This is a genomic window from Streptomyces sp. NPDC004266 (genome assembly GCF_042874095.1).
Taxonomy (GTDB): domain Bacteria; phylum Actinomycetota; class Actinomycetes; order Streptomycetales; family Streptomycetaceae; genus Streptomyces.
In genome coordinates this window covers 112,554-223,154 of record NZ_JBIAMM010000007.1, presented here as the reverse complement: position 1 = coordinate 223,154, position 110,601 = coordinate 112,554, and the positions used below count along the sequence as shown (strand labels likewise).

Genomic DNA, 110,601 nt, shown 5'->3' with positions numbered 1-110,601 from the left:
GCCAGGTGGCCAGCCCGTAGCCGAGACCGCGGAGCTCGGGGCGGACCAGGTAGAACCCGAGGAAGGCGTAGGAGTCGTCGTAGTCCACGACCGAGATGGCGGAGACGGGCTCCCCGTCGACCCGGCCGAGGAAGAAGCCGCCCGGGTCCTGGGCGAAGAAGGCCGGGATGTCGGAGAGCCCGGGATTCCACCCCTCCTCGGCGGCCCAGGACCGCACGAGCGCCCAGTCCCGCGGGGTGGCGGACGAGACGGACAGGGAACCGGAGGGGACGGAGGTCATGGGGTGTCCTTCGACGGCCGGGCGGGCCCGAGCGGTCGGAACCCGGGCAAAGCGCGCCGAGCATAGCGCCGCGGCGCCCCCACACCGGTCGATTCCGGCCGCCGCGGGGGCCGCGCCTGCCGGGGCGATGCCCACCCGCTTTGTGGGGCCCGCGTCCTTGCGGGGCGGCGCCCCTCCCGCACCCGCCCATGTGGGCGCCGCGCCCGCCGGGGCGGTGCCCCGGCCCCCCGCCGTGTGGGCAGTCGTCCCGCTGGGCGGGACGGGTGGGCACACGGGACGGCGCCCTTCGCGGCGCCTCCGCGTTCCGCGCCTGGACCCGCACCACTTTGTGCGGCGCGCATCCGGTGCGGGTTCAGGCGCGGGAGCCTCTGGCGCCGGCAAGGGGCGCCGTTCCGTTGTGCCCACCCGTTCCGCCCCAGCGGAACGCCTGCCCACAACGGGGGGGCGGCGGGGCGGCGGGGCGCAGCCCCAGCGGGCGCAGCCCGCAACGGGGCCCGGGGCACCGCCCCAGCGGGGGCGACCGCAGCGAGGGCGGGCACCGCACCGGCGGGCGCAGGCCCCGGCGGGGTTCAGTGGACCAGGCGCAGGCGGGAGGGCGCGACGGCGAGGCGGACCGTCTGGCCCCAGGTCAGTTCGAGGGCGTCCGACTCCACGCCGTCGCCGAAGGCGACCAGACGGTCGGACTCGACGGTGAGCCGCAGGCCCCGCCCCGCCTCCAGGAGGCCTTCGACGCGGCTGGTGCCGGTCGTCGGCGACGGCCAGGCCTCGCGGACGAACCAGGCGAGCCGCGCGTCCGCCGGCGCGGGCAGGGCGAGCGCGCTGGAGCGCTGCTCCCACAGGGAGCGGAGCCAGCCCGTGGCGCCCGTGCCGGTGCCGACCAGGACGCCCGAGGAGGCCTGGGGCTCGGGCGGCACGTCCGTACCGTCGAGCCCGAGCGTGTAGCGCGCGGTCTGGTGGCCGGGCGGGCCGACGTAGATCTCGTTCAGCGCGAGGAGCCGCTGCGCGTCGTCGGTGACGGCCTCGACCATCGTCAGCTCGTCGACCGCCGCCCCCGCCCCCGCCGCGTACGGCAGCAGCCGTCGTGCCCGGTCCGGGCGGTGCCGGACCAGGACGCCCGGGTTGCGCCCGGGATCGGCGTCGATGCCGATGACCGGCTGACCCGTCAGGTACTTCGCCGCGTTGGCGACCAGTCCGTCCTGTCCGACCACCACGACGACGTCCTCGGGCCCGAACAGGAACCGGTCCAGGTCGGCACGCTCCACCCGGGTCTGGCGCCACGTCAGCGGAACCGCGCCCGCCACCTCGGCCAGGGCCCGCCGGGTGCGTTCGTGCCGCTCGCGCACCGCCTCGACCGAGCGGCCGCGCGCGGAGAGGAAGAACGCGGCCTGCCCGTGCGTTCCGTGCCGGGCGAGCAGCTCCTCGTACTCCGTGGTCCGGTGCACGAGCACCGCGCGCGGCGCGAGGCTCACGGCCGTGCCCCGCCCTCGCCGCCGCCGAGCTTGGCGAGCAGTCCGGTCAGCACGTCGGGGGAGAGCGTCAGGTGCTCGATGCGCGGCAGGTTCTCCGCCGCCCGGGTCACGGCCAGGGCGTGCAGGGTCGCCGGGTCGGCCTCCGCGTGCGCCCTCAGCCACGCGGACTGCGCTCCGGCGCGCGCCTCGCCGACCTCCCGTGCCGCCTCCGCCTCGGCCCGGGCGAGCCGGACCTTCCGCGCGGCCTCGGCCTCGGCCCGTACCGCGTCGGCGGCCGCGTTCTCCTCGGCCTCGCGGCGCGCGTTGGTGCCGCGCTGCTCGACGAGCCGCTCCTCCTGCCGGGCGAGCTCGATCTTGCTGGCGAGTTCGTTCTCGGCGATGGCGCGTTCCCGCTCGACGGCGACCGCGCGCCGCTCGTACGTGGCCCGGTCGGCCTCCTGCTGGATCTGCTCACGCGCGGGCGTGCGCAGGGCTCGCTCGACCTCGGGCTCGGGGCGGATCGCGACCACGCGGACCGCGACGACCTCGATGCCGGTGTCCGGAAGGCGCGGTTCGGCGGCGAGTCCGGCCGCGATGCGGTCGCGTACGGCCGCCACGCCGTCGACGAGCGCGGCGGCGAGCGCGGTGCGGGCGAGGACGTCGAGTGCGTGCTGCTGGGCGGTCTCGGTGAGGAGGGTGGCGATCTGCTCCAGCGGTGTGCCGCGCCACGCGCCCGTGTCGGGGTCGATGGAGAAGTCGAGCCGGGTGGCCGCCGCGCCGGGGTCGCCGATCCGGTACGTGACGGTGGACTGCACGCTCACGTCCTGGAAGTCCGCCGTGCGGGCGTGGAAGGCCATCGCGAGCTCGCGGTCGTTCACCGGCACCTCGGAGAGGGCGGCGGTGAGCGGCCGGAACCAGAAGCTCAATCCTTCGCCGTCGTGGACGAGCCGGCCACGACGCTGGTGGCGGATGTGGGCGGTGGGCGCGGAGCGCAGATGGCGCCAGCCGGCCCGCCGGGTGATGTCGGCCATGGAAACCCCCTTGTCGTCATCCTGACGATAGGGGGTTCGATCAATTGTCGTCAAGGTGACGCATTCAGGTGGGTGCCGTGGTCCGGCCGGACGGCGGCCGGTCCGCGACCGGCGGGGCCGCCGCCCTCACCCCGCGACCGGTGCCGGCATCGGCTCCCCCTCCGGTGCGCCCAGGCCGGTGGCGCGGGGCGCCTGTTCCGGCCGGGCCTCCGGGGCGACGGGCGGCGCCGGCACGGCCGCGAGCAACGCTTCCCCGACCGGCGAGACCGGCGAGACCGGCGAGACCGGCGAGGTCGGCAGGGTCGGCGAGACCGGTGGGGCTGAGGAGACCGCCGAAGACGGTGGGGCCGACGAGGCCGGGGAGACCGGTAGGGCCAGTGGGGCCGGCGAGGACGACGGGACAGGCGCCGCCGTGGAGCCCGAGGCGCCGGTCGTCGGTGCCGGCTCCGCCGTCGCCGCTCCGCCCTTCGTCAGCAGGACCACGCCCCGCGCCGCGACCAGCGAGGCGAGGGCCGCGATCAGCCAGCCCCAGGCGCCCGCGCGGAAGGTCTCGCCGAGCAGGGCCACGCCGATCACCGCGGCCGCCGCCGGGTTGGAGAGGTTGACGACGGCCAGCGGGGCCGCGAGCCCGCCCCGGTAGGCCGCCTGGGAGAGCAGCAGGCCCCCGCTGGCGAAGGCGGATATGAGCACCGCGAGCAGCGCGGTCTGCCACCAGGCCGGTTCGGCGCCGGGAAGGTCGAGCGCGAGTGCGGCCGTCAGCGTCTGGGTGAGCGCCGAGGCGACGCCCGAGGCGATCCCGGATGCCGTGGCGTGTCCGAGCCCGCGCCCGCCCGGGCCGCCGGTCCCGCCCTGCTCGCGCCCGCGCAGCCGCCCGGAGGCCAGCGCGGCGATCAGGAACGCGGTCGCCGCGGCGACGATCAGGGACTCCCGCAGGCTGAGCGCCTCGCCGGGGGCCGCGGGCCCGGTGACGGCGACGAGCCCGACGAGCCCGCCCAGGGTCCACAGGGCCCCGCGCCACTCGGTACGGGTCACCCGGCGCCGTGCGCAGTACGCCCCCAGCGGCAGCGCCGCGACGAGCGTCAGCGCGCCGAGCGGCTGGACGAGCGTCAGCGGCCCGTAGTGGAGGGCGGCCACGTGGGCGAGGGCTCCGGCCGCGTTGAGGCCGACCGCCCACCACCACTGCCCGCGCGCGAGCAGGGCGCGCAGGGCACCGCGCCCGTCGTGAGCGGCGGGGGAGGCGGCGGCGAGCCGGGCCTGGGCGACGGCGGCGAGCGCGTACCCGGCGGCGGAGACGAGGGAGAGGAGCACCGCGAGGGCGGTGCCGGCGGCGGGGTTCATCGCAGGGCTCCGGCCGGGAGGGGTTCCGCACCGAGCGGGCGGGGGGCGGGTGGGGGTGCCGTCGGCCGGCCGGGGGCGCGGACGGCGAGCAGCGCGAGGCCGAGGAGGGCGGCGGCGGCGAGCGCGTCGAACCAGTAGTGGTTGGCGGTGCCGACGATGACGAGCAGGGTGAGCAGCGGGTGCAGCAGCCAGAGCACCCGCCAGCGGGGCCGGGTGGCGACGATCAGGCCGATCGCGACCATCAGGGCCCAGCCGAAGTGCAGGGACGGCATGGCGGCGAACTGGTTCGCCATCGAGTCCGTCTCCGGCGTCGCCCCGTAGACGGAGGGGCCGTAGACGCGGGCCGTGTCGACGAGGCCGGAGGCCGCGAGCATCCGGGGCGGGGCGAGCGGCAGCAGCAGGTGGAGCGCGAGCGCGGCGCCGGTGACGAGGGCCAGGACCCGGCGCGACCACAGGTAGTGGGCGGGGCGGCGCCAGTACAGCCAGGCGAGGAAGGCGACGGTGGCCGGGAAGTGCACGGCCGCGTAGTACGTGTTGGCCGCCCGGATCAGCGGTTCGCCGTGCAGGAGCAGCTGCTGGATCGTTCCCTCGCCGGGGAGGTGGAGCGCGCGTTCGGCGTCCCAGACGTGGTCGGCGTTCCGGAAGGCGCGGGTCTCGTGGCCGTTGGCGAAGAGCCGGCCGAACTTGTAGACGAGGAAGAGCGCGGTGACGAGCAGGAGCTCGCGCAGGAGCGGCGGCCGGGCGGACGCGGGCGCCGGTTCGGGGGCCGGTTGTTCCGGGTCGGGAGCGGCTCCCGCGTCCCCTTCGCGCCCCTCCTGCCCGTCGTACCCGTCCTGCCCGTCGTGCCCGGCGGGGCCGGGGGTGGGAAGCACCCTCGGTCCTGCAGGACGTGGTCCTCGTATCCCGCTCGTCCCGACAGCCATCGCGCGGCCCTCTAATCCGTCAAATCGCCAGCAAACGGAGGGAGCCTAGATCCGTTTTCATCGAGACGCAAGCGTCTCGATACGTTTGCGTCTCGATTGTGCACCCCCTACTCTCGTATGTGCAGAGGCAGAGGTGTCCGGGAGGATCGATGTCCACAGAGGCCGCGACCGCCGCAGCCCGGCGCAGCAAGATCACGCCGGAGCGCGAGACGGAGCTCTACGACGCCGTGCTCTGCCTCCTCCGCGAGGGCGGGTACGACTCGGTGACCATGGAGGGCGTCGCCGCCCGCACCAAGTGCGGCAAGGCCACGCTCTACCGGCAGTGGGGCACCAAACCCCGGCTCGTGACCGCCGCCCTCGCCCAGCGCCGCTGCCTCGTCTTCGCCGGCATCGACACCGGCACCCTCGCCGGCGACCTGCGCGAGGCCGCCCGGGTCGCCGCCTCCCGGCGCGAGCGGGACGCCGAGCTGATGGAGGCCGTCGCCCAGGCCTACGTCCAGTACCCCGACCTGCGCGCCGCCCTCCGCGAGACCGTCATCGCCCCCGAGGTCGCGGCCATCGACGCCGTCGTCGCGCGGGCGGTCGAGCGCGGCGAGGTCGACGCCGACAACCCGGCGATCGGATTCGTCGCCCCCTGCTTCATGGGCATGCTCCGCATCGAGCGGCTCTTCGAGGAGCGGTTCGCGGACGCCTCGACCATGCGCACCTTCGTCGACGCCGTCCTCCTCCCGGCCCTGCGCGTCGAGGGCTGAGACCGCCGGCCCGGCGCGTCACCCGGGGCGAGGAGCCCCGCCCGCGCCGCGCACGCCGAGAAGCGCGAGCCGTCCCGTGCCCGCCCCGCGTCCGAGCTCCGTGCCCCCGCGTCCGAAGGGGGAGCCGGTCCTCCCGACGCGCACCCCGGGCGACGAGACGGCCCCCGCGCCGCGCGTCGGGAGCGGTGGGGCCCGGCGCCGTCCCGCACCCTGGAGCCATGGCCGCCGCACACACCCCCGCCGTCCGCGTCCGCCGCGTCTACGAGGACCCGTCACCCGACGACGGGGTGCGCGTCCTCGTCGACCGGCTCTGGCCGCGCGGACTCAAGAAGACGGACGCCCACGTCGACGAGTGGCCCAAGGCGCTCACCCCGTCCACCGAACTCCGCCGCTGGTACCACGGCCCCGAGGGCGAGTACGAAGAGTTCTGCCGGCGTTACGAGGCCGAGCTCGACGCCCCTGAGGCCGCCGCGGCGCTCGACCGGCTCCGGGACCTCGCCGCCCGGGAGACGGTCACCCTCCTGACGGCCGCGAAGGAGCCGTCCGTGAGCCACACCTCCGTACTGCGACGCGAACTGGCGGGCTGACGGACCGGGGCGCGTCCGGCGGATCAGGACCGCAGCCTGCGGATCAGGACCGCAGCCGGGGCGCCTCCGCCGCCGCGTCCACCGCCCGGCCCCCGCCCTCCGCCCGCGCGGCCAACTCCCGCGCCCACGCCACGAGACCGGCGGCGTCGATCCCGTACGCGTCGGCGAGGGCGGGCCCCGCGCCCGTCAGCCGGCCGGCGCCCCGGCGCAGCAGCCGGGCGCCGCCCGCCGTGTTCCCGCGGGCCGCGTGCGTCAGGCCCACGGCCAGCTGGGCGAGCCCCTGCCACAGGTCCCGCTCCGCCTCCGGGCCGGACTTCCAGGCGTCCTCGAAGACCTCGTGCGCGTGGAAGGGCATCCCGGCGTCGAACAGCCGCTGCGCCTCGCGCAGGGTCTCGTCGGGGCCGCGCACGACCCCCTCGGGCTGTCGCGGCACCCCCTCCGCCCCGTACGGCAGTGGACGGCCGAGCCCGTCGCGCGGCCGGGCGCTCCGGGCCCGCCCCGCCTCGTCGCGGTCCCTGCCGCCGGCCCCGCCGTGCCCTTCGTGGTCACCCGTCGTCCGGTTCACCCGTCCATTGTCGCCCCCTGGACGATCACGAGCGCTAGGCTCGTCGGTCCGGCACTGTTCCGATCCGCGCGGGTCGTGCCGGACGCGTCATGCCAACAGTTCGTGTGTGGGGAGTGAGTCACCGGTGCCGACGGATCCCGAACAGTCGCCGCCCGCAACGCCGTTCGCGCCGGACGTCTCCGACCCGGAGCGGGGCGGTCTGCTCGAACGCGGCCCGGAGCTCGCCGCGGCCGCCCACGCCGTCGACGAACTCGTCGCCGGAGCCAGGGCCGGCGGCCCCGGGCGCGGCGGCATCCTCGTCTACCGGGGCGACGCGGGCATAGGGAAGACCGCGCTCCTCGCCGAGATACACCGCACGGCCCGGGACCGGTGCACCGTCCTGACCGCCCGCGGCGGCGAGACCCTCACCTCCGTCCCCTTCCACCTCACCCGCCAGCTGCTCCAGCCCGCCCTGGACGGCTTCGACGCCGACGAGGTGCAGCAGCTCTTCGGCGACCACTTCGACCTCCTGGCCCCGGCGCTGGGCATCGCCCCGCCCTCCTCGGACGCGCCCGCCGACCCGCAGGGCGTGCTCCTCGGCCTCGCCCGGCTCCTGGACCGCCTCGCGGACCGGCTGCGGGACCGGCCCCCGGTGCTGCTCGTGGACGACGTGCACTGGGCCGACGCCGAATCCCTGGCGTGGCTCGACGCCTTCACCCGGACCCGGCACGACGGCCGGCTGCCCGCCCTCGTCGTCCTCGCCCACCGCCCCTTCGTGCGCGAGCCGCAGGGCCCCGGCCCGTCCGCGACGCTCGCCGCGCTCGCGGGCCGCGCCGTCCTCACCCTGGGCCTGCACGCCCTCACCTCCGGGGCCACCGCCGCACTCGCCCGGGACGCCCTCGGCGAGCACGCGGACGAGCCGTTCTGCCGGGAGCTGTGGACGGTGACCTCCGGCAACCCGTACGAGACGGTCGAGTTGCTCGCCAAGGCCCGCGACCGGATGCTCGAACCCGTCGCAGGCTCCGCCGGCCTCCTGCGCGACCTCGGCGCCGGGACCCGCGACGGCGGACTCGTCGCCCGCCTGGAGGAGCTCGGCAGCGGCCCCACCCAGCTCGCCTGGGCGACGGCGGTCCTCGGCACGGACAGCACGCCCGAGCTCCTCGTCTCCCTCACCGGCATGGACGCGAAGCAGGTCGCCGAGTACACCGAACTCCTCCGGGCCGCCAGGATCGTGGCGACGCCGCCGACCGGCCGGAACGGCCTCGCCCTCGCGCCCGTCCCCCCGCTGGAGTTCACGCATCCGCTCATCGCGACCGCCGTGTACGGCTCCGTGCCCACGGCGAGGCGGACCGCCATGCACGGGCAGGCGGCCTGGGTGCTCACCCAGGCGGGCCACGGACCGGCCGCCGTCTCCCGCCACCTCCTCGAAGTGCACCCCGACGACGACCAGGACGTCGTGAGCAAGCTGCGGGCCGCCGCCGTCGAGCACCTCGCCGTCGGAGCCCCCGACGCCGCCCGCCGCTGTCTGGAGCGGGCCCTCGTCGAACCGCCCGGCCCCGACACGTACGCCAGGGTCCTGTACGAACTCGGCTGCTCCTCCCTGCTCACCGCGCCCGCCGCCACCGTCGGCCACCTGCGCTCCGCGCTCGAACTGCCCGGCCTCGACGACGACCTGCGCATCGACGCGACCTTCCGGCTCGTCCAGGCCCTCGCCCACAACAACCAGCTCCAGGAGGCCGCGCGGGCCGCCGCCCTCGAACACGCCCGGACACCGCCCGGCACCGGCCGACGGCGGCTCCAGGCCGCGCACTTCATGTACGAGGGGTTCCAGGCCGCCGAGGCGGACGGCCCGGACCGCTCCCGCCGCCTCGCCGAACTCACCGCGGGCTTCACCGGGGCCGACAACTCCGAGCGGGCCCTCATCACCGTCCGCGGCTTCGACGCGATGATGCGCGGGGAACCCGCCGCCGAGGTCGTACGCCTCTGCGACCGCGCCCTCGTCGACGGCGTGCCCGCCCGGGGCCTCAGCTGGACCGATCAGGAGTGGGGCTTCGAGATCCCCTCCCTCACCGGCATCGCGTACGCCTTCGCGGACCGCCCCGACCGGGCCGAGGCCCTCTTCACCGAGGCGGTCCGGGCCTTCGAGATCTCCGGCTGGAGCGGCGCCCACCTCGCCTTCGCCCACACCCTCCTGGGCCTCGTCCACCGGCGCCGGGGCAACCTGCCCCGCGCGCAGCACCACTTGGAGGAGGGGCTCCGGCTGGCCGACCGCGTCGGCGACGGCCTCCCCGTCCACTGGGACACCGCCTGTCTCCTCGTCGACACCCTCGTCGCCCGGGGCCGTACCGCCGAGGCGCGCGCCGTCGCCGACCGGTACTCCTTCGGGCCGCCCTGGCCGGGCGCGATCGTGCTGCCGGACGGCCCCAGCGTCCTCGGCCGGCTGCTGCTCGCCGAAGGCCGCGTCGAAGAGGCCGTGGCCACCCTGGAAGGCGCCGCCGAGGCCCTGACCGTCCGGGGCCGCCACCACATCGTCTGGGCCCCCTGGCCGCTCGACCTCGCCCGCGCCCTCGCGCCCACCGACCCGGACCGCGCGGCCCGGACAGCCCGCGAGGCCCACGCCCACGCGGAGCGCCTCGGTACGCACACGGCCCTCGGCGAAGCCCTCCGCTGCCTGGCCCTCTTCGCCGACCCGTCCGAGTCCCGCCGCCTCCTGGAGCGGGCCGTCGAGCACCTCGCGGCGTCGCCGTCCCGCTACGAGGAAGCCCGCGCCCGCCTGGACCTCGCGCACGCCACCGGCTCCGCCGAAGCCCTCGCCGAAGCCACCGCCCTGGCCGCCACCTGCGGCGTCGACCTCCTCACCCCGGAGGCCGTGACAGCCCGTGTGTCATCCCACCCGCCGGAGTGAGGTAATGTTTTCCCTGCACGACGACGCGGGAGAAACCCCGCGGAGACGCGCATCGGGACGTGGCGCAGCTTGGTAGCGCACTTGACTGGGGGTCAAGGGGTCGCAGGTTCAAATCCTGTCGTCCCGACTTGCGAATACGCAGGTCAGAGGCCGTATCGGAAGCATCCGATACGGCCTCAGAATCGTTGTGGGGCACCAGGTTGGGGACCAAACCGGTCCGGGCGGGTCGGACCGCGAGCCTTGCCGTGAGTGGTGGTGAACGAGGTGCACGGAGCAGCTCCACGAGGTCCGCGGGGGGACGCGTGTCCCAGCAGGGGTCGGAGTACCGGACACGAAGAGCGGCGATCGGCGAGCGCCGCGGCTGGGTGCGGCTCACGCCGTGGTGCCGGGCGAGGGCCGCGTGAGTCTGGACGACTCGCAGCCGGGTGAGCACGAGTTCGTGGGGGAAACGGAGGCTCCGACGGGGTTCTGACGGCTCTTGACCTGGGGCGGGAGGCGCGCGGAGACTGGTGTGCAGAGTATGTGCCTCGTAGGTGTATGCGTTTCCCCCGCGCCCCCGCACGGCGCGTCACAGAGGGGAGGCCGCGCGATGGCTTTCCGACCCCCGCACCACCCTTCCCCCGGCCGGCTGCGTCCCCGCTTCTGGGCGGAGGTCGTCCTGGGAACCCTGTCCGGGCTGCTCTTCGTGATCACTCTCGTCCGGCGCGACTGGATCGAGCTGCTCTTCGGCGTCGAACCGGACGCCGGGAGCGGAGCCCTGGAGTGGCTCATCGTGGCCGTCACGGCCCTGGTCACCGTCCTGTGCGTCCTCGGCGCGAGGACGGAATGGCGCCGCACCCACCCGGCCGGCGCGCACGCCGCGCGCTAGGCGGCCGGAATGAGGCGGGAGGAGGATTCCGCCATGCCTGAAGGTCCCGAGGACGTCCGGACGCTCGTCCGGCGCGCCCCGCTGAGTTTCGTGGGCACCGTCACGCGACTCGGTGACGCGCGGCTGACGGACGTACCGGTCGACGAACGCACGGCCGTCGTCCAGGTGGACACGGTGCTGCACGCGCCCGAGGCGTTCCAGAAGCTCGCGGGCAACGAGGTCACCGTGCAGCTGTCGGCCGACCTGGAGCCGCCCGCCGTCGGTGAGGCGGCGGCGTTCTTCACCGACGGAATGGTCTACGGCGACAGCCTCGCCGTCACCGAGGTCGGGCGGCTGCCGGCCGACGACGTCCAGGAGAACGTCGACATGGTGGCCAGGACCGCCGACGCGATGCCGTTCTCCCCGATCGAGCGCGACCTCGCGGACGAGGACATGATCGCGCATGCCGCCGAGGCCGACGCCGTCGTGGTCGGCACGGTCACCGGCCTGGAGCAGATGACCGCCGACCAGCCCTCCGAGCACCACCCCGACTGGTGGCGCGCCCGGATCGACGTGACCACCGTCGAGCAGGGGCAGGTCGAGCCGGGGCCGCTCGACGTGCTGTACCCCAACAGCCTGGACTTCCGCTGGTACAAGGTGCCCAAGCCCAAGGCGGCGCAGGAGGGGGTGTGGATCCTGCATGCCACCGAGGGCGAGCTGCGCGCGTGGGCGCCGTTCCAGATCCTCCATCCCGATGACCACCAGCCGGTGCAGAAGCTCGACACGCTGCAGGCCGCACGGAGGTGAGCGGACATGCCCACAGTGAAGGTCGTCGACATCACGCCCGTCGCCCTGAGCGGCGACCGGACCCAGGACGGCGAGCCCAGCCTCGCAGTCGACCCGGAGCACCCCGACGAGATGGTCGCGACCGCGTTCACACCCGACCCCATGGGCGGCCCGCTCGCCCCGGTCTACGTCTCCACCGACGGCGGGGACACCTGGGTGATGCGCAGCATCGTGCCGGGCGGCGCCCTGGGCCTGGGCACCGGAGACGTCTCGGTCGGTTTCGCGTCCCAGGGCGGCACCCTGTACGCGGGCATCCTCAACGGCCAGGCAGCCGTGGAGAACATCCTCCGCATGCAGGTGCTGCGCTCCCCCGGGATCTCCTCGACCGCGCCCATGGAGGTGCTCGTCTCGCGCGACGAGGAGGACCAGCCGTGGGTGGTGGCCGGCAGCGTGAACGTGAACGGCACGGTCCGCGACCGCGTCTACGTGGCCAACAACGACTTCGGCCAGGGCACCGGCCAGACCGCGACGGTGGACGTCTCGGGCAGTGCCCGGACGGCGGGGCCGCCGGCCGGCTTCACGCGCCATGCCGTCGAACGGCGCACGACCACGGGCCAGGACGGGCCGCCGGTGCGGGTGGCCCTGCATCCCGCCGGCACCGTCTACGCGGTGTTCCAGAGCTGGCAGCAGAGGTCGGGGCCGAACGTCTTCTTCGACGTCGTGGTCACACGGGACGACAACGGTGGCGTCGGGACGACTCCGTTCGAGGACCTCAAGGACGCGGTGGACTCCGCCCCGGGCCAGCGCGTCGACACCCGCCGCTTCGTGAAGTTCGGCGCGATGATGGGGCAGGAGCGTCTCGGCGGCGACCTGTCGATCGCGGTGGACCCGACGAAGCCCGGGAGCGTCTGGGTGGCCTGGTGCGACCGGGTCGGCGGGCCGACGGGCACGGACTACACCCTGCACGTACGACACTCCACCGACCACGGGCAGACCTGGTCCACCGACGTGCGCACCCTCACCAACGCCAAGAACCCGGCGCTGGCGGTGAACACCGACTCCCTGCTCGGGCTGGCCAGTCAGCGGTTCCTGGAGGGCACCTGGAAGACCGTGCTGGAGCTGACGGGCGACGACTGGCAGACGACCCCGGAGCGGCACGTGCTGCACCAGGCACCGGCGAACATCCCGGTGCGGCGGGGCCTGCCCTACCTGGGCGACTACATGCGGCTGCTCACGGTCGACCGGGACTTCTACGGGGTGTTCTCGGGCAACAACACGCCCGACCCGGCCAACTTCCCCGAGGGGGTCACGTACCAGCGCCACGCCGACTTCGCCGGCCACCAGCTGCTCGACCTCGACCACCTGACGCTCGTACCACCGTCCATCGACCCGTTCTTCTACCACCGGACCGCCTGACCCGGGCCACGACCGGGGGCGTCCGCCGCCGGCGGGCGCCCCCGGTCGTTTCCGTCGGGCCGGCCCCCGGTCGTTCCCCTCGGGCCCGTCGGGCTAGGAGAGTGCGCTGAGGCAGAACTGCACGAGGCCGGCGTCGACGTCGAGGACGATGTTCTTCATCTCCGGCCACGGCGGGTGGAAGTCCATGCCCCATTCGACCGTGAAGGCCAGGATCCTTTCCTCGCCCGCCCCGACGATGTGGCGCGCGTACGTGTAGTCGTCGCTGGTGCCGCAGGTCGGGTAGAGGTCGAAGGCGGGCTTGGGGGTGTAGACCTTGCCCCGCACGCCCTTGAGGGCCTTGCAGAACTGCTGGGCGAGCAGGGCGGCGTCGTCGGCGTCCGGTTTCGGGATGAACTCCGCGTAGAGCAGGTCGTCCCGCAGACCGCGCTTGCCGTCGAAGGCGGGGTTCTGGAAGTTCCTGGCCGGGTCGTCCGACTGGCTGTCGTCGTCACCCCAGACGTAGAGCATGTTCTGGGTGTAGCTGTGGACGTCGACGAACCAGCGGGTGCGTGTGAACTGCTCGATCAGCCAGCGGACGTTGCGGGTCTCCGGTTCCGAGAAGGGTTCGGGGCCTTGGTACACCTGGTTGGGGTCGGCCGGGTCGTCCGAGACCCGGACGGGGGCGAGCGGGTGGAAAGCGGTTCTGAAGTCGAAGAGGAAGTCGAAGTTGCGGTTGATGTCGACGCCGATCGCCTGCGGGTCCCCGCCGGACTGGGCCGGGTTGCGGTTGCGGCGCCAGTCGGGGTCGACGGTCTGGCTGTGGCGCCGGCCGTCGGGGTTGACGAGCGGGAAGACGACGACGTCGAGTTCCTCGACGACCGTGCGGACCTGGGCGGCGGTGAAGTGCGTACCGCCGTACGCCAGGCCCGCGCCGCCCGCGTGCGCGTGCAGCAGGTCGGCCGCGAGGTCGACGAGGATCTCGCAGCTGCCCCACTCCCGGGCGTGCACGCCGCCGGTGAGGACGACGGCGTCCTTGGGCGCGAGGCGGTGGGTGCCGACGCGCAGGGCGTGGCAGGCGCGGCCCTGGACGGAGGGCTCGGGGAGTTCGATGAGGTCGGTGACGGCCGGGAACGCGGTGGCCAGGCTGGTCAGACCGGACTCGACCTCGACGACGTTGAGGTACGGCATGGCGTCCCTCCTGGGTCCTTCCTAGGGGTCCTTCACCTTGAGGGCGAGTCCCTGGGGAAGGGCGTCCTCGGCGGCGAAGCGGTCGCCCTCGCCGACCTCGGCCTGACGGGCCCGTCCGACGGCGGTGGCGTCTTCGACGATGGTGACGGTCACGCCCTCGCGGTCGAGGGCGTCGGCCTCGTCGGGGGTGACGTAGGCGTCGATGGTGCAGCTACCGTCCTCGGCCTGGCGGACGCGCCCACCGACGTCGGGGCGGGCATCGCGCAGGAGGGCGCGCAGGGTGTCGGCGTCCCTGGCGGTGACCCGGGCGCGCAAGATCGTGTGGTCGTCGGACATGACGGGGCCTCCTTCGGGCGCCGTCGGCCTCCGTCGCGGAGCGGAAGCCGGGGCCGGCATCGAAGGGCCGGGGCCGGGCGGGACGGCGCGACGAACGCTCGCGGGGACGACGGCACATGGACACGTACGCGGTCACGTACGGATATGTCCGAGGTGTACCTCGTCTTCTCAGCGTGCGCTTCCGCCGTAGAAGGCGTCAAGGGGCGGCTCGGGCATGCGGCTGAGCAGGCCGTCGAGGCCCGCGAGCAGTTCCTGCTCGTCGTACTCGGCGAGGTGCGGGGCCAGGGGGCGCGGCCGCGGAACCGGGCGGCGGAGGAGTCGCAGGCCGGAGGCCGTTCCCGAGCAATCCGAAACGGCCTCCGAGTCGTTCGCGGGGCCGGTCGGGGACCGCCCCGCACCGACCGGTCACCGGGCGCACCGGAGCCGGACGTCCGATGCGCGGACACGAGCCGTCCGTCCCCGTGGGGCAGGGCGCCCGTCCTCGTCCTCCACGAACTCGACTGTTCGACAGTCGAGTTGATCCGATCTGCCCTATGTTCTAGGGGCCCCCAGCGGTTCATGGTTCGCCCAGGAGGTCCGATTGCAGCCCAGACGCGTCCGCGCCCTTGCCGGAGCGATACGCCGCTCCCCCCTGCTCATCGCCTTCGCCCTCGGCTCGCTGCTCGTCGGGTTCATCCCCTGGCTGGGAGTGGCGAGCGCCGGGGCGGCCGGTGTCGGTCCGACGCCCCGGCCGACGCGGTGGGTCGCCGGCCCGCCGACGGTGAAGCCGCCGCCGCACCACGCGGTGGCCCCGGCGAACGCCATGGAGCCGATGGCCCCCGTGCTCGACCGGACCGGATGGACCGCCACGGCGAGCGACGAGGAGACCGCCGGCGTGAACGGCCGCGCGGCCAACGTCCTCGACGGCGACGCGGCCACCCTCTGGCACAGCAAGTGGACGGGCACCCCCGCCCCGCTGCCGCACAGCATCACCGTCGACATGCACCGCACGGTGGTGGTCTCGGCGCTCGTCTACCGGCCCCGCGCCACCGGCGTCAACGGGCGCGTCGGTGAGTACAGCATCAGCGTGAGCACCGACGGCCAGAACTGGGGCAGTCCGGTCGCCACCGGCACCCTCGCGGACGACGCCACCACCAAGACCCTCGGATTCGCCCCGCAGGGCGCGCGGTTCGTCCGGCTCACCGCGGTCACCGAGGCCGGTGACCGCGGCCCGTGGAGCTCCGCCGCGGAGCTCGACCTCCTCGGCGACCCCGGAACCCCGGCGGCCACCGTCGACCTGCCCCGGACCGGCTGGACGGCCACGGCGAGCGACGAGGAGACCGCCGGGGAGAACGGCCGCGCGGCCAACGTCCTCGACGGCGACGCCACCACCTTCTGGCACAGCAGGTGGTCCGGGACCCCGGCCCCGCTGCCGCACAGCATCACCGTCGACATGCACCGCACGACGGCCGTCTCCGCCCTGGTCTACCAGCCCCGCAAGGACGGCATCAACGGGCGCGTGGGCGCGTACACCATCACCACCAGCACCGACGGCACCACCTTCGGAGCACCGGTCGCCGCGGGAATCTGGCGCGACGACGACACCGTCAAGACCGCCACCTTCACCCGCGGCGGCAACGCCCGCTACGTACGCCTGACCGTGACCCGCGAGGCCGGCAACCGCGGGCCCTGGGCCTCCGCCGCCGAGATACGCCTGAGCGGACCGGCCGCCCCGGCCGTCCACGGCTCCTGGAGCCGGATCACCGGCTTCCCCCTGGTGCCGGTGGCCACCGCCGTCCTGCCGGGCGACAAGCTCCTGGCCTGGTCGGCGTACGCGGTCGACCGCTTCGGCGGCAACAACGGCTACACCCAGACCGCCATCCTCGACCTGAGGACGGGCCGGGTCACCCAGCGCCGCATCGACAACACCGGCCACGACATGTTCTGCCCGGGCATAGCGATGCTCGCCGACGGCCGGGTCCTGGTCACCGGCGGCAGCAACGCGGAGAAGGCGAGCGTCTACGACCCGGCCACCGACACCTGGTCCGCGACCACCGACATGAACATCGCCCGCGGCTACCAGGCCATGACCCTGCTCTCCACCGGAGAGGCCTTCGTCCTCGGCGGATCCTGGAGCGGAGCCACGGGCGACAAGTCCGGCGAGGTCTGGTCCCCGGAGACCCGCACCTGGCGCAAGCTCCCCGGCGTCCCCGCCGCCCCGGCGATGACGGCCGACCCCCGGGGCCCCTACCGCGCGGACAACCACATGTGGCTGTACGCCACCTCGGGCGGCAAGGTGCTCCAGCTGGGCCCGAGCAAGCAGATGAACTGGATCACGACCGGCGGGAACGGGAGCATCACCTCCGCCGGCACCCGCGCCGACAGCCAGGACGCCATGACCGGCAACGCCGTCGCGTACGACGTCGGCAAGCTGCTCACCCTGGGCGGCTCGCCCGCGTACGACAACGTGCTCGCCACCCGGCGCGCGTACACCGTGAGCGTCGACGGCGACCGGGTCGAGGCCGCGCGCACGGGCGACATGGACCACGCCCGCGCCTTCGGCAACAGCGTCGTCCTGCCCGACGGCAAGGTCGCCGTGTTCGGCGGGCAGACGTATCCCGTGGCGTTCAGCGACGCCACGTCCGTGCTGACCCCCGAGCTGTGGGACCCGGCGACCGGACGCTTCACCCCGCTCGCCAGCATGGCCATCCCGCGCAACTACCACAGCGTGGCGAACCTGCTGCCCGACGGCCGGGTCTTCTCCGGCGGCGGAGGCCTGTGCGGCGACTGCGCCACCAACCACGCCGACGGGGCCGTGTTCACCCCGCCGTACCTGCTCAACGCGGACGGCTCGCCCAAGCCGCGTCCCGTCATCACCGGCGGCGTGCCGCCGCGTGCCGCCGCCGGCACCTCGCTCACCGTCACCACCGCGGGGCCGGTGGCCTCCTTCGTCCTGATGCGGGCCGCGGCCGCGACCCACTCCACGGACAACGACCAGCGGAGGGTCCCGCTGGCGTCCACGGCCGCGGGGACCGGCGCGTACACGGTGTCCATCCCGGCCGACAAGGGCGTGGTCCTGCCGGGCACGTACATGCTCTTCGCCCTGGACGCCCAAGGGGTGCCGAGCACCGCCCGGTTCGTCACCGTCTCCTGACGGCACGACAGCGGCGTCCGTCACCGGCCCGGAGCACCTGCCGGGGCCGGGCGCCGCGGCCGGTCAGGGACCGGGCAGTGACGACCGGGTGCGCGGAGCGCGCCGGGGCCGTGAGGACGCGGCCGGCGGCGGCGGTCAGACGAGGAGGCCGAGCCGCGGGCCGCCCCGGTCGCGCAGCCGCCGGAAGAAGGCCAGCACGCCCGCGGAGCCGCCGGCCCAGGTGGCGCCCGACCGGGCGAGACCGGCGTCCGGGAACACGGGCCGGGACCAGGTGCCGCCGCTGCGGCTCAGGATGAGCAGGGCGACGGTCTCGGCCGCGTCCCGGAACTCCTCGGACGCGGACGCCTCCGCGACGTCCACCATCAGGTCGCCCACTCCGGCCAGTCCGCAGCACTGCGTGACCAGCGGCATCCGCGGCGCCAGTGCGACGCAGGCGCGGGCGGCCCGCTGGGCGAGGTCGAGGTGGCCGGGTTCGTCGAGGAGTTCGGCGGCCCGGACGAGCACGGACCCGATGCCGGCCAGGCCCCGGCACCACGAGCCGTAGCTCCGTGCCGCCCCCGGCTCGGCGGCCGCCGCGATGACGTCCGGGGTCACGGCGGCCAGGCGCGCGGCGGCCTTCTCGGAGCGGCCGATCGCGTCCGGGTCCCCGGTCGCGCCGCCGTACTCGAGCAGGAAACAGGCGACGCCCGCCTCGCCGTGCGCGACGCCCTCGCGGAGCGCGGCGCCGCCGGCCGTCTCCGAACCGGTGGGGGACAGCCGGGCGGTGCCCGACGCCAGCATCCGCTCGCAGTCGGCGGCGACGGCGAGGTGCCGGTCCGCGGCGGGCCGGTCGCCGGACCGGAGGGCGTGCCGGGCGAGCAGCAGCCGGCCGAGGCCGATTCCGGCGGCGCCCGCGATCAGGTCCGCCTCCGGAGGGCCGCCGTCCGGTGCGCGCTCCGGCAGGACGGGGTGCCCGGGCCGTGCGTCCGCGTCCGTCCCCGGACCCGCTTCCGTCCCCGCCTCGGCGAGGAAGAGCTCGACGCCGGTGCGCCCCGTGTAGAAGCCGGGCGGCAGGTTCCTGGACTGCCGCGCCGTCCAGCGCGCCAAGGCGGCGACGGCGGAGCGCACGGGGGGCCGGTCGGCGTGGTGGAGGAGCTCGAGGCCCAGTCCCGCACTGCCGCCGTAGACGTCGATCGAGGTGGGGACGTTCAGCCGGGCGGCCCGTACCGGGTCCACGATCGCGTGCGCCTCGCCGACGCAGTACGCGGTCGTGTGCTCGATGATCTCGTCCAGCAGGTCGTCGTCGATCCGGGGGCGCGCGGGCCGGCGTGCGGTTCCGGGGGTGCCGGTGCGCAGGCGGTCGGCGGCGGCGGTCCGTACGGCCGGGTCGAAGCTCAGGAGGCCGGTGATCGTCGCCCGGATCTCCCGGTGGGGGCGCCCGGGCAGTGCCCAGGCCAGGCAGGCCAGGGTCCTGTCCCGGTTGACCCGGTGGTCGGCGTCGACGATCACCGGGTCCATGCCGGTGGCGGCGAAGAAGAGGGTCGCGCCGAGGGCGTAGTGGTCGTCGGCGGGGGTGGCCGGTCCGTTCGCGTGCAGAACCGGTTCGCCGTATCCGGGGGTCGCTCCTCCCGGCCCGGTGCCGTCCCACTCGCTGATCCCGAAGTCGATGACGTGGCAGTGGCCGGGGCCCGAGTCGTCGAGCACGACGTTGTCGGGCTTGAGGTCGCGGACGACCACGTTCCGGCCGTGGATCGCGTCCAGGACGCGCAGGAGCCGGGAGGCGAGGACGGACAGGGAGCGCCCCGGCCGGGTGCCGTCGTCCCGGTAGGGGCCGCCGCGCAGGATCTCCCTGCGTAAGTTCCGGTCGCCGCAGTCGCTCATCACCAGGTACTCGTCCGACCGGTGGGCGAAGTGGTCCAGGGCGCGGGGCACGCCCGTGACGCCGTCGAGCGCGGTGAGGACCGTGTGCTCGTTGCGCAGCCGGTGGCGGGCGTCCGTACCGGATTCGTCCTCGCCGACGAAGGCCCTCGCCTGTTTGACCACCACCGGACGCCCGAGCGTGCGGTCGACCGCACGGTAGACGTTGCCCCGGGCGGCGCGCGCGATGCCGGCGGTGACCTTGTAGCGTCCGCCGCCGAAGCCGGTCGCGGAGGGTTCGTCACCGGGGCCGGAGCGGGTCGCGGAGGGTTCGTCACCGGGGCCGGAGCCGGTCGTGAAGGGGTCCTCGGCCCAGGGCGGGCACCGGTAGCGGCCCACGGCCAGGCCGTCGAAGATCCGGCCGTCCGGGCCGGTCATGATGGATTCGAGCCGTCCGCTGCGGCCGGTCCGGTAGTCGCCCGTGAAGGGGCCGTAGCGGTAGTAGACGGGGGCCCTCGGGTCGACCCGCCGGTCGCTGACGATCCGCGGGCCCTCCCGGTCGCGCAGGACGGCGGCGAGCTCCCGGGCGACCTCGACCACGGCGTCGGCCACGGGATAGACGGTGATCGCCTTGCCGACGGCTCCGGCGCTCACCACCCCGGAGTTGAGGCGCCGCAGCGTCTCCGGGTCACGGGCGAACTTCGCGTGGCAGACGTGCCGCGACAGCACCGGCAGGACGAGCCGGGTCACGGCGTCGAGTTCGCCGGGACGTGCCGAGACGTGCAGTTTCCAGCCGTGTTCCATCGCCGGCATCCGCGGATCGTTCAGATACGACCAGGTGTCGTCGGACCAACCGCTTCGGCCGGCGATGGAGACGGCCACCGCTACGAGTTCAGGTCACAGGCGAAGCGGGTGGTGGCGGTCACCCAGGGGTCGGCGAGACACGCCATGTGTTCGCGGTCGCTGCGGTCGTCGTCCTCGAACGCGATCGCCTCGTCGTCGATCTCCAGCGGACCCGCGTCGCGGATTCCGTCGACTTCCAGAAGTTCCGGCACGGCTACGGGCATGTGACGCCTCCATGGTCTGTCGTGCGCTGAGGAGCAGGAAAACGGCCCAGGCGGGCCGGTGGGCCCGCTGAGCCGGGAACTCGCTGCACAAAGGTAGGGAGGAGGCGAACCCGCTGACAAGGGGACGTCGAAGACGTGTTCTCCCGCCGGGGTCAGGACTGCGGGACGGTGTTGACGTGGTCGGTGCCGGCGTCGTAGAAGCCGTCCACGGTCTTCTGGACGTCCGCCGGGGAGACGGCCTCGTCGGCCTTGTAGTAGACCCAGTTGACCTTCACGTCCCAGGTGCGCGGCCCACCGGTGAAGGGAAGGTCGACGAACCAGTTGCTGAAGTGGATGTCCATCTTCTCGCGCGGGACGTACTTGCCCGAGCTGGTGAACAGCTCCTTGCCGTCCAGGGAGTAGACGACCTTTCCGTCCATGGCGGTGATCATCACGGTGTGCCAGCCCCCGAGCCGCCGGTCGAGCGTGTGGCTGACCCGGTCCGGCGGATCGGCCTTGTACCAGCTGACGTTGTCGAGCCGCGGACCCACCGAGCCCCAGCCGCCGTTCGGCAGGTACTCGAAGTCGAGCTCGCTGTAGTTCTCGGAGGAGTCCGCGGGGGAGATCGGGAAGAAGGTCTGGACGACGTGGTCGCCGTTGCGACCGCTCGTGGGCTTGTCGCTGAAGTGGACCCGGGCGGCGAAGGTCCCCGTGAAGAAGTTCTTGCCGGTGGTCTGCACCTCGACCTGCCGGGTGCCCTGTGCGGTGCCGTCGGTGGAGGACCGCAGGCGCAGGACCCTGCCCCCCTGGGCGGTGGGGTCGGAGACGAAGCCGGCACCGTCGGCGGACCAGGTGTCCTGGATCCCCGGGCCGCCCCCGCCGGTACGGATCTCCCAGCCGTGGGCGGCGAGCGAGGGGTCGTCGGCGCCGCTGTAGTGGAAGTCGTCGAACAGGGTCCCCGGCGGTCCGGTCGGGGTCGGCGAGGCCTCCTGTGCGGGCGGGGCGGCGTCGGCGCCCCCGCCGGACGCGGCGCCGGCGGAACACGCGGCGAGCACGCACAGGAGGGCGGGCAGCGTGAGCACGGTCCACGCGCGGCGACGGGGGGTGCGGCGGGGCTGGCTCACACGGGCTCCTTGGGGCGTAGAGGCGGTATTCGGACGCGCCCGTTGCACGGGGATCAATCGCTGATCACACGAATCGAGGGGTCATCCTAGCGAAGGCTTCAAGCCATCCCCTCGCGTGTGCGGGCCCCGGCCGCCCGAGGGCGGGAACGCCCCCGCCGACATACCGATCCGGTTACGAGATTCGAGCGGATCATGTCAAAAGCGCACATCGCACCCCAATCGATCCAGGCCGTGCGCTACGGTCCGCTCTACGCTTCGGCGGTCTACGTCCCTGCACAAAAAGGCCACACAAGATGCGCCAAGTCGCCACGCCCTTCGAACGCGGATCGGTATATCCGGCACAGCCCGGCATGTCCGAAACGCGCTTCGAGGAGCCTGCTCCGGCACCGGTGTTCGTCGACCAGTCGGGTCTGCGCAGCCGTCTCTTCCGGCGCTTCGGCTGGCCGGTCTCCGTGGTCGGCGCGATCCTGGCGGCCGCCATGGGCGGCAGCCTGATCGGCATGCAGTCGGACGCCCCCGCGATGGAGATACCGCCGAAACCCTCGTACCTGCCCCTCAGGGGACCCTTGTCGCCCTCCTGAGCCCAGAGGGCTCGTTCCGCGACGTCCCACCCGAAGAGTCCGGCCCTCACGCCGAACGTCGTGACATCCCACGGCACACCGCGACCCTCGTGCCGCCCGGAGCAACGCCTGCGGGCCGGCCGGGCGTGTCCGATCGTCCGCACCACCCATCTCCAGGAGCGCCCTTGTCCCGCCACCAGCGTCGTCGGCAGTCCCTGCTGAGACCGCGCCGACTGGCTGCGCCGCCGCTGCGCTTCTTCATGCCGCTGTCCCTGCTGGCCTGCTTGCTCGCCCTCCTCGTCCTGCGCGGCCTCGCCACCAACGAGGCGTTCCACGACACCCGGATCGCGACCTCGGTCGACAAGACGACAGTGCCGGAGAACCTGCTCAAGGGCGGTCCGGTCATCGACGCGCGCGGCGACAAGAACGAGCACCCGGTGAGCTATCGGATCCCCGACCACACCGTGGTCCTCAGCTTCGACGACGGCCCCTCGCCGGAGTGGACCCCGAAGATCCTGAAGCTGCTCGCGGACCACGACATCCGCGCGGACTTCTTCGTGACCGGCGCGATGACCACCCGCCACCCGGAACTGATCCGGCAGATCGTGGCGGGCGGCCACGAGATCGGCGTGCACTCCTTCACCCACCCCGACCTGGCCTACCAGTCCCACACCCGGATCAGCTGGGAGCTGGCGCAGACGCAGCTGGCCCTGGCCGGCGTCGCGGGCGTCCACAGCGCGCTGTTCCGCCCGCCGTACTCCTCCGACGCCTCGGCGCTCGACGACTGGAACTACCCGGTGATCAAGTACGTGGGCTCCCACGGCTACCTCACCGCGTTCATCGACCGCGACACCGACGACTGGAAGCGTCCGGGCGTCGACGAGATCGTCAAGGCGGCGATGCCGCGCAGGCCCGGCGCGGGCGAGCTGATCCTGCTGCACGACGCGGGTGGCGACCGTGCCGAGACCATCGCCGCGCTCGAGCAGATCATCGAGAAGCTGCAGGGCGAGGGGTACCGCTTCACCACCATCTCCGAGGCGCTCGGCGCCACCAACGCCACCGTGCCGGTGCACGGCTACCAGCTGTGGGCGGGCAAGTGCTTCATCTGGGCCAGCCAGGCCGCCGTGCTCACCCTGCCGGTGCTGGTCGCCCTCCTCGCCGTCGTCGGCTTCCTCAACTTCGGCCGGTTCGCGCTGATGCTCGTCCTCGCGCCGCTCCACGCCCGGCGCTCCCGGCGGCGGAACGCGTGGGGAGCACCCGTCACCGAGCCGGTCACCGTCCTCGTCCCGGCCTACAACGAGCGCGAGTGCATCGCGAACACCCTCAACTCCCTGATCGCCAGTGACCATCCGATCGAAGTGATCGTCATCGACGACGGCTCCACGGACGGCACCGCGGACATCGTCGAGGCGATGAACCTGCCGTTCGTCCGGCTGATCCGCAAGGTCAACGGCGGCAAGTCCAGCGCGCTCAACACCGGCATCGCGGCCGCGTCGCACGACATCATCGTGATGATGGACGGCGACACCGTCTTCGAGCCGTCCACCGTGCGCGAGCTGGTCCAGCCGTTCGGCGACCGGGGGATCGGCGCGGTCGCGGGCAACGCCAAGGTCGGCAACCGCGAGAGCCTGATCGGCGCCTGGCAGCACATCGAGTACGTCCTCGGCCACAACCTGGACCGCCGGATGTACGACATGCTCAACGTCATCCCGACCATCCCCGGCGCGGTCGGCGCCTTCCGCAAGGACGCCCTGCGGCGGGTCGGCGGGATGAGCGACGACACCCTCGCCGAGGACACCGACATCACCATGGCGGTGCTCTGCGACGGCTGGCGGATCGTCTACGCCGAGCGCGCCCGCGCCTGGACCGAGGCCCCCGCCAGCATCCAGCAGCTCTGGTCCCAGCGGTACCGCTGGAGCTACGGCAGCATGCAGGCGATGTGGAAGCACCGGCGCGCCGTGATCTCCCGCGGACCGGCCGGGCGCTTCGGCCGGATCGGGCTGCCGCTCGTCGTGCTGTTCGGCGTGGTCGCCCCGCTGCTCGCGCCGCTGGTCGACATGTTCCTGCTGTACGGGGTGCTGTTCGCGGACGCCCCGATCACCCTCGCCAGCTGGGGCGGCTTCATCCTGCTCCAGGCCGCGCTGTCCTGGTACGCCTTCCGGCTCGACGGCGAGAAGCCCCTGCACCTGATCAGCCTGCCGATCCAGCAGGTGGTCTATCGGCAGCTGATGTACATCGTCCTGTTGCAGTCCGCGATCACGGCGCTGACCGGTGGCCGACTGCGCTGGCAGAAGCTCCGGCGCACCGGCGAGGTCGCCGCCGCACCCGTGGAGGCCTGACCATGACCGCATCCTTCGGGTTCGGGGGCACCCACGACACCATGCAGCTGCGCGTCCCCGCCGTTCTGCGACAGGAACCGGAGCCGGAACCGTCGGCACCGCCCCCGCGCAAGGGCGGCCGGGACCGCTACCTCGACATGCTGCGCGCGCTGGCGCTGGTGCGCGTGGTGCTTTACCACAACTTCGGCTGGTTCTGGCTGCCCATCGTCTTCCCGTCGATGGGCGTGATGTTCGCGCTGGCGGGGTCGCTGATGGCGCGCTCGCTCAGCCGGCCCGCCCTGGGCGTCATCCGGGGCCGAATGCGCCGGCTGCTGCCGCCGATGTGGCTGTTCGGCGCGGTCATGCTCACCCTCGAGATCGTCGACGGCTGGGGGCCCGACGCCGAGGGGCACCCCGACTGGTGGTGGGGCAAGCTGCTGTTCTGGCTCGTGCCGCTGAGCACTCCGCCGTACGCCGAATCGCTGAGCGGCTTCGACCATCTCGTGGGGCAGGGCTGGGCGGTGCAGGTCATCGTCCCGCTCTGGTACCTCCGCGCGTACCTCTGGTACGTCCTGCTCTCCCCGCTGATGCTGTGGGCGCTGCGGCGGATGCCGGTGGTGACGCTGTCCGCACCGCTCGCGCTGGCGTTCGTGATGAACACGTTCTTCATCGACCAGGAGTTCATCTACAGCCGGGTCTGGGAGACCGTCAGCGACTTCGCCACCTTCGGCTCCTGCTGGATCCTCGGCATGGCCCACCAGGAGGGCCTGCTCAAGAAGATCCCGCAGTACGTCGTGCCGTCCGTCGCGCCGCTGATCATGGTGGCCGGCTGGTGGTACCTGCAGACCCGGCCGGTCGATCCGACCGTGCCCACCGACATCGAGAGCTGGCCGATAGCCCAGGCCCTGTGGTCCTTCGGCTTCGTCGCCATCCTGCTCCACGTCAGCCCCTCCTGGGAGCAGTGGCCCAGACCGCTGGAACGCTGGAACGGTCTGATCAGCCTGCTCAACTCGCGCGCCGTCAGCGTCTACCTCTGGCACGAGGCCGCGTTGGTGGCCGCCATCCCCCTGATCGACCCCCTCTGGTCCGTCGGCTTCTTCTACGAGAACTGCCAGTGGCTGCTGACCAGCCAGTGGTTCCCGCTGTTGGTGGCGATCCCGCTGATCGGGCTGCTGGTGCTGACCTTCGGCTGGATCGAGGACGTGGCCGCCAAGCGCTCCCCGCGCCTCTTCCCGTACCCGCGCCGCATCCGCGGCAGGCGCCGGGCCGGGGTCTGAGGCAGCCGCGGCGGTTCGGTCCCGGCTTCTCGAAGTCGCAGCTCAGGGGTCGTTTCGGAGACATCCGAAACGGCCCCTCGGTCGTTCCCGGAGCCGGTCGGGCGGCTGTGATGCTCGTCTCCCGTGATCGGGTGGTTCATGGTGATTCGCCCTTGTTCGTGTTGCGGCCGCGTGAACGGGGAAACCTTCTGGAAATCCAAGGCAATATCGATAGCTGACCTTTGAATATGGCTCGTTGCGACCTCCCGGATCTTCCTATCTAATGTCCGGTGTCCGGAGCGGTGACCCCGTCTCCGAGGTGATCCAGGGCGCTCCTCCACAGATCGGCGCGCCCCGACGAGTCGGGAGTGCGGCGGCGTGGCAGCGGTATCGGTGGTGGGGGCGTTCCGACGCGATCGGGTCGGAGCCGTCTCGCTCTGCGTCGTCGGGTTCTTCGTGCTCCTCGCCCTCGCGGCGCCCCTGGTCACCGCCCTCTACGGCAAGAACCCGACCGAGCACTACGGGCAGAACGAGCCGGGTCTGCTGAGCCCGGAGGGCCTGCCCGTGCTGCCCAACGGCGGCATCTCGGCGCAGCACTGGTTCGGCATCGAGCCCGGCCTCGGCCGCGACGTCCTCGCCCAGCTCCTCCACGGCATCCGCACCTCGCTGCTGATCGCCGTCGCCTCGGCCGTCGTCGTCGCCGTCGTCGGCGTGGTCGTCGGCGTGGCCGTGGGCTATCTCAGCGGCCTCGTCGACCGGGCGTTCACCTTCGTCTGCAACGTCCTGCTCGCCTTCCCGGCCCTGCTGTTCCTGATCACGCTGGGACCGGTCGTCCAGACCCGCTTCGTCGGGCCGGGCGAGGACGAACCCGCCTGGATGCAGTTCACCGTCCTCGTCCTCGTCTTCTCCGCCTTCGGCTGGGTGCCGCTCGCGATGGTGCTGCGCACCCTCGTGCGATCCCTGCGCGAGCGGGAGTTCGTCGAGGCGGCCCGGGCCCTCGGCGCGAGCCGGCGGCACATCGTCTTCCGCGAACTGCTGCCGAACGTCTGGGCGCCGGTCCTCGTGCACCTCACCCTCGCCGTGCCCGCGATGGTCACCACCGAGGCCGCGCTGTCCTTCCTGGGCGTCGGCATCAACGAGCCCATCCCCGACTGGGGCCGCATGATCTCCCGGGGCGCCGACGTCTTCCACGACGACCCCACCTACATGGTCTTCCCCGGCGCCTCGCTCCTCGTCTTCGTCCTCGCCTTCAACCTCCTCGGCGACGCCGTGCGGGACGCGCTCGACCCGCACACCGTCCGCTGAACACCCGGACCTTCGTCCACCCTCCCGGCACCACCCGCACGACACAACGGAGTTCGTCATGCCCGCAATCACCCCGCGCGCCGCAGCCGTCCCGGCTCTCGCCACCGCCGCCGCCCTGCTGCTGTGCTCCTGCTCCGCGGGCGCGGGAGCGGACACGGGCGCGGGACAAGGGAAGGACAGCACCGCCGCCAAGAGCGGCCGGCGGCTGACCGTCACCCTCGGCACCGCGAAGGACAGCCAGGGCCCCGCCCCCGAGATCCCCGGCGCCCGCAGGGGCGGCACCGTCACCGTCGCCAACGAGGCCGACTTCCCCCACCTCGACCCGCAGAAGATCTACGCCGGCGAGAGGTACAGCACCTCGCTGCTGTGGGGCCGGCAGCTGACGCAGTACCAGGTCGTCGACGGCAGGCCCAGACTGGTCGGGGACCTCGCCACCGACACCGGCACCTCCTCCGACGGCGGCCGCACCTGGACGTACCACCTGAAGGACGGCATCGCCTGGGAGGACGGCAAGCCCGTCACCGCGCAGCAGGTCAAGTACGGCATCGAGCGCACCTTCGAGCCCGGCTTCGAGGTAGGCCCCTCCTACTGGCAGCCGTGGCTCACCGGCACCAAGGACCTCACCGAGGCGGTGAAGAAGTACGGCGGTCCCAAGAAGGACGGCGATCTCGAGGCGATCGAGACGCCCGACGACAAGACCATCGTCTTCCACTTCCCCCAGCCGCAGTCCGACGTGCCGTACATGGCCTCCCAGTCCTCCTCCTCGCCGGTCCGCGAGGACAAGGACACGGGCACCGGCTACGACGTGAAGCCCTTCGCCACCGGGCCGTACAGGATCGTCGAGCACAAGCAGAACCAGAGCCTCACCCTGGAGCGCAACCCGTACTGGAAGCCGGAGACGGACTCGATCCGGCACGCCTACCCGGACCGCTTCGAGTTCACCTTCGGCAAGGCCGCCCTCAACACCGCCCAGGAGGTGTTCAACGGCCAGGGCGCCGGCGCGACCACGCTCACCACCAAGGACCAACTGCCGCCGGAGCTGATCTCGACGGTCGAACGCGACCCCGCCAAGCGGAAGCTGGTCGTCTCGGGCAGCAAGGGCGCCTACACCCAGGACCTGTACATCAGGAACGACCGGGTCACCGACCCCGAGGTCCGCAAGGCCATCCACTACCTCTTCCCGCGCGAGCAGGCCCGCCAGGTCCTCGGCGGCCGCCACGCCGGCGACTTCGCGACCACCCTCTCCTCGCCGGCCGTCGTCGGCTGGAAGAAGTACGACCTCTACCCCGTCGCCCCCGCCGGCGACATCGCCAAGGCCAAGGAACACCTGGCCAGGGCGAAGACCAAGGTCACCAGCCTGACGTACGCGTACCCCACCGACAGCCCGGCGGACGACCAGGTCGCCCAGGTCCTCGCCGACGCCTTCGCCAAGGCCGGGATCAAGCTCGTCCTCAAGGGCCTCCAGCCCGGCGCGTTCAACGACCAGGTCTTCGGCGGCGACGACAGTCCGTACGACCTGTTCCTGTCCACCAACTCCGTGGACTGGCCCACCCCGTCGACCCTGCTCCCGCTCGGCTACGAGAGCCACCTGGACGCGGTGTCCAACCCCATCCGCTACGGCAACCCGCGGGTGGACGAGGAACTGGCCCGCATCGCGAAGATCGGTGACGCCCAGAAGAAGGCCGAGGAGCTGATCGGCCTGGAGGAGACGGTCATGAAGGACGTCCCCCTGGTGCCCTTCCTCCACAAGAGCGTCTCCCAGTTCCGCGGCGAGAAGATCGGCGGCGCCGCCATCCACCCGATCTACGGCGTCACGGCCCTGGCCGACGTGTACGTCAAGAACTCCTGACCTCCTGCGACCATGACCCGTTACCTCATCAAGAGGGCCGCGCAGGCCGTGGCGGTGCTCCTCGCGATCACCGCCACGGCCTTCGGGCTCTTCTACGCCGCCCCCTCCGACCCGGCCCAGATCGCCTGCGGCCCCAGGTGCACCTCCGCGCAGCTCGCGGCCGTCCGCACGAGCATGGGACTCGACCAGCCGATCGCCTCCCAGTTCGCCGACTACCTCGGCGGCCTCGTCACCGGCCGCGCCATCGCGGACGTCGACGGCACCCCGATCCCCTGCCCCGCCCCCTGCCTCGGCTACTCCTACACCCTCCACCAGCCCGTCCTCGCCGCCATCGAGGACCGCCTCCCCGTGACCGTCTCCCTCGCCGTCGGCGCCCTCGCGGTGATCCTCGTCCTCGGCGTCGGCTCGGGCCTGGCGGCGGCGCTGCGCCGGGGCAGGCCGACCGACCGCCTGCTGTCCGGCTTCAACCTGCTGGGCGCCAGCGTGCAGATCTACTTCCTCGGCTACGTGCTCCAGTTCCTGCTCGTCTACTCCACGGGCCTGTTCGCGCCCCCGCGCTACGTCCCCTTCGCCGACCGGCCCGGTCAGTGGGCCCTGGGCCTGGTCCTGCCGTGGCTGGTCCTCGGCTTCGTCAACGCGGCCGTCTACGCCCGGCTGACCCGCTCGCAGATGCTGGAGACCATGCACCACGGGTACGTCCGCACGGCCCGCGCCAAGGGTCTGGGCACCCTGCGCACCCACCTGAAGTACACCGCGCGCGGAGCGGCCGGCCCGCTGGTGCAGCTGCTCGGCCTGGAGGTCGGGGCGCTGCTCGGAGGCGCGTTCATCACGGAGACCGTGTTCGGGCTCGGCGGCGTCGGCAAGCTCGCCGTCGACGCGGTCACCGGCAACGACCTGCCCACGGTCGTCGGCACCGTCCTCGTCGCCGCCTTCTTCGTCGTCGTGTTCGTGGCCGTGGCCGACCTCGTGGTGGCCTGGCTGGATCCCCGAGTGAGGCTCGCATGAGCGACCGACCCGCACTGAGCGTCCGCGACCTGGCGGTCACCTTCCGCACGGCGCGCGGCCCCGTCCCTGCCGTCCGGGGCGTCTCCTTCGACCTCGCACCGGGCGAAGTCCTCGGTCTCGTCGGCGAGTCGGGCTCGGGCAAGTCGACGGTCGGCCTCGCCGCCCTGGCCCTCCACGACCCGGTACGCACCCGCGTCGAGGGAAGCATCCGCCTCGGCGGCGACGGCCTCGAACTGGTGGGCGCGCCCGAACCGGCCCTGAAGAAGCTCAGGGGCTCCCGTGTCGCGATGGTCTTCCAGGACGCCCTGGACGCGCTGTCGCCGTACCACACCGTCGGCGCCCAGGTCGCGGAGGCGTACCGCGTCCACCACCCGCGGGCCGGCCGCAAGGAGGCCCGGGCACGGGCGGCGGCGATGCTGGAACGGGTGGGCATCCCGGCCGCCCGCGCCTCGGACCACCCGCACCACCTCTCGGGCGGCATGCGCCAGCGCGTCGTCATCGCCATGGCGCTGATCAACGTCCCGGACGTCCTGATCGCCGACGAACCGACCACCGCGCTGGACGCCCGGGTCCAGCACCAGGTCCTCGACCTGATCCGCGAACTCCGGGCGGAGACCGGCACGGCCGTCCTCCTCGTCACGCACGACGTGGGAGTGGTGGCGGCGACCTGCGACCGCATGCTGGTCATGCGCGACGGCGAGGCGCTGGAGGAGGGCCCCACCGGACGCCTCCTGACCACCCCCGCCCACCCCTACACCCAGGCCCTCGTCGGCGCGGCCCCCACCCTGGACACCGTGCCCGGCACCCGCCTTCCCACCGTCGACGACCCGGAGCCGAAGCCGCGCACCGAGGCCCGCCTCCGCGCCGCCCCCGCCCCCGGCCCGGCCCCCGGGATCCTGGCCGAGGTCCGCGAGCTGCGCGTGGACTACCCGGGACGCCGCCGCGCCCGCCCCCACCCGGCGGTGCGGGGCGTGAGCCTGCACGTGGCACGCGGGGAGACCCTCGGCCTGGTGGGCGAGTCCGGCTCGGGCAAGTCCACCATCGCGCGGGTCCTCACCGGCCTGCGCCGCCCCACGGGCGGAGAGGTCCGCTTCGACGGCCGGGACATCTCGGGCGCGGCGACGGACGCCCGGCTGCGCCGCGAGCTGAGCCGCGACGTCCAGCTGGTCTTCCAGGACCCGTACGCGTCGCTCAACCCGCGCCACACGGTGGAGCAGATCGTCACCACGCCGCTGCGCATCCACACGGACCTGGACCGGACGGAGCGGAAGAAGCGGGCGGCGGAGCTGCTCGAACAGGTGGGCCTGTCCGCCGCGCACCTCTCCCGTCACCCGCACGAGTTCTCCGGCGGCCAGCGCCAGCGCATCGGCATCGCCCGCGCGCTGGCCGTCCGGCCGCGCCTGGTCATCGCCGACGAGCCGGTGTCCGCACTGGACGTGTCGGTCCAGGCGCAGGTCCTGAACCTCCTCATGGACCTGCGCGAGGAGCTCGACCTGTCGCTGCTCTTCATCTCCCACGACCTCGCGGTGGTACGGCACTTCTGCGACCGGATCGCGGTCCTGGAGAAGGGCGAGCTGGTGGAGACGGGCCCGAGGGACACCGTCTTCGACTCACCGGCCGCCCCGTACACCAGGGAACTGCTGGCCGCGTTCCCGCAGGGCCACCTGACCGGGCGGTGAGGAGGGGGCGCCCAGGGGCAGCTCCGCGACCTCCAGGTGGCAGCGCACCAGATGTCCCGTCCCCACGGCGCGCACCGGCGGCGGCGCTTCGGCGCACAGCCCGGTGATCCGCCGGGCGCAGCGGTCGGCGAACCGGCAGCCGGCCGGCCGCGCGGACGGCGGTGACGGCGCCTCGGGCACCCCGGCCCCCACCGGTCGTGCCGCCGCCTCCACCAGGAGCGCGGTGTACGGGTGCGAGGGGCCGTGCAGGACGTCGGCCGCGGGACCCTCCTCGACGACCGCGCCCCGGTACATGACGGCGATCCGGTCGGCGAGGTGGCCGACGACGGCGAGGTCGTGCGAGATGAACAGGTACGACGTCCCCGTGCGGTCGCGCTGGTCGGCGAGGAGCTCCAGGACGGCCGCCTGCACGCTGACGTCGAGCGCGGAGACGGGCTCGTCGCAGATCACCAGGTCGGGGCGGCCCGCGAAGCCGCGGGCGATCGAGACCCGTTGCTTCTGGCCCCCGGACAACCGTCCGGGGAGGCGGTCGAGCAGGTCCGCGTCGATGCGGGTGCGCTCCAGGAGGTCGTCCAGGGCGGCGGGCTCCCGCCCCGCCCCGGGCGCGGCGAGGGTGGCCAGCGCCCTGCGCAGCACCGTGCGGACGCGGTGGCTGGGGTTGAGCGAGGCGTCGGGGTTCTGGAACACCATCTGGACGCGCCGCCGTACGTCCGCCCCCCGCCGGGCCAGCCGCGGGGGCAGCGGCGCACCCCGCAGGGCCAGGGATCCCGTGCCGTCGGGGGCGAGACCGGCGATCGCGCGGGCGAGGGTCGTCTTGCCGCTGCCCGACTCGCCCACCAGGCCGAGGACCTCGCCCTCGTGGACGGTGAGGTCGACGTGGTCGACGGCGACCGTCGCGCCGTACCCGCGGACGAGGTCCCGTACTTCGAGGAGGACCGCGGCCGCCTTCCGGGGCGCCGGCGCGCCCACGGTCACCGGCGGCGCGGCCGGCGGGACCTCTCCCGGCCGCAGGCAGCGCACCGTCCTGCCCCGCACCGCCCCGGTGTCCGGCGGGGGTTCGGCCGCCCGGCAGGCGTCCTCGGCCAGGGCGCAGCGCGCGGCGAAGGCGCAGCCCGGGACGGTCTCGCCGGGCAGCGGCAGCCGGCCGGGCACGGGCCGCAGCGGCCGGTCGTGGCGGGTGGTGCCGAGGACCGGGACGGCGGCCAGGAGGCCCGCGGTGTACGGGTGGGCGGGGGCGGCCAGCACCTCCCGTACCGGCCCGCTCTCCACGAGCCGTCCCGCGTACAGCACACCCACCCGGTCGCACATCCGGCCGATCAGGCCCAGGTCGTGGCTGACGAGGACGACGGCGGCGTCCAGCCGGTCGCGCAGCTCGGCGAGGAGGCCGAGCACCTCGTGCTCCACGGAGGCGTCCAGGCCGGTCGTCGGCTCGTCGAGGACCAGGAGCCGGGGTTCGGTGGCCAGGGCCGCGGCGATGACGACGCGCTGCTGCTGCCCGCCGGAGAGCTGGTGCGGGAAGCGGAGCGCCAGCCGCTCGGGGTCGGGCAGCCGGACGGTCCGCAGCAGCTCCAGGACGCGTGCGGCCGTCTCCCGCCGGGACAGGCCCCGGCCCCGCAGCACCTCGGCCAGCTGCCGGCCGATCCGCATCGTCGGATCCAGGGCGCCGGCCGCGTCCTGGTGGACGAAGGCGAGCCGCGAGGCCCGCCACTTCCGCAACTCCCTCCCGTCCAGAGCGAGTACGTCGGCGCCGTCCAGCCGGACGGCGCCGCCGAGCACGTGCCCGCCCGGTGCGAAGTGACGGGCCAGCGCGTACGCCAGCGTCGACTTGCCGCAGCCGGACTCGCCGACCAGGCCGTGGATCTCGCCGGGCGCGACGCGGAAGGACACGTCGTGCAGGACCCGGGCGGAGCCGTACGCGATGCTCAACCCCTCGACGACGAGACCCCGTTCGCTCCCGTCCGTGCCGTTCTCCTCGTCGATCGGACCTCGTCCGTCCGCGCTCATGTCCTGCCTCCCGTCATCCGGCGCGAACCGTCCGCGACGAGCGCGACGCCGACCACCAGCGAGACGACGGCCAGGGCGGGCGCGAGGACGGTCCAGGGCGCATGCGCCAGCCACACCCGGTTGTCGGCGACGGAGGCGCCCCACTCCGGGGAGCCCGGTGGCAGGCCGAGGCCGAGGAAGGAGAGCGTGGCGGCGGCGAACACCGCGTCGCCGAGCCGTGAGGTGGCCTCGACGTACACCGTGGAGCGGATGTTGGGCAGGATCTCGCGGACGAGCAACGACCACCGGGGCTCGCCCCGCAGCCGGGCGGCCTCGGCGTACGGCTTGTCCCGTTCGACGAGCGCGGCGGCCCGGACGCTGCGGGTCACGAGGGTCGCCAGGGACGCCGCGACGACCAGCACGAGGACGGTCGTCGAGTGGCCCAGCATCGCCGCGAACAGCACGGCGGCGACGATCGCGGGGAAGACCACGACCGCGTCGACGATCCGCATCACCACCTCGTCGAGCCGGCCGCCGACGCCCCCGGTGAGCAGGCCCAGGACGGTGCCCGCGAGGACGGCGAGGGCGGTCGCCGCCGGCGCCACCTGGAGGACGGGGCGGGCCCCGGCGAGCGCACGGGACAGGACGTCGCGCCCGAACCGGTCGGTGCCGAGCCAGTGTTCGCCGCCCGGCGGCAGGAAGCGGTCCTGGGGCCGCTGGACGTCGGGCGCGTACGGCACCAGATGCGGCCAGAGGACGGCGACCGCCGCCCACAGCACCACGACGGACGTCCCCACGAGCCAGGCGGCGGGCGGCCGCGGCCGTGACCACGAGGTGGCCGGGAAGGCGCTCACGCGGCGGCCTCCGGACGGATCCGGGGGTCCAGCAGCCGGTGGACGACGTCCGCGAGCAGCACCACCAGCATGTAGAGGAGGCCGAGCACCAGGGCGCTCGCCTGGAGCGTCGGCAGGTCCTTGTCCTGGGCGGCCCGCAGCAACAGCGCCCCGGCACCGGGATAGTTGAAGAGGAGCTCGACCACGACGATCCCGCCGAGCAGGTACTGCAGCTGGACCCCCAGCGCGCTGGTCGCCGGCACCGTGGCGTTGCGCAGCACATGGCGCACGACGATCCGCGGGGACGACAGCCCCCGCAGCCGGGCGGCGCGCACATGGGCCCCCTCCAGCACCGCGATCGTGCCGGCGCGCACATGGCGGGCCACGTACCCGGTGCACACCAGGACCAGCGAGGCCGCCGGCAGCGTCAGGTGCCACAGCGTGTCGCCGAGCCCGTCGTGCCCCGGCCGCGGCTGCGCGGAGGCCGGGAACCAGCGCAGCCGTACGGAGAAGACCACGAGCAGCACGACGCCGGTGACGAACTCCGGTGTGGCGCCGAGCGCGAGGGTCGTCGAGGTGACGAGCCGGTCCGGGATCCGGCCGTGGAAGAGGCCGGCGAGCAGGCCCAGGGCGAGCGCGACCGGCACGAGCAGCAGGAACGCGAACCCGGCCAGGAACAGCGAGTGCCCCAGACGTTCCAGGAGCAGGGTGCGCACCGGCACGCGCAGGGTGTACGAGGTGCCCCAGTCGCCGGTCACGAAGTGCCCCAGCCAGCTCGCGTACCGCACGGCGAGCGGTCGGTCCAGGCCGAGGTCGTGGCGGAGCGCGCGGACCGAGCCGTCGTCGGCCTCGCGGCCGAGGACGGTGCGGGCGACGTCGCCGGGCAGGATCTGTGTGGCGAGGAAGACCAGTGAGGAGACCGCGAGCAGGGTCGGCGGGACGGCCGCGACCCGGCGCAGCAGGAAGCGTCGCATGTGGTCGGCGTCCTCTCCGCTCAGGCCCGCGAGACGGCGGAGAAGTCGACGTACTGGCTGGGATGCGCCTCGATCCCCCGGAAGGAGCGGCGGGAGGCGCGCGTGTTGCCGTTCCAGAACGCGATGACGACGGGCACGTCCTCGTGGAGGATCCCGGCGATGATCTCGGCCTGCTTGCGCCGTTCGGCGTCGTCGGTGGCGGCGTCGTAGGCCTCGGCGGCCGCGTCCAGGGCCTCGTTGGCGTACTTGGAGCCGTTCCACACGCCGTCGCTCCTGACCATCGGGTTGACCAGCTGGCTCGGCACGGGCCGCCCGGCCCAGTTGACCAGGTTGGCGTCCGTGAACAGCCAGGGCGTGTCCTTCGCCTGGTCCCCGCCGTAGAACTCCTCGGAGGACCGCTGGTCGAGGTCGACGGTGATGCCGGCCTCCTTCAACTGGCTCTGGACGGTGACGGCGTGGTCCTTGTTGGGCGGGTCGAAGGTGAGCGTGAAGCGGAGGCCGTCGATCCCCGCCTGCTCCAGCAGCGCCGTGACCTTCTCCTTGTCCCTGACCCGCTGCGGGATGCCGGTGGGCGCGGAGGGGAACAGCGGCGCGAACAGGTGGTCGTTGCCGAGGTCCCCGAGGCCGCTGCCGGCGGACTGGCGCAGCGCCGGGCGGTCCAGGGCGTGGGCGACGGCCTGCCGGACCTCCTTGCGGTCGAACGGGGCCTTGTCGACGCGGAGGGTGAGGACGGTCACGGCGGTGCTCCGGACCTTGTCGACGACCAGGTCGCCGCCGCCGTCGCCGAGCGGCTCGACCAGGGCGGCGCGGCTGAGGAACTGGGTGTCGACGTCCCCGCCCTGGAGGGCGACCAGATCGGCCTGGTCGTCGGCGTAGAAGGTCACCTCGACGCCGTCGAGGTGGGGCTTGGGGGCGTCCCAGTAGCGGGTGTTGCGGGTGAAGGAGGCACCGGTCGAGACGTCGTAGGAGGTGAGGACGAACGGGCCGGTGCCGATGCCGTGGGCGGTGAAGTCGCCGGCGTAGTCCTTCTTCAGGACGACGGCGTTGTAGTTGCCGGCCGAGACGAGGTAGGGGAAGTCGGAGAAGGGCCGTTCGAGGGTGAAGACGACCTTCGTGGCGCCGTCGGCGCGGACGCCTCCGGCCTTGAGGACGGTGGCGAAGGCCGACAGGGCGGCGGACTTTCTCCCCGGGTCGAGCAGCCGGTCGAAGGAGGCCTTCACGGTGGCGGCGTCCAGTGCGGTGCCGTCGGAGAACACCACCCCCTCGCGCAGGGTGAACGTCCAGGTCCGGCCCGCCTCGTCGGACGTCCACGAGGTGGCGAGCCTCGGCACCAGCTGGTAGTCCTCGTCCAGCCAGATCAGGTAGTCGGCGACCAGCTGGTAGAGGGCGATCGCGCTGCCGTCGTAGGCGGTGACCGGATCGAGGGCGGTCGGCGGCGGGGGCGTGCCGACGCGGAGCGTGCCGCCGCGCCGGGCCGCGCCCGCCGGCGCCGCCGCCCCGGCGGCGTCGGCGGGCGCGCTCGGTGCGCAGGCCGCCAGCAGGGCGGCGAGGGCGCCGCCCCCGGTGAGGGAGAGGAAGCGGCGGCGGGAGGCGGCGGGCAGCAGGTCCCGCCAGTGCCGGGGCAGGGCGTCGACGTCGGGTTCGGGCATGGGTCTTCTCCAGGTGGTGACCGACGGCACGACGCGACCGCGGCGGACCGTACGGGGACAGAGCGGGAAGCGGGAAGCGGGACACGAGGCACGAGGGTGCGGCGGGGCGCCGCGCGATGTGCGACGGCCGGAGCGCGGATCCGCCGCGGCGCGCCGGTCAGACCGACGGACAGGAGGACGTGCCGACGCGCAGGAGATCCACGTGGATCCTGCGGGTCATCGGCGCGTTCTCGGTCATGGGTCCTTGATAACAGTCCGGTTCCCCGGCGGACAACGCGTCCTGTGTTTCAGGATCGAGAACCCTCGAGCGGTGGTGAAACGCGGATTCCCGCACCCATGTGAACCCGCTGCGGCGACGCGGCCGCGGGCGTGGACGGGGGTGTCCGGTTCCGATCCTTTCGGGTCGTCTGTCGGGATGTGGCAGCGTGATCGCTCTCCTCGTCCTGTTCGCCCTGCTGTTCCTGTGGGTGCTCGTCTCGGACCGGCTGTCGCGGTGGAGCATCACCGCCCCGATCACCTTCGCCGCGGCCGGCATCCTGCTCAGCGGCGGTGATCACGCGGTCGTGCCGCTCGACGTGGACACCCACACCTTCCAGCGGGCGGTCGAACTGGTCCTGGCGGTCATGCTCTTCACGGACGCCACCGAGGCCCGGGACTACGCGCGGCTGCGCGGCCCGGTGGGCGGGGTGCGGCTGCTCGGGCTGGCCCTGCCGGTGTCCCTCGTCCTCGCCACGCTGTTCGGCGCCCTCGTCTTCCCCGGCACGAACTGGTGGCTGCTCGCCGTCGCGGCCCTCGTCGTCATGCCCATGGACCTCGCGCCCGTCCTGATGCTGCTGCGCGACGATCGGCTGCCCCTGCGGGTGCGTGCGGCGCTCAACCTCGAAGGCGGCTTCAACGACGGACTGATCTCGCCGCTCTTCGTGTTCTGCCTCGCCAATCTGGTCTCCGCCGAGGGAGACACGTTCGGCGACCTCGTCCTGAACGCCCTCAAGGGCGCGGTCCTCGCGACGATCGTCGGCTCGGTCCTCGGGTACCTGGCCTCCCGGGCGGTGCGGTGGTCCCTGGCGTCCGGCTGGGCCGAGCCGGCGAGCCTGCGCCTGGCCGGTCTCGCCCTGCCCTTCCTGACCTACGCGGCCTCCGTCCTCGTCGACGGCAACGGCTTCGTCGCGGCGTTCGTCGCGGGCCTCTGGTACGCGACCGTCGTGTCCGCGATCAGCGGCGACTCCCTCGACCTCGTGAACGACGTCGGCCATCTGCTGGCCCTGGCCGCCTGGTACGCCTTCGGTGCGGTGACGACGGAGGCGTTCGCCGCGGCCACGTCCTCCGGTTCGTCGTCTACGCGCTCCTCGTGCTCGTCGTGGCCCGTTTCGTCCCCGTCGTCGCCTCCCTCACCGGGACGGCGTTCAGCCGGCCCGAGCGCGTCGCGATCGGCTGGCTCGGCCCGCGCGGCGTCACCTCGATCGTCTTCTCGGTCCTCGCCTTCTCCCAGCTCCGGGGCGAGGAGGCGGTCTTCGTCGTCAACGTGACGGCCGCGACCGTCCTGCTCAGCGTCCTGCTGCACGGCGTGACCGCGGAACCCGTCGCCCGCTGGTTCGCGCGGCACCCCCGGCCCGAGGAGACCGCCGCGCCCCGGGAGACGTAGGCGGTGCGGACGGGGCCCCTCTATCGTTGGCCGTGCGGGTGATCCGCGCCCGCACCGCACGCAGCCCAGGAGCCCCATGCACCGCTTCGATGTCGAGACGCTGACGGCGGGCCGGTGGCGCAACGGCGGGGGCGCCACCCGGGAGATCGTCTCGTGGCCGGTGGGCGCCGAGGAGTTCCGGTGGCGCGCGAGCGTCGCCGACATCGACCGGGGCGGCCCGTTCTCGGCGTTTCCCGGGGTCGACCGGACGCTCACCCTCCTGACGGGCGACGGCGTGCGGCTGACGGCCCCCGGGGTGTTCGACCGGACGGCGCGCGCGGAGGAGCCCCTCGCGTTCCCCGGTGACCTGGAGCTGACCGCCGAGCTGCGGGGCGGCGCGTGCCGGGTCCTCAACATCATGGTGCGGCGCGGGCGCGCGGCGGCCCGGGTGGAGCGGGTCACCGGGCCCGTCGTGCCGGACGTGGGCCGCGCCGGGGTGCTCCACGTGCTGCGCGGCCGGTGGGGCACGGGCGAGGGGGAGGGCCCGCTGGCCGCGGGGCAGGGCGTGTGGTGGGACGGGAGCGACGAGGCGCCGGGCCGAGCGGTCGTACCGCTCTCGCCCGACGCCGCCGCCCTGTGGGCCGATGTCGTGCCGGTGGGGGAGTAGGACGGGTCAGCCGACGGGCGCCGTCGACCGGTCGCCGCCGTCGAGGGCGGCCGGGTGCACGGTCTCGGCGGGCGGGTCGGCGGTGCGCCGCACCCACAGCCAGTACAGCGCCGCGGTGACGGTCAGGCCGACGATCCACGAGATGTCGGCGCCGTCGAGCCTCTTGGTGATCGCGCCGGTGTACAGCTTCGTGGCCAGGAACGGGACCTGGACGGCGACGCCCACGACGTAGCAGGTCAGCGCGGTGACGTTCCAGCGCCCGTAGCGGCCGTCCGGGTCGTACAGGGCGGGGACGTCGACGCGCTCGCGGGACACCAGGTAGTAGTCGACCAGGTTGATCGCGCTCCACGGGGTGAACACCATCAGGATCAGCAGCACGAAGTTCTTGAAGTTGTTCAGGAAGTCGGCGCTGGCGGCCAGCGCGATGCCGATCGACACGGCGGTGAAGCCGACGATGTAGGCGGCGCGGGCGGCGGCCGAGATCCGTGAACGGCCGTCGAAGGCGGTGACGGTCGTCAGGATCGACATGAAGCCGCCGTACGCGTTGAGGCAGTTGACGGTCAGCTTGCCGACCACGATCACCAGGTAGACGAGGAAGGCGAGGGCCGCCGGTCCTGCCAGGCCGCCGAGGAACCCCACCTGGTCGGGGAGGAAGGCCTTGCCCGCGACGGCCGCGGTGAGCGCCCCGAGGGTCATGGCCCACTGGGAGCCGATCACGGAGCCGGCGAACGTGGACCAGAACGTCGCCCGCGTGCTGGTGTCGCGCGGCAGGTAGCGCGAGTAGTCGGCGACGTACGGGCCGAAGGTCAGCTGCCAGCCGGCGCCGAGCCCGACGGCGAGCAGGAAGGTCGCCGCCTCGAAGCCCTTGTTCCCGACGTGCGCGCCGACGTCGTACTGGGTGAACACCCGCACGAGGAGGTAGCCGAGGCCGAGCACGCCGGCGACGGTGGCGACCCGGCCCGCGACGTGGATGAGCCGGTAGCCGGTGACGGCGACCACGGCGGTCAGCGCGCCGAAGACGAGGATGCCGACCCGTGCGTCGTCGATGTGCAGCAGCTCGGACAGGGCCTGACCGGCCAGTACGCTGCCGGTGGCGGCGAAGCCGAGGTACATGAGGATGACGAGGAGCAGCGGCAGGACGGCGCCGTGGACGCCGAACTGCGCGCGGCTGGAGATCATCTGCGGCACGCCGAGGCGCGGGCCCTGCGCGGAGTGCAGCGCCATGACGACGCCGCCGAGCACGTTGCCGATCAGCAGCGCCGGTATCGCCCAGAGCGCGTCGGCGCCGAAGACGACGGACAGGGCGCCGTCGACGATCGCGGTGATCTGCATGTTGGCGCCGAACCACAGCGTGAACTGGCTGCGCGGCGTGCCGTGCCGCTCGGCGTCGGGGATGACCTCGATGGTGCGCCTCTCCATCGCGAGTCGTTCCCCGGGGGCGTGTCGGACCGGCATGTTGGAGACCTCTCCCGGCAGCGATTCCTGTGGATCCGGACGGACCGCGGCCGTCGACCGGCACCGCGGTGCGCCGAATCTCGCATAGAGGCCAACAGGGATCAATACTCTGAATGAACAATTTCAGCAATTGGGATGCGGTCCGGCCCCGCCGGGCGGTGTCAGGCCACGCCCCGGACGCGGCGGACGAGGAGGCCCCCGAGGAGGATGACCAGCGCCGCGACCGCGTACAGGCCGGTGTAGCCGCCGAGGTGGGCGATGACCGGCGAGGCGAGGGCGGGGGCGAGGACCTGGGGGCCGGAATTGGCGATGTTGACGACGCCGAGGTCCTTGGCCCGGTCGGCGGCCTCGGGCAGGACCTGGGTGACCAGGGCCTGGTCGACGGCGAGGTAGACGCCGTACCCCGCGCCGAGGACGGCCGCGGCGGCGAGCGCGGACGGCCAGGTGTGGAACAGGGCCAGGAGCAGCGCCGCGGCGGCCATGACCAGCGAACAGAGGACGACGAAGCCCTTGCGGCGGCCGGAGCGGTCGGACAGCACGCCCACGGGGACGGCCGTGAGCGCGGCGCAGAGGGTGTAGACCACGGTGAGGATCAGCACGCCGGTGCCGGGATCGCCGTGGTGGACGGCGTCGGCGAGGAAGTAGAACAGGTACAGCGTGCCGAGGGCGTTGCCGAGGTTGATCAGGAACCGGGTGAGCCACGCCCAGCCGAAGTCGGGATGCCGCCGGGGACTCAGCCAGAAGGAACGGGCGAAGGTGCGGGCGTCGAAGGCGGGACGCAGCGCCCGGGGGAGGGCCGGCTCGGTCTGGCGCAGCACGAAGGGAAGGGCGAGCGCGACGGTGAGCAGGGCGAGCGTGACGTAACCGGAGCGGACGCCGGTGACGAGGAGGGTGGTGATCAGCGCGCCCAGGACCAGGCCGACCGACTGCGTGAGGCCCGTCCAGCCGGAGACCTGCGCGCGCTGGGCGAGCGGCACCCGGTCGGCGATCGGGGTGGTGACACCGGCCAGCATCGCGTTGAGACCCGCCTGCGCGAGGCACCAGCCGACGGCGACCCCCGCCACGGTGTGCTGGGCGGCGGTGACCGCGAGGCCCGCCGCCCCGGCGAGGGCGCCGCCGAGGATCCAGGGCCTGCGGCGGCCGAACCGGCTCGTGGTCCGGTCCGACCACGCTCCGGCGAGCGGGTTCGCGAGGACCGCGACGAGCGCGCCGAGGCCGGTGACGAGCGACAGCGCGGCGTTCTTGTGGTGCGGGTCGATGTGCTCCAGCTGGAGCGGCAGCAGGATCTGGATGGGCGTCATGAACGCCATGAAGACGGCGAGGGTGGCCAGCGAGAGGCCCGCTGTCCACCCGGCACCGACCGGGACGGTGGGCTCGGCGAGGACGGCGGCGTGGTCGGCCCCGTCCTCCGTGCGGGCCCGGCTCACGAGGACGTCCGGCCCCGCTGGGAGGCGATCAGGTCGCGGTACCACGCGAAGCTCGCCCGGGGCGTGCGGCGTCCGGTGGCGAAGTCGACCTCGACCAGCCCGAAACGCTGGTGGTAGCCCTCGGCCCACTCGAAGTTGTCGAGCAGCGACCAGGTGAAGTAGCCGCGCACGTCCACCCCCCGGGCCACGGCGTCCGCGACGGCGGCGAGGTGTCCGGCGAGGTAGTCGACCCGCTCCCGGTCGTCCGTGCCGGCCGGCTGCGAGCAGCCGTTCTCGGTGATCCACACCGGCGGGAGGGCGTCGCCGTAGCGGTCCCCGAGGCCGGTGAGCAGCTCCGTGAGTCCGTCGGGGACGACGGGCCAGCCGAACGCGGTGCGCCGGTACGCCTCCTGAGGTTCGGTCAGGTCGAAGGGCAGGCCCGCTCCGGGATCGGCGGGGGCGGTCACCCAGGTCGGGTTGTAGTAGTTGAGGCCCAGTCCGTCGAGCGGCGCGGCGATGGTGGCGAGGTCGCCGTCGCGCACCACTCCTCCCCAGCTCGGGTCGCTCATGCCGTAGGCCGAGAGGTCGGGGTGACTCCCCAGGAGGACGGGGTCGTTGAAGAGGCGGTTGTGCAGGACGTCGTACGCCGAGGCCGCCGCGGCGTCCGCCTCCGACCGGGCGTCCGTCCGCAGCCGCACGGGCGTGCAGTTGTTGGCGATCAGCACCTGGCCGTCCGGGACGGCGGCCCGCAGCGCCGCGGTCGCGAGGCCGTGGCCGAGCAGCTGGTGGTGCGCGACGGGCAGGGCGTCGAGGAGCAGGGCGCGGCCCGGGGCATGGACGCCGAAGCCGTAGCCGAACGACATGTGCACGAAGGGCTCGTTCAGGGTGATCCACCGCTTCACCCGGTCGCCGAGCCGGTCCGCCGTCACCGCCGCGTACTCGGCGAACCGGTGCGCGGTCTCCCGGTTCAGCCATCCGCCCTCGTCCTCCAGGGCCTGCGGCAGGTCCCAGTGGAAGAGGGTGGGGGTGGGCTCGATCCCGGCGTCGAGCAGCGCGTCGACCAGCCGGTCGTAGAAGTCGAGGCCGCGCGGTTCGACCCTGCCCGCTCCGGTCGGCAGGACGCGCGGCCAGGAGACGGAGAAGCGGTACGCGTCGAGCCCGAGCCGGCGCATCAGCGCCACGTCCTCGTCGAACCGGTGGTAGTGGTCGCAGGCGACGTCGCCGGTGTGGCCGTCGCGGACGGCCCCGGGGCGCCGCACGAAGGTGTCCCAGACCGACGGCCCCTTGCCGTCCTCGTCGGCCGCGCCCTCGATCTGGTACGCGGCGGTGGAGGCGCCCCAGACGAAGCCGGCCGGGAGCCGGGGGAGTCGGGTGGGGTCGGTGGGGCTGCTTGTCACGGGCACCTGCCTTCGCCGAGGGCTTGCCGTCCGAGGTGGGCCGCACCGTAACATGAACGCGCGTTCACGTTCTATGGGTGCGACGGGACGGATCCCCGGCCTCCCCGGCCTCGCCCCTTCCCGGCCTCACCCCTCCCCGGCCGTCAGCCGGCCGCGCAGGTCCTCCCAGTAGCAGTGCAGCATCCGCTTCAGCTCGTCCACGGTCTCCAGGTCCGGCTCGCCCTCGCCCTTGAACACCTCGTGCAGCACGGCGTTGGCGGCCCACACCGCCATCCGCGTCGCCCGTCGCACCGGCTCGCCGCCGGGCCCGCCGGTCAGGTGCTCGACGATGCGCCGCAGGCCGTCGGCGATGAGCGCGTTGCTCGCCTCGTCGGCGCGGGCGAGCTCGGGGCTGAGGTGCCGGCCGGCCCACAGCGCCATGCCGCCCGGCTGCGACCGGAACAGCTCGCCGTAGACGTCGACCATCGTGCCCACCAGGTCGGTCAGTTCGTCCGCGAGGGCCCGCTCGACGAGCTCGTCGACGGCCGTCCCGAAGGCCTCCAGGTACCGCAGCCCGAGCGCGTCCACCACCGCGCCCTTGTCGGGAAGGAACTGGTAGATGCTGCCGACCGGCACGCCCGCCTCCTCGGCGATCCGCCGCATCGTCAGCGCCTCGTACCCCTCCCGGGAGAGGATCCGGTCGGCCGCGCCGAGGATGGCCTCGACCCGGGCCCGGCTGCGCGCCTGCCGCGGCTGCCTGCGCACGCGCGGCCGCGCCTCCGGCTTCGTCGCTTCCGTCACCACACGCTCCCGGTCCTCCGGCGGTCCCAGCGCCGGCAAGCGTACTCTCTATCGCCAATCCGCGTTGTTCCTAGAATGGTCCCGTGGAGGACATCGACGCGATCGCGGTGCTGCAGGATCCTGTGCGGCGCCGCCTGTACGAGTACGTGGTGGCGCAGGGCCGCGAGGTCGGCCGCAACGAGGCCGCCGAGGCGACCGGGGTGGCGCGGACCCTCGCCGCGCACCATCTGGACAGGCTGACCGGGGCCGGGCTGCTCGAAAGCGGCAGCCGCCGTCTGTCGGGGCGGTCGGGGCCGGGGGCCGGCCGGCCCGCCAAGGTGTACACGCGGGCGCGGGGCGAACGGTCGGTGTCGCTGCCCGCCCGCGACTACCGCACCGCGGCCGAGCTGCTGGCCGAGGCCGCCGAGGAGGCCGGGCTCGACGCCGGTCTCTGTGCGGCGGCGCGCCGCCGGGGCGAGGCGCTGCGCGGCCCGGCGGGGCCTTGCGGGGATCTCGAAGGGGCCGTGGAGACGCTGGCTGCGCGCGGCTACGAGCCGTACCGGGAGGACGTCGAGGGGCGGGCCGTGGGTGCCGTCCGGATGCGCAACTGCCCCTTCCACGCCGTCGCCGAGAGCTTTCCGCCCCTCGTCTGCGGCATGAACCTGGCGCTCCTCGAAGGGCTGTTCGGCACGGAGGGCCCCGTCCGCGCCCGCATGGACGCCCGGCCGGGGGAGTGCTGCGTGGTGGTCGAAGCTTCTAAAAACAATGATGATTGACATAGAAAAGCGGGGCGTGCTGGGATGAGGCCATGACCACGGCCCGGCACTCCGCCCACCTCGCCCAGCTCAACGTCTCCAGGCTCCTCCACCCCCTCGACGACCCGCGCGTGGCGCCGTTCGTCGAGATGCTCGACCCGGTCAACGCCGCCGCCGACGCGGCCCCCGGCTTCGTGTGGCGGCTCATCGGCGAGGGGGAGGCCGACGCCACCGGGCTGCGCCCGCTGGGCGACGACGTCATCGTCAACCTGTCGGTCTGGGAGACCCAGGAGGCCCTGTGGGACTTCGCCTACCGCAGCGGGCACCTGGAGGTCATGCGCAAGCGCCGCGACTGGTTCCACCGGCACGTCGAGGCGCACCTGGTGCTCTGGTGGGTCCCCGCCGGGCACGTCCCGACCGTCGACGAGGCCGTCGAGCGGCTGGCGGACCTGCGGGCGCACGGCCCGTCCCCGCGCGCCTTCACCTTCGCCTCCTCCTACACCGCCGCCGAGGCCGCCGCGCACCCGCGGCGCGCGGACCCGGCGGCGGTCTGAGGCGGCCGTCAGCCGAAGTCGGGGATGGGGTGGGCCGGGACCAGGGCGGCCGCGATGCGCTGGGCGATCGTGTGGGCCGAGTGACCGCCCGGGGCGGCCGGGCCGTTCGTGGTCGAGACCGCGATGGCCAGCCGCTTCGACGGCAGATACGCCTGGGACGCCGAGTACCCGAAGAACAAGGGGTGCTGGGACACCCAGTCGCCGAGCACGAGCAGCCCCAGACCGTAGTGGGTGGCCTCCGTCTGCGCGAGGCAGACCGTCGCCGGGCACTTCGCGGTGGCGTGCCCCAGACCGACCGTCCCCGGGTCCAGCAGCTCCCGGTGGGACGACGGAGAGAGCAGCCGGCCCGAGCCGATGCCGACGGCCGAGCTCGCCAGGTCACAGATGTCGGTGGTCTCCACCGCGCCCGGGGCGGTGGTCCACGAGGGGTTCCAGAACGTCGACTCCTCGTACGTCCCGCGGTCGGACGCGAAGGCGTGCAGGACGGGTGAGGGGACGTCGGGCGTGAAACCGTTGCGCGTCTCGCGCAGTCCGAGCGGGCCCAGCACCTCGCGCCGGAGCAGGTGGTCGAGGCGCGTGCCGGTGATCCTCTCCAGAGCGGCGCCCAGGAGGACGAAGTCGGCGTGCGAGTAGCTCCAGTTGGTGCCCGGCTCGTACCAGCGCTCCTTGCTCGTCGACAGCCGCACGAGCTCGTCGGCCGTCCACCGGCGGAACGGGTTCGAGGTGACGGCCCGCTGGAACTCCGGCAGCCGGACGTAGTCGACGAGACCGGTGGTGGAGGCGGCCAGCATCCGCAGGGTGATCCGGTCGCCGTCCTCGAGGCCCGGCAGCCAGCGCGCCACGGGGTCGTCGAGGCGCACCTCCCCCCGGTCGACCAGCCGCAGCAGCGCCGTGCCCATGTAGCTGATCGCGACGTTCCCGTTCCGGAAGTGCATCGCGGGGGTGGCCGGAACCCCCGTCATCGACTCGCCGAGCGCCGTGGTGACGACCTCCCGGCCGTCGACGGTGACCCGCAGGATCACGGACTTGAGGTCCATCTCCGCCTTGGCCCGCTCGGCGATCCGCAGGATGTCGCGCGCCGGGCCGCGCTCGGGCAGCCGGGAACCGACGCAGGGCCGGTGGTGGCCGTCGGCCGCCGGGGCGCCGGCCGACGCCGTGGGGGCGCAGAGGGCGAGGACCGCGGCGACGGCGGTGACCGCGGCACGGCGCGACCGGCGGACGGACCGGAGCGGTCCGGTCTCGGTGCGGAGTGGTCTCATGGCCGGAGTATTGGCCGGTGGGGGCGGCGCGGCGGCCCGAGGTGCCGTCGACCCGCGCGAACATCACCCGTCAGGCCCGCGCACCGCCGCCGCGCGGGTGCGCGACGGCGACATCGACGGAGACCGGGTCAGGCCGCCGTCCCCTTCACGGCGTCCTCGATCAGGTCGACGACCTCCTCCGCCCGGGAGGCCAGGGAGGCGTGACCGGCGTCGAGTTCGACGATCTTGCGCGCGTTCGTGCGCCGGGCCATGCGGCGCTCGTTGTCCGGGTGGATCATGCGGTCCTCGGTGGACACCTGGTACCACACGGGCTTGTTGCGCCAGGCCGGCGCGGTGACCTCGTCGCCGAAGGCGGAGGCGAGCGGCGCCTTCTGGGTGACGGCCATGACGAGCGCCTCGTCGGGGGCGAGGTCCTGGGCGAAGCTCTCGTGGAACTTGTCCTGCTTGATCCAGAGGTAGCCGTCGGAGTCGGGGGCGAGGTTCTCGATGGCGGCGGGCGGCACCTCCTGGCTGAGCCCGCCCGGGCTCTCGCCTTCGGCCGGCGCGAAGGCGGCGATGTAGACGAGCGCGGTCACGTTCGGCAGGTCGCCCGCCTCGGTGATGACCGCGCCGCCGTACGAGTGACCGACGAGGACCACCGGGCCGTCGACCTGCCTCACCATCTTGCGGGTGCGCTCGGCGTCGTCGGCGAGCGAGGTGAGCGGGTTCTCGACGGCTCGGATCCTGTCGTACCCGCGCTTGTTCAGCTCGACGATGACCTTCGCCCAGTGGGCGGCGCCGCCCCAGAAACCGTGGACCAGGACGATGGTGGGCTTGTCGGCCATGCTTCTCTTCCTTCGGGTGGGGAGGGGATCGCTCGAAGCGAGTCTCGTGTGCGGGGACCGGCACGGCGCGGTGCGCCGTCCAAGGGAGTGACGGCGGGGCCACGGGAGTACGCGCCGGGCCCGCGGGTGGTCGCGGCGCGGTGGTTCGAGCGCACCCGCAGCGCCGTCGGTCCGCCGGGCCTGTTCTCCGAGGAGTACGACGTCCGGCGGCGGAGCGGGACAGGGCTCATGCCCCGCCGCCCGCGCCGGGCCCGGTCACACGTCCCGCCAGACCCGCTCCGTCAGCTCGTGCGTCAGCTCCATCAGCCGCTCGCGCGCCCCGTCGTCGTACGCCTGCTCGTGGGCCCGCGCATCGGCGAACCGGTCGAAGTAACGGCCGGTGACCGCGGCCAGGTCCGGGTCCAGGAGCAGCCGCACGGTGGGACGGACGCCCTCCTCCGTGGTGGTGACGGGCGCGAGGCCGTAGGAGCGGACGCCGGGCGTGTCCATCAGGTGGGCGGGGTGGAGGGCGTTCACCGTCACGCCGGTGCCCTTCAGCTCGGCCGCCAGCTCGAAGGACGCCATGATCATGGCCAGCTTGCTCCGGCAGTAGGCGCGCAGGCCCTCGTAGTCCCGCTCCAGCATCACGTCGTCGAAGTCGAGGGCCTCCTGGCCCATGGAAGCCACGTTGACCACCCGTGCCGGAGCCGAGCCGGTGAGCAGGGGCAGCAGGGCGCGGGTGAGCGCGTACGGAGCCAAGTGGTTCACGGCGAAGCGGAGTTCATGGCCCTGGCCGCTCAGCTCCCGGACGAGCGGCCGCGGGCCGCCGCCCGCCACCGCGTTGTGGATCAGCCCGTCGAGGTGCGGCTCCGCCGCCCGGATCCGGGCGGCCATCGCCCGCACCTGGTCCAGGTCGGAGAGGTCGGCGGTATAGGTGCGGACCGTGGTGCCGGGCCCCGCGGCCCGGGTCTCGGCGGCCACGGCCTCGAGCCGCTCGGCGTTCCGGCCGTGCAGGAGGAGGGTGCCGCCGCGGGGCGCCAGATCGAGCGCGAGCGCGCGCCCCATCCCCGTGGTGACGCCGGTGATCAGAGTGGTGTGCTGGGTCATGGCGACGACGGTGGCAGCACCCGGCGGTCCGAGGGAGTGTGTGCCGCACCTGGTGTCGACACCACCAGGCAGGCCCCCGGCCCCGCGGCGGCCGTTTCAGCCCGGCGCGCCTGGGCAGCCGCCGTGGATATCGATGAGAGCCGAGGGAGCGAGGCCGATGTCGACAGGAACGATTCTGGCCATCGTCATACCCGTCGTGGTGGTGATCGCGCTGATCGTGCTGGCCGTCGCCCTGGACCGGCGGCGCCGTCGCCGGCTGCGCGAGCGCTTCGGGCCCGAGTACGACCGGGCCGTCGACGACGCCGGGAGCAGGCGGGCCGCCGAGCACGACCTCGGGGCGCGGGAGAAGCGCCACGAGGCCCTGGACATCAAGCCGTTGTCGAGCGGGGCGCGGGAGCGCTACGCCCAGCAGTGGAGCAGCGTGCAGGAGCAGTTCGTGGACCGGCCCGACGGCGCGGTGCACGACGCGGACACGTTGGTGACCTCGCTCATGCGCGAGCGGGGCTATCCCACGGAGGACTTCGAGCAGCAGATGAGGGACCTCTCCGTGGAGCACGGCCGCACCCTGGAGCACTATCAGGCGGCGCACGAGATCAACGCCCTGAGCTCCTCGCACCAGGCCACGACCGAGCAGTTGAGGGGCGCGATGGTCCACTACCGGGCGCTGTTCGACGAACTTCTCTCGAACGGCGACGCGCCCGGACGGGGCCGGAGCTGACCAGGAGGACGCGCCATGCGACGCGAGTACGACACACCGGCACGGGCCGGCGACACCGACGCACCGCCCATGTACCCCGGGGAGAGCACCGACATCCCGGCCGGTCCGCACGCCGACGAGGACCCACAGGGGGACGCCGCCGACGCCACGCGGGAGGCGGAGCCGCGTGAGGCCGAGCGGCGCGGGACCGATCGGCGCGGAGCCGAGCTGCGCGAGGCGGGCTCCGGCACCGAGGTGGGGGCCGGCACGGGGGCGGGGCCCGGTACCGACGCGGGGACAGGCACCGGCGTGGAGCCCGGTACCGACGCGGGGACAGGTACCGACGCGGGGACAGGCACCGACGTGGGGTCCGGCACCGACGCGGGGACAGGTACCGACATGGGTTCCGGCACCGATGCGGGGCTCGGCGCCGGAGCGGAGTCCGGCACCGGGGAAGAGCTGCCGCGCCTCCTCGACGCCGAGGCCGACGAGGCGTTCCGTGCGCGCTGGCGCGAGATCCAGGGCCGGTTCGTCGACGACCCCCGCGGAGCCGTGCACGAGGCCGACGAGCTGGTCACCGAGGTGATCCGGAGGCTCGCCGCCACCTTCGCCGACCGCAAGAAGGACCTGGAAGGCCAGTGGAGCGAGGGCGAGGACGTCGACACGGAGGACCTGCGCACGGCCCTGCGCCAGTACCGCTCCTTCTTCAACCGGCTCCTCACCACCTGACGCCGAACCGAAGGAGGGAGGACGAGGAGGGAGGATTCGATGGACGGCATCGTGCTGCTCCGCGAGGACCACAGGACGGTGGAGAAGCTCTTCAAGGAGTTCGAGCGGGCGGACGGCGAGGCCCACCGCCGCAGGCGGGAGCTCGCCGACGACGTGATCCGCGAGCTGACCGCCCACGCCTGGATCGAGGAGCGCGTCTTCTACCCTGCCGCCCGCCAGGCGGCCCCGGACACCACCGACCACGTCCTGGAGAGCGTCGAGGAGCACCACACGGTGCTGTGGATGCTCTCGGAACTGAAGGGGCTTGACCCGGAGGACGAGAGGTTCGGCGCGAAGATGACGGTCCTCATGGAGTACGTGCGCCATCACGTCGAGGAGGAGGAGAAGGACTGGTTCCCCGACGTCCGCAAGGCCATGGGGCGCAAGGCGCTCGTCGCGCTCGGCGAGCGCATGGAGCAGGAGCGGAGGAACGCCCCGGACGACCCGCTGGAGGTGCCGAGCGCCGACGGGTGACGGGGAGCGGAGAGACCCGGCCGGCCCGCGGGCCGGCCGGGCGCGCCGTGCTCAGCGCAGGTCGAACCGGTCGAGGTTCATCACCTTGTCCCACGCGGCCACGAAGTCGCGCGCGAACTTCTCGCCCCCGTCCGCCGACCCGTACACCTCCGAGAGGGCCCGCAGCTGGGAGTGCGAGCCGAAGACGAGGTCCACGGCGGTGGCGGTCCACCGCACCTCGCCCGTGGCGCGGTCGCGGCCCTCGAAGACGTTCTCGTCGGACGTCGAGGCCTTCCACTCCGTGCCCATGTCCAGGAGCCCGACGAAGAAGTCGTTGGTCAGCGCCTCCGGCCGGTCGGTGAAGACCCCGTGCCGCGACTGCCCGAACCCGGTGCCGAGCACCCGCATGCCGCCGACGAGCACCGTCATCTCGGGGGCGGTCAGCGTCAGCAGGTTGGCGCGGTCGAGCAGGAGGGTCTCCGGCGACAGCTTCTCCCCGGCCCGGAGGTAGTTGCGGAAGCCGTCCGCCCGGGGTTCGAGGACCGCGAACGACTCCACGTCGGTCTGCTCCTGCGAGGCGTCCGTGCGGCCCGGCGCGAACGGGACCGTGAGGTCGTACCCGGCGTTCTTCGCGGCCCGCTCCACGGCCGCGCAGCCGCCGAGCACGATGAGGTCCGCGAGCGAGATCCTCGCCCCGTCCGCGCCCTCGAAGTCCTGGCGGATCCCGTCCAGGGTCTCGATCGTCCGGGCCACCTCGGGCGCGGAGTTGACCTCCCAGTCCTTCTGCGGCGCGAGCCGGAGCCGTGCCCCGTTGGCGCCGCCGCGCTTGTCGGTGCCGCGGAAGCTCGCGGCCGACGCCCAGGCGGTGGTGACCAGCTGGGAGACGGAGAGCCCGGAGTCGAGGATCCTGGACTTGAGGGCGGCGACGTCCGCCTCCCCGACCAGCGGGTGGTCGACCGCGGGGACCGGGTCCTGCCAGAGCTGCGGCTCGGGGATCCACGGGCCGAGGTAGCGCGAGAGCGGGCCCATGTCACGGTGCAGCAGCTTGTACCAGGCCTTGGCGAACGCGTCCGCGAGCTCCTGGGGGTTCTCGTGGAAGCGCTTCACGATCGGCGCGTAGACCGGGTCCATCCGCAGCGCGAGGTCCGTCGTGAGCATCATCGGGGCGTGCCGCTTCGACGGGTCGTGCGCGTCGGGCACGGTGTCCTTCGCCGACGCGTCCTTGGGGGTCCACTGCTGCGCGCCGGCGGGGCTCGTCGTCAGCTCCCACTCGTACCGGAACAGGTTCTCCAGATAGCCGTTGTCCCACTTCGTCGGCTCGTTCGTCCACGCCCCTTCGAGGCCGCTGGTGAGCGCGTCGGCGCCCTTGCCGCTGCCGTACGAGTTCCGCCAGCCGAGGGCCTGCTGCTCGATGGGGGCGGCCTCGGGCTCCGGGCCGATGTACTGGGGGTCGACCGCGCCGTGACACTTGCCGAAGGTGTGGCCGCCGACGATGAGCGCGGCGGTCTCCTCGTCGTTCATCGCCATGCGCCCGAACGTCTCCCGGATGTCCCTGGCGGCGGCGAGCGGGTCCGGGTTGCCGTTGGGGCCCTCCGGGTTGACGTAGATCAGGCCCATCTGCACGGCGCCGAAGGGACCGGTGAGCTCCCTGTCGCCGCTGTAGCGCTCGTCCCCGAGCCAGGTGTCCTCGGGGCCCCAGAAGATCTCCTCGGGCTCCCAGACGTCCGGGCGCCCGAAGCCGAACCCGAAGGTCTTGAACCCCATGGACTCCATGGCGCAGTCACCGGCGAAGACCAGCAGGTCGGCCCAGGAGATCTTCCGCCCGTACTTCTGCTTGACCGGCCAGAGCAGCCGGCGCGCCTTGTCGAGGCTGGCGTTGTCCGGCCAGCTGTTGAGCGGGGCGAAGCGCTGGGCGCCCTGCCCGCCGCCGCCCCGGCCGTCCGCGATGCGGTACGTCCCCGCGGCGTGCCAGCTCATCCGGATGAAGAGCGGCCCGTAGTGGCCGTAGTCGGCGGGCCACCAGTCCTGGGAGTCCGTCATCAACGCGATGACGTCCCGCTTCAGCGCGTCGACGTCGAGGTCCGCGAACTCCTTCGCGTAGTCGAAGTCCGCGCCCATCGGATCGGACAGGGGCGAATGCTGATGGAGTACCTGCAGGTCCAGTTGGTTCGGCCACCAGTCCCTGTTGGTCTTGGGCCGGGTCTCGGTGGGGGTGGGCGCGGGGATCGCCGGGTTCTCGCTCTCGCTGCCGGGCACGTGGGTCCTTCTTCCGCTCATCGTGACGGTTTCGGCGTCCGTCATGGTCGCGTACGGCGGACCGCACAGGGGTGATAACACGCAGAGCCCGCCCAACCGACAGGAATCATCGGAAAGAAGGAATTCACGACCGACGGCCGAATGCCCGGACCGACGGCCGAATGCCCGGGGCCGGCGGGCGCCTACCGCGCCACCAGCGCCCGGGCGGCCCCGGCGACATGGGTGCGGGAGATGCCGCACGCGTCGAGGAGTTCTCCGGTGGTCCCCGAGCCGGGCAGCCCCGTGACGGCGAGATGGGCGAAGGCGAACGGCGGCGGCGCGGACCGGTCCGCGCCCGCGGCGAGGGCCGACAGGACGGCCTCGCCGAGCCCGCCCTCGGGATGGTGGTCCTCGACGACGACGAGCGCGCCGGTCTCCCGGGCCGCACGGGCGAGGGCGTCCACGTCGACGGGCTTGACCGAGTACAGGTCGACGACCCGGGCCCGTACGCCCTCGGCGGCGAGCTCCTCGGCGGCCGCCAGGCACTCGTGGAGGGTGACACCGGCGCCGATGAGCGTGACCCGGTCGTCCGGGCTCTCGCGCAGGGTCTTCGACCCGCCCACGGGGAACGTCTCGTCGCCGTCGTAGAGGACGGGGTAGGCCCCGCGGGTGGTGCGCAGGTAGGAGATCCCGTCCAGGTCCGCCATGGCCGTGGTCAGGGCGGCCGCGGAGGTCGCGTCGGAGGGGTACAGCACGGTGGAGCCGAGGACGGCGCGCATCATGGCGAGGTCCTCCAGGCCCATCTGCGAAGGGCCGTCCGCGCCGATCTCGACCCCGCAGTGCGTCCCGCACAGGGCCATCGTGATCCGGGAGACGGCGGCCATCCGGACGAAGTCGTGCGCGCGGGTGAGGAAGGCGGCGAAGGTCGTGGCGTACGGGCGGAAGCCGCGCACGGCCATGCCGACGGCGTCCGCGATCATCTGCTGCTCGGCGATGTACGTCTGGAAGTACCGCTCCGGGTGGGCCTTCCCGAAGTCCTCGGCATGGGTGGAGTTGCCGACCTCGGCGTCCAGGGCGACGACCTCGGGGCGGGCGCCGAGGGCGGCCAGGGCGGCGCCGAAGGCGACCCGGGTGGCGACCTCGTCGCCGACCTCGTAGCGGGGCGGCTCCACCGGGCCGGCGCGCCGGCCGTCGGGGTGGGCGGGGCCGGGGTGCGCGGGCGGGCGCGGGCCGCGCACCCGCAGGTCGCGGGCGCCGCCGAGTTCGGCGACGGCGCGTGCGGCCAGGTCCTCGGGCAGCGCCTTGCCGTGCCAGCCCTCCTTGTCGGCCACCTCCGTCACGCCACGGCCCTTGACGGTCCTGGCGACGACGACGGTGGGCGCCCGTCCGTCGGCGGCCTCGGCCAGGGCCAGGTCGATCGCTTCGAGGTCGTGGCCGTCGACCTCGATCGCCCGGCAGCCGAAGGCCTCGACGCGGCGGGCGTACGCGTCGGTGTCCCACTCCAGCTCGGTGGGCCCGCTCTGGCCGAGGCGGTTCACGTCGAGCAGGACGGCGAGATTGCCCAGCCGGTGGTGCCCGGCCTTGTCGAGCGCCTCCCACACGGAGCCCTCGGCCGTCTCGCTGTCACCGCACAGCACCCACACCCGGGAGGACCGCCGCTCCAGGTCGCGGATCGCGAGCGCGATCCCCACCGCGTAGCCGATGCCCTGGCCGAGGGAGCCGGTGGCCACGTCCACCCACGGCAGCTCGGGCGTGGGATGCCCCTGGAGACGGTGGCCGAAGCGGCGGTACGTCGTCATCAGCTCGTCGTCGCCGATCGCCCCGGCGGCCCTGAACATCGCGTACAGCAGGGGTGACGCGTGTCCCTTGGAGAAGACCAGGTGGTCGCCGTCCGGGTTGTCGGGCGCCGCCCAGTCGTAGCGGAGGTGGCGGGCCATCAGGACCGCCATCAGGTCGGCCGCCGACAGGCTGGAGGTGGGGTGGCCGGAGCCCGCGGCCGTGCTGGCGCGCACCGAGTCCACCCGCAGCTGCTGGGCGAGTTCGAAGACCTGGGAGAGATCGCTGTCGGGGCCGAGCGTGGTGGGGGTGGCGGGTGGTGCGGTCATGACCGGGTCCTTTCCGACCGGGCGGGGTCTCACGCCGCCTCCGCCCCTCGGGAGGGGACGGCGTGCACGAGGGCGCCGTCAGTGCCCGAAGCGGAAGTGGTGGCGGCGGGGGCGCTGCCCCCCGGCGGCCGTGGTGTCGTCCTCCGTACGGGGCGCCGCGGCCCGCGCTTCGCGGGCATCGCCGCCCCACCCTCCTTCGGCCCCGCGTCTACCCGCGCGATCCGGCGCTCACGCGTCCGGGCACGCGCGCGGACGGCACCCGGGCGGTGGACGGCACCCAGGCGTACGGGGCCGGGCACCGGGTAGTGGGTCGGAAGGGAGAGGACGGGATCGGCGCCCGTCCACCCCTCGGGCCCGATCGGGAGAAGGGGCACGGTCATGAATCCCAGTGACGGCGGTTCCCGCGTGGTCGTGGGTGTCGACGGCTCGCCCTCGTCGTACGCGGCGCTGCGGTGGGCGGTCCGGCAGGCACGGCGGACCGGAGCGACCCTGGACGTCGTCGGCGTCCACGAGGTGCCCGGGGCGGGGTGGCCCGCGCCCTTCGCGGACGCCGCGTTCGACGAGGAACAGGCCGTGAAGGCGCTGTCCGAGGAACTCGGCTCCGCGCTCTCCCGGATCGGCGAGACCCCGCCGCTGGAGCAGCACGTCGTCCGCGGCAACCCCGCCGAGGTCCTGATCGAGGCGTCGGCCCGCGCCGAGCTGCTCGTCGTGGGCAGCCGCGGCCGCGGCGGCTTCGCGAGCCTGCTCCTGGGCTCGGTCAGCCAGCAGTGCGCCGTGCACGCGTCCTGTCCCGTCGTCATCGTCCGCGCGGACGCCCCGGAAGGGGCGGACTCCGCGGACCCGACGCCCTGACTGCTCGTCCCGTCCCGCGGAGGTCGATTCCCCATGAACGCGTCGATGTCCCTCGTCCACGTCCCCGGCGGCCCCCTCCTGCTCCCCGCCGACGAAGTGACCCTCCTGCTGCGACACCTCGCGTCCCACTGGATGGACTCGGCCGACGCCGACGACTCGGGCCTCGAACCGGAGACGGTCGAGGCGCTGGTCGGCGCGCTGACGGAGGTCGCCGACAGGATCGACGCCGAGTGCATCGGGCTGATGCCGCTCAGCGAGGAGGGGGACGCGGGGAGCGACGAAGGCGTTCCGCCGCCCCTGTGAGCCGGAAGCGAGAAGACCCGGATGCCGGGAGGAAGGAGACCAGGATGAGCGAGAACCGGGAGTCACGTCCGGAGGAGCCGCTTCCCCGGGACCCCGAGGACCAGCAGGCCACGGCGGACGACCCGCTGTCCGTTCCCGTCCCCGACGGGGGCAACCCGCCCGACACCGACGAGGCCGGCACGGGCCCCCGGGGCCGGCCGCGCGACGGCACCGTCCACCCCGAGCACCCCGCGCCGGGCGAACCGGCCGACTGACGGGCCGGGCGGGGGCGGTGGCACCGCCGGCACGGAAGGGAGACCGGGCCCCCCGGCCGGTCCGCCGGTCGGGCGCGACGACCTCGTCCGGGGGACCGACGCCGGGGTCGGACACGGGGTCGTGGAACCCGCCGGGCCCGACGAGCTCGCGCCGGGCCGCGGGCGGTCACGCACGCGAACGCGCGAGTAGACTCCGGAGCGGACCCACCCGAAGACTCCGGACGCCCGCATCCAGGCGGGACGGAGGCCCCCTTGACCGGTTCCGCGGACTTCACGGCATCCCCGTCCGCCGCCCGTGCGGACCGTGGCTTCCCGGCACTCGCCGCCGAGAACCGCTGGCTGCGCGACCAGCTCGTCCGACGCCATCTGCTCGACCTCGCCGCCGGGGCGCTCACGGCCCAGCTGCGGCTGCCCCCCTCCGAAGCGGCCGAGCACCTCTGCGCCCTCGCGCAGGCGACCGGCCTGTCCGCGGAGGACCTCGCCGCGGACATCGTGAACGCGGCCGCGGGCGGCGGCGGGCACGTCGTCAGCGCCCCCCCGAAGGGCGACGGCCCGGAGCGCGCGGACGCCTCCGAGCCCCCCGCCGCGGGGCGCCGGGCCCGCCGGACGGCCGCCGCGGCGGAGACCGCCGACACGGTCGGCGAGGCGGCACGGACCCTCCTGGAACAGGGCCTCGCCCCGCTCGGCGCGGACAGCCTCTGGCTGTGGCAGTGCGCCGACCGCCACTGCCTGCGGCTCGTCGGCTTCGCGGGCGCGGGAGCCGCAGAGGCCGCCGCCTGGCAGTGGATCCCGCCCGCCACCCCCGAGCCGTTCCGTGCCGCCCTCGCCGAGAACATCCCGGTCTGGCTGGAGGAGGGCCCGTCCGCCGGCGAACCCCTGCCGGGGCCCACCGCCCGCGCCGCCCGCGCCCTGCTCCCGCTGCGCCGGCGCGACAGGACCGTGGGCCTCGCGCTCGTCGGCTGGCCGGGCCCGACGACGCTCGACGCGACGGCCCGCCGGGCCCTCATGGGGCTCATGGGCGTGGCGGGCACCGTGCTCGACACCACCGACTCGCCGCCCGCCGCCGTCCCCGTCCTCGTCGACGTGCTCGACTCCCTCGCCCAGCCGGCGATGCTGCTCGCCGTGCCCGGCACCTCGGGGGAGTCGACCGTGGAGCACCTCAACGACGAAGGGGCCGCCGTGCTCGGCGGCACCTCCTCGGGGAACGACACCTCCCTGGCGCGCGCCTTCCCCCTCGTCCACGCCGACCTGGCGCGCATGGCACGGCGCGCCACCGGCACCGCGCGCACCCAGCGGGCCGCCCGCCTGCCGGTGTCCGCCGCGCCCGGGGACCCGCCGCCCCTCCTCGACGTGCGGGTGCTGCCGGCCGGCGGGGAGCACGCCGTGGTGATGTGGCACGCGGTGGGCGCGACCGGCCTCGCCGCGGCCCGGGCGGTCGCCCGGCTGCAGAGCGTCGCCCCCTTCCAGGACAGCCTGACCGGCGGCGGGACGGTGTGGGCCCCGGAGGCGTACGGCATCTTCGGCATGCGGAGGGACGAGCCGCCGGTGCCGCTCGCGGGGCTGCGCGAGCGGGTGCGCCCGGACGACCGGGAGGCCCTCGCCGAGCTGGTGGCGACCGTGACCGAGCGGCAGACGGGCGGGCAGACGGTCCTGCGGGTCCTGCTCCCCGACGGGACCGTGCGCCATGTGCGCGTGGCGGCCGAGCCGCTGATCGCGAAGGGCACCGTCACCGGCCTCGCCGGGGTGTACCAGGACGTGTCCGACAGCCGCAGGACCGAGGCCGCGCTCACCGCGACCTTCGACCACCTCACCGCGCTGCACGACCAGGCGGAGCTGCGCCACCAGCTGGCGCTCCAGCTCCAGCAGGCGATCGTGCCCGAGGTCCCCGGGCTCCAGGAGATGCCCGGGGACCTGGTGGTGGCCGCCCGGTACCGGCCGGCGGCGCGGGAGTACCGGGTCGGCGGCGACTGGTACGACGTGCTCGCGCTGCCCAGCGGCAAGATCCTCGTGGCCGTCGGCGACATCGCGGGGCACGGCATCGACGCCGTCACGGGCATGGTGGCGCTCCGCAACGCCCAGCGCGCGCTCGCCTTCACCGGCCACTCGCCCCGGCGGCTGATGGAGTGGCTCAACGAGGTGACCCTGCGCACGGGCGGCGGCGTCACGGCGACCGCCGTCTGCGCCCTGTACGACCCCGAGGACCGCGGCCTGCTCTGGACGAGCGCCGGACACCTGCCGATGGTGCTGCTCCGGGACGGCCGGGCACGGCTGCTCGAACCGCCCCAGGACCTGCTGCTCGGCGCCGTCCCCTCGTACGCCTACCGCGAGCAGCGGATCGGGCTGCGCCCCGGGGACACCCTGCTGCTGTACACCGACGGGCTGATCGAGCGCCGTCACGACGGCCTCGACGAGGGCGTGACACGGCTCGCCGGCGAGGCGGAGCGGCTCGCGGGCCACGCGCCGGACACGCTCGTCGACGCCCTGCTCGCCACGGCGGCAGGCGACACCGACGACGACACCAGCATCGTCGCCGTACGGGTCCGGGGCCGGCCGCCGGTGCGGTGAGGGCCGCCGTCCGGGCTTCTCCGCAACGGGCGTGCGGGCTCTCCGCAGCGCGCGTCCGGGCTTCTCCGCAGGGGGCGGCGCGCTTCAGTCGGCGAGCCAGCTGCGGATCTTGCCGGTCAGTTCCTCCTCGTCGACCGGTTTCGACACGTAGTCGTCGGCACCCGCCGCGAGGGCCTGGGCGCGGTCGTCCGGCATCGCCTTCGCGGTGACCACGATGACGGGGAGGCCCGCGCGGTCCGGCAGCCGCCTGATGGCCTTGATGGCCGAGTAGCCGTCCATCCCGGCCATCATGACGTCCATCAGCACGAGCGCGACCTCGTCGTGCGCCGCGAGCGCGTCGAGGCCTGCACGACCGCCGTCGGCCGTGAGGACGCGGAGCCCGCGCCCTTCGAGGACGGCGGTGAGGGCGAACACGTTCCGGGCGTCGTCGTCCACCACCAGCACCGTCCGGCCCGCGAGTCCGTCCGGGGAGGCCGGGCCGTCGGGGGAGAAGCCGGGGACGGCCCGCGCCCGCGCGGTGGAGGCGGCCCCGGCCGCGGCGAGCTCCGCGGGCCGCGGCACCGGCAGGTAGAACGTGAAGGTGCTGCCGCTGCCCGCGACGCTCTGCGCCTGGATGGCTCCGCCGAGGAGGCCGGCCACCTCCCGGCTGATCGACAGCCCGAGGCCGGTGCCCCCGTACCGCCGGGCGGCCGTGCCGTCGCCCTGCTGGAAGGCCTCGAAGACGTGCTGGAGCTGCTCGACGGGGATGCCGATGCCGGTGTCGGTGACCCGGAAGGCGAGGACGTGGCCCGTCCCGGCCAGGGGCGGTGAGATCTCGGCGGGGGAGGCGTACTCGACGGCGAGCGAGACGCCGCCCTCCTCGGTGAACTTCAGCGCGTTGGAGAGCAGGTTGCGCAGGACCTGGCGGATGCGTGCCTCGTCGCTGTTCAGCGCCTCGGGCAGATCGTCCGCCAGGGTGACGGTGAAGCGGAGGTGCCGCTCGTCGGCGACCGGCCCGAAGGTCGCCTCCAGGTACTCCATCAGCTGGCTCAGGGGGAACGGCTCCCGCCGGATGTCCATCTTGCCGGCCTCGACCTTCGACAGGTCGAGGATGTCGTTGATCAGCTGGAGGAGGTCGGAGCCGGCGGAGTGGATGACCTCGGCGTAGTCGACCTGCTTCTCCGTCAGGTTCCCCTCGGCGTTCTGGGCGAGCAGCCGCGCGAGGATGAGCAGGCTGTTGAGCGGGGTGCGCAGTTCGTGGCTCATGTTGGCGAGGAACTCGGACTTGTACATGGAGGTGCGGGACAGCTGCTGGGCCCGGGTCTCCAACTCCTGGCGCGCCTGTTCGATGACGAGGTTCTTCGACTCGATGTCCTTGTTGCGCTCCGCCAGCAGGGCTGCCTTCTCCTGCAACTCGGCGTTGGAGCGCTGGAGTTCCTGCTGCCCGATCTGCAACTCCTTGGAACGGGAGCTGAGTTCGTCGGCGAGCTGACGGTACTGGCCGAGGAGCTCGTCGGTGCGGAGGTTGGCGGCCAGGGAGCTGAGGACGGCTCCCGCGCTGACCACGAACCGGTCGAGGAACTCCCGCCGCAGGGGTGTGAAGGGGTGCAGCGCGGCGAACTCGACGGCTCCGAGCACCTGTTCCTCGACCACCAGGGGCAGGACGACCAGCATGCCGGGGTCGCCGGAGCCCACTCCGGAGGCGATGGTGGCGTATCCGGCGGGCACGCGCTCGACCACGAGGGGGCGCCGGTCCCGGGCGGCCTGCCCGACGAGGGACTGGCCGAGCCGGAAGCGGCGCGGCGGGTCGTCCGGGGCGTCCGGGGAACCGTAGGAGGCGGTCATGACGAGCTCGGTGCCCTTCTCGCCGTCCACGGCGAGGAAGAAGGCCCCGTACTGGGCGCCGACCAGCGGCGGCACCTCGTCCATGATCAGCTCGGCGATCTCGGGCAGGCTCCGGGTGCCCTGCAGGAGGCCCGTGGTCCGGGCGAGGGCGGTCTGGAGCCAGTCCTGCTCCTCGTTGGCCCGGGTCGTGGCGCGCAGCGACTCGACCATCGAGTTGATGTTGTCGCGCAGGTCCCTGACCTCTCCGGGGGCGTCGACGGTGATCGACCGGGTCAGGTCGCCCTCGGCGACGGCGCTGGTGACCTCGGCGATGGCGCGGACCTGTCGGGTGAGGTTCCCGGCCAGCTCGTTGACGTTCTCGGTGAGCCGCTTCCAGGTGCCGGAGACGCCCTCCACCTCGGCCTGGCCGCCGAGTTTGCCCTCCGTGCCGACCTCGCGGGCGACCCGGGTCACCTCGGCGGCGAAGGAGGACAGCTGGTCGACCATCGTGTTGATGGTGGTCTTGAGTTCCAGGATCTCGCCGCGCGCCGAGACGTCGATCCGGCTGGTCAGGTCGCCCTGGGCGACGGCGGTGGTGACCTGGGCGATGTTCCGCACCTGGTTGGTGAGGTTGTCGGCCATGGAGTTGACGTTGTCGGTGAGGTCCTTCCAGGTGCCGGAGACGCCGTGCACCTCGGCCTGGCCGCCGAGTTTGCCCTCCGTGCCGACCTCGCGGGCGACCCGGGTGACCTCCTCGGCGAAGGAGGACAGCCGGTCGACCATCGTGTTGATGGTCTCCTTCAGCTCCAGGATCTCGCCGCGCGCGTCCACCCGGATCTTCCGCGTGAGGTCCCCGCCGGCGACGGCCGTGGCGACCTGGGCGATGGAGCGGACCTGGGAGGTGAGGTTGTCGGCCATCGTGTTGACGCCGGAGGTGAGCTCGCGCCACGCCCCGCTCGGGCGGGGCTCACGGATCCGGCCGCCGAGCAGCCCCTGGGCGCCGACCTCGTCGGCGACCCGGGTGACCTCGGAGGTGACCAGTGAGAGGTGGCCGACCATGTCGTTGTAGACGCCGGCGATCTCGCCGAGGATGCCGTCCGCGGCCTCGGGGAGCCGGACCGACAGGTCCCCCTCCCGCACGGCGGTCAGCCCGGCGAGCAGCTGTCCGAGTCCGTCCTCGCCGAGTCCCGTCCGCGGCACCGCCGCATCCGGCGTGGAACCGTGCTCTGTCATGGACGACCTCGCACAGGAAGAGCGGCGCGGGCCCGGGCGCGGGGTGCGCGGGGGTCCCGCATCCCCCTCCACTCTAGGCCGCGGCCGGGGGATCGGGCCGTGCCGTCACCTCCACCTCGAACCAGACGGCCTTGCCGCGGGCCCGGGGGACGCAGCCCCAGGCCGCCGCCAGCCGTTCCAGGAGGTAGAGCCCGTGCCCGGAGGGAAGGCCCGGGCGGTGCCGGCCGTGGGGCCGGGGACGCGCCGGGTTCGTGTCGCTGACCTGCACCCACAGCCGGCCCTCGGAGCCGTCGAGCCGCAGCTCGTAGGGGACGCCGCCGTGGGTGAAGGCGTTGGTGACGACCTCGGAGACCAGCAGCAGGGCGTCCTCGACGGGGACCCGCCCCGGCTCTCCGGCGGCCCCGAACCATTCGCGCAGGGCCCGTTGGGCGAGCTCGCGGCACTCCCGGACCACCCCGTCGCCCTCCGCCAGCTCGTAGCGGCGGGTACGAGTGGTCGCATGCCGGATGGGTGGGCCGGTCATACGGTGCTGCTTCCCCGGTCCCGCCCGTCGAATCGCGCGGCGGGCGTCTCCCCGGCGGCGTCACCGTCCGGTGCCGGTGTCCGCGAGGGCGGCGTCGGCGTCGTCGTACACCCGGAAGACGTTCAGCGCCCCGGTGATCTCGAAGATGCGGCGCACCGGCTGCCGCAGTCCGGCCAGATCCACCCGCCCTCCCTCGGTCAGCAGGCGCAGCCGCGTCCGCAGGAGCACGTTCAGACCGGTCGAGTCGCAGAACCGCAGTCCCGCGCAGTCGACGACGACGCGCGCGGCCCCCGTGCTCTCCTCCAGCGCCTTCCGGAGGGGGGCCGCGGTGTCGTGGTCGAGTTCGCCGTCGAGGGTCAGGAGGACGGTCCCGGGGTGTCCACCGCGTCGGCTCGCCACCAGGAGACGGTCCTCCCGCGAGGCCCTCGTCTCTCCCGTTCGGCTCACAGCCTCCATGGGGCTCACCCGTCTCCTCGCGCGTGAATCCGGACCCTCACATGAATCCGGACCCTCACATGAATCCGGACGCTTCTGACGCCGGACACCGCCGGCGCCGCATGCCTCCGTGACCGGAGGCTCCTACTTGACCCCTGCCCCTTTTCGCCCGTTTCTGACATCCGGTGCGTGTTCGGTCCGCCACGGCGTCTACGACTCCGCGCCCGGGGTACCCGCCAGGCAGCAGGAGGGAGCCGAGCATGGGCCCCAAGGGGCAGGGCCGTCGCGTGGTGGTCGGGATCGACGGGTCTCCGGCCTCCTACGAGGCGCTGCGGTGGGCGGTGCGCCACGCCCGGCTGACCGGGGCCGCCGTGGACGCGGTGGCGGCGTACGAGCTGCCCGGGGTCGCGGGCTGGTCGGCTCCGCCGGTGGACGCCGGCTTCGACGGAGCCCAGGCGGAACGGGCGCTGGCCGACGAGATCCAGACCGTCCTCGTCGGAGCCGACGACGTGCGGCTGCGCGAGCACGTGGTGCCCGGCAATCCGGCCGAGGTCCTGACGGAGGCGGCGTCGGGCGCGGAGCTCCTCGTGGTGGGCAGCAGGGGCCGCGGCGGTTTCACCAGCCTGCTCCTGGGCTCCGTCAGCCAGCAGTGCGCCCTGCACGCCCCCTGCCCCGTCGTCATCGTCCGCCCGGACACCACCGAGAGGGCGTGAGAACGCCATGGCACCCTTCGAGCTGACGCGTGTGAGCCTGGCCCAGGAGGAGCAGGGGACGGCCGCGCTGTCCCTGGACGGGGACGGCGACCCCGTCGAGGTCCCCGAGGGCGGGACGATGAGCGTCGCCCTCGCCTTCCGCGTGGGCGAGGCGGTCGACGGACTGGTCTTCGAGGAGACCCGCAGATACGCCGGAAGGGTGATCGGCACCACCAGGACCGCGCTCGGCGGATACCGGGCGGGCGGGCCGTACGAGGTCCATCTGCCGCCCGAGCGGCTGCCCGTCGGCCGGGCCAACTGCGGCGTCTACGAGGTCACGGGCCGTTTCACCGACTCCACCGGGCGGGTCCTCGGCCGGGAGCAGCACCGGTTCCGTCTCGTCCACCAGCCGGTCCGGCGGTCCGGCCGGTCGGCCGGACCGGAGCGCGCCGCGCCTCCGCCGCGTGCGCCCGCCGCCCCGCCGCCCGCCACGGAGGCCCCGGACGGCCCCGTCCCCGCGTGACCCGGCGCCCGTCCCGACGGGCGCCGACATCCGCCGGCGCCCGTCGGCGGCACCGCTTCGCCCCCCGGCCCGCTCGGCACCGCGCCGGGATCCCCCGTGAGGCGCTCATGCCCGCCTCACGGGGGATCCGATGCCGGTGCGCACGCCGTCACCGCCCGCCCCGGCCGGGCAGGAACTCCCGCACCTTCGCCTTCAGGCCCTGCTTGACCAGGTGGGCCCGTCCGCCGTCGGCCCGGGCGAGCGAGGCCAGCGTGGCCTCGATCTGCTCCCAGGTCGAGTGCGGCGGGATCGGCGGCACGTCGGGATCGGTACGGAAGTCCAGGAGGGTCGGCCCGTCCGCCGCGAGCGCCTCGCGCCAGGCCTTCTCGACGCCGTCGGGACCGGTGACCCGGATGCCCTCCATGCCGAGCGAACGCGCGAAGGCCGCGTACTGCACGTCGGGGATCGACTGGGAGGCCTCGAAGGGGGGAGCGCCGCCCATGGCCCGCATCTCCCAGCTCACCTGGTTGAGGTCGTGGTTGTTCCAGACGGCCACGACGAACCGGGGATCCTCCCACCCGTCCGCGTACTTGGCCACGGTCACCAGCTCGGCGAGTCCGTTCATCTGCATCGCGCCGTCGCCCACCAGCGCGATCACGGGACGGTCCGGATGGGCGGACTTGGCGCCGATCGCGTACGGCACCGCGCTGCCCATGGAGGCGAGCGTGCCCGACAGCGAGCCGCGCATCCGTCCCCGCATCCGCACGTGCCGGGCGTACCAGTTCGCCACCGAGCCGGCGTCGGCGGTGATCATCGCGTCCTCCGGCAGCAGCGGGTCGAGGGCATGGGCGACGAGCTCGGGATTGACGGGATCGGCGGCCACCTCCGCCCGGCGTCGCATCACGGTCCGCCAGCGGCGCGTCCCCGCCACGACCGACTCCTGCCACGCCCGGTCCTTCTTCCGCGACAGCAGCGGCAGCAGCGCGCGGAGCGTGGTCGCCGCGTCGCCGACGAGGTTCACCTCGTACGGGTAGCGCAGCCCGACCATGTGCGGATCGATGTCAATCTGCACGGCCCTCGCCTGCCCGTACGGCGGGAGGAACTCGGAGTAGGGGAAGTTGGAGCCGATCGTCAGCAGCGTGTCGCACCCCTGCATCAGCTCGTACGAGGGACGGGAGCCGAGCAGCCCGATCGACCCCGTCACGTACGGCAGTTCGTCGCTCAGCACGTCCAGGCCGAGCAGGGCCTTCGCCACGCCGGCGCCGAGCCGCTCGGCCGTCTCCACGACCTCGGCACGGGCCCCGGCGGCTCCCTGGCCGACGAGCACGGCCACCCGCTCGCCCGCGTCGAGGAGCTCCGCCGCGCGCCGCAGCGACTCCTCGTCGGGCACCGGCGTCCAGCCGCTCACGTCGAGGCTGGACGGCACCATCTTGTGGGCGTGCGTCGGCGGACTGTACTCCAGCTCCTGGACGTCGGCCGGGACGATCAGCGCGGTCGGCGCCCGGCGGGCGAGGGCGGTGCGGACCGCCCGGTCCAGCACGTTCGGCAGCTGCTCCGGCACGGTGACCGTCTCCAGGTAGTCGGAGGCGACGTCCTTGAAGAGGCTGTGCAGGTCGACCTCCTGCTGGTAGGAGCCGCCCATGGCGCTGCGGTCGGTCTGGCCGACGAGCGCCACCACCGGCACGTGGTCCAGCTTGGCGTCGTACAGCCCGTTGAGCAGGTGGACCGCGCCCGGTCCGGAGGTGGCGACGCACACGCCGAGCCGTCCGGAGAACTTCGCGTAGCCGACGGCCTCGAAGGCCGCCATCTCCTCGTGCCGGGCCTGGACGAACCGCGGCTCGTCGTCGGCCCGCCCCCAGGCGGCGAGGAGCCCGTTGATCCCGTCGCCGGGATAGCCGAAGGCGTGGGTGACGCCCCATTCCCGCAGCCGTTCGAGGATCCGGTCCGACACCTGGGGCCCGCTCATGGCATGCCTCCTTCGTCCGTGTCCTGCCCGTGGGGTCGTGGTGGCATCACGAAGGACGGGGCCGGGCACGCCTAGGCGTGCCCGGCCCCGTCCTCGCCGCTCCGGTCGGGCGGCGGTCCCTCCGCGAACCGCGCCGCGTCGTGGCGCAGGCGCCGGCCCGCCTCCCCGACCTCCTTCCGGATCCTGGTCGCCACCTCGTCCATCGACTCCTCGGGCGGTACCTGGGAGCGGTCGGGTTCGTCGTCCTCGCGATGCTGCTTCGCCACGTGACGGCGGCTGCCCCGGATCCCGTCGCCCATTCTCCGGAAGGCGGGCCGATCCGGGCCGTGCGGGGGCCGGACGGTCAGCCGTCCGTGCCGTCCGCCGCCGCGTCGTCCCGGAGGAGGCCGTCCTTGAGTTCGCCGAGGATGCGCGTGAGCAGCCGCGAGACGTGCATCTGGGAGAGGCCGATCCGGTGGCCTATCTCCGCCTGGGTGAGCTCCTCGCCGAAGCGGAGTTCCAGGATGCGGCGGTCGCGGTCGTCGAGGCGGGCGAGCAGCGGCCGCAGTGCCGTCAGCGACTCGATCAGCTCGTACGAGGGTTCCGCGCTGGCCAGGTGACGGGCGCCCGCGCCGGGCGCGGCGTCCTCGTCACCGGCGGGGATGTCGAGGGACCGGGCCGCGTAGCCGTGGGCCGCGAGCTGGCCCTCGGACACCTCCTCCTCCGTGAGGTGCAGCCGCGCGGCCAGTTCCGCCCGGGTGGGACGGCGCCCGAGGCCCTGTTCCAGGGCGTCGGCCGCCTTCGCGAGGTCGATCCGCAGCTCCTGGAGCCGGCGGGGGACCCGTACGGCCCAGCTGGTGTCCCGGAAGAATCGCTTCATCTCGCCGACGATGGTGGGGAGCGCGAAGGCGGAGAAGTCGACGGTGCGGTCGGGATCGAAGCGGTCGATCGCCTTGATCAGCCCGATCGTGCCGACCTGGACGATGTCCTCGACGGGCTCGGCGCGGTTCCGGAACCTCCGGGCGGCGAACTTGACGAGGCTGAGGTTGAGCTCGATCAGGGTGTTGCGGACGTACGCGTACTCCGGTGTGCCCTCCTCCAGGGCCCGGAGCCGGGAGAACAGCGCGACGGACAGGGTCCGGGCGTCGTCCGTGGAGACGGCGGTCGGACACGCGGGCTCGGGCAGCCCGTCGAGCGCCGCCCGGCGGGTGGCGGCCCCCGTGGTGTCGGGGGCGGGGCCGTCGGTGGTGAGCAGGGTGTCGGAGCGTTCTCCGGCGGTGGACATGAGGGCTCCTTCGACGGGGGCGATGGGCCTGCGTCGCCGTGGGAAGAGCGGCGACGGGGGTCCGTCGGTCGAGCGTCCTGAGGAAAGGATGCCCCTTTAGAGGTGATTTGACACGAATCGCTGGGGAACCCGCAGAGAACACGACGCGCTCACGCCGGCGCGCAGGGATCGGGAGGAGGTGTCCGCGATGGACGAGACCCGGCTCTCGGCGCACGAGCGACGCGTTCTGGCGGAGATCGAGGAACAGCTGAGTCGGGACGCGTCGCTCGCGCGCCGCCTGCGCACGATGCGGCGGACCCCGCGCCTGCCCGTGCCCTCGCTCGCCCGGACCCGCCGCCACCTGCCCTTCCTCGGCATCGTGGCGCTCGGCGCCATGACCCTCGCCCTGCTCGTCCTCGCGGTCGACACCGAGGCGCCGGGGCTCATCTGGGCGTTCGCCTCCGTCTGGGCGCTCACCCTGGCCGCGGTGCTGCTCCTGGCCGTCCGCCGGGCGAAGCGCCGCGCGGGCGAGTCGCGGACGGACGGGTGAGGCGACGCGTCCCGGCCCGGAACAGCGCACCGCCGCCCCGGATCCTCCGGGGCGGCGGTGGCGTGATCTGGGGTCGCGGACCCGCTCACCAGCGGTACCAGCGGCCGCTGCCGCTCCTCAGCACGAAGCCCAGCACCCACACCACGAGCAGGGCGATGGCGATCCACCAGAGCACGTCGAGGGCGAATCCCGCGCCGAACAGCACCAGAATCACCAGGAGAACGAGGAGAAGGGGAACCATGGCTGCACCTCCGCTGCCTGCGGGGCCCGGCCGGTAGGTCTCGGCACGGGAACTCGGTAACAGCGCGATTTCCCCCATCCGTGGAGAACATGCGGGGTGATATGTGAGGTTTGCGAAGACCGGTGCGGGTGAGGCGCAGAGGTGGCGGGGGGCAACGACGCCGGAGAGGAAGCACATCGTGTCGTCCGACGGAAAGAACCACGGAAAGCTCGACGGAAAGAGCGTTCTCGTCCTCACGACGAACTACGGGACCGAACAGGACGAGCTGCAGAAGCCCGTGGCCGCCCTGCGGGAGAACGGCGCCCGCGTCACCGTGGCCGCGCAGAAGGACGAGCCCGTCCGGACCCTCGTCTCCGACGAGAAGCCCGGAGCGGTCGTCCAGCCGGACACGACCCTGGCGGAGGCCACGGCGGACGGATTCGACGCCGTGATCGTGCCCGGAGGCACCCTCAACGCCGACCAGCTGCGGGGCGACGACGAGGCGCGGCGCCTCGCCTCCGCCTTCGCCGAGGCCGGCAAGCCCGTGGCCTCGATCTGTCACGGACCGTGGCTGCTGGTGGACAGCGGCCTGGCCCGGGGCCGCGAACTGACCTCGTACCCGTCCCTCCGCCCCGACCTGGAGAACGCGGGCGCGACCTGGGTGGACCGCGAGGTCGTGGTCGACACCTCGGCGGGCCACACCCTGATCACCTCCCGCCGGCCCGACGACCTCGACGCCTTCGCCGCGGCGATCGTCGACGCCCTCGACGGCGCGGGGAAGGCGGCCTGAGGGAAGGACCCGCGAGGCGGCCGGCAGGCCCGCGCCGCCGGCCCGGTGTCACCGCTCCTACCGCCGACGCGGTGACACCGCCCGTACCGCCCCCCCGCCCGTACCGCCCTCCCGCCTGCGCCGCGGGGCCCCCGCGCCCGTCCGCGGTTGACGGCGCGGGGACCGGGCAGTCGCGCCCCGAGACGGCGTGACGACCCGGCCCGGCGACACGGCAGACCCAGCGACCTGACAGGTGATGGCCATGACCACCGCACGCGACATCATGACCCCGGACGCGACCTGCGTCCGTTCGTCCGAGACCCTCGTCGACGCCGCACGGAAGATGGCCCAGCTCGGCGTCGGGGCACTGCCGATCTGCGGCCCCGACGAGAAGCTCAAGGGCATGCTCACCGACCGCGACATCGTCGTGAAGTGCGTCGCCCAGGGCAAGGACCCGCAGCAGTGCACCGCCGGAGAGTTCGCCCAGAACGAGATCGTCACCGTCCGCGCGGACGACAGCGCCGAGCAGGTGATGAGCGTCATGAGCGAGCACCAGATCCGGCGGGTCCCCGTCATCGACGAGCACGTCCTCGTCGGCATCATCGCCCAGGCCGACGTCGCACGCGCGATGCCCGACCTGCAGGTGGGCGACTTCGTCGGGACGGTCTCCGAGGCCTCCTGACCCCGGACACGGCCCGGCACCACGGGGCGCCCCGCCGCCGTCCGCGGCGGACGGAGCGCCCCGTCGCCGAGCCCCCGGCACCCGGGACAAGCCTTCGGTCACGCGCCGTCACGGCGCGGCAGTACGTCCATCAGTTCGAGCAGGTACAGGAAGGCGTCCGCCATCGGCGAGCCCGCGGTGTCCTCGCGCACCCGCCCCCAGTCGATCCGCTCGCGCAGCCCCCGCGCCACCGGCAGCAGCGGGCCGAAGTCGCAGTGGTGCTCGGAGAGCGCGAGGAGACGGCAGACCATGAGGTCGGTCGGCGCCAGCACCGGCATGTGCACCGAGTCCACCGGCAGCGTCTGGGCGCGGTCGAGGAGCTCCGCCGTGACCGGCCGTCCGGCGAGCGAGAAGATCAGATCGATCTCCTCGCCGCCCGCCCGGGCCTTGACGAGCCAGTCCTCGGGCGGGTCGACGATCCGCACGCCGCGCTCCCGCAGGGCCTCCGTCACGACCTCGGCGTCCTGGCGCAGGATCGCGAAGTCCGTGTCGTGCTGGAGCCGGACGGGGATGCCGTGCGCGTACGCGGCGACACTGCCGACCAGGGCGAACGGGCGGCCGGACGCCTTCAGCACGGCCCCGACCTCCTTCGTCGTCTCCAGGATCGCCTGCGTGTGGTCGGGCGGCAGGGAGGGGGCGGACGCGCGGGAGGCGGGCGCGCCGTGCGGCGAGCCGTTCCGGGACGACGCCGTCCCGCCCGCCTCCGGGCGCGCGGACGGGCCTTCCATGAGGTTCATGGCCTGCTCCTCTTCTCGCAGCTGATCGCGACGGCCCTCGTGGAGGGGACCAGCGTCTACCCAACCCCGGGGACCCCATCCACGCATGGTCGCCCGCCGCACCGGGCAGGCGCCCCGCACCCTCCGAAGAGAGGACACCGATGACCTCCGCCCGCCGTGCCCGGCACGCCCCTCGCCCCGCCCCCGTTCTCCGCCCCCGGCGCGCGGGTCTCGCCCTGGGGACCTTCCTGGAAGGCCTGGTCGTCATCCACGAGCGCCGGCACCTCCGGCCGCCGATGGCCGGGCGGACCGTCGTCGTCACCGGCGCGAGCGCCGGCGTCGGCCGGGCCGTCGCCCGTGCCTTCGGCGCCCGGGGCGCGAGCGTCGCGCTGCTCGCCCGGGGCCGTCGCGGTCTGGAGGCGGCGGCCGCCGAGGTCGAGAGGGCCGGCGGGCGCGCCCTCGTGGTGCCGGTGGACATGGCCCTGCCCAGCCGGGTGGAAGAGGCCGCCGAACACGTCGAGAAGGTCCTCGGACCCATCGACGTCTGGGTGAACTCGGCCTTCACCTCGGTCTTCGCCCGCTTCCCGGACGTCACCCCCGACGAGTACGCGCGGGTCACCTCCGTGACGTACCTGGGCTTCGTCAACGGCACGCGCGCCGCGCTCCGGCGCATGCGCCCGCGCGACTCCGGGGTCGTCGTCCAGGTCGGCTCCGCGCTCGGCGAGGCCTCCGTGCCCCTCCAGGCGGCCTACTGCGGCGCCAAACACGCGATCAACGGCTTCACCGCCGCCGTCCGGATGGAGCTCCGGCACGAGCGCAGCGACGTGGCCGTCACCGTCGTCCAGCTGCCCGCCGTCAACACCCCGCAGTTCTCCTGGGTCCTGTCCCGCCTGCCGCGCCGCCCGCGCCCCGTGGCGCCGGTCTACCAGCCGGAGGTGGCGGCCCGTGCCGTGGTGTACGCCGCCCGGCACCCGCGCCGCGCGGTGTACCTGGTGGGCGCCTCGACGGCCGGGACCGTCCTCGCCCACCGGCTCGCCCCCGCCCTCCTGGACCGTTACCTCGCCCGGACCGGATACGACGCCCAGCAGACCGGCGAGCGTGCGCGGCCGGGCGCCCCGCACAACCTGTGGGAGCCCCTCGACGGCCCCGGCGGCCGGGACCACGGCGCCGACGGCTCCTTCGGCGAGGAGGCCGCGGCCCGGTCGCCGTACACGGTGGCGGCGCGGCACCGCCTCCTGCTGTCGGCGGCCGCCGGGGCGGCGCTGGTCACGGCCCGTGCGCTGCGCACCCGGGCGGCACGGACCTGAGGCCGACGGACCGGCCGGGCCGGGGGAGGCGTCCCGCCGTCCCGGCCGGACCGTCCTGGGGCGCCGCCGGCGCGGTGCGGAAGTCGAGCAGCGTCGGCCGGTCCGCCGCGAGGGCCGTCCGCCAGGCGTCCGCCACCTCCTCGGAGGAGGACACCCCGAGGCCGTACAGGCCGAGGGAGCGCGCGAAGGCGACGTGGTCCGTGCCGGGCGACGCCGGTGACGACAGGCCGGACGGGCCGGACCCCCGGCTGTTCCAGACCGCGACGACCAGGCGCGGATCGGTCCACTCGTCCGCGTACCGCGCCGCCGTCGCCAGCTCCGAGAGCCCGCCCATCCGCAGGGCGCCGTCACCCACCAGCGCGATCGCCGGACGGCCCGGGTGGGCGAACTTGGCGCCGACCGCGTACGGGACCGCGCCACCGGGACCGGCGAGCGACGCCGAGAGGGCGCCCCGCATGTCCCGGCGCAGCCTCAGGTGCCCCGCGTACCAGGCGGCGACGGGGCCGGCGTCGCAGGTGATCATCGTGTCGTCGGGGAGCAGCGGGTCGAGCGCCCGGGCCACATACTCGGGATTCACCGGATCCGCGCCCGGGGCGGCGCGCCGGGCCAGCGCCGTCCGCCAGGCCCGGACGCCCGCCGCGACCCTCTCCTGCCACGGGCGTTCCGCCCGGGGCGTCAGCAGGGCGAGGAGCCGGCGCAGGGTGACGGCGACGTCGCCGACGAGACTGATCTCATACGGGTAGCGCGGTGCCAGGGTGTCGGGGCCGCTGTCGACGCGCACCGCCCCGGCCTGCCCGTACGGCGGGAGGAACGCCGCGTGCGGGAAGCGGGAACCGACGGCCAGGAGCGCGTCGCACTCCCGGACCAGTGCGGACGAGGGACCGGTGCCGAGGGGGCCGATCGCCCCCGTGACGTACGGCAGGTCGTCGCTGAGCGCGTCCAGGCCGGGCATCGCCTTCGCCACCCCGGCACCGAGCCGCTCCGCCACCTCCTGGACCTCGCGGGCGGCCCCCGCCGCGCCCAGGCCGACCAGGATCGCCACGCGCTCGCCCGCGTCCAGGAGGGCGGCGGCCCGCTCCAGCGAGCGGTCGTCGGGCACCGGCGCGGGGGTGCTCGCGTCGAGGCTCGACGGCCTCGCGCCGAGCGCGTGCCCGGAAGGCGGGCAGGCCTGTTCCAGCACGTCCGCCGGGACGACGAGCGCGGCCGGCGCGCGCTGTGCGTACGCCGCGCGCACGGCCCGGTCGAGGGCGTCCGACAGCTCCTCGGGCACGCCGACGGTCTCCAGGGAGGCCGCCGCCACCGCTTCCAGGAGGGCCCGCGGCTCCTCCGGGGCGGGGCGCCGACCGGCCGACGGGGCCCGCGGCCCCGCCCCCCGGCCCTGGGAAGTCCCGCCCCGCCCGGGAGAAGCGAGGTCGCGGCCGGGGAAGGCCGGGCCCCGGGTGGGGGAGGAGGTCGGGCCGCGGGCGGGGAAGGCCGGCCCCCACCCGGGAGAAGCCGCATCCCGCCCCCGAACGCTTGAGTCCTGCCCGGGAAGGCGCGGGTCCTGCCCCGGAAGGCCTGTGTCCTGCCCGGGGAGGCCCGGATCCCGTCCAGGAAGGCGCGGGCCCTGCCCGCGAAGGTCCGTGCCCCTTCCAGGGCGGCCCCCGTCCCGCCCGGCCGGGTCCGTCGTCGCCCGCGTCACGTCCGTGCCGAGCAGGGCGACCAGCGGCACCCCGTCCGGTCCCGCGTCGTACAGGCCCCGGAGGAGCCGGACGGCGCCCGGCGCGGACGAGGCGGCGCAGACGCCGACGTGGCCGGAGAACGTGGCGTACCCGACGGCCTCGAAGGCGGCCGTCTCCTCGTGGCCCGCACCCACGAGGCACGGGTCGTCGTCCGCCCCCGCCCACACCGCCACCGGGCCGTCCAGCTCGGGACAGCCGAAGACGTGGCACACCCCCCAGGCCCGCAGACCGTCGAGGAGCGCGTCCCCGACGGTCGCGCGGGTTCTCACGGCTCGCTCCCGGACGGCCGCGGCAGGGGCGCGCGCAGGGCGCTCTCGCCCCGCGACCAGGCGTCCAGCACCCGGTCGCCGAGCCGGTCCTCCAGGAAGGAGGTCGCGGCGATGCCGAAGGCGATGTCGTCGGCGAGGTCCGGCTCGTCGTCGAGGAGGCCGCCGACCACCTCACGGCGGACGAGCTGCTCGTGGACGGCGTCGGCCTCCACGTGCTCCTCGTAGTACCGCTCTGCGGCGGGCCCGGCGCCGGTCCTGCGCAGCGCCGCGGCGATGCGGGCGGCGGCGGGCGGCGACGTCGTCTCCACGACGGCGAAGTGCCCCACGAGCGCCCCGCGCAGCCGCCGGTGCAGACCGAACATCGACATCAGGTTCGAGGCCGCGAGGACCTCGGCGCCGGCCACGTCCACATGGCGCCCGTACGAGGGGTCGAGGCCCAGATCGGACATCAGCTCCGCGTAGAGCAGGGAGTGCATCCGCTCGGGCCGTCCGCAGCCGTACTCGTCGTACTCGACGGCCACCATCGCCGCCTTGGCGCGGCCGGTCAGGCGGGGGATCACCCACAGGTGCGGATCGGCCTCCCGGAGCTGGTGCACGGAGCGCAGCGCCACGTACTCGCGCAGGTGCCACGGCTCGCCCGAGGAGGCCAGGAAGTGGGAGACGCCCGTGCCGTCGACCGGCTCCACGAGGAGGGCGGCCAGCGCCTCGTCGACGCCCGCGCGGTGGCGGCAGTCGTGGCGCAGCGCGCTCTCGAAGCGGTGCTCCATGAGGGCCCGGACCCTGAGCAGGCCGGGGTCCCACTCCAGGGTGTCGGGGACGCCCGCGAAGCCCCGGTAGTGGAGCTCGTAGCAGAGGTGGAGGGCGAGCTGGAGGTCCTCACCGTACGGGGAGGAACGCGCGATGTCCGCCGCCAGGGGCAGCCGGCCGCCGTCCAGCAGCCGGCTCCTGACCATGCGGGAGACCTCGCCGCGGGCCTCGGGCGCCTCGGGCCGTGCCGTGACGGCCGTCGGGAGCAGCGTCATGACGCCTCCTCCTCCCCGGCCGTGCCCCGCGCCGGGCGCGGGGCGCCCCGGGCCGCCTTCGGCGCGCCGGTGCGGCTGCGCAGGCGCGGCCGGTGGCTGGTGTCGCAGAACGGCGCCCGCAGGCTCCGCCGGCAGGTGCACAGGGCCATGACGGGCCGCTCGCAGCGGATCACCGAACCGTCCGGCATGACGATCTCCGCGGGCCCCTCCACGAGCAGCGGACCCTCGGGGAGCGGACGGAACCGGGGCGGGGAGGTCCGGGACCGGGCACCGCCCGGGACGTCCGGCCCGCCGTCGTCCGGGATCCTCACCCTCGGGGTGCCCTCGTTCGGGGAAGCAGACATCACACACACCACCCATCAGCTCGGTTTGCGCCGGTACCGCGCGACTGCCCGGCTCCCCGGCTTCGAATCACGGCTTTCCGCGGCCCCGGATCACGCCCGGCAGGCGCGGATCACGACGAGCTGCTCCGTACGCGTCCCGGGCGGGACCAGGCCCCGGGCCGCGAACCAGTCGGCGCGGCCCGACATCACCGGACCGAACGGCTCGGTGCGCCGCTCGACGACACGGGCCCGCAGCCCGGCGCGCCCGAGTGCGTCGAGCGTGGGCGCGACCCCGGAGAGCGAGGACTGGACGAGCAGCAGCACTCCGGAAGGCGTCAGGAGGCGGGGCGCCCGCACGCAGACCCGGTCGAGGAGCAGCCGGCCGTCGGACCCGGCGTCCCAGCTCCGGCGGGCCCCGCGCGCGGGCGGCCGCGGGTCCTCGCTCGGCACGTACGGCGGGTTCACGGTGACGAGGTCGAAGCGCTCCCGCCCCACCGGCCCGTCCAGGTCGCCGCGCAGCGCCCGGATCCGGCAGCCGTGCAGCAGCGCGTTGAGCCGGGAGGACGCGATCGCGGCGCGCGAGATGTCGACGGCGGTGGCCCGCGCGCCCCGCAGGGCGGCGGCGACCGCGACGATGCCCGTGCCCGTGCACAGGTCGAGCGAGCGGACCCCGGGCCGCAGCTTCTCGCGCCGCACCTGTTCCACCAGGAGCCCGGTGTCCGCCTGGGGCGCGTACACGCCGGGGAGCCGGCACACCCGGAGACCGGCCGGCTGTTCCCCGGCGGGCACGGAGCGGCGTACGGAGACGGGAGAACCCATGGGATCAGCCCCTCACCGTGGCCGCGGCCAGCGCGTCGACCACCGCGCTGAACCGGCCGTGCCGTCGGAAGACGTCGCGCTGGCGGGCGGCGCCGCCGCCGTCCATGCGGATCCGCTCCCACTGCTCGTCCACCCAGTCGGTGTCGCCGGTGGCGTCGAGGCCCGGTCGGGCGAGGGCGACCAGCGCGTCGAGGAGCCTCGCGGCGGACCGCTCCCGGCCGTCGACCGGATCGATGCCGGTGCCCGTGATGCCCTGGGAGGCGGCGAGCCGGTGGGCCCTGAGGAGGGTCGGGACGGGGACCACGGGCGCGGGGACGCCGGAGTCGACGCGGGGCAGCAGGGTGGCGGCGAGACCGCGGACCAGGATCGCGAGCAGCACCACCGTGTCGAGCTCCGCGTTGGCGTCGGCGACCCGGATCTCCAGGGTCGGCACGTGCTCCGAGGGGCGGGCGTGCCAGTACACCATGCGGTTGTCGAGGACCGTGCCGTCGCTGACCAGGCGGGCGACGTGGGCGAGGTACTGGGGTTCGTCGAGGACCGGCGTCGGGCCGACGGTGGGCCACCTGGCGTGCTCCACGGCGCGCCAGCTCTGGTAGCCGGTGTCGTGCCGGCCGGCGTAGGGGGAGTTTCCCGCCAGCGCCTGGAGCACGGGCAGCCACGGCCGCATGTGCTGGGCGAGCGCGAGGGCGCGCTCGCGGTCGAGGGTCCCGATGTGGACGTGGCAGCCGCAGACGAGCCCGTCGTCGCGCGCGACGCCGTCCGCGCGGGTGACCAGCGAGGCGAAACGGCGGGCCATCAGCCGGTACCGCTCGGTGTCGGTCACCGTCAGCGGCTCCTCGGGCGGCAGCACGGGAGTGCCGCAGGCGACCGGCATGCAGCGCTCGTCCCGCGCGGCCGCGCCCACCGTCGCGCGCAGCCAGGAGAGCTCCTCACGCAGGTCCCGGCGGCTCGCCGTCGCCCGCGTGCAGATCTCGATCTGCGCGTTGAAGAACTCGGTCTGCACCTGCTCGCCGAGGGCGCGGCTCGCCCGCCGGATGACCTCCGGCGCCCGGTTGACCGGGGCCCGTGTCGCCCGGTCGACCAGTACGAACTCTTCCTCGACACCCATCGTCAGGATCTCCATCGCGGGCTCCTCCTCGCCTCGGCGCGCGACTACCCGCCCCGGGCTCCAGCATGCCGCCGTCCCACCCGGGGCCGCCTGTCCAGCCACGGCCGGCCGTCCGTGCGCGGCCGTTCCGGCGCTCGGCGCGGAGCGCTGCGCGGTCCTTCCGGCGCGGAGCGGTGCGCGGCCGTTTCCGTGCGGCGCCCGCCGGGCACACGCCCGCGCGTCAGCGGCGCCCTTCGGCACCGGCCGGACGGATCCGCTGCCGGGAGGTGCGAGATGGCCGGTACCGGCGACCGGGGGACCGCCCCCGAGGCGTACGACGCCACGCCCTATCTGCCGAGCCACGGCGGACTTCCGGCGCACCGCGAGGCGGCGGCGGAGTGCCGGGGCTGCCCCCTCCACCGCGACGCGACCGGGACGGTCTTCGGCCGGGGCGCACCGCACGCGCGGCTGATGCTGGTCGGCGAGCAGCCCGGCGACCAGGAGGACCGCGAGGGCCTCCCCTTCGTGGGTCCCGCCGGGCGGCTGCTCCACCGCGCCCTGGCGGAGGCGGGGATCGACGAAGGGGACCTGTACGTCACCAACGCGGTCAAGCACTTCAAGTTCGTCCGCGACGAGGCCCGGGGCCGCCGCGTCCACAAGACGCCCGGCGTGCGCGAGACCCGCGCCTGCCGGCCCTGGCTGATGGCCGAACTCCGGCTCGTCTCACCCGAGCTGGTCGTGGCCCTGGGGGCCACCGCGGGGCGGGCCCTGCTCGGACCCTCCTTCCGGGTCGGCACCGACAGGGGCGTGCCCAGACCGCTGCCCGACGGCGGGGACGGCACCCGGGTCCTGGCGACCGTGCACCCCTCGGCCGTACTGCGCGCGCGGGACCGGCGGGAGGTGTACGCGGGGCTCGTCGCCGACCTCCGTACCGCCGCGGACGCCCTCTGAGCGCGCGTCGCCGGGCCTGCGGAGCCGGATCAGCCGGCCGTCGGAGTCCGGCTGATTCGGCTCCGCGACAGCGGGCAGTCGCGGAGTGAGGGGGTACGGCCGGAAGGAGGCGGACCCCATGCGAGGGAACGCCGAGGGCGGAAGGACGGCACGGGGCCGAGGACTCAGCGACGAGGAGTTCCGGTCGCTGATGAGGGAGGCACACGCCGAGGCGCGGCGCCGTTTCCTCGGCCGGCCGCCCCGGGCGGAGCCCGACTTCGCCCTCCGTACCCAGCACGCCGAGTTCGGGGCCGCCGCCCACTGACGGCGGCTCCGGTGCCCGGTCCTGCGATGCCGTGACGACGTGAAGGAGGCCGCAGCATGAGCAAGGTCGAACAGATGATCGATGTGGATGTCCCGCTGCGGGACGTGTACAACCAGTGGACCCAGTTCGAGGAGTTCCCGCGCTTCATGGAGGGCGTCGAGGACGTCCGGCAGACCGACGACCGGCACTGTCACTGGCAGACCAAGATCGCCGGGGTCCGGCGGGAGTTCGACACCGAGATCGTCGACCAGCTCCCGGACCAGCGCATCGCCTGGCGCACCACGGGCGGCGACGTCCGGCAGATGGGCGTCGTCAGCTTCCAGCCGCTGGACGAGACGCACACCCGGGTGCGGCTCGCGATGGACATGGAGCCCGAGGGCATGGCGGAGAAGGCCGCCGACGCGATGGGAGTGCTCGACCGCCGGGTCAAGGGCGACCTCAAGCGGTTCAAGGGCTTCATCGAGGAACACGGTGACGCGACCGGCGCCTGGCGCGGCCGGATCCGCCCCGAGGACGCCGGCACCGGAACCACGGGGACGGACCCGTCGATGGGCGCGGGTCGGCCCATGGGATCCGACCCGTCCATGGGGACGGACCGGTCCATGGGGACCGACCGGCCCATGAGGTCCGACCCCTCCATGGGAGACCGGTCCATGGGGGACCCGTCGACGGGGACCGACCCCTCCATGAGGTCCGCCGAGAAGGGCCCCGACGCGATGAGGGAGCCGCCCGGGCCGGTGGAGACGCCCGGACGGACCCGCCCGGCCCGGGAGACCGAGTCCTGGTCGCTGCCGCCGGACGACGAGCCGGGCATGCGCTGACGACCCCCTCCCGCACCGCGGCGGAGAAGGCCGGCTCCTCGGAGCCGGCCCTTTCCCGTTTCGCCCCGTTTCGGACCCCGCGGTCGCGGCAAGTCGCCGGACATGATGCGTATCGGGTACACGATGATGACCGAGCAGGCAGGCCCCCGTGAGCTGGTCGGGCACGTGGTCGAGGCGGAACGGGCCGGATTCGATTTCTCCGTGATCTCGGACCACTCCTTCCCGTGGCTGCCCGCGCAGGGCCACGCCCCCTACGCGTGGAGCGTGCTGGGCGCGGCGGCGCAGGCGACCTCCGAGATCCCGCTCATGACGCTGGTGACCTGCCCGACCTTCCGCTACCACCCCGCGGTGATCGCGCAGAAGGCCGCCACCCTGCAGCTCCTGTCCGAGGGCCGCTTCCGGCTGGGCCTCGGCTCGGGCGAGAACCTCAACGAGCACATCGTCGGCAGGGGATGGCCCTCGGCGCGCGTACGCCTCGAGATGCTGGACGAGGCGGCGGAGATCATCCGCGCCCTGTTCACCGGGGAGTACGTGACCCGCCACGGCCGCCACTTCCAGGTCGACGACGCCAAGCTCTGGGACGTCCCGCCCACGCCCCCGCCCGTCGGCATCGCCGTCTCCGGGCCGCGCTCCTGTGAACTCGCCGGACGCCACGCCGATCTGCTGGTCGCCACGGAGCCGAAACGCGAACTCCTCGACGCCTTCGACGCCCAGGGCGGTGCCGGAAAGCCCCGCCTCGGACAGCTGCCCGTCTCCTACGACCCCGACCGCGACGCGGCCATCGCCCGCGCCCACGAGCAGTTCCGCTGGATGCTGGGAGGCTGGCGCCTCAACGCCGAACTCCCCCTGCCGGCGGGCTTCGCACAGGCCTCCCAGCACACCCGCCCGGAGGACGTGGCGAAGAGCATCCCCTGCGGGGACGACGTGGACGCCGTCGTGGAGGCGGCCCGCGCCTACGCCGACGCCGGGTTCACCGAGCTCGCCCTCGTCCAGATCGGCGGCGACCGGCAACTGCCCTTCCTGCGCTGGGCCGAGTCGAAGCTGCTGCCCGCCCTCCGCGACCTGTAGGGAGCCCCATATGGACCGCGCCGCGCTCTTCGACATCGACGGAACCCTCGTGGACACCAACCACCTGCACGTCGTGGCCTGGTGGGAGGCGTTCCGGCAGGGCGGCCACCAGGTGCCGACGCACGCCGTGCACCGCGCGATCGGACTGCCCGGCGAGCAGCTCATCGAGCACCTGCTCGGCAGCTCCCGCGACCCGTCGGACGACGACCGGCTCAGCACCGCCCACGACACCCTCTACGCCGCCTTCTTCGAGCGGCTCCAGGCCTTCGACAAGGCCGGCGACCTGCTCCGCGCCCTCGCGGGCGACGGTTGGAAGGTCGTCCTCGTGACCTCGGCCAAGGACCGGGAACTGAGCGCCCTGCGCCGCGCCGTCGACGCCGACGAGGCCCTCGCGGACACCGCCACCTCCGACGACGTCGAGGAGGGCAAACCCGCCCCCGACCCGATCGAACACGCCCTCTCGCTCGTCGGCGTCCCCGCCGACCGGGCCGTCTTCGTCGGCGACAGCGTCTGGGACATGAAGGCCGCCCGCCGCGCCGGGGTGGTGAGCGCCGGCCTGCTGTGCGGCGGCATCCCCCGCGCCGACCTCACGGAGGCGGGCGCCGCCGCCGTCTACGCCGACCCGGCCGACCTCCTCGCCCACCTCGACACCAGCCCCTTCAAGACAGTCCCGGCCGACGGCGCCTCCTCGGACGCCGGCGGGCCGTAGGGAGATGAACACCATGACCGGACCGAGCAACCCGGACCCGGAGCCCCGCCGCACCCCGGGGGTCGAGGCCGGCGGGGGAGTCCCCGTGGGTGAGACGCCGCCGGCCGAGTCCGGTACGGGGACGGCCACCGGCCCCCACCGGCCGCCCCGGCGAGGCTGGGCGACGGGCCCGCTCCTCGTCGTGTGGCTGCTGGTCATCGCGTGCGCGCTGTTCTTCCTCGTGTACGCGATCGTCCTCGCGGCCCGCTGAACCCGCGCCGGACCGCCCGGCACGACCTGTCCGACACGACCCACCCGGCACGATCTTTCCGAAAACAACCCACCTGAAAGGAACCGTCCATGGCCCGCAACGAGCCCGACCCGCAGGCGGCCCGCGGCGACGACGTGTACCAGCCCACCCACTCCGACGCGGGCAACCGCCCCAGCGGCGAACTCGACCCCGAGAACGCGCTCGCCACGGACCCGCTCGACGACCCGGCCGCCCCCGGCTACTTCCCTCCGGAACACCCCGAGGGCGTCGACCGGCACGGCACCACCCAGCGGGAGCAGCGGGAGGGCGAGCCGCTCGACGAACGGCTGGCCCAGGAGGTGCCCGAGGCGCGGCCGCCCGCCGCCGACGGCGCCGTACCCGCGGAGGAGGCCGCCGTCCACGTGGAGACCGGGGCGGAGAGGACCGAGGAGGAAGTCGATGAATGAGCGTACGAACGAGCCCGTGGACGCGCGCCTGACCGAGGACGAGCTGAGGGAGCACCCCGCCGACGACCCGGTGCACCCGCCGTCGGAGCGGCCCGGCGGCGGCCGTTCCCGCCACGGGCGGGGACGGCGGGACATGGCCGACCCGCCGGGGCGGACCACCCCCTCCCAGGCGGAGGGCGAGCGCCTTCCGGACGACGACGGGACGTGATCATCCGGGCCGCCCGCCGGCCCGTGCCGCGCCGTTTGCCCGTCGGGGCGATGGGCAGCCGCCGCGGAGGAGCCCGTACGACCCACCTCCCCTCCCCTGGAGGCACTCATGAACACCCCCGACCGTGGCAGCAGCAAGTCCGGCCCCCGACTCGACGACGAGCGTAAAAAGGAAGTGGAGGGCCAGGTCAGGTCCGGCCGCCCCACCCGCGTGGAGGAGTGGCACGACCCGGAGCCCCCCGTCGACGAGCCCGAGCAGAGCCGGGAACGGAGCAGCGACAGCTGACCGCCTCCCGTGACCGCCGCTTCCCACCCCTGGGGGACACCATGGACCTCGACTTCCTCAAACCGCTCCTGGAACGCCCCGGCCCCTGGGCCTCCGTCTTCGTCGAGACGAGCCGGTCCACCGAGGACGCGGCGCAGATCCAGAGACTGCGGGACCGCGCCGTCGCCCGGCAGCTCGTCGACGAGGGCGCGGACCCCCTCACCGTCGGCGCGGTCGCCGAAAGACTCCGCGCCGAGCCGGCCTCCGGAGCGCCTCCCGGGCGCGCCCTCTTCGCCACGGCCGGGGAGATCGTGCTCGACCTCCCCCTGACGACGGCGCCGCCCGACGTCGAGGCGACGTGGACGAACCTCCCCCACATCGCCCCGCTCCTGCACCTGCGGAGCGACGAACCGGCCTGTCAGGTGGCCCTCATCGACCGCACCGGCGCCGACCTCGAACTGCGCAGCCCCTTCGGCGTGCAGGACGTGGGCCACGCGGAGGGGAAGACGTGGCAGGGCCGGGGCCACCGCGGCCTCCCCGCCGACCGGTACGAATGGCACTACCACAACAAGGTCGAGAACGCCTGGGAGGAGACGGCCGACCTCATCGCCGCCGAGCTCGTACGGCGCTGTCCGCAGCACGACGCCCTGCTGGTCCTGGCCGGGGACGCCCGCGAGCGCAAGGCGGTGCGGGACCGGCTCCCCCCGCGGCTCCGGAGCCACACAGTCGAGGTCGAGCACGGCAGCCGGGCGCCCGGCGCGTCCACCGCGTCCCTCGACCGCGAGATCGAGGACGCGCGGTCACGGTACGCACGGGAGCGGATCCGCAGCACCCTCGACGACTTCCGCAGGGCACGAGGACGTCCCGGCGAGCACCGGGCGGGGACCGTGGACGGCGCTCCCGGTCCGGCCGCCGAAGGCGTTCCGGCGGTGCTGGAGGCCGTCCGCGAGCACCGGGTCGCCACCCTGCTGCTCGGGCTCGACGCCGCCGACGCGGGCCGCCTGATCTGGGTCGGCCCCGGCCCGTACGACATCGCCCTGGGCCGTACGGAGGCCAAGAACTGGGGGATCGGCCGGCCGAAGGAGGCACGCGCCGACGACGCGCTGCTGCGCGCCTGCGTCGCCGCGGACTCCGAGGTCCTCATGGTCCCCGAGGAGGCCCCGGGCCCGGCCGGCGGCCTCGGCGCGGTCCTGCGCTGGAGCACCTGACCCGCCCGGCACGGAGGGCGGCGCCGCCCCCGCCGACAGATGCGGAGGCGGCGCCGCCCTGCCGGACCCGGCGAGCTCCGCCCGTACGCCCCGTCAGGCGCCGCCCCGCCGGACCCGCCGAGCTCCGCCCCCGCACGCCCCCGCTGGCGGGGTGTCGTCAGTCGACCAGGCGCAGGACCGCCCGTTCCACCGCGCCCCGCGTGGCCGGGTGTCCGAAGCCGCCGTCCTCGCCCAGCCGTCCCAGGGCCGGGGCGATGGTGACGCCCTCCTCGAAGCGCTCGACGACGAGCGGATCGATGTACGACGCGCGGCAGACCGCCGGCGTGTTGCCGAGATAGCCGCTGACCTCCCGGACCGCCCGCCGCTCCGCCTTCGCCCGCGCCGCGCGCGAGCCGTCCGCCACCGGCGCCGAGACGGCGAGCGCGACGGCGGCGAGGACCGTGGCGTGCCAGGTCCGGAAGTCCTTGGCGGTGATGTCGCTCCCGGAGTGCTTCCGCAGATAGGCGTTGAGGTCCTCCGCGTGGACCTCGTGCCACGCCCGCCCCTCCCAGTACACGAACAGCCGGTCGCCCCCGCCCCGCCGCCGCAGCAGCGCGTGCACGACCTCGTACGCCGGCTCGTCCACGAGGGCCCGGGTCTGCCGCCGGCCCGACTTGGCCGGATAGCCGAGGCGGACCTCCCCGCGGGCGCAGCGCGCGTGCTCGCGGAGCAGGGTCGTGAGTCCGTACGAGGAGTTGTCCCGCCGGTACCGCTCGCCGCCGATCCGGAAGAAGCCGAGGTCGAGGAGGCGCACGGCGCAGGCCAGCACCCGGTCCCGGCACAGACCGCGCCGCTCCAGATCGCGTGCGACGGCCCGGCGCAGCCGGGGGAGGCTGCGGGCGACCACGCGCACGTGCGCGTGCTTCGCCTCCTCCTGCCGGCGCCGGAACTCCCGGTGGTACAGGTACTGCCGGCGGCCCGCCGCGTCCGTGCCGACGGCCTGGATGTGCCCGTGGGACCAGGGGCAGATCCAGACCTCCCGCCACGCCGGGGGGATGACGAGCGCGACGACCCGAGCCCGGTCCTCCGGGTCCAGGGGCGCGCCGTCGGCGTCCAGGTAGCGGAAACCCCGGCCGTGGCGGACCCGCCGCCAGCCCGGTCGGTCCGGATCGCTCGTTCTGAGCCGCATCCCTCCACTGTGCCGCCGTACGGCCCCGGGTGCCTCGCGCGCGCACGCCGGCGCGGTCGGGGCCTGCCGGGCACGAGGAGTCCGCCGACCCCAGAGGCCCGCGCACGCGCGCGTGCCGCCACTCGGCCGTACGCGCGCGTGCCTCCCCTCCGAGGGGGGTACCGGAGGGGGCATGATCCGACTGATCGAGGGCCTGACGGAGGACCGCACCGCCGCCCTGCTGCTCCAGGGGTACGCCTGGCTGCCCGACGCGCGCCGCCGGGCGGGGGACGGCGGGGCCGTCCGGACCCGGCTGCTCGGCCGGACCGCCGTCGCCCTGCACGGGCCCGAGGCGGTGCGCTTCTTCTACGACGAGAACCACGTGCGCCGCACCGGCGCCCTGCCGGGACCGGTGCTCGACACGCTCTTCGGCCGGGGCGCCGTCCACACCCTGGACGGCGCCGACCACCGTGCCCGCAAGGCGCTCTTCGTCGCCCGGCTGACCGATCCGGCGGCCGTCGCCTCCCTCGTCGAGCACGCCGGGGCCGCCTGGCGGGCGGCGTTCGCCGCCCCCGGCCGGCGCGAGGTCGTCCTCTTCGACGAGGCGGCGCTGGTGCTCGCGCGGGCCGTCCGCGACTGGGCCGGGCTGCCGTACGACGACACACGGGTCCGCGGCCTGGCGCGGGACTGCGTCGCCATGGTCGACGGCTTCGCCGCCCCGGGCCCGCGCCATCTGCGGGCCCGCCGCGCCCGCGCCCGCCAGGAGGAGGTCCTCGCGGGCGCCGTCGGGAGGGCGCGGGCGGCGGCGGTGTCCGCCGAGGACACGCCGTTCGGGGCGTTCGTCCGGCACCGCGGGGCCGACGGGGCACCGCTCGACCTCCACACGGCCGCCGTGGAGCTCCTGAACGTCGCCCGCCCGACGATCGCCATCGCCTGGTTCGTGGCGTTCGCCGGACACGCGCTGCACCGGTGGCCCAAGGTCCGGGAGCGCCTGCGCGAGGACGGCTCCGGCGCCTACGCGACGGCCTTCGCCCACGAGGTCCGCCGCTTCTACCCCTTCGTGCCGTTCGTCGGCGGCCTCGGCGCCCGCGACCTGGAGTGGCGCGGGGAGCGGATCCCGGAGGGCGCGCTGGTCCTGCTCGACGTGTACGGCCAGAACCACGACCCGGCCCTCTGGCCGGACCCGTACCGGTTCGACCCCGAGCGCTTCCTCTCCGGGCCCCCGGACCCGGACGCCCTGATCCCGCAGGGCGGCGGCGACGCCCGTACCGGCCATCGCTGCCCCGGAGAGGACGTCACCGTCGCCGTCCTCGCGGCCCTGTCGGGCGCCCTGGCCCGGCAGGAGTGGACGGTGCCCCCGCAGGACCTGCGGATTCCCCTGCGGCGGATCCCCACCGCGCCGCGCAGCGGCTTCCGGATCGCCCTCCCGCCGGTCTGACCGGAAGGTTTGCGCGGTCGAGCTCCGGGCACCGCACCTCGCAGAACGGGGCGGGCGTGCCGAGCCGAGGAGGACGTCATGACCGCGACGAGACGCCTGACGGAGGCCGAGTGGCGCATCGTGGAGGAGGAGACGGCGCGCCGGCCGCAGGTGTCACGTCAGCCGGAAGGCCCCGGGGAGCGGGTCGACGGACGGCCGGAAGGCGCCCGGGAGCGGGTCAACAGACGGTGGCAGGAGGTCCTCCAGGAGACGCGGGTCGCCCAGACCGGCGTGCAGATCCTGTTCGGCTTCCTGCTCAGCCTCGCCTTCACGGCCCGCTTCCGTGAACTGGGCGGTTTCGACCGCGGACTGTACGTCGTGACCATCATCCTCGCCGCCTCCTCGACCGCCGCCCTGATCGCCCCGGTCTCCCTCCACCGCTGTCTCTCCGGGCTGCGGCTGAAGGAGGAGGTCGTGATCGCCGCCGGGCGGCTCATGGTCTGCGGCATGGTCCTCCTCGCCCTGACCGTCGCCTGCACCCTGATGCTCATCCTGAACGTGGTCCTCGGCGGCGCGCTGGCCGCCGGGACCGTCGTCGGCGCCGTGATGCTGTGGTTCGCTCTCTGCTGGTACGTCACCCCCTACCGGCTGCGGCGCAAGGCGCTGGCACGGACCGGGGACGGAGGACGACGGTGAACGGCGGCGAGAGCGAGTACCGGATCGCCCGGTTCAGGGAGCGCCTCGCGCGCGAGGACGTGGCCGAACTCGGCGTCCGCGTCGAGGTGCGCGGCGCGAGCATCCTCCTGACCGGCACCCTCCCCACGGCCGACCGCCGCGACGAGATCCTCCGCCTCGCCGGCACCGAACTGGCCGGCATCCCCGTCCACGCGGACCTCCTGGTCGCCCGCGTCGACCCTCCCGACCGTCCCGAGGAACTGTCGTGACCCCCGGCGCCGAGCGGGACGGAGCCGTCGTCCGGGTGGCCGCCGTGGGCGACATCCACCTGAGCCCGGACTGCCGGGGCCTGCTGCGCCCCTCCTTCGAGACCCTGCCGCTCTGCGCGGACCTGCTCCTCCTCGCCGGCGACCTCACCCGGCACGGCACCGTCCCGGAGGCGGAGGTGGTCGCGGAGGAGGTGCGCGACCTCGGCGTCCCCGTGGTCGCGGTGCTCGGCAACCACGACTATCACTCGGAGCGGGAGGCCGACGTCACCCGCGTCCTCACCGAGGCCGGCGTCACGGTCCTGGAGGGGGACCGGGTGGTCCTGCCCGTGGCGGGCCGCAAGGTCGGCGTCGCCGGGGCGAAGGGCTTCTGCGGGGGCTTCGCGGGCCGCAGCGCGGGGGAGTTCGGCGAGCGGGAGATGAAGGACTTCGTCCGCACCGCCCGCCGGAGCGCCGAGGGCCTCTACCGGGCGCTGGCCGACATGTCGGCCGACGGCTGCGCGGCCAGGATCGCCCTCACCCACTTCGCGCCCGTCCCCGACACGCTCGCCGGCGAACCGGTCGAGATCTATCCCTTCCTGGGCAGTTACCTCCTCGCCGAGGCCATCGACGAGGCCGGCGCCGACCTCGCCGTGCACGGCCACGCCCATCTCGGCACCGAACACGGCATGACGGCCGGCGGGGTACGCGTGCGCAACGTGGCCCAGCCCGTCATCGGCCGGGCGTTCGCGCTCTACCACCTTCCGCTCGCCGCGAGCTGAGCGGCGGTCAGCGCCCCCGCGCGGTCCGGCCGTCCGCGCGTCCCGTCAGTTGGTCGGGATTCGGTGAAACCTTGCGGCTCCTCGTACCGTCCTCTCACCAGGGAGATGAACGGAACACGGGGAGTGGGGGAATCCATGGGGCAGGGCAAGTACACCGCGCACATAGCCGTGGTGGCTTCGGCGGTGGGGCTGAGCCTGGCGGTGTGGGGCGCGACGGCGCTGATGGACAACGAGGCCGCCGCGAACATGGGGAACGGGCCGGTCTCGCAGGCGCCCGCCGAGAAGCCGGGGACGCCGGCCCGGGTGCGGCCGCAGAAGGTGCCCGAGAGCATCGCGCACGCGGCCGAGGCGGGGGGTTCGGCCGTGAACATCACGATCGACGACGGACCCGACCCGCGCTGGACGCCGCAGATGCTGGACATCCTCGAGGACAACGGCGTCAAGGCCGTGTTCTGCATGGTCGGTCCGATGGCGAAGCAGCACCCCGACATCGTCAAGAGGATCGTCGTGGAGGGCCACCGGCTCTGCGACCACACCGTGTCCCACGACACGACGATGGACAAGAAGTCCGTCGCGTACCAGAAGCAGCAGATCTTCGACGCGAAGAAGATGATCGAGGACGCGGCCGGGGGAGCGAAGGTCGAGTACTACCGGGCTCCGGGCGGAGCCTTCACCCCGGACAGCCGGCGGCTCGCGGCCGCCGCGGGGATGCGGCCGCTCGGCTGGAACGTGGACACGAAGGACTTCGAGCAGCCGGGCACGGCCTCGATCGTCAACACCGTCAAGAACGAGCTGTCGAACGGGCCGACGATCCTCTTCCACGACGGCGGCGGCGACCGCGGCCAGACCGTCGCGGCCCTGCGGCAGGTGCTGCCGTGGCTCAAGGAGAACGGACACACCTTCAGCTTCCCCGTCCGCACGACCCCTTGAGCCGCGCGCGGAAGGACCCCCGTTCGGGCGGTGCGGACGGCGAGAGCGGGGGGCGGGCCGTGACCCGTGGAGGGCCGGCCCGTTGTGAGGGTGTGACCTCAACACGACGCATCTCCTCGATCCTCGCCGTCGCCGCCGCCTTCTCGTGCCTCGGCGCCTCCGCGGCGTCCGCCGCGACCGCCGCCGAAGCCACCGGACCGCTGGGCCCCAAGATCAACCCGATCAGCGAGCTCGACGCGCTCACCACGACCGGCATCCCCGAGGAGTCCCGCGGGCGGTTCCCGGGCATCGCCGGCCAGCTGAACAACGGCCTCGACCGGCTCAACGAGCTGGGGCAGCTGCACCAGCTCACCGACCAGGCGGCGCCGGTGGCCGGGCTGCTCCCCGTCTCCGCCTGACCGACCGACACGACCGAACGAAGCCCTCCGAAGGTCCGGTGCCCCGACGGCACCGGGCCTTCGTCGTCCCCGCCCCCGCCCCCGGCTCAGGGCTTGGCGGGGGTCTCCCGTACGGGGTGCCCGCTCAGGATGGAGACCCGGTTGAAGGCGTTGATCGTGATCGCGACCCAGATCACCGCCGAGATCTCCTCGTCGCTCAGCGCACGACGGGCGCTGTCGTGGGCGCGCTCCTGGGCGAGGGAGTCGGCGGGGGTGGTGGTGGCCTCCGCGAGGGCCAGGGCGGCGCGCTCCCGGTCCGTGAAGAGCTCGGTGTCGCGCCAGGCGGCGAGCACGCCCAGACGGCGGGTCGTCTCGCCCGCGCGCAGGGCGGCCCTGGTGTGCACGTCGAGGCAGTACGCGCAGCCGTTGATCTGGGAGACGCGGAGGTTGACCAGCTCCACCAGGATGCGGTCGAGCCCCGCCTCGGCGGCCGTCGCGCGCACGGCATCCGCCGTCTGGACCAGCGCGTGGTAGGCCTTGGGGCTCTGCTTGTCGACGTAGATCCGTCTGTTCGCCGGGGCTCCTGCCGTGTCGCTCACCGTGCGCTCCTTCCGGGCCGTGCCGGCCTCGTCCGCGAACGGTGCGTGTCACCGTCGCAGGGGCTATCATGATCCATGATTGTTGAAAATGGAACTATTTCTCGGAGGGGTCGGCATGAGTATCGCGGAGATCGAGGTCCTGACGGCGCGGGACGTCCCGCTGGGCGGACCCCGGGCGATGACCGTACGACGCACGCTCCCGCAGCGCGCGCGGACGCTGATCGGCGCCTGGTGCTTCGCCGACCACTACGGCCCCGACGACGTCGCCGAGTCCGGCGGCATGGACGTCGCCCCGCATCCGCACATCGGACTGCAGACCGTGAGCTGGCTGTTCAGCGGCGAGATCGAGCACCGCGACAGCCTCGGCAGCCACGCGTACGTGCGGCCCGGCGAGCTGAACCTCATGACCGGCGGGTACGGCATCAGCCACACCGAGGTCTCGACCCCCCGCACCACCGTCCTGCACGGCGTCCAGCTGTGGGTGGCCCTCCCCGAGGAGCACCGGAACACCGCCCGGGACTTCCAGCACTACGCCCCGGGGACGGTCCGCGTCGACGGCGCCGACGTCAGGGTGTTCCTCGGGACGCTCGCCGGCTCGACCTCCCCGGTGCGGACCTTCACCCCGCTCCTCGGCGCCGAACTCCTCGTCGACCCGGGCGCGACCGTCGCCCTCCCCGTCGACCCCGGCTTCGAGCACGGCCTGCTCGTCGACACCGGGGAGGTCCGCATGGGCGGCACGCTTCTGCGCCCGGCCGAACTGGGATACGCCCCCACCGGAGCCGGGACCCTCACCCTGACGAACGAGTCGGACGCCCCCGCCCGCGCGGTCCTCCTCGGCGGAACGCCGTTCGAGGAGGAGATCGTGATGTGGTGGAACTTCATCGGCCGCAGCCACGAGGACATCGCCGAGGCCCGCGAGGAGTGGGAGAAGGCCTCCGACCGCTTCGGCGAGGTCGAGGGCTACCCCGGCGACCGCCTCCCGGCCCCCGCCCTCCCCAACGCCCGGATCGCACCGCGCAAGAACCCGGCGCGACGCTGACCTGGGGCTTCCTCTGTCGAGCCGATGGAGGGGCGAGGGGTGCCCGGCGGTTCCTGTGACTGTCGCCGCGACTGTGGGAGGGGTGCGTATCGCAACCCCTCCCGATCGCGCGGTCGAGAGCGTGCTTCCAGAGCGCGCCCGTGTGCGAGCAGGCCTGGTCGGCTGAGTGCCGACCTCTTGCCGACTTTACTGACGCCTCATCATGTATCTCGACGGCACGGGGTGCGGCGACGGGCCGGCCTCGGCGTCGCACCCCACGGCTCATGGGCTGCTGGGACGTCGTGGTCCGGCCGTTCCCGTCGGCTCGCTCGGCTCGACATGAGACGTCGCGCCGGCCTGGTGGAGCAGGACGAAGAGATCACTCGGGGCGGCCCGGGTTCACGGATCGGCCGTACCGATCTTCGATCCGGCCCTCGCCTGGCATCATCGTAGAGGCCGGGACGGGCAGGGGAGGGGGAGCTGTGAAGCTGATGGTCTCTCGGATGACGGACAAGCGCACGCTGTTCTTCGGCGAGGCGGATTCCTACACGGTCATGACCCGCGGGGTGGCCGCTCAGGATCTGCTGGCCAAGCTGCGCACCTCCGCATTGCTGTACGACCACGTGATCCTGGCAGCCGCGTACTTCTGGCAGTCCGAGCAGCTTCGTCATGTCCTTCCCTACGTGACGGAACTCATCGGAACGGGCGAGATCCTTCCGTCGATCCGGTCCCCCTGGGTCACCCGCGACGTCATCGACTACTTCGACAAGCGGATCGAGGACACCGCCGGCCTGGTCGGCACTCCGATCTTCGGGATCGAGGCCCTCGCCTCGGAAATCGCCCGCCCGGAACAACGCCCGGTGGCCGAACAGCTCGCCACCATCGGCACACTGGTGCACCTGGACACCGGATCGGTGGAGGACACCTTCCGGGGCCTGTGGCTGACCGATTCGAGCAACGTCCGCGACCCGTACTCCGTCCACAACGCGGTGCTTGAAGCGGCGGGTGGGCACGACGGCGTCGGCGATCTGCTGAGAGGCATCGGCGCGATCGCCCATCAGGCCTTCTTCTCCCGCAGTGTCGTGGCCCAGGAGCTGTACGGGATGAACCTCCCTCCAGCACTGACGAGGGTGCTCATCGACCGTGCGTCCGAGCTGTATCTGCGGTCGAACGCCTCCGCATGCGGCAGCGAACAGCTCGTGACGACGCGCTGGGCAGGCTCGGGCGGCCCGTCGGTGGGGCCGTTGGCCTCAGCGAACATCGACCTGTTCACCCGGGTGCTGGGGGTCTGCGGAATCTCCCCCCGGCAGCTCCATGGTCTCGGGGACGACGAGATCCTGGCCATCAAGTACTCCGAGGAGTTCCAGGCGTTCCGCGAGACCTACTTCCGGCTCGTCGAGACCGCCACGCTCGAACACGGGAACTTCACAGACGAGCTCTGGAAGCGCTTCGAACGGATGCGGACGCGTGACCGCATGGCGAAGCGCTTCATCCGCGTACTCAAGTCGATCGAGCTGGCGTCGGGAGCCCTGTTCGCGGCGGCGCTGGGCTCGGTGGTCCAGGAATCGACGACGTTCGGGCAGACCCTCATGGCCGCCAGCGGTGCGGGCGCCGGTGCCGGACGGTTCCTCGGCGGCCTCAAGCGCCTCAACACCACACCGGTCGACGATTTCGTCGAGTTCGCCACGCGCGAGGCGTACCGGGACCGGCTGCGCGCATCTTTCCGCCTGCGACGCTGAAGGCCCGCCCCGGCCCGTTTCGCTCAGGTACGCGAGGCCTTGTCCTCCCGGTCCGTCACGAAGTTGACCAGCAGGGGACACTCGTTGCCGCACCGCGTGCAGCCCATCGCGAACCGGTTCCGGGCGGACTTCTCGAACAGGCCGCCGTCCACCACGCAGGTGTAGTTCGCCCCTCGGTTCTCGGTGATCTGGTTCTCCGCCGGGAAGTCCAGGTCGGGGAAGAGCGAGATGTTGGCGGAGTGCGCGGCGATGCGTGCGGCCCGCAGCCCTTCCAGGATGGAGTCAAGGTTCGGGACCCGTCCGGTGTGCTCCTCCCGGGTCACCGAGTTCACCACGTCGGTTCCGCCTTCGACGGCGAGCATCCCGGCGCCCAGCGCGTTGGCGATGTGGTCGTTGCCGACGGCGGCGTCCGTGGGGATGGGGCCAAGGGTCATGACCGGGCCGGGGTAGCCGAGCTCTTCGCGGAGCAGCTGGGTGAACGCCCCGATCTGTCCGAGTCGCATGTGGCCGACCGCTTCCAGCATGGTCGGCACCCCGAGGGCACGGGCCTCCCGGTAGAACATCTGCTGTCGTTCGAGTTCCTGGATGTGTACGGCGTCCAGGGCGTCCACGGTGCTGGCCGGCCGGAACGTCGTACCCAGGCTGAGAGCCACTCCGTGCCGCTCGAGTATCGCGGCGATGTCCCCGAACCGCTCCGCGAGCACGCTCTCGGCACGGTCGTGGATCAGCATGTCCCGGACGACGATCCCGCCCCCGCGCGCGGTGGTCGCGGTCTGCCGGGTGACTCGGGCGAGCTCGTACATCTCACGCGTGGGCGAGAGGTGCAGCGTCATCCACGCGACACCGGACGCCGCCTGCCGCTCGATCTCGTCGAGCAGGAGGGGGACGTCTATTCCGCGCCGCGGCTTGAAGCAGAGGTAGTGCGGCAGCGTCCCGACAGGCAGACCGAGCTGCTCGCCCGCGGTCCGGTAGAGCGGGGTGGGCAGGCGGACCGTGCTGAGGTCCATCATCAGGTCGGGCTGGTAGCCGAGCCTGCCTAACGCCGCGATCTTCTCGACCTCGACAGCCAGATCGGCCGCTCTGCTGCATCCGATGCTGGTGTTCACCTTGACCAGTGACCCCGGCCCCACCAGGACCGGACTACCAGAAGTCCGCAGGGCGACGAGGGAGCCCGAGTCGATGCGCGTCCGGGCCTCCGGCTCGCTCAGCAGGCCCTCGCGAATCTCTTGGACGTCACTCAAACCGTTCATGGAGCCTCCGTCGGCGTCTGTGGGTCATCGGTGAGGGTCACGGAAAGCGACGCCCATCCTGACAGCGCCACGACGACCGGAGAAACGCATTTCACGCCGTATGACACGTCCCCGGCCAGGCCGGGCGTGCGGCTCGTCCGCCATCAGGGCGTCAGCGGAGTCTGCCCCTTCTGTCAGTACGCCGTCGGGGTGGACCCGAGCGCCGAGTCGATGGTCTGCTGCCCCGCCCTTCCCTCGGCCTGCTCCCTTCACGAGCTGCCCTGGCGGTGAACCACAGTGACGCCAGAGATGTAATGGATGATTCTCTTTCGAGGTTGCCGTGGCATTGTGTAATGCCTGATACTCCTTGGTGTGCCGCACCCTGCGGCGCACCGGATCGAGCACTGACCGGAGGGGCGCGAGTGGTTTCGCATCGCACGGAGCATGACCTGATCGGCGGCAGACGTGTGCCGGCCGACTCCTACTACGGGATCCACACCTTGCGTGCGCTCGAGAATTTCCCGCTCTCCGGCATCCCGATGTCCGCTCATCCAGAGCTTGTCAACGCCCTCGCCTGCGTGAAGGAGGCGGCTGCTCTGGCGCACGGTGATCTGGGCACGCTGCCGAGAAGTCAGGTCGATGCCGTTGTGGCTGCCTGCCGGGAGATTCGCGAGGGGAGGCTGCACGAGCAGTTCGTGGTGGACGTCCTTCAGGGCGGCGCCGGAACCTCGGCCAACATGAATGCCAACGAGGTGATCGCCAACCGCGCTCTCGAACTGCTCGGACACGCCAAGGGCGACTACGAGCGGCTGCACCCGAACGACGACGTCAACCGGGCCCAGAGCACGAACGACGTCTACCCGACAGCGGTCAAGCTTGCCCTCGTGACGTCCGCGGGGCGTCTGATGGACGGGATGACGATCCTCGCGAACGCGTTCACCGAGCGCGGCGGAGCCTTCGCCAAGACCGTGAAGCTGGGCCGGACGCAGCTCCAGGACGCGGTTCCGATGACGCTCGGCCAGGAGTTCGACGCCTTCGCCCTCACCGTTCGGGACGACGCCCTGCTCGTGAAGCGGGCCTCGCAAGCCCTGTGCGAGGTCAACCTGGGCGGTACCGCGATCGGGACCGGCCTCAACACCGATCCGGGTTTCACCCAGGCGGCCGTCGCTCACCTTGCCGTCGTGGCATCGGTCCAGGTGCGTGCGGCGCGTGATGCGGTGGAGAGCACGCAGGGCATGGGCGGCTTCCTGCAGCTTTCCGGCGCTCTCAGGCAGTTCGCTCTGCGCCTGTCGAAGATCTGCAACGACCTGCGCCTTCTCGGCTCAGGACCCCACGCGGGACTGGGAGAGATACGGCTTCCCCCGGTGCAGGCAGGGTCGAGCATCATGCCGGGGAAGGTGAACCCGGTGGTGCCGGAGGCCGTGAACCAGGTCTGCTTCGACGTCATCGGCGCGGACGCCGCGGTTTCTGCCGCTGCTCAGGCGGGTCAGTTGCAGCTGAACGCCTTCGAGCCGCTGATCGCTCACCATCTGCTCAACTCGACCAATCGCCTGGACGCCGCCTGCCGCACCCTCGCCGAGCGCTGCGTGCGGGGCGTCGTGGCGAACGAGCAGCGCCTTCGAGACCTGGTCGAGGGGTCCGCCGGTCTCGCCACCGCACTCAACCCGGTCATCGGCTACCAGAAGGCGACGCAGCTGGCCAGGGACTGCGTCGTGACGGGTCGGCCGGTCCGCGAACTCGCGGCGAGCAGCGGCACGTTCCTGCCGGGAGAGCTTGAGGAGCTTCTCGACCCCTGGCGTCTTGCCCACCCGGAACGCTGAGGGTGGCAACAGCCGGCTGGGGCCGCGGAGTGCGGTCCGCGGCCCCGGCCCATGCTCTGGGAGGGGTCGTTCCGCTGGGGCACCTGTCCGATGAGGCTCAGCTCTTGGTCATGGTGCAGGTGTACGCCGAGGCCCCCGATCCGCTGTACGCCTCGACCTCGATGTAGTACGTCCCCGCGCCGGCGGCGGTCCGGGTGAAGCCGAGGGCTTCGCCGACTCCGGCGCCGTTGTTCACGGAGCGCGCGAGCGTGCTCCCCGTCGAGTCCAGCCAGTAGAGATCGGCGTCGTAGACGGCAGGCACGGTGCAGTTGACGGATGCGGTCTGCCCGCTGCCGAGGCTGACCTTGAAGTAGTCGCGGTCGGTGGTGGACTTCATGCTGCCGGTGACGGAACCGGGGGAGGGCAGCGCGGTGGCGTCGTCGGCGGTGTCCCGGGTGTCGTTCGGCTCGCTTTCGGCGACGGCGCTGCCGCTCTGACCGGAGCAGTTGGTGATCGGCGTCCCGTTGTGGAGGTTGGCGTCCGCGACGCCGTTGGTCACACTGCGCAGGTAGTAACCGCAGGTGGGACGGTTCTTGAAGTCGAAGGTCGAGCCGGGCGTCAGGCGCCAGATCTTGTAGCCGGAGTAGGTGAGCGGCTTGCGGTCGACAGCCTGCTCCGGCTGGTGGTCGCCGAGGACGACGTAGGAGTCCTTGCCGTACTGCGTGGCCATTCCGTCGCGGTCGATGAACAGCGAGCCGCCGCCTTCCTCGACGCCGACGCCCCAAGCCGCGCCGCCGGTGGTGAGCCCGTCCTTGATGGCGCGGGCCACGAAGGCCATCGTGCGGCCCATGCGGTCGCGGGTGACGAAGTGCGAGTCGTTGATGACTCCACCGTAGTTCGGCCAGTCGAACATGCCGGTGGTGAAGCTGATGTACCGGTCGTAGGGGTTGGCCAGTGCCTCGGCGCTGGTGACGCTGCCGTTGCACGCGTCGTAGACGATCGGGCTGTTGACGTGGTGGCCCGCGCTGCCGCCGCCGGAACCGCCGCCCTTGGCCACGACCGACTCGACGGAGGCCTCCAGCGCGGTTCCCTTCCACGCGGCGTACCGGCACTGGTCGCCGCCGGCGAAGTAGACGAACTCGGCGTTGCGGACGTCGGCGTTGACCTGGCTGTTGTTGCCGTCGTTGGCGGCCGTGAGGGTCCAGGTCGTACAGGAGTTGACGCCGGTCAGTCCCATGACGGTGTCGCACTCGGGCGTCTGGCTTCCGGACGTCGGTGCCGAGCCGGCGAGGACGACGACGTCGATGCTCCCGCTTCCTCCGCGGATGTCGTCGATGGCGCGCGTCATCGACGCCGGCACGACCGCGCCCGCGCCGTTCATGGTGAACGCCGGGCCGTTCCAGGACGGACGGCTGACGTCGGAGGCGCTGCCGAGCCTGATCCGGCTCGCGGCCGCGTGCGCCGGCTGCTGGGCGGTGAAAGTGAGGGTCAGGGCGAGCAGCGCAAGCGCTGCGGACGCGACCTTGTGCGAGTGACGAGACGTCATCGATGACTCCTGGACGAGGGGTTGACGTCCCCTCGGTCTGTGCGACCGCTGGGTTGGTAGCGGAACTTACAAGCCGAGCATGGAAACGGGAAGATGTACGACGGGTATCCGGTGTTTTCTCGTCGACAGCGCGAGAAAGTGCTACCTGAAAAGGGTGCAAACCGCCCCATATCCACTGTCTTCATGTCGTGTTACAGGAACGTAATGCGAAGTACATCTGGTCAATCGTCAACCGGATATGTAACTTCCTGGGTGTGGCCGACGGCCTGATTCCATCGTCGGCAGAGTTCACCCTGAGAGGTTCGACCGCGATGAACGCTCGTCTCGCGCGCCATGCAGCGACCGCTGCTCTGGCGGCCACGGCTGTGGCGACACTTTCCGCCTGCGGAGACCCCGACGCCCCCGCTGTCGGGGCCGACAAGGTCACCGTCGCCGGTGTGGTGATCAAGAAGGAGCAGGCCCTCCATGACCTGCTCCCGGAGAAGATCAAGAAGGCCGGCACGGTGCGCGTCGCGACGGACGTGCCGTACCCGCCGTTCGAGATGTTCGTGAAGGAGGGGGAGACCGAACTGACCGGTCTGGACTACGACCTGGGCCAGGCGCTGGGCGCGAAGCTCGGCGTCACGTTCGCCTTCACGCCGCAGAAGTTCGACGGCATCGTCCCGGCCATTCAGGCCGGCAAGTTCGATGCGGCGATGTCGGCCATCACGGACAACAAGGACCGGCAGAAGGTCGTCGACTTCGTCGACTACTCCCAGTCCGGCTCCGGCATCCTCGTCGGCGACGGCAACCCCGGCAAGATCACCACACTCGACGATCTGTGCGGGAAGAAGGTCGCGGTCCAGGCCGCCACCCACCAGCTCGACCTGCTGAAGGGGCATCAGGACGCCTGCGGAAAGGCGGGCAAGGGGAAGATCGACATCCAGACCTTCCCCAAGGACTCCGACGCCCAGCTCGCCCTGCGCTCGGGCAAGGTCGTCGCCCAGGTGCTGACCAAGCCCGCCGCCGGCTGGGTCGCCAAGACCGCCGACGCGGGCAAGGCCTTCGACCTGGTCGAGGATCCGGCCGCGTCCGGCGGCTACGACGCCACGCCCAACGGCATCGCGATCAGCAAGCAGCAGCCCGAGCTGACGGACGCGATCCAGAAGGCCCTGCAGTCCCTGATGGACGACGGCATCGTCCTCAAGATCTACAACAAGTACGGCGTCGGCTCCATCCTCGTGAAGGAAGCCACCAAGAACGCGTCGGTGGACTGAGCATGATCGACACCAAGTCTCCCGCCGACCGTACGACCACCGGCCCGACGAGCGTGCGCGATCCGGAGATCGTCCCGGTCCGCAACTACGGGCGCTGGATCGCCGCCGTCGCCTCTCTGCTCGCCCTGGTCGGACTGATCGGATCGCTGGCGAAGAACGACAACCTGCACTGGGACGTCGTCGGCGACTACCTCTTCGCCGACCTCATCTTCGACGGTCTGGCCACGACGCTCTGGCTGACCGCCGCCGCCATGCTCCTCGGCCTGGCGCTGGGGACGCTGATCGCCGTCATGCGGCTCTCCTCCAGCCCCGTGCTGTACGGCCTGGCCAACGCCTTCGTCTGGGTCTTCCGCGGCACCCCCCTGCTGGTCCAGATCATCTTCTGGGGATACGCCGCCGCGCTCTACAAGTACGTGAAGATCGGCATCCCCTTCACCGACGTCACGTTCTTCCAGGCCGAGACCAACACGCTGCTGACCCCGGCGATCGCGGCCCTGCTCGCCCTCGGGCTGAACGAAGCCGCCTACGCCTCCGAGATCGTGCGCGCCGGCATCCAGTCCGTCGACCCCGGTCAGACGGAGGCCGCGCACTCGCTCGGCATGCGGCCCGCGCTGACCATGCGCCGGATCGTACTGCCCCAGGCCATGCGCGTGATCATCCCGCCCATGGGCAACGAGACCATCAACATGCTCAAGATGACCGCACTGGTCTCGGTCATCTCCGCCCACGACCTGATGTCCAACATCCAGGACGTGTACGCCCAGAACTACCAGGTCATCCCCATGCTGGTCGTGGCCAGCATCTGGTACCTGGCCCTCGTCACCCTCCTCAGCGTGCCCCAGGCATGGCTGGAGCGGCGCTACGGACGCGGCACCAGCCGCGCCGCACACGTCTCCCCGTTCCGCCGCCTCCTCGGCGGAACCATGGAGCGGCTCGGCAAGAACAGCAAGGAGCAGAACCGATGAGCACCCCCATGGTGCGCGCCGAAGGCGTCCGCAAGCACTTCGGGCGACTCGAGGTCCTCAAGGGCATCGACCTCACCGTGGAACGCGGCCAGGTCTGCTGCCTCCTCGGCCCCTCCGGATCCGGCAAGTCCACCTTCCTGCGCTGCATCAACCACCTGGAGAAGGTCGACGGCGGCCGGCTCACCGTCGACGGAGAGCTCGTCGGCTACCGCCAGCGGGGCGACAAGCTCCACGAACTGCGCGAACGTGAGGTCGCCGAACGCCGCCGGGACATCGGCATGGTCTTCCAGCGGTTCAACCTGTTCCCGCACATGACGGCCCTCGAGAACATCACCGAGGCACCCGTCAAGGTCGGCGGCGTGTCCAAGGCCGACTCCCGTGAGCAGGCGCAGCTCCTGCTCGAACAGGTCGGCCTCGGCGACCGCGCCCATCACTATCCCGCCCAGCTGTCCGGCGGGCAGCAGCAGCGCGTGGCGATCGCCCGGGCACTCGCCATGAGGCCCAAGCTGATGCTCTTCGACGAGCCGACATCCGCCCTCGACCCCGAGCTCGTCGGGGACGTCCTGGACGTCATGCGGCAGCTCGCGGCCGACGGCATGACCATGGTCGTCGTCACCCACGAGATCGGCTTCGCCCGCGAGGTCGGCGACACCGCCGTCTTCATGGACGAAGGCGTCGTCGTCGAAGCGGGGGACCCCCGCAGGGTGCTCGTCGACCCGGAGCAGGAACGCACCCGCGCCTTCCTGTCCAAGGTCCTGTGAGCGCCCCCACCCGCGGGCAGCAGCTGGCCGAAGACCTGCTCGACCTGGCCCGGTCCCGGAACTCCGCGTACCTCGACGATCTCAAGGCCCTTGTCTCCATCGACTCCGGCTCCTATTCGCCGGACGGTGTCAACCGAGTCGCCGACTGGGTGCAGAACCGGCTTGCCCGTCTCGGCTTCTCCGTCGAGCGCATCTCGTTCCCCCCACACGGCGGCCACCAGGCAGGCGATGCTCTTGTCGCGCGCAAGAAGGGCACCCTCAGCGAGGCCGACGGTGGTCGCAGAATCCTGCTCGCAGGCCACATGGACACCGTCTTCGAGGACGGCACCGCCGCCGCCCGCCCCTTCCGTGTCGAGGGCTCCACGGCATACGGCCCCGGGGTCAGCGATGACAAGGGAGGCCTGCTCGCAGGCCTGACCGCCCTGGAGATAGTCGACGAGTACGGTGCCGACGCCTACGACGAGCTGGTGTTCCTCGCCACCCCGGACGAAGAGATCGGCTCCCCGGCCAGTCGCACCCTGATCGAGAACACCGCCAGGGACGTGCACTACGGTCTCGGCCTCGAATGCGCCAGGGAGAACGGCGACCTGGTCATCGCCCGCAAGGGCGTGGCCGACTTCCGCCTGACCGTCACGGGCCGGGCCGCCCACGCCGGCATCGAACCGGAGCGCGGCGCCAACGCCGCACTGGCGGCCGCGCACCTGATCGTTCGGCTTCAGGCGCTCAACGGCCACTGGGACGACGTCACCGTCAACGTGGGCGTCGTGCGCGCCGGGACCCGCGCCAACATCGTCTGCCCCGAGGCCGAACTGCGTGTCGAAGTCAGGGCGGCGACCACCGCCGACGTGCGACGCGTCAGGCAGGCCATCCAGGACGCCGCCGACCACCCCACCGTGCCCGGTACCACCGTCACCGTCGAGCAGCTCGACCTGTGCCCGCCCATGGAGGACACCCCGGCCTCCCGCCGCATGCTCGACGCGGCTCAGGGCGCGGCCGGTGCCGTCGGCATCGAACTGGGCGCCGCTGCCACCGGCGGCGTCGGCGACGCGAATCTGATCGCCGGCATGGGGGTGCCCACTCTGGACGGCCTGGGTCCCGTCGGAGGCGCCGACCACACCCCGAAGGAATGGCTCGACGTCACCAGCGTTCCTCACCGCATCGCCGTCCTGGCCGCCCTCATCGCCACACTCGGCCATGCGAGGAAGAGCAGCCGCTAGCCCCGCCCCCACCCAGATCGTCCCTGTGGCCCTGCGGCAGAACTCCCGTCACTGCCGCCCGAACAGGCCGGGGCCGCTGGTCCGAAGGAACCGGCGGCCCCGCTCACCCATCCGAAAGAAGTATGGAGGCACCATGCGCGCGCACCTCGGCACCACACGCCGCAATCTTCTCGCCGGCAGCATCGCCCTCGCCCTTCTGACCGGCGCCGCCCCCGCCGCCCAGGCGATCCCCTCCAGCCTCCGGCTCCCCGGCGGGTCGCTCGTCCTCGTCGGCGGCGGCCTGAAGGACGACAACACCCAGGTCTACGGTGAGATCATCAAGCGTGCCGGGGGCCCCACCGCGCGCATCGGGGTCATCACCGCCGCCTCCGTGCCCGAGAGCCAGGACCCCCACGCCGGCGATCCCGACCTCTGCAGCAACTCCGCGTGCAACGGCGCCTACTACGCCGACCTCTTCAAGCGGCACGGCGCCGCGGACGCCCAGTGGATCCCCCTCGACATCGACCACGTGGCCGACGCCGACTCGGACGCGGTCGTCGCCCAGGTCGAGTCCATGACCGGCTTCTTCTTCGGCGGCGGCGACCAGTACCGCTACCTCACGACCCTCCTTCGCGGCGACGATCACACCGACTCCAAGGTCCTCGCCGCCATCCGCGCGAAGCTCGCCCACGGAGCCGTCGTCGCCGGTTCCTCCGCGGGCGCCCAGATCGCGTCCGGCCCCGACATGGTCAGCGGCGGCGAGTCCTACGAGGCGCTCCGGGACGGCAGCGCGCCCGGCTACTTCGACGACCCGACCCGGCTCGGATACATCCCGCAGGGCGGCTTCGGCTTCCTCCGTTCCGGACTCGTCGACACCCACACCGGCGCCTACGGACGCGAGGGCCGGGCGCTGCGCCTCGCCTCCGACACCGGCCACGACCGCGTCTACGCCCTCGAGGAGAACACCGCCCTGGTCGTCGACCGCCCCGGCAGCCCCCACGAGCACGTCACGGTCCTGGGCCCGAACGGCGTCGCCGTCCTCGACCTGCGGGACGCCCGCGCCCACGAATCCGCGAACGGCTGGTCCCTCCGCCGAGCCCGCTACACCTACCTCACCAGTGGCGACCAGTACGACGCCCGCACCTGGACGCCCCGGCCCGCCCCCGGCAAGCAGCCCCTGACACCCGGCAGTACGACGCCGGTCCCCGCCAACAACGACGTCTTCCACTCGGCCGCCCATCCCGACGGCACCCCCTATTCCTTGCGCACCACCGCCCGCGCACTCGCCGCCACCCGCGCGCAGAACACCGCGACCGCCACCACCTTCGAGGCCGGCCCCGGGTTCACCGTCACCCTCACCAAGCCTCGTGGATTCACCGCGCTCACCAGCGACGGCACCACCGCCCAGACCCTGATCGGTCTGCGCGTCGACATCGCGCCGCAGTAGCCACCGCGCGAGCGGGACCGGCCGGCACTCCACGAGCCGGTCCCGCTCACCCCCGCGTGCCCGTGCACCGCACCGTCCCCCGCCCTCAAGAGGAGAGCCGTCTCATGCCCGCCCGCCACAGAACCGCAGCCGTCTCCCTCGCCGCCCTGACGCTGTTCGCGTCCGGATGCGGCACGGAGTCCGGAGCCTCGGCCCCGGCCGAGCCCCAGATGGCCGGTCCCGCCACCGTCCTGCCCGACCTCATCGTCAAGCCGGATCCCGAGCTCTACGCCACGCTCCCCGAAACCGTCCGAGCCGCGGGCACGGTCCGCGTCGCCACCGACGTCCCCTATCCCCCCTTCGAGATGTACGCGGAGGAGGGCAGCACCCGGATCACCGGAATCGACTACGACCTGGGCCAGGCCATCGGGGCCCGCCTCGGCGTCGAGTTCCATTTCGAGGCGCAGAAGTTCGACGGCATCCTCCCCGCCGTGCAGGCCGGAAAGTTCGATGCCGTCATGTCGGCGATGACGGACAAGAAGGCCCGGCAGAAGTCCGTCGACTTCGTCGACTACCTCAACGCCGGCCCCGGCTGGCTCGTCAGGAAGGGCAATCCCGAGAAGATCGCCGTGGTGACGGACGTCTGCGGCAAGCCCGTCGGGGTCCAGACCGGAACGAACCACCAGAAGCTCCTGCGGCAGCGTCAGGAGCTCTGCAAGGCGAAGGGCCTGCCGCCCATCGAGATCCTCGCCTTCTCGAAGGACTCCGAGGCACAACTCGCCCTGCGCAGCGGCAAGGTCATCGCCGACTACCTCGACGAGGTCACCGCCGCGTACGTCGCCTCCACCGCGGACGGCGGCAGGTCGTTCTCCACGGTGACGGGACGTGAGGCAGTGGGGGAGTACAGTGCCTCCCCGATGGGAATCGGGGTGTCCAAGGACCACCCGGGCCTCAAGGAAGCCGTCCAGGCGGCCCTGCAGTCCCTCATGGACGACGGCTCGTACCGCAAGATCCTCGCGAAGTACCAGGTCCCCGGAATCGGGATCACAGAGGCGACCGTCAACGGAGCCCTCGACTGACCCGTGCCGGGGGACCCTCCCCGCGCCCCTTCCTCCCGTGCGCGAGGTACCGGAGCCGAACCCCCGTGGAGGGACGGGGTCCGGCCGCGGGGGTCTCGCTCAGAGGAGGCCGGTGCGCCGGGCGGTCCTCTCGGCCTCCTTCATCCGTTCGTGGCCGACGCCGCCTATCCGGTCGAGGACGGCGGCGACGAGCGACTCGATGATCGCCAGGGCCGGCGTCAGGCTGTCGTAGGGGGAGTCCGAGGAGACCTGGGTGATGAGGACGACGTCCGCGTGGGCGGCGGCGGGGGAGAGCCACGGGTCGGTGAACACGATGACCTTGCCGCCCCGCTCCCGGGCCAGTTCGGCGATGAGCGTCTTGTCGGCCTCGTAGCGGCGGTAGTCGAAGAGCACGGTGACGTCGCGCCGGGCGAGCTGCGTGAGGAAGGACGTCCGCTCCACGTCCTTGTGGGGCAGGAGGCTCACCTGGTCGCGGAACTGCATCAGGTGCAGGCCCAGGTACTCGGCCAGAAGGTGCGTGAACCTTCCTCCCGCCAGGTGCACCCGGCGTCTGGGGTCGCCGAGAAGGCTCACCGCCTCCTCGAACTCGTGCTGGGCCACCTCGTCGAAGGTCTGGGAGACCGCCTGCTGGACAAGGGCCGAGCGCTCGCCGAGAGGGGTGGCCGCGGAGCCCGGCGGGGCTGTCGCCGTCTGCCGCTCCGACGCCTCCGTGGCGGTGTAGAGGGTGATGGGCGAGGCGTTGCGGGCGTCGAGTTCCGAACGGAGGGCCGCCTGCAGATCGGGAAAGCCCTTGAAGCCCAGCCGTGACGCGCACCGCAGCACCGTGGGCGCCGACACGCCGGCCCGCTCCGCGATCGTGGCGACCGTCTCGAAGACCGCGGCGGGGTAGCCCGCCAGCAGGACCCGCGCGACCTTGCGTTCGGCAGGGCTCAGCTCTCCGAGCCGACCGCGGATCTCGTCGGCCAGCGTGGGGCTCATGGCTTTCCCTTCTGCGGCGGGAGACCGCTGACGGCCGTGCGCGGTCCTCGGGGCCGCGCCGTCCCGCCTCCCGTGTTTCAGATCGTGGAGTTTCAGCACGTAAATGTATCGCCTATTACGAGGTCTGGACAGTCACATGGGGCGACGGGCGAGAGCCCCGCGGCGCCGGTCCGCGCGGACGCTTCGGGCGAGGGCGCCGTGGCGCCCCGTCCGCGGTGGCCGCGCCCGGGACGCGCGGGACGCCCTCCCGGCACGGCTTTCCGTTTCGGCCGCGGTGATGACGCAGGTGATCCGCCCGGGTGTCGCGACGCCGGGGGAGACCCTCTTGCGCCCCGCCTATCGACGCACGATCGACGCGCCTCGCGGCGACGGCGGCGCCGGGAGACGGTGGAGACCCGGCGGCGTCGGGCCGCCGTACACATCCAGGGAGCGATCATGAGCGTGCCGTTCGTACCTCCTGAGGAGACCCCGCCCGTGGAGGGCTCCACCTCCTCGGCCCACCCCGAACGCGCCGACGGCGGCATCTGGGACCACCCGATGATCTGGGTCTCCCTCATCCTCTTCGGCGCCGTCCTCGGCGGACTGTTCTTCCTGTTCCGGATCTTCGGCTTCTGATCCGGCCGCCGGGCAGGCGGAAGTCCCCGACGGTGTCCCCGGTTTTCGGGGTGGCGGCCACGTCGGGACCTCGCCGTGCCGGTGCGGGCATCTGGTCAGGCGGGAAGGTCCATCAGCAGCGATCAGGCGGGAAGGGCCATCAGCAGCAAGGGGTCGGTGGTGGGTTGGGGGGAGCCTCCGGAGGGTTCGAGGGTGAGGCCGACGGCGCCTGCGTCGGCGGGGTTTCCGGCGAGGATCACGGTGCCGTCGTGTTCGATCAGACCGGCCGGGCGCATGGTGCCGTCGTGGTCGAGCCACAGCTGGTAGGTCTTCCCGACACCGGGCGCGGGAAGGTCGGCGGCGGTGAAGACCGCCTGGTTCCGCTGGTCGGACGCGACGACGGTGGTCAGGGCTCCGTTGGCGGCCTTGCCGTGCACGGTGCGGGCATCGGGGGCGGCCAGGACGGCGCTGACCGCGTCGAGCTGCTCCTGAGCCTGTCGGGCCTGCTGTTCGAGGTCCTGTCCGTTCTGCGTCTGCCAGACCGCGACGCCTCCCAGTGCGGCGGCGGCCACGCCGGCGGCGAGCGCCCAGGACACCGCGCGCCGCCGGACGAAGCCACCGAGAGCGGGTGCCACGCTGGGGGCGGGGACACGCGGCGGCAACTGGCGTACACCGTCGATGGCGGCCATGACCTGCGCCTTGGCCACGGCCGGGGGAGGCTGGGAGACCGCCGCGGCGAGGCGCGCCGTGGTGGCCTCGAACTCGGCTGCTTCCTGCCGGCACTCCTCACAGGTCCGAAGGTGGGCGTCGAAGTCCTTGCGCTCGTCGTCGTCGAGTGCGCCCAGGGCGTAGGCGGCGACGAGCGTGTGGGCGTCGGTGGCGTGGTGCTTCATGTGGTCACCCCCATGCAGTCGCGGAGCCGGATGAGCCCGTCGCGCATGCGTGTCTTGATGGTGGGAAGAGGCGTGCGCAGGGTCTCGGCGACTTCACGGTAGGTCAGGCCCTGGTAGTAGGCCAGGGTCACGGCCTGACGCTGCAGCTCGGTCAGGCCGCGCAGGCAGCGCCGTACCTGCTCGGACTCCAGCCGGGTCTCGACCTGTTCGGCCACCTCGTCGAAGGCCGTGGTGTGCTCACGCGCGGCCTGGGCGTGCTCGCGGTCGGTGGCGGCCTGGGCGGAGCGGACCCGGTCCACGGCACGCCGGTGGGCGATGGTCGCCGCCCACGTTCTGACGGAGCCGGCTTCGGGCCGGTAGCGGGCGGCCTGGCGCCACAGGTCGATCATGACCTCTTGCGCGACCTCCTCGGACTGGGCCCGGTCGCGTACGACTTTGAGCACGATGCCGAAGACCAGGGGCGCGAGTGCGTCGTAGAGGGCGGAGAACGCCTGCTTGTCGCCGTGGGCGACGTGCCGCATGACGTCGGTGAGGTCGTCGCGGTCGGTATCGGCGGGACGTCCGGTGCCGAAGGGGATCGGTTGCTTCACCTTCGCCGCTCCGCCCGTGGGGAGGAGGCGAAGAAACGGCCTGGGGAGGCCGTCGGGGGGCGGGGCGTCCATCGCATGCCGCTCCTTGTGTCGTCGCTCGTGTGGTGCCGGGCCGTCCCCGGAGACGGTCCGCTGTGGGGAATCTGTTCGTGTGTCGCCCGTTCTTCGTAGCGGACGGCCCCGCGGATGGGAGGGCACTTCGTTACCGGCACCGCCCTCGGGTAACCCGTTCGAGGGAAGTGGAGCGCCGGCGCCAAACCGGCAGGAGAACAGTCGCGAAAACCACGTGTGAGGGCTCCCGAAGGCATTCGGGGGAGATCCCTCACCGGCCGTGCGGGACCTCCGCGCGGCCGCCATCCTCACGGAAGGTGCGAGACATGGTTCGTGTGCGACGAGGTCTGGCCGTGGCCCTGGCCGCCGGCGCGGTCGTGGTGGCCGGAGGCTCGGTGGCGTCGGCCGACGCGGGCGCTCAGGGCGTGGCCGCGTACTCGCCGGGCGTGGGATCGGGCAACCTCATCCAGGTGCCCCTCCACATCCCGGTCAACGCCTGCGGCAACACCGTCAGCGTCATCGGGCTGCTGAACCCGTCCTTCGGCAACACCTGCATCAACGCCTGACCGATCGCCGAGGGGAAGGGCCCCGGTCCGCAGCCGACACGACGGGGCGGCTGCGGACCGGTGGCGGCCCAGCAGATCACTGCCGGCCTCGACGGCCCGTCCGCGGAGATCGACGGCGCTTCGCCGGCCGTAACCCTCGGTGGGTTCCGGTCATCGTCGCCCCTGCCGCCCGTGTGACGGATGTGCGCGACCGGATCGTCGCGGCCCCTGGTGTGGAGGCGTCCCCCCCGGCCTCGTCCGGGCCGGAGGGGAAGGTACGGATCCCTGTGCCGCAGACGGACACGCCGGACAACGCCCGCGCTCGTGACACGGTCGGCCGGCTGCGTGCCCCGCTGACCGGGACGGGGGCATCTTCCCCGTCCACCGGATCCGCGGCGAAGCCCTCCGACACGGCACGGTCGCCGGGGTGCAGTGGGGACTTCGGACCACAAGCGGCGTCATCAGGGGCGCAGGGCTCATCCTCGACCTCGACCTCGACCAACGCACCTGGCGGCCCAGCCGCCTTCCCGGTGACCGCCCCCGCCCCGGCACCAGCCGGGCTCCGCACACCCCCGCCCCGGGCCGCGCCGCTGCCCGCGCGACCTGACGGCAACAGGAGCGAGTGGTTTCACTCATTCGGAGGTCGGACCAATCCGCCGAGCGGGACCTGCCGAATGCCGGGTGTGAGCAGCTTCCGCAGCAAACTCGTCCGCGCCGTCCTCGGCGCGTCGGCCGGGCTCTTGGCCGCCTTCACGGCTCTGGCCGTGGCCGAGCTCGTGGCCGGACTGGTTCGGCCTGCGGCAGGACCGGTGACCGTCGTGGGCGGCGCGGTGATCGACCGCACTCCCGCTCCGGTGAAGGACTTCGCGATCCGCACCTTCGGAGAGGACGACAAGGGCGTCCTGCAGCTCGGGATCCTCGCGGTTCTCGCCCTCGTCGCCGTCGCCCTGGGCATGCTCGGCATGTCGCATCGGCGAGCGGGAGCCGCAGGCGTGCTGCTGTTCGGGATCGTCGGCGCGGCAGCCGCCCTCAGCCGCCCCGACTCCACCGGCGTCGGCGACGTCCTCCCCTCGGTCGCCGGAGCACTGGCCGGAGCCCTCGTCCTGTATCTCCTTGCCGCGAAAGCCGTACAGGTCCCCGACCTGGCCGGCGCGGGCGGGGAGGACGGCGTCGGCGGATGGGGCCGACGCGGTTTTCTCACCGCGGCCGGTGTGACAGCTGTGGCGGCGATCTCGGCCGGTGCACTGGGCAGGTTCTTCACCGGCCGGCAAGGCCAGGGAGCCGTCGCGTCCCGCGAGGGCCTGGTCCTGCCCGAGCCTGCCGCCCCGGCTCCCGCTGTCCCGGCCGGTGTCCGGCTGAAGGCCCCCGGCATCACCGCCTTCACCACTTCCAACTCCGACTTCTACCGCGTCGACACCGCCTTGACCGTCCCCAAGGTCGACGCCGGGACCTGGCGGCTGCGCATCCACGGCAGAGGCGTCACCAGGCCCCGCACCCACACCCTCGACCAACTCCTGGCCCGCCCCCTGATCGAGCGCGACATCACCCTGACCTGTGTCTCCAACGAGGTCGGCGGCCCCTACATCGGCAACGCCCGCTGGCTCGGTGTCCCCCTCGCCGACCTGTTGGAGGAGGCCGGCGTGCTCCCGCCGTCGAGGGGAGGCCGAGCCGATCAGCTGGTGGCGCGCTCGGTGGACGGCATGACGCTCGGCTCCCCGGTCGAGGACGTCATGGACGGCCGCGACGCGATGCTCGCCGTCGGCATGAACGGCGAACCCCTCCCGTTCGAGCACGGCTTTCCGGTCCGGATGCTCGTTCCCGGCCTCTACGGATACGTGTCGGCCTGCAAGTGGATCACCGACATCGAGCTGACCACGTTCGAGGCTTACGACCCGTACTGGGTGAAGCGGAAGTGGGCCCGCAGGGCGCCGGTCAAGACGCAGTCCCGCATCGACACCCCCAAGCCCTTCGCCCGCCCCGCCTCAGGCACTGTCACCATCGCGGGCGTCGCCTGGGCCCAGCACCGAGGCGTCACCCGGGTCGAAATCCGCGTCGACGACGGCCCGTGGCAGGACGCCGACCTCGCCGCACAGGCCGGCGTCGACACGTGGCGCCAGTGGTCCTACCGCTGGAACGCCACTCCCGGCGGCCACCACATCACCGTCCGCGCGACCGACGGCACCGGCCGCGTGCAGACCGAAGAGCGCACCCGGACCATCCCCGACGGCGCGAGCGGCTGGCACAGCGTCTTCGTGACCGTCACCTAGACCAGCCGGTCGGCACACCGTGGCCGGCGACACGACCAACCACGTCAACACCCGTGTAAGAACAGCATTCAGAAGGAGCAAATGATCATGAATGGCATGAAGATCCGCCGCACCGCCCTCGCCGTGACCGCAGCAGCCCTGCTGCCCCTCTCCCTGGCCGCGTGCTCGGACTCCGGCAGCGACACCAAGGCCGCACCGTCGAGCGCGGCGGACGACCAGGCACAGACCAGCGCGACGCCCACCGAGGACGCGACGACCGGCGACCAGCCCTTCGGCCCCGCCTGCGCGGGCGTGCCGAAGGAGGGCGCGGGCTCCTTCGACGGCATGGCCAAGGACCCGGTCGCGACCGCCGCCTCCCACAACCCGGCCCTCTCCACCCTGGTCACCGCGGTCAAGAAGGCGGGCCTCGTCGACACCCTCAACAACGCCGAGAACATCACCGTCTTCGCCCCGACCGACGACGCCTTCGCGAAGATCCCGAAGGCGGACCTCGACAAGGTCCTGGCCGACAAGGCGACCCTCACCAAGATCCTCACCTACCACGTCGTCGGCCAGAAGCTCACCCCGAAGCAGCTGGAGAACGGCTCCTTCGAGACGCTCCAGAAGGGCGTGATCACCACCAAGGGCTCCGGCGAGAGCTACACCGTCAACGACACCTCCAAGGTCGTCTGCGGCAACGTCAAGACCTCCAACGCCCACGTCTACATCGTCGACACCGTCCTCATGCCGAAGTAACAGCGCTCACCCGCAGCGGCAACGGCCGCCGGCCCCGTACCCCTTCCGCGAAGAAGGGGTGCGGGGCCGGCATCGTCACCGCACTCCGCGGTGGTGGTCAGCGGGGCGGCGGGGCCGAAGTCCACGCCGAACGCGGTCCCGGCCGGCGCGACGGCCGGCTGGGAGACCTTCCCGGCCTTGGCGTCGGTGGTGTTCAGGATGGAGACGCCGCCCTTGTCACCGACGCCGTAGAGCTTTTCGTTCTGGACGCGGAGGTCGATGCCGACGAGCTCGGTGTCTCCGGACAGCCCCGGGGACCGGTACTTCCAGCGGATGCCTCTCGCACGGCGCAGCATGCGCCGCCCCGGCTGCACCGACCGGCCGCCTCCCGCGCACATCGCAGAGCGCACGCTCGCCGTGATCGGCCGGACGGGTCCCTAGGCGGTCACCCGGACCTGCAGGGGAGCGCGGAAGGAGAGCAGGCCGAGGATCGGCGGTTGCCCGGCCGTCGGGGCGATGCGGGCGGCCGGGAGGCGGCGGGCGGCCGCGCGGAGGGCGACGGCGGCTTCCGTCCGGGCCAGCGAGGCGCCCGGGCAGCGGTGCCGGCCCACGCCGAAGGACAGGTGGTGGCGGGTGTTGGCGCGGTGCGGGCACATCTGCTCCGGGGCGTCGAACACCTCCGGGTCCGAGCCGCTGCCCATGAGCATC

Annotated in this window: 105 protein-coding genes, 1 tRNA gene and 1 pseudogene (2 of these 107 running past the window's edge); 61 read left to right on the top strand and 46 right to left on the bottom strand. The window is 73.3% G+C overall.

Annotated elements, in window-relative coordinates; all coding sequences use genetic code 11:
- The 5 genes from ACFYUZ_RS19135 to ACFYUZ_RS19115 all read right to left on the bottom strand — a co-directional run.
- A protein-coding gene (locus tag ACFYUZ_RS19135) for a GNAT family N-acetyltransferase (protein ID WP_389310676.1) crosses the window boundary here: on the bottom strand, positions 1–280 show its 5' portion. The gene continues 587 nt to the left of window position 1, outside the view; only the first 280 of its 867 coding nucleotides appear in the window; its start codon is at positions 278–280; the stop codon falls past the left edge of the window.
- A 569-nt stretch (positions 281–849) separates the two neighbouring features.
- Positions 850–1,749 (bottom strand): hypothetical protein, encoded by a 900-nt coding sequence (locus ACFYUZ_RS19130; RefSeq protein WP_389310674.1) that lies wholly within the window; start codon positions 1,747–1,749, stop codon positions 850–852.
- Positions 1,746–2,759: an SPFH domain-containing protein gene (locus tag ACFYUZ_RS19125; RefSeq protein ID WP_389310672.1), complete on the bottom strand. Its 1,014-nt coding sequence runs from the start codon at positions 2,757–2,759 to the stop codon at positions 1,746–1,748. Before ACFYUZ_RS19125 ends, ACFYUZ_RS19130 begins: the two co-directional genes overlap by 4 nt.
- Positions 2,760–2,885: 126 nt before the next feature.
- Positions 2,886–4,097 (bottom strand): DMT family transporter, encoded by a 1,212-nt coding sequence (locus ACFYUZ_RS19120; RefSeq protein WP_389310670.1) that lies wholly within the window; start codon positions 4,095–4,097, stop codon positions 2,886–2,888.
- Positions 4,094–4,969 carry a phosphatase PAP2 family protein gene (locus tag ACFYUZ_RS19115; RefSeq protein WP_389310668.1) on the bottom strand — a complete coding sequence of 292 codons (876 nt, stop codon included), beginning with the start codon at positions 4,967–4,969 and terminating at the stop codon, positions 4,094–4,096. Before ACFYUZ_RS19115 ends, ACFYUZ_RS19120 begins: the two co-directional genes overlap by 4 nt.
- Before the next feature lie 200 nt (positions 4,970–5,169).
- On the opposite strand from ACFYUZ_RS19115, the gene ACFYUZ_RS19110 reads away from it, so the two are divergent.
- Positions 5,170–5,772 (top strand): TetR/AcrR family transcriptional regulator C-terminal ligand-binding domain-containing protein, encoded by a 603-nt coding sequence (locus ACFYUZ_RS19110; RefSeq protein WP_389310666.1) that lies wholly within the window; start codon positions 5,170–5,172, stop codon positions 5,770–5,772.
- 218 nt (positions 5,773–5,990) lie between these two features.
- Positions 5,991–6,359: a DUF488 domain-containing protein gene (locus tag ACFYUZ_RS19105; RefSeq protein ID WP_389310665.1), complete on the top strand. Its 369-nt coding sequence runs from the start codon at positions 5,991–5,993 to the stop codon at positions 6,357–6,359.
- Positions 6,360–6,402: 43 nt separating this feature from the next.
- Here ACFYUZ_RS19105 and ACFYUZ_RS19100 read toward each other — a convergent pair whose 3' ends face one another.
- On the bottom strand, positions 6,403–6,924 hold the full coding sequence (locus ACFYUZ_RS19100) for a DUF309 domain-containing protein (RefSeq protein ID WP_389310663.1): 522 nt from the start codon (positions 6,922–6,924) through the stop codon (positions 6,403–6,405).
- A gap of 199 nt (positions 6,925–7,123) precedes the next feature.
- Here ACFYUZ_RS19100 and ACFYUZ_RS19095 point away from each other — a divergent pair, with 199 nt between their 5' ends.
- The 5 genes from ACFYUZ_RS19095 to ACFYUZ_RS19075 all read left to right on the top strand — a co-directional run bounded on the left by ACFYUZ_RS19095 (position 7,124) and on the right by ACFYUZ_RS19075 (position 12,857).
- Positions 7,124–9,808: an ATP-binding protein gene (locus ACFYUZ_RS19095; RefSeq protein WP_389311005.1), complete on the top strand. Its 2,685-nt coding sequence runs from the start codon at positions 7,124–7,126 to the stop codon at positions 9,806–9,808.
- A 53-nt stretch (positions 9,809–9,861) separates the two neighbouring features.
- Positions 9,862–9,935, top strand: a tRNA-Pro gene (locus ACFYUZ_RS19090).
- A 462-nt stretch (positions 9,936–10,397) separates the two neighbouring features.
- Positions 10,398–10,676, top strand: coding sequence for an ABC transporter permease (locus ACFYUZ_RS19085; protein WP_389310662.1), 279 nt, complete (start codon positions 10,398–10,400; stop codon positions 10,674–10,676).
- A 33-nt stretch (positions 10,677–10,709) separates the two neighbouring features.
- Complete coding sequence (locus tag ACFYUZ_RS19080; protein WP_389310660.1) at positions 10,710–11,462, top strand: hypothetical protein; 753 nt, start codon at positions 10,710–10,712, stop codon at positions 11,460–11,462.
- 6 nt (positions 11,463–11,468) lie between these two features.
- Complete coding sequence (locus ACFYUZ_RS19075; RefSeq protein ID WP_389310659.1) at positions 11,469–12,857, top strand: hypothetical protein; 1,389 nt, start codon at positions 11,469–11,471, stop codon at positions 12,855–12,857.
- A 93-nt stretch (positions 12,858–12,950) separates the two neighbouring features.
- Here ACFYUZ_RS19075 and ACFYUZ_RS19070 read toward each other — a convergent pair whose 3' ends face one another.
- Together ACFYUZ_RS19070 and ACFYUZ_RS19065 are read right to left on the bottom strand one after the other, a co-directional pair.
- Positions 12,951–14,024: a M14 family metallopeptidase gene (locus ACFYUZ_RS19070; protein WP_389310657.1), complete on the bottom strand. Its 1,074-nt coding sequence runs from the start codon at positions 14,022–14,024 to the stop codon at positions 12,951–12,953.
- Between the two features lie 21 nt (positions 14,025–14,045).
- Positions 14,046–14,360: a hypothetical protein gene (locus tag ACFYUZ_RS19065; protein WP_389310655.1), complete on the bottom strand. Its 315-nt coding sequence runs from the start codon at positions 14,358–14,360 to the stop codon at positions 14,046–14,048.
- A gap of 580 nt (positions 14,361–14,940) precedes the next feature.
- On the opposite strand from ACFYUZ_RS19065, the gene ACFYUZ_RS19060 reads away from it, so the two are divergent.
- Entirely contained in the window at positions 14,941–17,493 is a 2,553-nt protein-coding gene (locus tag ACFYUZ_RS19060; RefSeq protein ID WP_389310653.1) for a discoidin domain-containing protein, read from the top strand.
- 135 nt (positions 17,494–17,628) lie between these two features.
- Here the strand turns inward: ACFYUZ_RS19060 and lanL are convergent, their stop codons facing one another.
- The 3 genes from lanL to ACFYUZ_RS19045 all read right to left on the bottom strand — a co-directional run bounded on the left by lanL (position 17,629) and on the right by ACFYUZ_RS19045 (position 21,499).
- On the bottom strand, positions 17,629–20,211 hold the full coding sequence (lanL, locus tag ACFYUZ_RS19055; RefSeq protein WP_389310651.1) for a class IV lanthionine synthetase LanL: 2,583 nt from the start codon (positions 20,209–20,211) through the stop codon (positions 17,629–17,631).
- A gap of 2 nt (positions 20,212–20,213) precedes the next feature.
- A complete protein-coding gene (locus tag ACFYUZ_RS19050) occupies positions 20,214–20,396 on the bottom strand; it encodes an SflA family class IV lanthipeptide (RefSeq protein WP_389310649.1) in 183 nt (60 codons plus the stop codon).
- A 152-nt stretch (positions 20,397–20,548) separates the two neighbouring features.
- Positions 20,549–21,499 carry a glycoside hydrolase family 16 protein gene (locus ACFYUZ_RS19045; protein WP_389310647.1) on the bottom strand — a complete coding sequence of 317 codons (951 nt, stop codon included), beginning with the start codon at positions 21,497–21,499 and terminating at the stop codon, positions 20,549–20,551.
- Between the two features lie 350 nt (positions 21,500–21,849).
- Here ACFYUZ_RS19045 and ACFYUZ_RS19040 point away from each other — a divergent pair, with 350 nt between their 5' ends.
- The 7 genes from ACFYUZ_RS19040 (at position 21,850) to ACFYUZ_RS19010 (ending at position 31,471) form a co-directional block, all read left to right on the top strand.
- Entirely contained in the window at positions 21,850–22,080 is a 231-nt protein-coding gene (locus tag ACFYUZ_RS19040) for a hypothetical protein (RefSeq protein ID WP_389310646.1), read from the top strand.
- Between the two features lie 164 nt (positions 22,081–22,244).
- The gene (locus ACFYUZ_RS19035; RefSeq protein ID WP_389310645.1) at positions 22,245–24,398 is read left to right on the top strand and encodes a bifunctional polysaccharide deacetylase/glycosyltransferase family 2 protein; all 2,154 of its coding nucleotides are present in this window, start codon (positions 22,245–22,247) and stop codon (positions 24,396–24,398) included.
- A 2-nt stretch (positions 24,399–24,400) separates the two neighbouring features.
- A complete protein-coding gene (locus ACFYUZ_RS19030; protein ID WP_389310643.1) occupies positions 24,401–25,654 on the top strand; it encodes an acyltransferase in 1,254 nt (417 codons plus the stop codon).
- Between the two features lie 357 nt (positions 25,655–26,011).
- Positions 26,012–26,938 (top strand): ABC transporter permease, encoded by a 927-nt coding sequence (locus ACFYUZ_RS19025; protein ID WP_389310641.1) that lies wholly within the window; start codon positions 26,012–26,014, stop codon positions 26,936–26,938.
- A gap of 58 nt (positions 26,939–26,996) precedes the next feature.
- Complete coding sequence (locus tag ACFYUZ_RS19020; protein WP_389310639.1) at positions 26,997–28,787, top strand: ABC transporter substrate-binding protein; 1,791 nt, start codon at positions 26,997–26,999, stop codon at positions 28,785–28,787.
- A gap of 12 nt (positions 28,788–28,799) precedes the next feature.
- Positions 28,800–29,792: an ABC transporter permease gene (locus ACFYUZ_RS19015; RefSeq protein ID WP_389310637.1), complete on the top strand. Its 993-nt coding sequence runs from the start codon at positions 28,800–28,802 to the stop codon at positions 29,790–29,792.
- Positions 29,789–31,471: a dipeptide ABC transporter ATP-binding protein gene (locus ACFYUZ_RS19010; protein WP_389310635.1), complete on the top strand. Its 1,683-nt coding sequence runs from the start codon at positions 29,789–29,791 to the stop codon at positions 31,469–31,471. The genes ACFYUZ_RS19015 and ACFYUZ_RS19010 overlap by 4 nt, the downstream gene beginning before the upstream one ends.
- On the opposite strand, the gene ACFYUZ_RS19005 is transcribed toward ACFYUZ_RS19010, so the two are convergent.
- From ACFYUZ_RS19005 to ACFYUZ_RS18990, 4 genes are read right to left on the bottom strand one after another with little or no spacing between them, the layout of a single operon-like run.
- The gene (locus ACFYUZ_RS19005) at positions 31,403–33,475 is read right to left on the bottom strand and encodes a dipeptide ABC transporter ATP-binding protein (RefSeq protein ID WP_389310633.1); all 2,073 of its coding nucleotides are present in this window, start codon (positions 33,473–33,475) and stop codon (positions 31,403–31,405) included. The genes ACFYUZ_RS19010 and ACFYUZ_RS19005 overlap by 69 nt on opposite strands.
- Positions 33,472–34,308, bottom strand: coding sequence for an ABC transporter permease (locus ACFYUZ_RS19000; RefSeq protein ID WP_389310631.1), 837 nt, complete (start codon positions 34,306–34,308; stop codon positions 33,472–33,474). Before ACFYUZ_RS19000 ends, ACFYUZ_RS19005 begins: the two co-directional genes overlap by 4 nt.
- Entirely contained in the window at positions 34,305–35,261 is a 957-nt protein-coding gene (locus ACFYUZ_RS18995; RefSeq protein WP_389310629.1) for an ABC transporter permease, read from the bottom strand. Before ACFYUZ_RS18995 ends, ACFYUZ_RS19000 begins: the two co-directional genes overlap by 4 nt.
- A gap of 20 nt (positions 35,262–35,281) precedes the next feature.
- On the bottom strand, positions 35,282–36,910 hold the full coding sequence (locus ACFYUZ_RS18990; RefSeq protein WP_389310627.1) for an ABC transporter substrate-binding protein: 1,629 nt from the start codon (positions 36,908–36,910) through the stop codon (positions 35,282–35,284).
- A gap of 769 nt (positions 36,911–37,679) precedes the next feature.
- Between ACFYUZ_RS18990 and ACFYUZ_RS18985 the strand changes: the two genes are divergently transcribed.
- Together ACFYUZ_RS18985 and ACFYUZ_RS18980 are read left to right on the top strand one after the other, a co-directional pair.
- Positions 37,680–38,552, top strand: a complete 873-nt coding sequence (locus ACFYUZ_RS18985; protein WP_389311003.1) for a cation:proton antiporter — start codon at positions 37,680–37,682, stop codon at positions 38,550–38,552.
- Between the two features lie 76 nt (positions 38,553–38,628).
- Positions 38,629–39,198, top strand: a complete 570-nt coding sequence (locus ACFYUZ_RS18980; protein ID WP_389310625.1) for a HutD family protein — start codon at positions 38,629–38,631, stop codon at positions 39,196–39,198.
- Between the two features lie 6 nt (positions 39,199–39,204).
- Here ACFYUZ_RS18980 and ACFYUZ_RS18975 read toward each other — a convergent pair whose 3' ends face one another.
- The 4 genes from ACFYUZ_RS18975 to ACFYUZ_RS18960 all read right to left on the bottom strand — a co-directional run bounded on the left by ACFYUZ_RS18975 (position 39,205) and on the right by ACFYUZ_RS18960 (position 44,236).
- Positions 39,205–40,617, bottom strand: a complete 1,413-nt coding sequence (locus ACFYUZ_RS18975) for a purine-cytosine permease family protein (RefSeq protein WP_389310623.1) — start codon at positions 40,615–40,617, stop codon at positions 39,205–39,207.
- A 197-nt stretch (positions 40,618–40,814) separates the two neighbouring features.
- The gene (locus tag ACFYUZ_RS18970) at positions 40,815–42,080 is read right to left on the bottom strand and encodes an MFS transporter (RefSeq protein WP_389310621.1); all 1,266 of its coding nucleotides are present in this window, start codon (positions 42,078–42,080) and stop codon (positions 40,815–40,817) included.
- The gene (locus ACFYUZ_RS18965; RefSeq protein WP_389310619.1) at positions 42,077–43,462 is read right to left on the bottom strand and encodes a GH1 family beta-glucosidase; all 1,386 of its coding nucleotides are present in this window, start codon (positions 43,460–43,462) and stop codon (positions 42,077–42,079) included. Before ACFYUZ_RS18965 ends, ACFYUZ_RS18970 begins: the two co-directional genes overlap by 4 nt.
- Positions 43,463–43,582: 120 nt before the next feature.
- Positions 43,583–44,236, bottom strand: coding sequence for a TetR/AcrR family transcriptional regulator (locus ACFYUZ_RS18960; protein WP_389310617.1), 654 nt, complete (start codon positions 44,234–44,236; stop codon positions 43,583–43,585).
- An 83-nt stretch (positions 44,237–44,319) separates the two neighbouring features.
- Here ACFYUZ_RS18960 and ACFYUZ_RS18955 point away from each other — a divergent pair, with 83 nt between their 5' ends.
- Together ACFYUZ_RS18955 and ACFYUZ_RS18950 are read left to right on the top strand one after the other, a co-directional pair.
- Entirely contained in the window at positions 44,320–44,991 is a 672-nt protein-coding gene (locus ACFYUZ_RS18955) for a helix-turn-helix transcriptional regulator (protein ID WP_389310615.1), read from the top strand.
- 32 nt (positions 44,992–45,023) lie between these two features.
- Positions 45,024–45,524 (top strand): DUF3291 domain-containing protein, encoded by a 501-nt coding sequence (locus ACFYUZ_RS18950; protein ID WP_389310613.1) that lies wholly within the window; start codon positions 45,024–45,026, stop codon positions 45,522–45,524.
- 8 nt (positions 45,525–45,532) lie between these two features.
- Here ACFYUZ_RS18950 and ACFYUZ_RS18945 read toward each other — a convergent pair whose 3' ends face one another.
- From ACFYUZ_RS18945 to ACFYUZ_RS18935, 3 genes are all read right to left on the bottom strand, one after another.
- Entirely contained in the window at positions 45,533–46,783 is a 1,251-nt protein-coding gene (locus ACFYUZ_RS18945; RefSeq protein ID WP_389310611.1) for a serine hydrolase domain-containing protein, read from the bottom strand.
- A 128-nt stretch (positions 46,784–46,911) separates the two neighbouring features.
- Positions 46,912–47,607 (bottom strand): alpha/beta hydrolase, encoded by a 696-nt coding sequence (locus ACFYUZ_RS18940; RefSeq protein ID WP_389310609.1) that lies wholly within the window; start codon positions 47,605–47,607, stop codon positions 46,912–46,914.
- 255 nt (positions 47,608–47,862) lie between these two features.
- Complete coding sequence (locus ACFYUZ_RS18935) at positions 47,863–48,693, bottom strand: SDR family NAD(P)-dependent oxidoreductase (protein ID WP_389310607.1); 831 nt, start codon at positions 48,691–48,693, stop codon at positions 47,863–47,865.
- Between the two features lie 157 nt (positions 48,694–48,850).
- Here ACFYUZ_RS18935 and ACFYUZ_RS18930 point away from each other — a divergent pair, with 157 nt between their 5' ends.
- Genes ACFYUZ_RS18930 through ACFYUZ_RS18920 form a run of 3 tightly spaced genes read left to right on the top strand, consistent with a single transcriptional unit; the run spans position 48,851 to position 50,632 of the window.
- Complete coding sequence (locus ACFYUZ_RS18930; RefSeq protein ID WP_389310605.1) at positions 48,851–49,411, top strand: hypothetical protein; 561 nt, start codon at positions 48,851–48,853, stop codon at positions 49,409–49,411.
- Between the two features lie 15 nt (positions 49,412–49,426).
- Positions 49,427–50,119 carry a hypothetical protein gene (locus ACFYUZ_RS18925; protein WP_389310603.1) on the top strand — a complete coding sequence of 231 codons (693 nt, stop codon included), beginning with the start codon at positions 49,427–49,429 and terminating at the stop codon, positions 50,117–50,119.
- 39 nt (positions 50,120–50,158) lie between these two features.
- A complete protein-coding gene (locus tag ACFYUZ_RS18920; RefSeq protein WP_389310601.1) occupies positions 50,159–50,632 on the top strand; it encodes a hemerythrin domain-containing protein in 474 nt (157 codons plus the stop codon).
- A gap of 51 nt (positions 50,633–50,683) precedes the next feature.
- Here ACFYUZ_RS18920 and katG read toward each other — a convergent pair whose 3' ends face one another.
- On the bottom strand, positions 50,684–52,867 hold the full coding sequence (katG, locus tag ACFYUZ_RS18915) for a catalase/peroxidase HPI (protein WP_389310599.1): 2,184 nt from the start codon (positions 52,865–52,867) through the stop codon (positions 50,684–50,686).
- A gap of 182 nt (positions 52,868–53,049) precedes the next feature.
- Entirely contained in the window at positions 53,050–54,951 is a 1,902-nt protein-coding gene (locus ACFYUZ_RS18910) for a transketolase (protein ID WP_389310597.1), read from the bottom strand.
- 378 nt (positions 54,952–55,329) lie between these two features.
- Between ACFYUZ_RS18910 and ACFYUZ_RS18905 the strand changes: the two genes are divergently transcribed.
- From ACFYUZ_RS18905 to ACFYUZ_RS18890, 4 genes are all read left to right on the top strand, one after another.
- Complete coding sequence (locus tag ACFYUZ_RS18905; RefSeq protein WP_389310596.1) at positions 55,330–55,803, top strand: universal stress protein; 474 nt, start codon at positions 55,330–55,332, stop codon at positions 55,801–55,803.
- 33 nt (positions 55,804–55,836) lie between these two features.
- Positions 55,837–56,106, top strand: a complete 270-nt coding sequence (locus ACFYUZ_RS18900; RefSeq protein ID WP_389310594.1) for a DUF6213 family protein — start codon at positions 55,837–55,839, stop codon at positions 56,104–56,106.
- A gap of 44 nt (positions 56,107–56,150) precedes the next feature.
- Positions 56,151–56,360 carry a hypothetical protein gene (locus ACFYUZ_RS18895; RefSeq protein WP_389310592.1) on the top strand — a complete coding sequence of 70 codons (210 nt, stop codon included), beginning with the start codon at positions 56,151–56,153 and terminating at the stop codon, positions 56,358–56,360.
- A 252-nt stretch (positions 56,361–56,612) separates the two neighbouring features.
- Positions 56,613–58,925 carry a PP2C family protein-serine/threonine phosphatase gene (locus ACFYUZ_RS18890; RefSeq protein WP_389310590.1) on the top strand — a complete coding sequence of 771 codons (2,313 nt, stop codon included), beginning with the start codon at positions 56,613–56,615 and terminating at the stop codon, positions 58,923–58,925.
- An 84-nt stretch (positions 58,926–59,009) separates the two neighbouring features.
- Here the strand turns inward: ACFYUZ_RS18890 and ACFYUZ_RS18885 are convergent, their stop codons facing one another.
- The 3 genes from ACFYUZ_RS18885 to ACFYUZ_RS18875 form a co-directional block, all read right to left on the bottom strand.
- Positions 59,010–61,961 (bottom strand): HAMP domain-containing protein, encoded by a 2,952-nt coding sequence (locus ACFYUZ_RS18885; protein WP_389310588.1) that lies wholly within the window; start codon positions 61,959–61,961, stop codon positions 59,010–59,012.
- 73 nt (positions 61,962–62,034) lie between these two features.
- Positions 62,035–62,484, bottom strand: a complete 450-nt coding sequence (locus ACFYUZ_RS18880; protein WP_389310586.1) for an ATP-binding protein — start codon at positions 62,482–62,484, stop codon at positions 62,035–62,037.
- Positions 62,485–62,544: 60 nt separating this feature from the next.
- Positions 62,545–62,940: an STAS domain-containing protein gene (locus ACFYUZ_RS18875; protein WP_389310584.1), complete on the bottom strand. Its 396-nt coding sequence runs from the start codon at positions 62,938–62,940 to the stop codon at positions 62,545–62,547.
- A 239-nt stretch (positions 62,941–63,179) separates the two neighbouring features.
- Here ACFYUZ_RS18875 and ACFYUZ_RS18870 point away from each other — a divergent pair, with 239 nt between their 5' ends.
- Together ACFYUZ_RS18870 and ACFYUZ_RS18865 are read left to right on the top strand one after the other, a co-directional pair.
- On the top strand, positions 63,180–63,632 hold the full coding sequence (locus ACFYUZ_RS18870; protein WP_389310582.1) for a universal stress protein: 453 nt from the start codon (positions 63,180–63,182) through the stop codon (positions 63,630–63,632).
- Positions 63,633–63,639: 7 nt separating this feature from the next.
- Positions 63,640–64,134 carry a hypothetical protein gene (locus ACFYUZ_RS18865; RefSeq protein ID WP_389310580.1) on the top strand — a complete coding sequence of 165 codons (495 nt, stop codon included), beginning with the start codon at positions 63,640–63,642 and terminating at the stop codon, positions 64,132–64,134.
- A 148-nt stretch (positions 64,135–64,282) separates the two neighbouring features.
- Here the strand turns inward: ACFYUZ_RS18865 and ACFYUZ_RS18860 are convergent, their stop codons facing one another.
- From ACFYUZ_RS18860 to ACFYUZ_RS18850, 3 genes are all read right to left on the bottom strand, one after another.
- A complete protein-coding gene (locus tag ACFYUZ_RS18860) occupies positions 64,283–66,079 on the bottom strand; it encodes a thiamine pyrophosphate-requiring protein (RefSeq protein ID WP_389310578.1) in 1,797 nt (598 codons plus the stop codon).
- A 71-nt stretch (positions 66,080–66,150) separates the two neighbouring features.
- Positions 66,151–66,345, bottom strand: coding sequence for a hypothetical protein (locus tag ACFYUZ_RS18855; RefSeq protein WP_389310576.1), 195 nt, complete (start codon positions 66,343–66,345; stop codon positions 66,151–66,153).
- A gap of 77 nt (positions 66,346–66,422) precedes the next feature.
- Complete coding sequence (locus ACFYUZ_RS18850) at positions 66,423–67,343, bottom strand: SigB/SigF/SigG family RNA polymerase sigma factor (RefSeq protein WP_389310574.1); 921 nt, start codon at positions 67,341–67,343, stop codon at positions 66,423–66,425.
- Between the two features lie 187 nt (positions 67,344–67,530).
- Here ACFYUZ_RS18850 and ACFYUZ_RS18845 point away from each other — a divergent pair, with 187 nt between their 5' ends.
- Positions 67,531–67,872 (top strand): DUF3040 domain-containing protein, encoded by a 342-nt coding sequence (locus tag ACFYUZ_RS18845; protein ID WP_389310572.1) that lies wholly within the window; start codon positions 67,531–67,533, stop codon positions 67,870–67,872.
- A gap of 85 nt (positions 67,873–67,957) precedes the next feature.
- Here the strand turns inward: ACFYUZ_RS18845 and ACFYUZ_RS18840 are convergent, their stop codons facing one another.
- Complete coding sequence (locus tag ACFYUZ_RS18840; protein WP_356900319.1) at positions 67,958–68,113, bottom strand: hydrophobic protein; 156 nt, start codon at positions 68,111–68,113, stop codon at positions 67,958–67,960.
- Between the two features lie 178 nt (positions 68,114–68,291).
- Between ACFYUZ_RS18840 and ACFYUZ_RS18835 the strand changes: the two genes are divergently transcribed.
- Positions 68,292–68,882 (top strand): type 1 glutamine amidotransferase domain-containing protein, encoded by a 591-nt coding sequence (locus tag ACFYUZ_RS18835; protein ID WP_389310570.1) that lies wholly within the window; start codon positions 68,292–68,294, stop codon positions 68,880–68,882.
- A 241-nt stretch (positions 68,883–69,123) separates the two neighbouring features.
- Positions 69,124–69,543 carry a CBS domain-containing protein gene (locus tag ACFYUZ_RS18830; protein ID WP_389310568.1) on the top strand — a complete coding sequence of 140 codons (420 nt, stop codon included), beginning with the start codon at positions 69,124–69,126 and terminating at the stop codon, positions 69,541–69,543.
- Positions 69,544–69,641: 98 nt separating this feature from the next.
- Here ACFYUZ_RS18830 and ACFYUZ_RS18825 read toward each other — a convergent pair whose 3' ends face one another.
- Positions 69,642–70,319 carry a nucleotidyltransferase family protein gene (locus tag ACFYUZ_RS18825; RefSeq protein ID WP_389310567.1) on the bottom strand — a complete coding sequence of 226 codons (678 nt, stop codon included), beginning with the start codon at positions 70,317–70,319 and terminating at the stop codon, positions 69,642–69,644.
- A 275-nt stretch (positions 70,320–70,594) separates the two neighbouring features.
- Between ACFYUZ_RS18825 and ACFYUZ_RS18820 the strand changes: the two genes are divergently transcribed.
- Positions 70,595–71,605, top strand: a complete 1,011-nt coding sequence (locus tag ACFYUZ_RS18820; RefSeq protein WP_389311001.1) for an SDR family oxidoreductase — start codon at positions 70,595–70,597, stop codon at positions 71,603–71,605.
- Here the strand turns inward: ACFYUZ_RS18820 and ACFYUZ_RS18815 are convergent.
- The 5 genes from ACFYUZ_RS18815 to ACFYUZ_RS18795 all read right to left on the bottom strand — a co-directional run bounded on the left by ACFYUZ_RS18815 (position 71,565) and on the right by ACFYUZ_RS18795 (position 76,882).
- Entirely contained in the window at positions 71,565–73,595 is a 2,031-nt protein-coding gene (locus ACFYUZ_RS18815) for a thiamine pyrophosphate-dependent enzyme (protein ID WP_389310565.1), read from the bottom strand. The two genes, ACFYUZ_RS18820 and ACFYUZ_RS18815, sit on opposite strands and share 41 nt — an antisense overlap.
- Entirely contained in the window at positions 73,592–74,617 is a 1,026-nt protein-coding gene (locus ACFYUZ_RS18810) for an iron-containing redox enzyme family protein (RefSeq protein WP_389310563.1), read from the bottom strand. Before ACFYUZ_RS18810 ends, ACFYUZ_RS18815 begins: the two co-directional genes overlap by 4 nt.
- Positions 74,614–74,961: a CDGSH iron-sulfur domain-containing protein gene (locus ACFYUZ_RS18805; protein WP_389310561.1), complete on the bottom strand. Its 348-nt coding sequence runs from the start codon at positions 74,959–74,961 to the stop codon at positions 74,614–74,616. The genes ACFYUZ_RS18810 and ACFYUZ_RS18805 overlap by 4 nt, the downstream gene beginning before the upstream one ends.
- Before the next feature lie 90 nt (positions 74,962–75,051).
- On the bottom strand, positions 75,052–75,759 hold the full coding sequence (locus tag ACFYUZ_RS18800) for a HemK2/MTQ2 family protein methyltransferase (protein WP_389310559.1): 708 nt from the start codon (positions 75,757–75,759) through the stop codon (positions 75,052–75,054).
- 4 nt (positions 75,760–75,763) lie between these two features.
- A complete protein-coding gene (locus tag ACFYUZ_RS18795; protein ID WP_389310557.1) occupies positions 75,764–76,882 on the bottom strand; it encodes a glutamate--cysteine ligase in 1,119 nt (372 codons plus the stop codon).
- A gap of 258 nt (positions 76,883–77,140) precedes the next feature.
- Here ACFYUZ_RS18795 and ACFYUZ_RS18790 point away from each other — a divergent pair, with 258 nt between their 5' ends.
- The 10 genes and pseudogenes from ACFYUZ_RS18790 (at position 77,141) to ACFYUZ_RS18745 (ending at position 83,075) form a co-directional block, all read left to right on the top strand.
- Complete coding sequence (locus ACFYUZ_RS18790) at positions 77,141–77,797, top strand: UdgX family uracil-DNA binding protein (RefSeq protein WP_389310555.1); 657 nt, start codon at positions 77,141–77,143, stop codon at positions 77,795–77,797.
- Between the two features lie 118 nt (positions 77,798–77,915).
- Positions 77,916–78,101 carry a hypothetical protein gene (locus ACFYUZ_RS18785; RefSeq protein WP_389310553.1) on the top strand — a complete coding sequence of 62 codons (186 nt, stop codon included), beginning with the start codon at positions 77,916–77,918 and terminating at the stop codon, positions 78,099–78,101.
- Between the two features lie 56 nt (positions 78,102–78,157).
- Positions 78,158–78,616, top strand: a pseudogene (locus ACFYUZ_RS18780) (SRPBCC family protein); the annotation flags it as partial.
- A 408-nt stretch (positions 78,617–79,024) separates the two neighbouring features.
- The gene (locus ACFYUZ_RS18775; RefSeq protein ID WP_389310551.1) at positions 79,025–79,990 is read left to right on the top strand and encodes an LLM class F420-dependent oxidoreductase; all 966 of its coding nucleotides are present in this window, start codon (positions 79,025–79,027) and stop codon (positions 79,988–79,990) included.
- 10 nt (positions 79,991–80,000) lie between these two features.
- Positions 80,001–80,699 (top strand): HAD family hydrolase, encoded by a 699-nt coding sequence (locus ACFYUZ_RS18770; RefSeq protein ID WP_389310549.1) that lies wholly within the window; start codon positions 80,001–80,003, stop codon positions 80,697–80,699.
- Positions 80,700–80,712: 13 nt separating this feature from the next.
- Positions 80,713–80,949 (top strand): DUF6480 family protein, encoded by a 237-nt coding sequence (locus ACFYUZ_RS18765; protein ID WP_389310547.1) that lies wholly within the window; start codon positions 80,713–80,715, stop codon positions 80,947–80,949.
- 89 nt (positions 80,950–81,038) lie between these two features.
- Complete coding sequence (locus ACFYUZ_RS18760; RefSeq protein ID WP_389310545.1) at positions 81,039–81,395, top strand: hypothetical protein; 357 nt, start codon at positions 81,039–81,041, stop codon at positions 81,393–81,395.
- A complete protein-coding gene (locus ACFYUZ_RS18755) occupies positions 81,388–81,603 on the top strand; it encodes a hypothetical protein (RefSeq protein ID WP_389310543.1) in 216 nt (71 codons plus the stop codon). Before ACFYUZ_RS18760 ends, ACFYUZ_RS18755 begins: the two co-directional genes overlap by 8 nt.
- Positions 81,604–81,711: 108 nt before the next feature.
- The gene (locus ACFYUZ_RS18750; protein WP_389310541.1) at positions 81,712–81,888 is read left to right on the top strand and encodes a hypothetical protein; all 177 of its coding nucleotides are present in this window, start codon (positions 81,712–81,714) and stop codon (positions 81,886–81,888) included.
- Positions 81,889–81,929: 41 nt separating this feature from the next.
- A complete protein-coding gene (locus tag ACFYUZ_RS18745) occupies positions 81,930–83,075 on the top strand; it encodes a hypothetical protein (RefSeq protein WP_389310539.1) in 1,146 nt (381 codons plus the stop codon).
- A 157-nt stretch (positions 83,076–83,232) separates the two neighbouring features.
- Here ACFYUZ_RS18745 and ACFYUZ_RS18740 read toward each other — a convergent pair whose 3' ends face one another.
- Positions 83,233–84,243 carry a DNA topoisomerase IB gene (locus tag ACFYUZ_RS18740; RefSeq protein WP_389310537.1) on the bottom strand — a complete coding sequence of 337 codons (1,011 nt, stop codon included), beginning with the start codon at positions 84,241–84,243 and terminating at the stop codon, positions 83,233–83,235.
- A gap of 172 nt (positions 84,244–84,415) precedes the next feature.
- Here ACFYUZ_RS18740 and ACFYUZ_RS18735 point away from each other — a divergent pair, with 172 nt between their 5' ends.
- The 6 genes from ACFYUZ_RS18735 to ACFYUZ_RS18710 all read left to right on the top strand — a co-directional run bounded on the left by ACFYUZ_RS18735 (position 84,416) and on the right by ACFYUZ_RS18710 (position 88,669).
- Complete coding sequence (locus tag ACFYUZ_RS18735; RefSeq protein ID WP_389310535.1) at positions 84,416–85,660, top strand: cytochrome P450; 1,245 nt, start codon at positions 84,416–84,418, stop codon at positions 85,658–85,660.
- Between the two features lie 78 nt (positions 85,661–85,738).
- Positions 85,739–86,335 carry a DUF6328 family protein gene (locus ACFYUZ_RS18730; protein ID WP_389310533.1) on the top strand — a complete coding sequence of 199 codons (597 nt, stop codon included), beginning with the start codon at positions 85,739–85,741 and terminating at the stop codon, positions 86,333–86,335.
- Complete coding sequence (locus ACFYUZ_RS18725) at positions 86,332–86,583, top strand: hypothetical protein (protein WP_389310531.1); 252 nt, start codon at positions 86,332–86,334, stop codon at positions 86,581–86,583. Before ACFYUZ_RS18730 ends, ACFYUZ_RS18725 begins: the two co-directional genes overlap by 4 nt.
- Positions 86,580–87,341 (top strand): metallophosphoesterase, encoded by a 762-nt coding sequence (locus ACFYUZ_RS18720; RefSeq protein WP_389310529.1) that lies wholly within the window; start codon positions 86,580–86,582, stop codon positions 87,339–87,341. Before ACFYUZ_RS18725 ends, ACFYUZ_RS18720 begins: the two co-directional genes overlap by 4 nt.
- Positions 87,342–87,476: 135 nt before the next feature.
- Positions 87,477–88,271, top strand: coding sequence for a polysaccharide deacetylase family protein (locus ACFYUZ_RS18715; protein WP_389310527.1), 795 nt, complete (start codon positions 87,477–87,479; stop codon positions 88,269–88,271).
- A gap of 92 nt (positions 88,272–88,363) precedes the next feature.
- The gene (locus tag ACFYUZ_RS18710; RefSeq protein ID WP_389310525.1) at positions 88,364–88,669 is read left to right on the top strand and encodes a hypothetical protein; all 306 of its coding nucleotides are present in this window, start codon (positions 88,364–88,366) and stop codon (positions 88,667–88,669) included.
- Between the two features lie 86 nt (positions 88,670–88,755).
- Here ACFYUZ_RS18710 and ACFYUZ_RS18705 read toward each other — a convergent pair whose 3' ends face one another.
- Complete coding sequence (locus ACFYUZ_RS18705; protein WP_389310523.1) at positions 88,756–89,247, bottom strand: carboxymuconolactone decarboxylase family protein; 492 nt, start codon at positions 89,245–89,247, stop codon at positions 88,756–88,758.
- A gap of 115 nt (positions 89,248–89,362) precedes the next feature.
- On the opposite strand from ACFYUZ_RS18705, the gene ACFYUZ_RS18700 reads away from it, so the two are divergent.
- Both ACFYUZ_RS18700 and ACFYUZ_RS18695 read left to right on the top strand, forming a co-directional pair.
- On the top strand, positions 89,363–90,286 hold the full coding sequence (locus tag ACFYUZ_RS18700; protein WP_389310521.1) for a pirin family protein: 924 nt from the start codon (positions 89,363–89,365) through the stop codon (positions 90,284–90,286).
- A gap of 461 nt (positions 90,287–90,747) precedes the next feature.
- The gene (locus tag ACFYUZ_RS18695) at positions 90,748–92,004 is read left to right on the top strand and encodes a hypothetical protein (protein ID WP_389310519.1); all 1,257 of its coding nucleotides are present in this window, start codon (positions 90,748–90,750) and stop codon (positions 92,002–92,004) included.
- Positions 92,005–92,027: 23 nt separating this feature from the next.
- On the opposite strand, the gene ACFYUZ_RS18690 is transcribed toward ACFYUZ_RS18695, so the two are convergent.
- Entirely contained in the window at positions 92,028–93,254 is a 1,227-nt protein-coding gene (locus ACFYUZ_RS18690) for a phosphomethylpyrimidine synthase ThiC (RefSeq protein WP_389310517.1), read from the bottom strand.
- Between the two features lie 293 nt (positions 93,255–93,547).
- On the opposite strand from ACFYUZ_RS18690, the gene ACFYUZ_RS18685 reads away from it, so the two are divergent.
- Entirely contained in the window at positions 93,548–95,053 is a 1,506-nt protein-coding gene (locus ACFYUZ_RS18685) for an aspartate ammonia-lyase (protein WP_389310515.1), read from the top strand.
- Positions 95,054–95,150: 97 nt separating this feature from the next.
- On the opposite strand, the gene ACFYUZ_RS18680 is transcribed toward ACFYUZ_RS18685, so the two are convergent.
- A complete protein-coding gene (locus ACFYUZ_RS18680) occupies positions 95,151–96,578 on the bottom strand; it encodes a pre-peptidase C-terminal domain-containing protein (RefSeq protein WP_389310513.1) in 1,428 nt (475 codons plus the stop codon).
- Positions 96,579–96,943: 365 nt separating this feature from the next.
- On the opposite strand from ACFYUZ_RS18680, the gene ACFYUZ_RS18675 reads away from it, so the two are divergent.
- From ACFYUZ_RS18675 to ACFYUZ_RS18650, 6 genes are all read left to right on the top strand, one after another.
- The gene (locus ACFYUZ_RS18675; protein ID WP_389310511.1) at positions 96,944–97,834 is read left to right on the top strand and encodes an ABC transporter substrate-binding protein; all 891 of its coding nucleotides are present in this window, start codon (positions 96,944–96,946) and stop codon (positions 97,832–97,834) included.
- Between the two features lie 2 nt (positions 97,835–97,836).
- On the top strand, positions 97,837–98,799 hold the full coding sequence (locus ACFYUZ_RS18670) for an amino acid ABC transporter permease (protein ID WP_389310510.1): 963 nt from the start codon (positions 97,837–97,839) through the stop codon (positions 98,797–98,799).
- Positions 98,796–99,560, top strand: a complete 765-nt coding sequence (locus tag ACFYUZ_RS18665; protein WP_389310508.1) for an amino acid ABC transporter ATP-binding protein — start codon at positions 98,796–98,798, stop codon at positions 99,558–99,560. Before ACFYUZ_RS18670 ends, ACFYUZ_RS18665 begins: the two co-directional genes overlap by 4 nt.
- Entirely contained in the window at positions 99,557–100,777 is a 1,221-nt protein-coding gene (locus ACFYUZ_RS18660; protein WP_389310506.1) for a M20 family metallopeptidase, read from the top strand. The genes ACFYUZ_RS18665 and ACFYUZ_RS18660 overlap by 4 nt, the downstream gene beginning before the upstream one ends.
- A gap of 133 nt (positions 100,778–100,910) precedes the next feature.
- Positions 100,911–102,203, top strand: coding sequence for a cyanophycinase (locus tag ACFYUZ_RS18655; RefSeq protein ID WP_389310504.1), 1,293 nt, complete (start codon positions 100,911–100,913; stop codon positions 102,201–102,203).
- A 104-nt stretch (positions 102,204–102,307) separates the two neighbouring features.
- The gene (locus ACFYUZ_RS18650) at positions 102,308–103,261 is read left to right on the top strand and encodes an ABC transporter substrate-binding protein (protein WP_389310502.1); all 954 of its coding nucleotides are present in this window, start codon (positions 102,308–102,310) and stop codon (positions 103,259–103,261) included.
- A gap of 99 nt (positions 103,262–103,360) precedes the next feature.
- Here the strand turns inward: ACFYUZ_RS18650 and ACFYUZ_RS18645 are convergent, their stop codons facing one another.
- Complete coding sequence (locus ACFYUZ_RS18645) at positions 103,361–104,239, bottom strand: MurR/RpiR family transcriptional regulator (RefSeq protein WP_389310500.1); 879 nt, start codon at positions 104,237–104,239, stop codon at positions 103,361–103,363.
- Between the two features lie 435 nt (positions 104,240–104,674).
- On the opposite strand from ACFYUZ_RS18645, the gene ACFYUZ_RS18640 reads away from it, so the two are divergent.
- Positions 104,675–104,854 carry a hypothetical protein gene (locus ACFYUZ_RS18640; RefSeq protein ID WP_389310498.1) on the top strand — a complete coding sequence of 60 codons (180 nt, stop codon included), beginning with the start codon at positions 104,675–104,677 and terminating at the stop codon, positions 104,852–104,854.
- A 122-nt stretch (positions 104,855–104,976) separates the two neighbouring features.
- Here ACFYUZ_RS18640 and ACFYUZ_RS18635 read toward each other — a convergent pair whose 3' ends face one another.
- Both ACFYUZ_RS18635 and sigK read right to left on the bottom strand, forming a co-directional pair.
- Positions 104,977–105,726 carry an anti-sigma factor domain-containing protein gene (locus ACFYUZ_RS18635; protein ID WP_389310496.1) on the bottom strand — a complete coding sequence of 250 codons (750 nt, stop codon included), beginning with the start codon at positions 105,724–105,726 and terminating at the stop codon, positions 104,977–104,979.
- On the bottom strand, positions 105,723–106,316 hold the full coding sequence (gene sigK / locus ACFYUZ_RS18630; RefSeq protein ID WP_389310494.1) for an ECF RNA polymerase sigma factor SigK: 594 nt from the start codon (positions 106,314–106,316) through the stop codon (positions 105,723–105,725). The genes ACFYUZ_RS18635 and sigK overlap by 4 nt, the downstream gene beginning before the upstream one ends.
- Before the next feature lie 377 nt (positions 106,317–106,693).
- Here sigK and ACFYUZ_RS18625 point away from each other — a divergent pair, with 377 nt between their 5' ends.
- The 3 genes from ACFYUZ_RS18625 to ACFYUZ_RS18615 all read left to right on the top strand — a co-directional run bounded on the left by ACFYUZ_RS18625 (position 106,694) and on the right by ACFYUZ_RS18615 (position 109,914).
- Positions 106,694–106,933, top strand: coding sequence for a chaplin (locus tag ACFYUZ_RS18625; RefSeq protein WP_389310492.1), 240 nt, complete (start codon positions 106,694–106,696; stop codon positions 106,931–106,933).
- Positions 106,934–107,586: 653 nt separating this feature from the next.
- Positions 107,587–109,179 carry a molybdopterin-dependent oxidoreductase gene (locus ACFYUZ_RS18620; protein ID WP_389310491.1) on the top strand — a complete coding sequence of 531 codons (1,593 nt, stop codon included), beginning with the start codon at positions 107,587–107,589 and terminating at the stop codon, positions 109,177–109,179.
- Positions 109,180–109,266: 87 nt separating this feature from the next.
- Entirely contained in the window at positions 109,267–109,914 is a 648-nt protein-coding gene (locus tag ACFYUZ_RS18615; protein WP_389310489.1) for a fasciclin domain-containing protein, read from the top strand.
- Here the strand turns inward: ACFYUZ_RS18615 and ACFYUZ_RS18610 are convergent.
- Positions 109,881–110,249: a DUF4394 domain-containing protein gene (locus ACFYUZ_RS18610; RefSeq protein WP_389310487.1), complete on the bottom strand. Its 369-nt coding sequence runs from the start codon at positions 110,247–110,249 to the stop codon at positions 109,881–109,883. The two genes, ACFYUZ_RS18615 and ACFYUZ_RS18610, sit on opposite strands and share 34 nt — an antisense overlap.
- 81 nt (positions 110,250–110,330) lie before the next feature.
- Positions 110,331–110,601: the 3' end of a cytochrome P450 gene (locus tag ACFYUZ_RS18605; protein ID WP_389310485.1), read on the bottom strand. It continues 992 nt past the right edge of the window; 271 of the gene's 1,263 nt are visible here — the last part of the coding sequence; its start codon lies beyond the right edge, outside the window — the gene reads right to left on this strand; it ends in the stop codon at positions 110,331–110,333.

Excerpts from the sequence above, each read along its gene's own strand:
- ACFYUZ_RS18935 (WP_389310607.1), bottom strand. The coding sequence starts at position 48,693 with ATGACCCAGCACACCACTCTGATCACCGGCGTCACCACGGGGATGGGG.
- ACFYUZ_RS18810 (WP_389310563.1), bottom strand. The coding sequence starts at position 74,617 with ATGACGCTGCTCCCGACGGCCGTCACGGCACGGCCCGAGGCGCCCGAG.
- ACFYUZ_RS18865 (WP_389310580.1), top strand. The coding sequence starts at position 63,640 with ATGGCACCCTTCGAGCTGACGCGTGTGAGCCTGGCCCAGGAGGAGCAG.
- ACFYUZ_RS18790 (WP_389310555.1), top strand. The coding sequence starts at position 77,141 with ATGGCCGGTACCGGCGACCGGGGGACCGCCCCCGAGGCGTACGACGCC.
- ACFYUZ_RS18870 (WP_389310582.1), top strand. The coding sequence starts at position 63,180 with ATGGGCCCCAAGGGGCAGGGCCGTCGCGTGGTGGTCGGGATCGACGGG.
- ACFYUZ_RS18940 (WP_389310609.1), bottom strand. The coding sequence starts at position 47,607 with ATGGCCGACAAGCCCACCATCGTCCTGGTCCACGGTTTCTGGGGCGGC.
- ACFYUZ_RS18800 (WP_389310559.1), bottom strand. The coding sequence starts at position 75,759 with ATGGGTTCTCCCGTCTCCGTACGCCGCTCCGTGCCCGCCGGGGAACAG.
- ACFYUZ_RS18750 (WP_389310541.1), top strand. The coding sequence starts at position 81,712 with ATGAACACCCCCGACCGTGGCAGCAGCAAGTCCGGCCCCCGACTCGAC.
- ACFYUZ_RS18665 (WP_389310508.1), top strand. The coding sequence starts at position 98,796 with ATGAGCACCCCCATGGTGCGCGCCGAAGGCGTCCGCAAGCACTTCGGG.
- ACFYUZ_RS19085 (WP_389310662.1), top strand. The coding sequence starts at position 10,398 with ATGGCTTTCCGACCCCCGCACCACCCTTCCCCCGGCCGGCTGCGTCCC.
- ACFYUZ_RS19080 (WP_389310660.1), top strand. The coding sequence starts at position 10,710 with ATGCCTGAAGGTCCCGAGGACGTCCGGACGCTCGTCCGGCGCGCCCCG.
- ACFYUZ_RS18760 (WP_389310545.1), top strand. The coding sequence starts at position 81,039 with ATGGCCCGCAACGAGCCCGACCCGCAGGCGGCCCGCGGCGACGACGTG.
- ACFYUZ_RS19030 (WP_389310643.1), top strand. The coding sequence starts at position 24,401 with ATGACCGCATCCTTCGGGTTCGGGGGCACCCACGACACCATGCAGCTG.
- ACFYUZ_RS19075 (WP_389310659.1), top strand. The coding sequence starts at position 11,469 with ATGCCCACAGTGAAGGTCGTCGACATCACGCCCGTCGCCCTGAGCGGC.
- ACFYUZ_RS18950 (WP_389310613.1), top strand. The coding sequence starts at position 45,024 with ATGACCACGGCCCGGCACTCCGCCCACCTCGCCCAGCTCAACGTCTCC.
- ACFYUZ_RS19065 (WP_389310655.1), bottom strand. The coding sequence starts at position 14,360 with ATGTCCGACGACCACACGATCTTGCGCGCCCGGGTCACCGCCAGGGAC.
- ACFYUZ_RS19125 (WP_389310672.1), bottom strand. The coding sequence starts at position 2,759 with ATGGCCGACATCACCCGGCGGGCCGGCTGGCGCCATCTGCGCTCCGCG.
- ACFYUZ_RS18690 (WP_389310517.1), bottom strand. The coding sequence starts at position 93,254 with ATGAACGGTTTGAGTGACGTCCAAGAGATTCGCGAGGGCCTGCTGAGC.
- ACFYUZ_RS19050 (WP_389310649.1), bottom strand. The coding sequence starts at position 20,396 with ATGCCCGTAGCCGTGCCGGAACTTCTGGAAGTCGACGGAATCCGCGAC.
- ACFYUZ_RS18830 (WP_389310568.1), top strand. The coding sequence starts at position 69,124 with ATGACCACCGCACGCGACATCATGACCCCGGACGCGACCTGCGTCCGT.
- ACFYUZ_RS18895 (WP_389310592.1), top strand. The coding sequence starts at position 56,151 with ATGAGCGAGAACCGGGAGTCACGTCCGGAGGAGCCGCTTCCCCGGGAC.
- ACFYUZ_RS18860 (WP_389310578.1), bottom strand. The coding sequence starts at position 66,079 with ATGAGCGGGCCCCAGGTGTCGGACCGGATCCTCGAACGGCTGCGGGAA.
- ACFYUZ_RS18715 (WP_389310527.1), top strand. The coding sequence starts at position 87,477 with ATGGGGCAGGGCAAGTACACCGCGCACATAGCCGTGGTGGCTTCGGCG.
- ACFYUZ_RS18880 (WP_389310586.1), bottom strand. The coding sequence starts at position 62,484 with ATGACCGGCCCACCCATCCGGCATGCGACCACTCGTACCCGCCGCTAC.
- ACFYUZ_RS18765 (WP_389310547.1), top strand. The coding sequence starts at position 80,713 with ATGACCGGACCGAGCAACCCGGACCCGGAGCCCCGCCGCACCCCGGGG.
- ACFYUZ_RS18610 (WP_389310487.1), bottom strand. The coding sequence starts at position 110,249 with ATGCTGCGCCGTGCGAGAGGCATCCGCTGGAAGTACCGGTCCCCGGGG.
- ACFYUZ_RS18820 (WP_389311001.1), top strand. The coding sequence starts at position 70,595 with ATGGCCGGGCGGACCGTCGTCGTCACCGGCGCGAGCGCCGGCGTCGGC.
- ACFYUZ_RS18840 (WP_356900319.1), bottom strand. The coding sequence starts at position 68,113 with ATGGTTCCCCTTCTCCTCGTTCTCCTGGTGATTCTGGTGCTGTTCGGC.
- ACFYUZ_RS18805 (WP_389310561.1), bottom strand. The coding sequence starts at position 74,961 with ATGTCTGCTTCCCCGAACGAGGGCACCCCGAGGGTGAGGATCCCGGAC.
- ACFYUZ_RS19010 (WP_389310635.1), top strand. The coding sequence starts at position 29,789 with ATGAGCGACCGACCCGCACTGAGCGTCCGCGACCTGGCGGTCACCTTC.
- ACFYUZ_RS19005 (WP_389310633.1), bottom strand. The coding sequence starts at position 33,475 with ATGAGCGCGGACGGACGAGGTCCGATCGACGAGGAGAACGGCACGGAC.
- ACFYUZ_RS18900 (WP_389310594.1), top strand. The coding sequence starts at position 55,837 with ATGAACGCGTCGATGTCCCTCGTCCACGTCCCCGGCGGCCCCCTCCTG.
- ACFYUZ_RS19015 (WP_389310637.1), top strand. The coding sequence starts at position 28,800 with ATGACCCGTTACCTCATCAAGAGGGCCGCGCAGGCCGTGGCGGTGCTC.
- ACFYUZ_RS18920 (WP_389310601.1), top strand. The coding sequence starts at position 50,159 with ATGGACGGCATCGTGCTGCTCCGCGAGGACCACAGGACGGTGGAGAAG.
- ACFYUZ_RS18775 (WP_389310551.1), top strand. The coding sequence starts at position 79,025 with ATGATGCGTATCGGGTACACGATGATGACCGAGCAGGCAGGCCCCCGT.
- ACFYUZ_RS18620 (WP_389310491.1), top strand. The coding sequence starts at position 107,587 with ATGCCGGGTGTGAGCAGCTTCCGCAGCAAACTCGTCCGCGCCGTCCTC.
- ACFYUZ_RS18740 (WP_389310537.1), bottom strand. The coding sequence starts at position 84,243 with ATGCGGCTCAGAACGAGCGATCCGGACCGACCGGGCTGGCGGCGGGTC.
- ACFYUZ_RS18635 (WP_389310496.1), bottom strand. The coding sequence starts at position 105,726 with ATGAAGCACCACGCCACCGACGCCCACACGCTCGTCGCCGCCTACGCC.
- ACFYUZ_RS18905 (WP_389310596.1), top strand. The coding sequence starts at position 55,330 with ATGAATCCCAGTGACGGCGGTTCCCGCGTGGTCGTGGGTGTCGACGGC.
- ACFYUZ_RS18685 (WP_389310515.1), top strand. The coding sequence starts at position 93,548 with ATGGATGATTCTCTTTCGAGGTTGCCGTGGCATTGTGTAATGCCTGAT.
- ACFYUZ_RS18995 (WP_389310629.1), bottom strand. The coding sequence starts at position 35,261 with ATGCGACGCTTCCTGCTGCGCCGGGTCGCGGCCGTCCCGCCGACCCTG.
- ACFYUZ_RS19120 (WP_389310670.1), bottom strand. The coding sequence starts at position 4,097 with ATGAACCCCGCCGCCGGCACCGCCCTCGCGGTGCTCCTCTCCCTCGTC.
- ACFYUZ_RS18640 (WP_389310498.1), top strand. The coding sequence starts at position 104,675 with ATGAGCGTGCCGTTCGTACCTCCTGAGGAGACCCCGCCCGTGGAGGGC.
- ACFYUZ_RS18945 (WP_389310611.1), bottom strand. The coding sequence starts at position 46,783 with ATGAGACCACTCCGCACCGAGACCGGACCGCTCCGGTCCGTCCGCCGG.
- ACFYUZ_RS18655 (WP_389310504.1), top strand. The coding sequence starts at position 100,911 with ATGCGCGCGCACCTCGGCACCACACGCCGCAATCTTCTCGCCGGCAGC.
- ACFYUZ_RS18755 (WP_389310543.1), top strand. The coding sequence starts at position 81,388 with ATGAATGAGCGTACGAACGAGCCCGTGGACGCGCGCCTGACCGAGGAC.
- ACFYUZ_RS18930 (WP_389310605.1), top strand. The coding sequence starts at position 48,851 with ATGTCGACAGGAACGATTCTGGCCATCGTCATACCCGTCGTGGTGGTG.
- ACFYUZ_RS18825 (WP_389310567.1), bottom strand. The coding sequence starts at position 70,319 with ATGAACCTCATGGAAGGCCCGTCCGCGCGCCCGGAGGCGGGCGGGACG.
- ACFYUZ_RS19110 (WP_389310666.1), top strand. The coding sequence starts at position 5,170 with ATGTCCACAGAGGCCGCGACCGCCGCAGCCCGGCGCAGCAAGATCACG.
- ACFYUZ_RS18980 (WP_389310625.1), top strand. The coding sequence starts at position 38,629 with ATGCACCGCTTCGATGTCGAGACGCTGACGGCGGGCCGGTGGCGCAAC.
- ACFYUZ_RS18795 (WP_389310557.1), bottom strand. The coding sequence starts at position 76,882 with ATGGAGATCCTGACGATGGGTGTCGAGGAAGAGTTCGTACTGGTCGAC.
- ACFYUZ_RS18785 (WP_389310553.1), top strand. The coding sequence starts at position 77,916 with ATGCGAGGGAACGCCGAGGGCGGAAGGACGGCACGGGGCCGAGGACTC.
- ACFYUZ_RS19070 (WP_389310657.1), bottom strand. The coding sequence starts at position 14,024 with ATGCCGTACCTCAACGTCGTCGAGGTCGAGTCCGGTCTGACCAGCCTG.
- ACFYUZ_RS18845 (WP_389310572.1), top strand. The coding sequence starts at position 67,531 with ATGGACGAGACCCGGCTCTCGGCGCACGAGCGACGCGTTCTGGCGGAG.
- ACFYUZ_RS18670 (WP_389310510.1), top strand. The coding sequence starts at position 97,837 with ATGATCGACACCAAGTCTCCCGCCGACCGTACGACCACCGGCCCGACG.
- ACFYUZ_RS18680 (WP_389310513.1), bottom strand. The coding sequence starts at position 96,578 with ATGACGTCTCGTCACTCGCACAAGGTCGCGTCCGCAGCGCTTGCGCTG.
- ACFYUZ_RS18730 (WP_389310533.1), top strand. The coding sequence starts at position 85,739 with ATGACCGCGACGAGACGCCTGACGGAGGCCGAGTGGCGCATCGTGGAG.
- ACFYUZ_RS18990 (WP_389310627.1), bottom strand. The coding sequence starts at position 36,910 with ATGCCCGAACCCGACGTCGACGCCCTGCCCCGGCACTGGCGGGACCTG.
- ACFYUZ_RS18650 (WP_389310502.1), top strand. The coding sequence starts at position 102,308 with ATGCCCGCCCGCCACAGAACCGCAGCCGTCTCCCTCGCCGCCCTGACG.
- ACFYUZ_RS18975 (WP_389310623.1), bottom strand. The coding sequence starts at position 40,617 with ATGGAGAGGCGCACCATCGAGGTCATCCCCGACGCCGAGCGGCACGGC.
- ACFYUZ_RS18770 (WP_389310549.1), top strand. The coding sequence starts at position 80,001 with ATGGACCGCGCCGCGCTCTTCGACATCGACGGAACCCTCGTGGACACC.
- ACFYUZ_RS18625 (WP_389310492.1), top strand. The coding sequence starts at position 106,694 with ATGGTTCGTGTGCGACGAGGTCTGGCCGTGGCCCTGGCCGCCGGCGCG.
- ACFYUZ_RS18615 (WP_389310489.1), top strand. The coding sequence starts at position 109,267 with ATGAATGGCATGAAGATCCGCCGCACCGCCCTCGCCGTGACCGCAGCA.
- ACFYUZ_RS18850 (WP_389310574.1), bottom strand. The coding sequence starts at position 67,343 with ATGTCCACCGCCGGAGAACGCTCCGACACCCTGCTCACCACCGACGGC.
- ACFYUZ_RS18700 (WP_389310521.1), top strand. The coding sequence starts at position 89,363 with ATGAGTATCGCGGAGATCGAGGTCCTGACGGCGCGGGACGTCCCGCTG.
- ACFYUZ_RS18885 (WP_389310588.1), bottom strand. The coding sequence starts at position 61,961 with ATGACAGAGCACGGTTCCACGCCGGATGCGGCGGTGCCGCGGACGGGA.
- ACFYUZ_RS19105 (WP_389310665.1), top strand. The coding sequence starts at position 5,991 with ATGGCCGCCGCACACACCCCCGCCGTCCGCGTCCGCCGCGTCTACGAG.
- ACFYUZ_RS18745 (WP_389310539.1), top strand. The coding sequence starts at position 81,930 with ATGGACCTCGACTTCCTCAAACCGCTCCTGGAACGCCCCGGCCCCTGG.
- ACFYUZ_RS18910 (WP_389310597.1), bottom strand. The coding sequence starts at position 54,951 with ATGACCGCACCACCCGCCACCCCCACCACGCTCGGCCCCGACAGCGAT.
- ACFYUZ_RS18645 (WP_389310500.1), bottom strand. The coding sequence starts at position 104,239 with ATGAGCCCCACGCTGGCCGACGAGATCCGCGGTCGGCTCGGAGAGCTG.
- ACFYUZ_RS18735 (WP_389310535.1), top strand. The coding sequence starts at position 84,416 with ATGATCCGACTGATCGAGGGCCTGACGGAGGACCGCACCGCCGCCCTG.
- ACFYUZ_RS19040 (WP_389310646.1), top strand. The coding sequence starts at position 21,850 with ATGTCCGAAACGCGCTTCGAGGAGCCTGCTCCGGCACCGGTGTTCGTC.
- ACFYUZ_RS18875 (WP_389310584.1), bottom strand. The coding sequence starts at position 62,940 with ATGGAGGCTGTGAGCCGAACGGGAGAGACGAGGGCCTCGCGGGAGGAC.
- ACFYUZ_RS18925 (WP_389310603.1), top strand. The coding sequence starts at position 49,427 with ATGCGACGCGAGTACGACACACCGGCACGGGCCGGCGACACCGACGCA.
- ACFYUZ_RS19020 (WP_389310639.1), top strand. The coding sequence starts at position 26,997 with ATGCCCGCAATCACCCCGCGCGCCGCAGCCGTCCCGGCTCTCGCCACC.